The 112,748-nt window shown below is 67.2% G+C and carries 112 protein-coding genes, 5 tRNA genes, 1 other RNA gene and 1 riboswitch (2 of these 119 cut by a window edge); of the genes, 51 read left to right on the top strand and 67 right to left on the bottom strand.

Annotated elements, in window-relative coordinates:
* The 3 genes in view from dnaJ to dnaK are tightly spaced (at most 3 nt apart) and all read right to left on the bottom strand, a layout consistent with a single transcriptional unit that may run on beyond the window.
* Positions 1-979, bottom strand: the 5' portion of a protein-coding gene (gene dnaJ / locus MX659_RS01975) for a molecular chaperone DnaJ (RefSeq protein ID WP_267191804.1). 143 nt of this gene lie to the left of the window's left edge; the window shows 979 of its 1,122 coding nt (coding positions 1-979); it begins with the start codon at positions 977-979; its stop codon lies beyond the left edge, outside the window.
* A gap of 3 nt (positions 980-982) precedes the next feature.
* Positions 983-1,627, bottom strand: coding sequence for a nucleotide exchange factor GrpE (gene grpE, locus MX659_RS01970; RefSeq protein ID WP_267191803.1), 645 nt, complete (start codon positions 1,625-1,627; stop codon positions 983-985).
* A gap of 2 nt (positions 1,628-1,629) precedes the next feature.
* Positions 1,630-3,522 (bottom strand): molecular chaperone DnaK, encoded by a 1,893-nt coding sequence (gene dnaK, locus MX659_RS01965; RefSeq protein WP_267191802.1) that lies wholly within the window; start codon positions 3,520-3,522, stop codon positions 1,630-1,632.
* 323 nt (positions 3,523-3,845) lie between these two features.
* On the opposite strand from dnaK, the gene MX659_RS01960 reads away from it, so the two are divergent.
* Positions 3,846-4,034, top strand: coding sequence for a 4Fe-4S binding protein (locus MX659_RS01960; protein WP_267191801.1), 189 nt, complete (start codon positions 3,846-3,848; stop codon positions 4,032-4,034).
* A gap of 68 nt (positions 4,035-4,102) precedes the next feature.
* Here MX659_RS01960 and MX659_RS01955 read toward each other — a convergent pair whose 3' ends face one another.
* From MX659_RS01955 to MX659_RS01945, 3 genes are read right to left on the bottom strand one after another with little or no spacing between them, the layout of a single operon-like run.
* Positions 4,103-4,645 (bottom strand): hypothetical protein, encoded by a 543-nt coding sequence (locus MX659_RS01955; RefSeq protein WP_267191800.1) that lies wholly within the window; start codon positions 4,643-4,645, stop codon positions 4,103-4,105.
* Positions 4,645-5,586, bottom strand: a complete 942-nt coding sequence (locus tag MX659_RS01950) for an NAD-dependent epimerase/dehydratase family protein (RefSeq protein ID WP_267191799.1) — start codon at positions 5,584-5,586, stop codon at positions 4,645-4,647. The genes MX659_RS01955 and MX659_RS01950 overlap by 1 nt, the downstream gene beginning before the upstream one ends.
* A 10-nt stretch (positions 5,587-5,596) precedes the next feature.
* Positions 5,597-6,301 (bottom strand): class E sortase, encoded by a 705-nt coding sequence (locus MX659_RS01945; RefSeq protein WP_267191798.1) that lies wholly within the window; start codon positions 6,299-6,301, stop codon positions 5,597-5,599.
* A 79-nt stretch (positions 6,302-6,380) separates the two neighbouring features.
* Positions 6,381-6,470: riboswitch (cyclic di-GMP riboswitch) on the top strand.
* A gap of 97 nt (positions 6,471-6,567) precedes the next feature.
* Between MX659_RS01945 and MX659_RS01940 the strand changes: the two genes are divergently transcribed.
* Positions 6,568-7,143: a hypothetical protein gene (locus tag MX659_RS01940; protein ID WP_267191797.1), complete on the top strand. Its 576-nt coding sequence runs from the start codon at positions 6,568-6,570 to the stop codon at positions 7,141-7,143.
* An 81-nt stretch (positions 7,144-7,224) separates the two neighbouring features.
* Here the strand turns inward: MX659_RS01940 and MX659_RS01935 are convergent, their stop codons facing one another.
* Both MX659_RS01935 and lon read right to left on the bottom strand, forming a co-directional pair.
* Positions 7,225-11,307: a DUF7507 domain-containing protein gene (locus MX659_RS01935; RefSeq protein WP_267191796.1), complete on the bottom strand. Its 4,083-nt coding sequence runs from the start codon at positions 11,305-11,307 to the stop codon at positions 7,225-7,227.
* 239 nt (positions 11,308-11,546) lie between these two features.
* Entirely contained in the window at positions 11,547-13,898 is a 2,352-nt protein-coding gene (gene lon / locus MX659_RS01930) for an endopeptidase La (protein ID WP_267191795.1), read from the bottom strand.
* A 96-nt stretch (positions 13,899-13,994) separates the two neighbouring features.
* Between lon and MX659_RS01925 the strand changes: the two genes are divergently transcribed.
* From MX659_RS01925 to MX659_RS01845, 17 genes are all read left to right on the top strand, one after another.
* The gene (locus MX659_RS01925; protein ID WP_267191794.1) at positions 13,995-15,998 is read left to right on the top strand and encodes a hypothetical protein; all 2,004 of its coding nucleotides are present in this window, start codon (positions 13,995-13,997) and stop codon (positions 15,996-15,998) included.
* Between the two features lie 5 nt (positions 15,999-16,003).
* The gene (locus MX659_RS01920) at positions 16,004-17,146 is read left to right on the top strand and encodes a PIN domain-containing protein (protein WP_267191793.1); all 1,143 of its coding nucleotides are present in this window, start codon (positions 16,004-16,006) and stop codon (positions 17,144-17,146) included.
* A gap of 5 nt (positions 17,147-17,151) precedes the next feature.
* Positions 17,152-18,093, top strand: coding sequence for a thioredoxin-disulfide reductase (gene trxB, locus MX659_RS01915; protein WP_267192487.1), 942 nt, complete (start codon positions 17,152-17,154; stop codon positions 18,091-18,093).
* A 16-nt stretch (positions 18,094-18,109) separates the two neighbouring features.
* The gene (gene trxA, locus MX659_RS01910) at positions 18,110-18,436 is read left to right on the top strand and encodes a thioredoxin (protein WP_267191792.1); all 327 of its coding nucleotides are present in this window, start codon (positions 18,110-18,112) and stop codon (positions 18,434-18,436) included.
* A 14-nt stretch (positions 18,437-18,450) separates the two neighbouring features.
* Complete coding sequence (locus MX659_RS01905; protein ID WP_267191791.1) at positions 18,451-18,879, top strand: DUF3842 family protein; 429 nt, start codon at positions 18,451-18,453, stop codon at positions 18,877-18,879.
* Positions 18,872-19,066, top strand: a complete 195-nt coding sequence (locus tag MX659_RS01900; RefSeq protein ID WP_267191790.1) for a CooT family nickel-binding protein — start codon at positions 18,872-18,874, stop codon at positions 19,064-19,066. The genes MX659_RS01905 and MX659_RS01900 overlap by 8 nt, the downstream gene beginning before the upstream one ends.
* Positions 19,067-19,099: 33 nt before the next feature.
* Positions 19,100-19,345, top strand: coding sequence for a hypothetical protein (locus MX659_RS01895; RefSeq protein WP_267191789.1), 246 nt, complete (start codon positions 19,100-19,102; stop codon positions 19,343-19,345).
* A gap of 93 nt (positions 19,346-19,438) precedes the next feature.
* Positions 19,439-20,377 (top strand): energy-coupling factor ABC transporter permease, encoded by a 939-nt coding sequence (locus MX659_RS01890; RefSeq protein WP_267191788.1) that lies wholly within the window; start codon positions 19,439-19,441, stop codon positions 20,375-20,377.
* Positions 20,378-20,397: 20 nt separating this feature from the next.
* On the top strand, positions 20,398-21,270 hold the full coding sequence (gene cbiQ, locus MX659_RS01885) for a cobalt ECF transporter T component CbiQ (protein ID WP_267191787.1): 873 nt from the start codon (positions 20,398-20,400) through the stop codon (positions 21,268-21,270).
* Between the two features lie 14 nt (positions 21,271-21,284).
* Positions 21,285-22,025: an energy-coupling factor ABC transporter ATP-binding protein gene (locus MX659_RS01880; RefSeq protein WP_267191786.1), complete on the top strand. Its 741-nt coding sequence runs from the start codon at positions 21,285-21,287 to the stop codon at positions 22,023-22,025.
* A 49-nt stretch (positions 22,026-22,074) separates the two neighbouring features.
* Positions 22,075-22,677 carry a hypothetical protein gene (locus tag MX659_RS01875; RefSeq protein ID WP_267191785.1) on the top strand — a complete coding sequence of 201 codons (603 nt, stop codon included), beginning with the start codon at positions 22,075-22,077 and terminating at the stop codon, positions 22,675-22,677.
* On the top strand, positions 22,670-25,084 hold the full coding sequence (gene hypF / locus MX659_RS01870) for a carbamoyltransferase HypF (protein ID WP_267191784.1): 2,415 nt from the start codon (positions 22,670-22,672) through the stop codon (positions 25,082-25,084). The genes MX659_RS01875 and hypF overlap by 8 nt, the downstream gene beginning before the upstream one ends.
* Positions 25,050-25,310, top strand: coding sequence for a HypC/HybG/HupF family hydrogenase formation chaperone (locus tag MX659_RS01865; protein ID WP_267191783.1), 261 nt, complete (start codon positions 25,050-25,052; stop codon positions 25,308-25,310). The genes hypF and MX659_RS01865 overlap by 35 nt, the downstream gene beginning before the upstream one ends.
* Positions 25,307-26,407 carry a hydrogenase formation protein HypD gene (gene hypD / locus MX659_RS01860; RefSeq protein ID WP_267191782.1) on the top strand — a complete coding sequence of 367 codons (1,101 nt, stop codon included), beginning with the start codon at positions 25,307-25,309 and terminating at the stop codon, positions 26,405-26,407. Before MX659_RS01865 ends, hypD begins: the two co-directional genes overlap by 4 nt.
* Before the next feature lie 35 nt (positions 26,408-26,442).
* The gene (gene hypE, locus MX659_RS01855; protein WP_267191781.1) at positions 26,443-27,453 is read left to right on the top strand and encodes a hydrogenase expression/formation protein HypE; all 1,011 of its coding nucleotides are present in this window, start codon (positions 26,443-26,445) and stop codon (positions 27,451-27,453) included.
* A complete protein-coding gene (locus tag MX659_RS01850; RefSeq protein WP_267191780.1) occupies positions 27,453-28,397 on the top strand; it encodes a DMT family transporter in 945 nt (314 codons plus the stop codon). Before hypE ends, MX659_RS01850 begins: the two co-directional genes overlap by 1 nt.
* Before the next feature lie 15 nt (positions 28,398-28,412).
* Positions 28,413-30,062 (top strand): glucose-6-phosphate isomerase, encoded by a 1,650-nt coding sequence (locus MX659_RS01845; protein WP_267191779.1) that lies wholly within the window; start codon positions 28,413-28,415, stop codon positions 30,060-30,062.
* A gap of 85 nt (positions 30,063-30,147) precedes the next feature.
* Here MX659_RS01845 and MX659_RS01840 read toward each other — a convergent pair whose 3' ends face one another.
* From MX659_RS01840 to MX659_RS01705, 28 genes are all read right to left on the bottom strand, one after another.
* Positions 30,148-31,983 (bottom strand): solute symporter family protein, encoded by a 1,836-nt coding sequence (locus tag MX659_RS01840; RefSeq protein WP_267191778.1) that lies wholly within the window; start codon positions 31,981-31,983, stop codon positions 30,148-30,150.
* 3 nt (positions 31,984-31,986) lie between these two features.
* A complete protein-coding gene (locus tag MX659_RS01835; protein WP_267191777.1) occupies positions 31,987-32,361 on the bottom strand; it encodes a DUF485 domain-containing protein in 375 nt (124 codons plus the stop codon).
* Positions 32,362-32,389: 28 nt separating this feature from the next.
* Entirely contained in the window at positions 32,390-32,914 is a 525-nt protein-coding gene (locus MX659_RS01830) for a universal stress protein (protein ID WP_267191776.1), read from the bottom strand.
* 197 nt (positions 32,915-33,111) lie between these two features.
* Positions 33,112-33,564: a metallophosphoesterase family protein gene (locus MX659_RS01825; RefSeq protein WP_267191775.1), complete on the bottom strand. Its 453-nt coding sequence runs from the start codon at positions 33,562-33,564 to the stop codon at positions 33,112-33,114.
* A gap of 2 nt (positions 33,565-33,566) precedes the next feature.
* A complete protein-coding gene (locus MX659_RS01820) occupies positions 33,567-34,280 on the bottom strand; it encodes a LytR/AlgR family response regulator transcription factor (RefSeq protein ID WP_267191774.1) in 714 nt (237 codons plus the stop codon).
* Positions 34,281-34,282: 2 nt separating this feature from the next.
* Positions 34,283-35,563, bottom strand: coding sequence for a histidine kinase (locus tag MX659_RS01815; RefSeq protein WP_267191773.1), 1,281 nt, complete (start codon positions 35,561-35,563; stop codon positions 34,283-34,285).
* Positions 35,542-36,411 carry a GNAT family N-acetyltransferase gene (locus MX659_RS01810; protein WP_267191772.1) on the bottom strand — a complete coding sequence of 290 codons (870 nt, stop codon included), beginning with the start codon at positions 36,409-36,411 and terminating at the stop codon, positions 35,542-35,544. Before MX659_RS01810 ends, MX659_RS01815 begins: the two co-directional genes overlap by 22 nt.
* Positions 36,408-37,181, bottom strand: coding sequence for a sulfite exporter TauE/SafE family protein (locus MX659_RS01805; RefSeq protein ID WP_267191771.1), 774 nt, complete (start codon positions 37,179-37,181; stop codon positions 36,408-36,410). The genes MX659_RS01810 and MX659_RS01805 overlap by 4 nt, the downstream gene beginning before the upstream one ends.
* Complete coding sequence (locus MX659_RS01800) at positions 37,178-38,500, bottom strand: hypothetical protein (protein ID WP_267191770.1); 1,323 nt, start codon at positions 38,498-38,500, stop codon at positions 37,178-37,180. Before MX659_RS01800 ends, MX659_RS01805 begins: the two co-directional genes overlap by 4 nt.
* Before the next feature lies 1 nt (position 38,501).
* Positions 38,502-39,077: a DsbA family oxidoreductase gene (locus tag MX659_RS01795; protein WP_267191769.1), complete on the bottom strand. Its 576-nt coding sequence runs from the start codon at positions 39,075-39,077 to the stop codon at positions 38,502-38,504.
* 86 nt (positions 39,078-39,163) lie between these two features.
* Complete coding sequence (gene amrS, locus MX659_RS01790; protein WP_267191768.1) at positions 39,164-40,174, bottom strand: AmmeMemoRadiSam system radical SAM enzyme; 1,011 nt, start codon at positions 40,172-40,174, stop codon at positions 39,164-39,166.
* 9 nt (positions 40,175-40,183) lie between these two features.
* A complete protein-coding gene (locus MX659_RS01785) occupies positions 40,184-42,001 on the bottom strand; it encodes a diguanylate cyclase (protein ID WP_267191767.1) in 1,818 nt (605 codons plus the stop codon).
* A 25-nt stretch (positions 42,002-42,026) separates the two neighbouring features.
* Positions 42,027-42,641, bottom strand: coding sequence for a QueT transporter family protein (locus MX659_RS01780; protein WP_267191766.1), 615 nt, complete (start codon positions 42,639-42,641; stop codon positions 42,027-42,029).
* Positions 42,638-44,119 carry a sensor histidine kinase gene (locus MX659_RS01775; RefSeq protein ID WP_267191765.1) on the bottom strand — a complete coding sequence of 494 codons (1,482 nt, stop codon included), beginning with the start codon at positions 44,117-44,119 and terminating at the stop codon, positions 42,638-42,640. The genes MX659_RS01780 and MX659_RS01775 overlap by 4 nt, the downstream gene beginning before the upstream one ends.
* Complete coding sequence (locus MX659_RS01770; protein WP_267191764.1) at positions 44,120-44,797, bottom strand: response regulator transcription factor; 678 nt, start codon at positions 44,795-44,797, stop codon at positions 44,120-44,122. It lies immediately after the preceding gene.
* 36 nt (positions 44,798-44,833) lie between these two features.
* Entirely contained in the window at positions 44,834-45,859 is a 1,026-nt protein-coding gene (locus MX659_RS01765) for an aspartate-semialdehyde dehydrogenase (RefSeq protein ID WP_267191763.1), read from the bottom strand.
* Position 45,860: 1 nt separating this feature from the next.
* Positions 45,861-47,120 carry an aspartate kinase gene (locus MX659_RS01760; RefSeq protein ID WP_267191762.1) on the bottom strand — a complete coding sequence of 420 codons (1,260 nt, stop codon included), beginning with the start codon at positions 47,118-47,120 and terminating at the stop codon, positions 45,861-45,863.
* A gap of 65 nt (positions 47,121-47,185) precedes the next feature.
* On the bottom strand, positions 47,186-49,750 hold the full coding sequence (locus MX659_RS01755) for an HD domain-containing phosphohydrolase (protein ID WP_267191761.1): 2,565 nt from the start codon (positions 49,748-49,750) through the stop codon (positions 47,186-47,188).
* A 9-nt stretch (positions 49,751-49,759) separates the two neighbouring features.
* Positions 49,760-50,170, bottom strand: coding sequence for a substrate-binding domain-containing protein (locus tag MX659_RS01750; RefSeq protein ID WP_267191760.1), 411 nt, complete (start codon positions 50,168-50,170; stop codon positions 49,760-49,762).
* A 114-nt stretch (positions 50,171-50,284) separates the two neighbouring features.
* Positions 50,285-51,217 (bottom strand): thiamine pyrophosphate-dependent enzyme, encoded by a 933-nt coding sequence (locus MX659_RS01745; protein ID WP_267191759.1) that lies wholly within the window; start codon positions 51,215-51,217, stop codon positions 50,285-50,287.
* 9 nt (positions 51,218-51,226) lie between these two features.
* Complete coding sequence (porA, locus tag MX659_RS01740; RefSeq protein ID WP_267191758.1) at positions 51,227-52,414, bottom strand: pyruvate ferredoxin oxidoreductase; 1,188 nt, start codon at positions 52,412-52,414, stop codon at positions 51,227-51,229.
* 1 nt (position 52,415) lies between these two features.
* The gene (locus MX659_RS01735) at positions 52,416-52,736 is read right to left on the bottom strand and encodes a 4Fe-4S binding protein (protein ID WP_267191757.1); all 321 of its coding nucleotides are present in this window, start codon (positions 52,734-52,736) and stop codon (positions 52,416-52,418) included.
* On the bottom strand, positions 52,733-53,311 hold the full coding sequence (locus MX659_RS01730) for a 2-oxoacid:acceptor oxidoreductase family protein (protein ID WP_267191756.1): 579 nt from the start codon (positions 53,309-53,311) through the stop codon (positions 52,733-52,735). Before MX659_RS01730 ends, MX659_RS01735 begins: the two co-directional genes overlap by 4 nt.
* A gap of 158 nt (positions 53,312-53,469) precedes the next feature.
* Positions 53,470-54,075, bottom strand: coding sequence for a recombination mediator RecR (recR, locus tag MX659_RS01725; protein WP_267191755.1), 606 nt, complete (start codon positions 54,073-54,075; stop codon positions 53,470-53,472).
* Between the two features lie 2 nt (positions 54,076-54,077).
* A complete protein-coding gene (locus MX659_RS01720; RefSeq protein ID WP_267191754.1) occupies positions 54,078-54,392 on the bottom strand; it encodes a YbaB/EbfC family nucleoid-associated protein in 315 nt (104 codons plus the stop codon).
* 12 nt (positions 54,393-54,404) lie between these two features.
* Complete coding sequence (dnaX, locus tag MX659_RS01715; protein ID WP_267191753.1) at positions 54,405-56,288, bottom strand: DNA polymerase III subunit gamma/tau; 1,884 nt, start codon at positions 56,286-56,288, stop codon at positions 54,405-54,407.
* Positions 56,289-56,361: 73 nt separating this feature from the next.
* Positions 56,362-56,457, bottom strand: an RNA gene (gene ffs / locus MX659_RS01710) — signal recognition particle sRNA small type.
* A gap of 55 nt (positions 56,458-56,512) precedes the next feature.
* The gene (locus tag MX659_RS01705; RefSeq protein WP_267191752.1) at positions 56,513-56,881 is read right to left on the bottom strand and encodes a response regulator; all 369 of its coding nucleotides are present in this window, start codon (positions 56,879-56,881) and stop codon (positions 56,513-56,515) included.
* 101 nt (positions 56,882-56,982) lie between these two features.
* Between MX659_RS01705 and MX659_RS01700 the strand changes: the two genes are divergently transcribed.
* Positions 56,983-57,747: an alpha/beta fold hydrolase gene (locus tag MX659_RS01700; RefSeq protein ID WP_267191751.1), complete on the top strand. Its 765-nt coding sequence runs from the start codon at positions 56,983-56,985 to the stop codon at positions 57,745-57,747.
* A 14-nt stretch (positions 57,748-57,761) separates the two neighbouring features.
* On the opposite strand, the gene MX659_RS01695 is transcribed toward MX659_RS01700, so the two are convergent.
* The gene (locus MX659_RS01695; RefSeq protein ID WP_267191750.1) at positions 57,762-58,232 is read right to left on the bottom strand and encodes an HAD family hydrolase; all 471 of its coding nucleotides are present in this window, start codon (positions 58,230-58,232) and stop codon (positions 57,762-57,764) included.
* Positions 58,233-58,278: 46 nt separating this feature from the next.
* Between MX659_RS01695 and MX659_RS01690 the strand changes: the two genes are divergently transcribed.
* Positions 58,279-59,058 (top strand): ABC transporter ATP-binding protein, encoded by a 780-nt coding sequence (locus MX659_RS01690; RefSeq protein WP_267191749.1) that lies wholly within the window; start codon positions 58,279-58,281, stop codon positions 59,056-59,058.
* Here the strand turns inward: MX659_RS01690 and MX659_RS01685 are convergent.
* From MX659_RS01685 to MX659_RS01665, 5 genes are all read right to left on the bottom strand, one after another.
* Positions 59,043-59,942, bottom strand: a complete 900-nt coding sequence (locus tag MX659_RS01685; protein ID WP_267192486.1) for a pseudouridine-5'-phosphate glycosidase — start codon at positions 59,940-59,942, stop codon at positions 59,043-59,045. The genes MX659_RS01690 and MX659_RS01685 overlap by 16 nt on opposite strands.
* Positions 59,943-59,950: 8 nt before the next feature.
* Positions 59,951-60,865 (bottom strand): carbohydrate kinase family protein, encoded by a 915-nt coding sequence (locus tag MX659_RS01680; protein WP_267191748.1) that lies wholly within the window; start codon positions 60,863-60,865, stop codon positions 59,951-59,953.
* 109 nt (positions 60,866-60,974) lie between these two features.
* Positions 60,975-61,178: a cold-shock protein gene (locus MX659_RS01675; protein ID WP_267191747.1), complete on the bottom strand. Its 204-nt coding sequence runs from the start codon at positions 61,176-61,178 to the stop codon at positions 60,975-60,977.
* A gap of 147 nt (positions 61,179-61,325) precedes the next feature.
* A complete protein-coding gene (locus MX659_RS01670; protein ID WP_267191746.1) occupies positions 61,326-62,165 on the bottom strand; it encodes an amidohydrolase family protein in 840 nt (279 codons plus the stop codon).
* Positions 62,162-62,470: a MoaD/ThiS family protein gene (locus MX659_RS01665; protein ID WP_267191745.1), complete on the bottom strand. Its 309-nt coding sequence runs from the start codon at positions 62,468-62,470 to the stop codon at positions 62,162-62,164. The genes MX659_RS01670 and MX659_RS01665 overlap by 4 nt, the downstream gene beginning before the upstream one ends.
* Positions 62,471-62,629: 159 nt before the next feature.
* Between MX659_RS01665 and MX659_RS01660 the strand changes: the two genes are divergently transcribed.
* The gene (locus MX659_RS01660) at positions 62,630-63,586 is read left to right on the top strand and encodes a GGDEF domain-containing response regulator (protein ID WP_267191744.1); all 957 of its coding nucleotides are present in this window, start codon (positions 62,630-62,632) and stop codon (positions 63,584-63,586) included.
* Between the two features lie 26 nt (positions 63,587-63,612).
* Positions 63,613-64,143 carry a PaaI family thioesterase gene (locus MX659_RS01655; protein WP_267191743.1) on the top strand — a complete coding sequence of 177 codons (531 nt, stop codon included), beginning with the start codon at positions 63,613-63,615 and terminating at the stop codon, positions 64,141-64,143.
* Here MX659_RS01655 and MX659_RS01650 read toward each other — a convergent pair.
* Both MX659_RS01650 and ccsA read right to left on the bottom strand, forming a co-directional pair.
* Positions 64,098-64,715: a hypothetical protein gene (locus tag MX659_RS01650; protein WP_267191742.1), complete on the bottom strand. Its 618-nt coding sequence runs from the start codon at positions 64,713-64,715 to the stop codon at positions 64,098-64,100. The two genes, MX659_RS01655 and MX659_RS01650, sit on opposite strands and share 46 nt — an antisense overlap.
* Before the next feature lie 13 nt (positions 64,716-64,728).
* On the bottom strand, positions 64,729-65,697 hold the full coding sequence (gene ccsA / locus MX659_RS01645; protein WP_267191741.1) for a cytochrome c biogenesis protein CcsA: 969 nt from the start codon (positions 65,695-65,697) through the stop codon (positions 64,729-64,731).
* A gap of 37 nt (positions 65,698-65,734) precedes the next feature.
* Between ccsA and MX659_RS01640 the strand changes: the two genes are divergently transcribed.
* The 3 genes from MX659_RS01640 to MX659_RS01630 are packed head-to-tail and all read left to right on the top strand — an operon-like array spanning position 65,735 to position 68,220.
* The gene (locus MX659_RS01640) at positions 65,735-66,697 is read left to right on the top strand and encodes a polysaccharide deacetylase family protein (protein WP_267191740.1); all 963 of its coding nucleotides are present in this window, start codon (positions 65,735-65,737) and stop codon (positions 66,695-66,697) included.
* Between the two features lie 9 nt (positions 66,698-66,706).
* A complete protein-coding gene (locus tag MX659_RS01635; RefSeq protein WP_267191739.1) occupies positions 66,707-67,483 on the top strand; it encodes an endonuclease V in 777 nt (258 codons plus the stop codon).
* Positions 67,480-68,220 (top strand): DUF72 domain-containing protein, encoded by a 741-nt coding sequence (locus MX659_RS01630; RefSeq protein ID WP_267191738.1) that lies wholly within the window; start codon positions 67,480-67,482, stop codon positions 68,218-68,220. Before MX659_RS01635 ends, MX659_RS01630 begins: the two co-directional genes overlap by 4 nt.
* On the opposite strand, the gene MX659_RS01625 is transcribed toward MX659_RS01630, so the two are convergent.
* Together MX659_RS01625 and MX659_RS01620 are read right to left on the bottom strand one after the other, a co-directional pair.
* Entirely contained in the window at positions 68,217-69,998 is a 1,782-nt protein-coding gene (locus tag MX659_RS01625; protein ID WP_267191737.1) for a ferrous iron transporter B, read from the bottom strand. The genes MX659_RS01630 and MX659_RS01625 overlap by 4 nt on opposite strands.
* Positions 69,995-70,402, bottom strand: coding sequence for a FeoA family protein (locus MX659_RS01620; protein WP_267191736.1), 408 nt, complete (start codon positions 70,400-70,402; stop codon positions 69,995-69,997). The genes MX659_RS01625 and MX659_RS01620 overlap by 4 nt, the downstream gene beginning before the upstream one ends.
* 134 nt (positions 70,403-70,536) lie before the next feature.
* On the opposite strand from MX659_RS01620, the gene MX659_RS01615 reads away from it, so the two are divergent.
* The 3 genes from MX659_RS01615 (at position 70,537) to MX659_RS01605 (ending at position 73,553) form a co-directional block, all read left to right on the top strand.
* Positions 70,537-71,367 (top strand): SDH family Clp fold serine proteinase, encoded by an 831-nt coding sequence (locus MX659_RS01615; RefSeq protein ID WP_267191735.1) that lies wholly within the window; start codon positions 70,537-70,539, stop codon positions 71,365-71,367.
* A 22-nt stretch (positions 71,368-71,389) separates the two neighbouring features.
* Positions 71,390-72,859, top strand: coding sequence for a bifunctional metallophosphatase/5'-nucleotidase (locus tag MX659_RS01610; RefSeq protein ID WP_267191734.1), 1,470 nt, complete (start codon positions 71,390-71,392; stop codon positions 72,857-72,859).
* A gap of 88 nt (positions 72,860-72,947) precedes the next feature.
* Positions 72,948-73,553: a thymidine kinase gene (locus tag MX659_RS01605; RefSeq protein ID WP_407674462.1), complete on the top strand. Its 606-nt coding sequence runs from the start codon at positions 72,948-72,950 to the stop codon at positions 73,551-73,553.
* A 70-nt stretch (positions 73,554-73,623) separates the two neighbouring features.
* On the opposite strand, the gene MX659_RS01600 is transcribed toward MX659_RS01605, so the two are convergent.
* From MX659_RS01600 to MX659_RS01570, 7 genes are all read right to left on the bottom strand, one after another.
* Complete coding sequence (locus MX659_RS01600) at positions 73,624-74,538, bottom strand: ribokinase (protein WP_267191732.1); 915 nt, start codon at positions 74,536-74,538, stop codon at positions 73,624-73,626.
* On the bottom strand, positions 74,531-75,463 hold the full coding sequence (locus MX659_RS01595) for a nucleoside hydrolase (protein WP_267191731.1): 933 nt from the start codon (positions 75,461-75,463) through the stop codon (positions 74,531-74,533). The genes MX659_RS01600 and MX659_RS01595 overlap by 8 nt, the downstream gene beginning before the upstream one ends.
* A gap of 6 nt (positions 75,464-75,469) precedes the next feature.
* The gene (locus MX659_RS01590; RefSeq protein ID WP_267191730.1) at positions 75,470-76,216 is read right to left on the bottom strand and encodes a glutamine amidotransferase; all 747 of its coding nucleotides are present in this window, start codon (positions 76,214-76,216) and stop codon (positions 75,470-75,472) included.
* Positions 76,213-77,259, bottom strand: coding sequence for a phosphotriesterase family protein (locus tag MX659_RS01585; RefSeq protein WP_267192485.1), 1,047 nt, complete (start codon positions 77,257-77,259; stop codon positions 76,213-76,215). The genes MX659_RS01590 and MX659_RS01585 overlap by 4 nt, the downstream gene beginning before the upstream one ends.
* Positions 77,259-78,284, bottom strand: coding sequence for an ABC transporter permease (locus tag MX659_RS01580; protein WP_267191729.1), 1,026 nt, complete (start codon positions 78,282-78,284; stop codon positions 77,259-77,261). Before MX659_RS01580 ends, MX659_RS01585 begins: the two co-directional genes overlap by 1 nt.
* Positions 78,281-79,003, bottom strand: coding sequence for an ATP-binding cassette domain-containing protein (locus MX659_RS01575; protein ID WP_267192484.1), 723 nt, complete (start codon positions 79,001-79,003; stop codon positions 78,281-78,283). The genes MX659_RS01580 and MX659_RS01575 overlap by 4 nt, the downstream gene beginning before the upstream one ends.
* 114 nt (positions 79,004-79,117) lie before the next feature.
* Positions 79,118-80,089 (bottom strand): substrate-binding domain-containing protein, encoded by a 972-nt coding sequence (locus MX659_RS01570; protein WP_267191728.1) that lies wholly within the window; start codon positions 80,087-80,089, stop codon positions 79,118-79,120.
* A 212-nt stretch (positions 80,090-80,301) separates the two neighbouring features.
* On the opposite strand from MX659_RS01570, the gene MX659_RS01565 reads away from it, so the two are divergent.
* The 3 genes from MX659_RS01565 to MX659_RS01555 all read left to right on the top strand — a co-directional run bounded on the left by MX659_RS01565 (position 80,302) and on the right by MX659_RS01555 (position 83,803).
* Complete coding sequence (locus MX659_RS01565; RefSeq protein WP_267191727.1) at positions 80,302-81,309, top strand: LacI family DNA-binding transcriptional regulator; 1,008 nt, start codon at positions 80,302-80,304, stop codon at positions 81,307-81,309.
* Positions 81,302-82,435, top strand: a complete 1,134-nt coding sequence (locus tag MX659_RS01560; RefSeq protein WP_267191726.1) for a M20 family metallopeptidase — start codon at positions 81,302-81,304, stop codon at positions 82,433-82,435. The genes MX659_RS01565 and MX659_RS01560 overlap by 8 nt, the downstream gene beginning before the upstream one ends.
* 90 nt (positions 82,436-82,525) lie before the next feature.
* A complete protein-coding gene (locus MX659_RS01555) occupies positions 82,526-83,803 on the top strand; it encodes an MFS transporter (RefSeq protein ID WP_267191725.1) in 1,278 nt (425 codons plus the stop codon).
* A gap of 57 nt (positions 83,804-83,860) precedes the next feature.
* Here the strand turns inward: MX659_RS01555 and MX659_RS01550 are convergent, their stop codons facing one another.
* Entirely contained in the window at positions 83,861-84,721 is an 861-nt protein-coding gene (locus MX659_RS01550) for a DegV family protein (protein WP_267191724.1), read from the bottom strand.
* A gap of 172 nt (positions 84,722-84,893) precedes the next feature.
* A tRNA-Ser gene (locus MX659_RS01545) sits at positions 84,894-84,986 on the bottom strand.
* 226 nt (positions 84,987-85,212) lie between these two features.
* Between MX659_RS01545 and MX659_RS01540 the strand changes: the two genes are divergently transcribed.
* Positions 85,213-86,553: a citrate/2-methylcitrate synthase gene (locus tag MX659_RS01540; protein WP_267192483.1), complete on the top strand. Its 1,341-nt coding sequence runs from the start codon at positions 85,213-85,215 to the stop codon at positions 86,551-86,553.
* A gap of 56 nt (positions 86,554-86,609) precedes the next feature.
* Positions 86,610-88,046 carry a sensor histidine kinase gene (locus MX659_RS01535; protein ID WP_267191723.1) on the top strand — a complete coding sequence of 479 codons (1,437 nt, stop codon included), beginning with the start codon at positions 86,610-86,612 and terminating at the stop codon, positions 88,044-88,046.
* A gap of 28 nt (positions 88,047-88,074) precedes the next feature.
* Here MX659_RS01535 and MX659_RS01530 read toward each other — a convergent pair.
* From MX659_RS01530 to tadA, 4 genes are all read right to left on the bottom strand, one after another.
* Positions 88,075-88,167: transfer RNA gene (locus tag MX659_RS01530), tRNA-Ser, on the bottom strand.
* A 61-nt stretch (positions 88,168-88,228) separates the two neighbouring features.
* Entirely contained in the window at positions 88,229-88,459 is a 231-nt protein-coding gene (locus MX659_RS01525) for a hypothetical protein (RefSeq protein WP_267191722.1), read from the bottom strand.
* A complete protein-coding gene (locus MX659_RS01520; protein WP_267191721.1) occupies positions 88,452-88,925 on the bottom strand; it encodes a hypothetical protein in 474 nt (157 codons plus the stop codon). Before MX659_RS01520 ends, MX659_RS01525 begins: the two co-directional genes overlap by 8 nt.
* A 98-nt stretch (positions 88,926-89,023) precedes the next feature.
* Positions 89,024-89,494 (bottom strand): tRNA adenosine(34) deaminase TadA, encoded by a 471-nt coding sequence (gene tadA, locus MX659_RS01515; protein ID WP_323745445.1) that lies wholly within the window; start codon positions 89,492-89,494, stop codon positions 89,024-89,026.
* Positions 89,495-89,542: 48 nt separating this feature from the next.
* Here tadA and MX659_RS01510 point away from each other — a divergent pair.
* The 7 genes from MX659_RS01510 (at position 89,543) to MX659_RS01480 (ending at position 93,837) form a co-directional block, all read left to right on the top strand.
* A tRNA-Ser gene (locus tag MX659_RS01510) sits at positions 89,543-89,630 on the top strand.
* Between the two features lie 115 nt (positions 89,631-89,745).
* Positions 89,746-89,839, top strand: a tRNA-Ser gene (locus MX659_RS01505).
* Between the two features lie 75 nt (positions 89,840-89,914).
* Positions 89,915-89,991: transfer RNA gene (locus tag MX659_RS01500), tRNA-Arg, on the top strand.
* A gap of 89 nt (positions 89,992-90,080) precedes the next feature.
* On the top strand, positions 90,081-90,803 hold the full coding sequence (locus MX659_RS01495) for an SIMPL domain-containing protein (RefSeq protein ID WP_267191720.1): 723 nt from the start codon (positions 90,081-90,083) through the stop codon (positions 90,801-90,803).
* Positions 90,804-90,875: 72 nt separating this feature from the next.
* Complete coding sequence (locus MX659_RS01490) at positions 90,876-91,352, top strand: TIGR00725 family protein (RefSeq protein WP_267191719.1); 477 nt, start codon at positions 90,876-90,878, stop codon at positions 91,350-91,352.
* Positions 91,349-92,167, top strand: a complete 819-nt coding sequence (locus MX659_RS01485; RefSeq protein WP_267191718.1) for an SDR family NAD(P)-dependent oxidoreductase — start codon at positions 91,349-91,351, stop codon at positions 92,165-92,167. Before MX659_RS01490 ends, MX659_RS01485 begins: the two co-directional genes overlap by 4 nt.
* The gene (locus MX659_RS01480) at positions 92,167-93,837 is read left to right on the top strand and encodes a PEGA domain-containing protein (protein WP_267191717.1); all 1,671 of its coding nucleotides are present in this window, start codon (positions 92,167-92,169) and stop codon (positions 93,835-93,837) included. Before MX659_RS01485 ends, MX659_RS01480 begins: the two co-directional genes overlap by 1 nt.
* Before the next feature lie 283 nt (positions 93,838-94,120).
* Here the strand turns inward: MX659_RS01480 and zwf are convergent, their stop codons facing one another.
* Positions 94,121-96,487: a glucose-6-phosphate dehydrogenase gene (gene zwf, locus MX659_RS01475; RefSeq protein ID WP_267191716.1), complete on the bottom strand. Its 2,367-nt coding sequence runs from the start codon at positions 96,485-96,487 to the stop codon at positions 94,121-94,123.
* Between the two features lie 103 nt (positions 96,488-96,590).
* Between zwf and MX659_RS01470 the strand changes: the two genes are divergently transcribed.
* Both MX659_RS01470 and MX659_RS01465 read left to right on the top strand, forming a co-directional pair.
* Positions 96,591-97,331: a hypothetical protein gene (locus MX659_RS01470; protein ID WP_267191715.1), complete on the top strand. Its 741-nt coding sequence runs from the start codon at positions 96,591-96,593 to the stop codon at positions 97,329-97,331.
* A 25-nt stretch (positions 97,332-97,356) separates the two neighbouring features.
* On the top strand, positions 97,357-98,670 hold the full coding sequence (locus MX659_RS01465; RefSeq protein ID WP_267191714.1) for an alkaline phosphatase family protein: 1,314 nt from the start codon (positions 97,357-97,359) through the stop codon (positions 98,668-98,670).
* 28 nt (positions 98,671-98,698) lie between these two features.
* On the opposite strand, the gene MX659_RS01460 is transcribed toward MX659_RS01465, so the two are convergent.
* Together MX659_RS01460 and serS are read right to left on the bottom strand one after the other, a co-directional pair.
* Positions 98,699-99,436: a PHP domain-containing protein gene (locus MX659_RS01460; RefSeq protein WP_267191713.1), complete on the bottom strand. Its 738-nt coding sequence runs from the start codon at positions 99,434-99,436 to the stop codon at positions 98,699-98,701.
* Between the two features lie 105 nt (positions 99,437-99,541).
* Positions 99,542-100,825 carry a serine--tRNA ligase gene (gene serS, locus MX659_RS01455; protein ID WP_267191712.1) on the bottom strand — a complete coding sequence of 428 codons (1,284 nt, stop codon included), beginning with the start codon at positions 100,823-100,825 and terminating at the stop codon, positions 99,542-99,544.
* 134 nt (positions 100,826-100,959) lie between these two features.
* On the opposite strand from serS, the gene MX659_RS01450 reads away from it, so the two are divergent.
* The 3 genes from MX659_RS01450 to MX659_RS01440 all read left to right on the top strand — a co-directional run bounded on the left by MX659_RS01450 (position 100,960) and on the right by MX659_RS01440 (position 104,113).
* Positions 100,960-102,312 carry a Sau3AI family type II restriction endonuclease gene (locus MX659_RS01450; protein WP_267191711.1) on the top strand — a complete coding sequence of 451 codons (1,353 nt, stop codon included), beginning with the start codon at positions 100,960-100,962 and terminating at the stop codon, positions 102,310-102,312.
* A gap of 81 nt (positions 102,313-102,393) precedes the next feature.
* Positions 102,394-103,770, top strand: coding sequence for a DNA cytosine methyltransferase (locus MX659_RS01445; protein ID WP_267191710.1), 1,377 nt, complete (start codon positions 102,394-102,396; stop codon positions 103,768-103,770).
* Positions 103,664-104,113: a very short patch repair endonuclease gene (locus tag MX659_RS01440; protein ID WP_323745480.1), complete on the top strand. Its 450-nt coding sequence runs from the start codon at positions 103,664-103,666 to the stop codon at positions 104,111-104,113. The genes MX659_RS01445 and MX659_RS01440 overlap by 107 nt, the downstream gene beginning before the upstream one ends.
* On the opposite strand, the gene pheA is transcribed toward MX659_RS01440, so the two are convergent.
* Entirely contained in the window at positions 104,073-104,900 is an 828-nt protein-coding gene (gene pheA / locus MX659_RS01435) for a prephenate dehydratase (RefSeq protein WP_267191708.1), read from the bottom strand. The two genes, MX659_RS01440 and pheA, sit on opposite strands and share 41 nt — an antisense overlap.
* A complete protein-coding gene (locus MX659_RS01430) occupies positions 104,897-106,477 on the bottom strand; it encodes a GGDEF domain-containing protein (protein ID WP_267191707.1) in 1,581 nt (526 codons plus the stop codon). Before MX659_RS01430 ends, pheA begins: the two co-directional genes overlap by 4 nt.
* Before the next feature lie 84 nt (positions 106,478-106,561).
* Between MX659_RS01430 and larB the strand changes: the two genes are divergently transcribed.
* Both larB and larC read left to right on the top strand, forming a co-directional pair.
* Positions 106,562-107,335, top strand: coding sequence for a nickel pincer cofactor biosynthesis protein LarB (gene larB / locus MX659_RS01425; RefSeq protein WP_267191706.1), 774 nt, complete (start codon positions 106,562-106,564; stop codon positions 107,333-107,335).
* On the top strand, positions 107,332-108,522 hold the full coding sequence (larC, locus tag MX659_RS01420) for a nickel pincer cofactor biosynthesis protein LarC (RefSeq protein ID WP_267191705.1): 1,191 nt from the start codon (positions 107,332-107,334) through the stop codon (positions 108,520-108,522). The genes larB and larC overlap by 4 nt, the downstream gene beginning before the upstream one ends.
* Positions 108,523-108,700: 178 nt before the next feature.
* Here the strand turns inward: larC and MX659_RS01415 are convergent, their stop codons facing one another.
* Entirely contained in the window at positions 108,701-109,537 is an 837-nt protein-coding gene (locus MX659_RS01415) for an A/G-specific adenine glycosylase (protein ID WP_267191704.1), read from the bottom strand.
* 129 nt (positions 109,538-109,666) lie between these two features.
* Here MX659_RS01415 and MX659_RS01410 point away from each other — a divergent pair, with 129 nt between their 5' ends.
* The 3 genes from MX659_RS01410 to MX659_RS01400 all read left to right on the top strand — a co-directional run bounded on the left by MX659_RS01410 (position 109,667) and on the right by MX659_RS01400 (position 112,042).
* Positions 109,667-110,407 (top strand): ABC transporter ATP-binding protein, encoded by a 741-nt coding sequence (locus MX659_RS01410; RefSeq protein WP_267192481.1) that lies wholly within the window; start codon positions 109,667-109,669, stop codon positions 110,405-110,407.
* Positions 110,395-111,663 (top strand): SufB/SufD family protein, encoded by a 1,269-nt coding sequence (locus MX659_RS01405; protein ID WP_267191703.1) that lies wholly within the window; start codon positions 110,395-110,397, stop codon positions 111,661-111,663. The genes MX659_RS01410 and MX659_RS01405 overlap by 13 nt, the downstream gene beginning before the upstream one ends.
* A gap of 235 nt (positions 111,664-111,898) precedes the next feature.
* Positions 111,899-112,042 (top strand): hypothetical protein, encoded by a 144-nt coding sequence (locus MX659_RS01400; protein ID WP_267191702.1) that lies wholly within the window; start codon positions 111,899-111,901, stop codon positions 112,040-112,042.
* Between the two features lie 33 nt (positions 112,043-112,075).
* Here the strand turns inward: MX659_RS01400 and MX659_RS01395 are convergent, their stop codons facing one another.
* Both MX659_RS01395 and MX659_RS01390 read right to left on the bottom strand, forming a co-directional pair.
* Entirely contained in the window at positions 112,076-112,288 is a 213-nt protein-coding gene (locus MX659_RS01395; RefSeq protein ID WP_267191701.1) for a hypothetical protein, read from the bottom strand.
* Positions 112,289-112,356: 68 nt separating this feature from the next.
* Positions 112,357-112,748, bottom strand: partial view of a protoheme IX farnesyltransferase gene (locus MX659_RS01390; RefSeq protein ID WP_267191700.1) — the final stretch only. Its footprint extends 520 nt past the window's final position; the window shows 392 of its 912 coding nt (coding positions 521-912); the start codon falls outside the window, past its right edge — the gene reads right to left on this strand; the stop codon is at positions 112,357-112,359.

Raw genomic sequence — 112,748 nt, 5'->3', positions numbered from 1 at the left:
GCGCTCCTTTCTTGGGAATCCTCAGCACCTTGCCGTCCTGCGTGCCTGCCGGGATCTTGAGCTTCACCCGCTCGCCTGCCGGCGTAGGGACCGTGACCTCGGTGCCGAGAGCCGCTTCCGCGATCGTCACGGGCAGCTCGATCACCACGTCAGCGCCGTCACGCGTGAAGTAGGGGTGCGGCTTGACGTGCGTCACCACGTACAGATCGCCTGGAGGGCCGCCGGCGGCGCCGGGTTCGCCCTTGCCCTTGAAACGCAGCTTGCTTCCGTCCGTGACACCGGCGGGGATGTTCACGGTCACTGGCTTCACGCGCGTGACCGTTCCGCGACCTTTGCAGGTGCTGCACGGCTGCTCGACGATCGTGCCCTCACCACCGCATCGAGGACAGGGCCGCGAGAACGCGAACAGCCCCTGCCCCTGCGTGACGTGCCCGGAGCCCTTGCAGGTCGGGCACGTCGTTCGGCCCGTTCCCGGCCTCGCGCCCGTGCCGTGGCACGTCGAGCACGTCTCGTCACGCCGCACGTCGACCTTCGTCGAGATGCCGCGAAGCGCCTCGTCGAACGAAAGCGTCACGTCGTACTGCAGGTCTGCGCCTCGCCGAGCCGTCGCTGTCCGAGCGCGACCCGTGCTCGCCCCGAATCCGGAGAACAGGTCCCCGAACAGGTCGCCGAGGTCTCCGACGTCGCCGACGTGCGTATAGGTGAACCCGCCCGGCCAGGCGCCTGCGCCGCCCGCCGAAGCCCCAGCTCCAGGCGGGACGTTGCCGCCGAAGTATTGGCCGAACTGGTCGTACTGCTTGCGCTTCTCGGGGTCCGACAAGACCTCGTACGCCTCGTTGATCTCCTTGAAGCGCTCTTCGCTGCCGCCCGCGTCGGGATGGTGCTTCCGCGCCTGCTTCCGGAAGGCCTTCTTGATCTCCTCTTGCGTGGCGTTCTTGCTCACGCCGAGTATGTCGTAGTAGTCCTTGGCGGCAGCCATGGCCTACTCCTTCGCCGCCTGGCCTCCGACGCTCACGACGACCATCGCGGGCCGAATGATCCTGCCCGCAAGCGAATAGCCCTTCTGATAGACCTCCAACACCGTTCCTTCGGGCACGCTTGCATCCTCGCGCTGCCCGACCGCCTGGTGCCGCGCAGGGTCGAACGGCTGGCCGAAGGGGTCGATCGCCTCGACACCTTCTTTGGCGAGCACGCCGAGCATCTGCTTGTGCACCATCTCCACGCCTTGCAGCAGCTGCTTGAGGTCGCCGCCTGCCGTCACATGGTCGATGGCGCGCTCGAGGTTGTCGAGCACGGGCAGGAGCTCGACGATGATCCGCTCACCGGCGCGAGCGGCCATCTCGGCCTGGTCGCGCGCGACGCGCTTGCGGTAGTTCTCGAACTCCGCACGCACGCGCTGCGCCGTCTCAAGGTGCTCGGCGGCCTCCTGGCGCGCCGCCTCCAACTCCGCTTGCAGCTGATCGCCGCGCAAGTCGAGCTCCGCCCCAAGGTCCGCCTCGAGCTCGGGGTCGAGCGGAGCGGACGCTGCGGAGACGTCCTCGCGGACCGCCTCCGCAGCGCGATCGTCGCGCCGTTCGTGCTCCGAAACCGGCCCGCCGCCGGAGCCCGTGTGCTTCCGCTCGGCCATGGCTACTTCTCCTCGTCCACGACCTCGAAGTCAGCGACCTCTTCCTCGCCCTGCTCAGACGCAGTCTCGGCGCTGCCGGCCTCGCCGCTGGGCGGAGCCTGGTGGTACGCGATCTCTGCCAGCTTGAACGACGTCTGCTGCAGACGTTCGGTGGCCTTGCGGATGGCGTCCAGATCGCTTCCCTCGAGCGCCTTCTTCACCTCCGCGATGGCCTCCTCGCACGCGCTCTTGGTCTCGGCCGGCACCTTGTCGCCCAGGTCCTTGAGCGACTTCTCAGTCGCGTACACGAGCGTGTCGGCGTTGTTGCGGACTTCGACCTCTTCGCGCTTGCGACGGTCTTCTTCGGCGTGCGCCTCGGCCTCGCGAACCATCCGCTCGACCTCTTCATCCGACAGCGCAGTCGTGCCGGTGATGGTGATCTTCTGTTCCTGGCCGGTGCCCAGGTCCTTCGCGCTGACGTTCACGATGCCGTTCGCGTCGATGTCGAACGTGACCTCGATCTGCGGCACGCCGCGCGGCGCAGGCGGGATGTTCGTGAGGTGGAACCGGCCGAGCGTCTTGTTGTCGGCCGCCATCTCACGCTCGCCCTGAAGGACGTGGATCTCCACGCTCGTCTGGCCATCCGCCGCGGTAGTGAAGATCTCGCTCTTGCGGGTCGGGATCGTCGTGTTGCGCTCGATCAGCTTCGTCATGACGCCGCCGAGCGTCTCGACGCCGAGCGAGAGAGGCGTCACGTCGAGCAGCAGGATGTCCTTGACGTCGCCCGCAAGCACGCCGCCCTGGATGGCTGCGCCGAGCGCCACGACCTCGTCCGGGTTCACGCCCATGTGCGGATCCTTGCCGGTGAGCTGCTTCACGAGCTCCTGGACCGCCGGCATGCGCGTCGAACCGCCCACGAGGATGACGTGGTCAATGTCAGACTTCGACAGACCGGCGTCTTTGATGGCCTGCTCGACCGGTTTGCGGCACCTGTCCAGCAGGTCCGATGTGATCTTCTGGAACTCCGCGCGCGTGAGCGTGTAGTCCAGATGCTTCGGGCCGGTCTGGTCAGCCGTGATGAACGGGATGTTGATCTGCGTCGACTGCATCGACGACAGCTCCATCTTCGCCTTCTCGGCGTGCTCCTTGAGCCGCTGGAGCGCCATCTTGTCCTGATGCAGGTCGATCCCGTGGTCGGCCTTGAACTTGTCTGCGAGCCAGTCGATGATCCGCTGGTCCCAGTCATCGCCGCCGAGGTGGTTGTCGCCAGAGGTCGACTTCACCTCGAAGACGCCCTCGCCGATCTCGAGGATCGACACGTCGAAAGTGCCGCCACCGAGGTCGAACACGAGGATGGTCTGGTCCTGGCCCTTCTTGTCGAGACCGTACGCGAGCGCAGCTGCGGTCGGCTCGTTGATGATGCGCTTCACCTCGAGGCCGGCGATCTTGCCAGCGTCCTTGGTCGCCTGGCGCTGCATGTCGTTGAAGTACGCCGGCACCGTGATGACGGCCTCAGTGACCGGCTCGCCAAGGTACGCCTCCGCGTCGGCCTTCAGCTTCTGGAGGATCATCGCTGAGATCTCCTCCGGCGTGTACTGCTTGCCCTCGACTTCGACGACGGCGCGGCCGTCTTTGCCCTTGACGACTTTGTACGCCACCGTCTTGCGCTCCGACTCGACCTCCTCGAAGCGCCGTCCGATGAACCGCTTGATGCTCTTGATGGTGTTCTCGGGGTTCGTGATCGCCTGGTTCTTCGCCGCCTTGCCGACGATGCGCTCGCCGTTCTTGCGGAACGCGACGACCGACGGCGTCGTGCGGTCGCCCTCAGCGTTCACGATGATGGTCGGCTCGCCACCTTCCAGCACCGCCATCGCCGAGTTCGTCGTCCCGAGATCGATGCCGATTATCTTGCCCATGTCCTGCCTCTCCTTCCGAGTCCGCGCGTGCGCGGTCGTTGTCTGTCTCCTCGCAACGGGCATCATACCCGCTTTTCGCTCCTGCGACTCTACAATCTAAGTGCATTAGTGTCAAGTTTTCTAAAACGACCTGGCTTATGATACCCAGCTCGCCCTCCGTCTAATCGTTGGCACGCGCGGGAACGACGAGGGCCAGCAAGATGTCTCGATGATTCCTGTCTTCCGCCTCTTTACACGCACTGGCGCGTCGGATACTGTACGTCGCGGTTTGGCCCGCCCACGTCATCTGCGTTCGGGGGGCGTCTACGACGAAGGAGGAGCACATGCCTCGACCCATCATCGATCCTGAAGAGTGCTCGGGCTGCGGGATCTGCGTGGACGCATGCCCTGAAGGCGTCCTTGAGCTCGTGGACGACGTTGCCGAACCGGTGAACGAGGACGACTGCACGGGGTGCGCGACCTGCATGGAGGAATGCCCGATGGGCGCGATCGTGGAGATCGAAGAGGACTGAGACCTCGCAGCATCGTGTTCCGAGCACTGGGCGCCATCGCACGGCGCCCAGTGCTATTTTCCGGGTCCTCAGCTTCTGACGAGCGCCTTCATCTGACGCCACACGACGCGCTTGGCCGCTTCGTCAACGAGCGCTGCCGAGAAGTCGTCCGTTGCAAGCAGGATGTGCCCGGGCAGGTGGACGGGCACGCCTGGCTTGAGCGCCTCTGTGCCGAAAGCGGCGGCGACATCGCCGGCGGCGACCGCGTCGAGCGCGAGCACGAGCTCAGCCTCCACGGCCTCGGCCAGCTCGCGGACCCGCCTCGCCACTGCGTCCGGGTGCTCCTCGGCCTCCGCCGAGGGCCTGCTCGCCATGCAGAACGGGTCGCCCTCGACGCCGAGCGCTGCGAGCGCCTTCCGGAGGGCCTCGCCGTCCTTTCCCCCGAACACGCGCCCGGCGACAGCGTCGGCCTCGGTCGGATGGCCCTTCACGGCCAGCACCGCGCTGTACGCCGGAGCAGACGACGCCGCGCGCCGACGCCCCGGCACGAGCGACTCCGCACGCTTCACCTCGGCCGCGAGCTTGGCCTGCCAGAGGTGGGCGGCGCCGACGTGCTCCTCCTCAGCCGGCATCACACGCTCCTGGCGAACCACTGCACGGTCATCGCAAGCCCGGTTTCCAGAGGGACGCGCGCCTCCCAACCGAAGACGGACCGCGCCTTGACCGGATCGAGAGCGCTCCTAGCGATGTCGCCCTCCCGCGCAGGCGCATGCTCGACCGGCCCTGCGTAGCGCGTCGCCGCGCGCAGGTGCGCGACCAGCGTGTCGAGCGACGTCTCGGATCCGGTCGAGATGTTGTAGGCTGGACCGTCTTCACCCTCGCCCGCGAGCGGTTCCGGCGATTCGAGCGCAGCGAGGATGGCGCTCACCACGTCTCCCACGTAGATGAAGTCGCGGGTCTGGGAGCCGTTCCCGAAGACGATCGGTGCGCGTCTCGCCGACATCGCCGCCGAGAAGATCGCCACCACTCCGCCTTCGCCGCGCCAGTCCTGCCGCGGCCCGTACACGTTCGAGAACCGCAGCGATGCGAAGTCCACGCCGCTGCCGCGGAGCTCCTCTGCGAGCACGCGCTCCGCCTCGAGCTTCGATGCGCCGTACGGGTTCGCCGGCCGCTTCGCTGCCGTCTCGCGCAGCGGCAGCTCCGCCGGCTCGCCGTACACGGCGGCAGACGACGCCGAGATCACCCGCGACGCGCCGCACGCCTTCGCTGTCTGCGCGACCGCCCGCGTCCCATCGACGTTGATGCGCCGGTCGCGCGCGGGGTCGTGGATCGATGCAGGAACGCTCGTCTGCGCGGCGAGGTGGACGATCGCCTCGGGACGGATCGCGACCACAGCGTCGGCGAACCCGTCGCTCGTGATGTCGAGCGTCCGCATCATCGCCGCCGGGTGGAGGTTCTCGAACCGCCCGGTAGAAAGGTCGTCGATCACGTGCACCTCGTGGCCCCCACCGAGAAGCGTCCACACGAGATTCGACCCTACGAACCCGGCCCCGCCGGTCACAAGCACGCGCATCTGCATCTCCTCACTCGCCGGTCGTGTCATTCACTGAAGCGCCCACCATCTTCGCACGAACCACGATCCTGTACCGGGCGCTGTACGGCGGATGGCACGCGGTCAGCGTGAGCGACGGAGTGTCCGTCGTGTCGAAGACCTCCACCTGGTCGGGGCGCACGACGAAGACGCGCTCGACCACGTACCGGTAGGTCGTGTACGGCGCGACGAGCACGATCGCGTCCCCCGGCTTGACGCGGTCGATCCGCCGGAACGGGGCACCGTACGTGGTCCGGTGGCCCGAGATCCCGCAGTTGCCCGTCGGCCCGGGGACGTCCGTGTACGGCGCCCATCCGGGGCCCCGCGTCAGGTCGCGCGGAGCGACTCCTCTTACGACCACAGCGTCAAGTCCCATCGCGTCACAAACGAGACGCGCGAACGCCTCCCCTTCACGAAGCGCTGCCCAGTAGGCCGCATCGTTCTTCCACGCACTGAAGTCGAGCGTGGTCGTCACCTCATGAGAGATGGCCAAAGCTGACAGGGCCGGGGACTCCGCACGAAGCACCTGCTGCGCGCGTTCCGCGAGCAAATCCGTCACGCCGTAGTAGGCCAGGATGCCGAGGGCCACGCCGAAGAACCAGTTGCTCATGAGGCGCGTGCGCGAAACGGCGCGAGCGGATCGCTGCGGTGTCTCTGCCGCGTTCTCGCTCGTACCTTCGAATACTGTCCGCGCCATCGTCATCCTCGCTAAAGCGGGACATCGCCGCTGCCGATACTGCAAGTGTACGGCGATTGAGAAGCGAATACCGGGCGAACCCCGAAAAAGGCACCTCCGCTGAAAGGCGGACGACGCAAAGCCACGGGTCTACAGGAGGCCACCCTCCCAGGACAGCCGGGCTGCCGAGGCAGAGCGCTGGCACGAACGCCGGCCCGAACCCTCAAGAGGCCTTCTCGGGGGGTTCGGGCCGGTTTCGCGCTCTGGCTCGAAAAGGGGCGTTCGAGATGAAGCAGGCAACGAAGAGCCGCACCAGGCTCATGACCCTCGCGGTGGTCGCCGCGGTCGCCATCGCGGCGAGCGCAGTGGCCGTCCTGCCGAGCGACAGCGCATCGGCACGTCTGGCGATCGGGACGACTATCGAGGCCGCGCAACCGGCGATCCCAGCGGTGACGTTCGAGGACGTCGCGCTCGTGCCGGCCGCCGCGTGGAAGCAGCCGACGCCTGTGGCAGTCGCTGAGCCGAGCGGCGCGGTGCCCAAGCCCGCTGGTACGGCGTCCACCGCGTCGAAGCCGAAGACCGTCAGCACGCGGCCAGCGACCTCCTCGGGTGACGAGCTCTCCGAGGCGCGGCGGATCCTGGCCGGGCTGATCGCGAAGTACCCGATCCTCAAGGGGACGACGGTGAGCTTCGGCGATACGAAGGGCTACCAGGCGATCTGCTACTACAAGTCCGGACGCATCGTCATCAACCCCAACCACACTGCGAGCCTGTCCCGCATCCTCAACCACGAGGTGTGGCACATCATCGACTGGCGGGACAACGGTCGCATCGACTGGGGCGAGAACGTGCCGCCGCGGTGAGTCGAGCACCGAAAGCGCAGCGCCACGAAAGCGGGGGCCGCGGATGCGGCCCCCGCTTTCGTGGCGCTGACGCGCCTGCCCCTACTCCTGAGCCCGCCTGCGGATCGCGATGCCGAACACCGCTGCAAGCGTCGCTGCGATGACGAGCAACGTGATGCCGCCGCCGGTGAATGGCAGGAACGGCTCTTCGGTGGTGACCCGCACCGTCCAGGATGACTCGTGGTCGCCGGGGTTGATCACGGCGACGTTGCGGATGTTCGTCGTCCCTTCAGACAACTCGGTCGAGATGCGCATCGTGTAGGTGATGGTCCTGGTCTCACCGGGGCCCAGCGGAACGGTGTCGATCCACACGAGCGTCCCATCGACGACGGCGCCGCCAGCGGTGTCGACGGGCGTGAGGTACCGCTCGTCGTAGTCATCGACGATCCGCACGGAGTCGATCACGCCGCCGCCTATGTTCGAGTACGTCAGCGTGTACGTGACAAGGTCGCCGGCGTCGGCGACGGACCTGTCCGCGCGCTTCACGATCTCGGTGTCGGTGAACGGCAGGAACTCCTCTTGGTTGCCGAAGTCGAGGTCCGAGACCGCAGCGCCGTTGCTCACCACGAAGGTTCCCTCAGGAGCTGCCGTCTGCGTCCAGCCGTCCTGCTGCTCCTCCGCCACGTAGTACGTGCCGGGAAGCAGGCCGTCGAACGAGTAGGAACCGTCCTCGCCGGTCACTGCGACGTCGTACAGCACGAACCCAGGCGCCGCATCCGGCAGCGAGACAGGCTCCATACCGCCGTTGGGCGACTCGCGGTACAGACCGATCGTCCAGCCGGGGAGACCGACCTCATCGGGTTTGTCCCACACGCCGTTGCCGTCGTCGTCAGAGAACTTGTGGCCGGACACGCTCGCGGTGTATGTGAAGGAGTTCGTGGTGTCGCCGTCGAGGACTTCGCCTTCGGTGACGCCCAGAAGCACCTCTTCCCCGTCCTGAGCGGCGTACCACGACACGTTGCCGATCTCGTACGGATACGCGACCTCGACCGACGCCGCGTACGGCCCGGATCCGGTGAGGTCGATCCGCATGGACTCACCGTTGAGCGTGAATTCCACGAAGAACGTGACGCCCGCTGGAGCCGAATCGAACGTGAGCTCGAAAGTCTTGGTGTACAGCACCTTGTGGTTGCCGAAATCGGCGTCCTCTACGACGGTGCCGTTCTCGATGACGAGGTCGCCATCAGGCGCGTCCGTCATCTGCCATCCCGGCTGTCCGACTTCCTCGACCCGGTACGTGCCCGGCAGCAGGCCGGTGAAGGAGTACCAGCCGCCTTCGCCGGTCACCGTCTCAGCGACAGGAGTCCACGTGTACGGAAGCACGAGCGGCTGCACGCCGTCGACCGGCGGCATCGTCGAGCGCCGGTAGAGCTTGATGGTCCAACCAGCAAGCCCGTCCTCGCTCTCCTCCCACGAGCCGTTGGCATTGAGGTCTTCGTACTTGTGGCCCGAGATCGAGCCGGGGCCGTGCTCCCAGCTGTTGGTCATGGGGCCGGTGAGGGTCTCGGGACCGAGGACGCCGGAAAGCGGCACCTCCTCGCCGTCGAGCGAGGCGAAGAACTGCCAGGAGGAGATGGTCGTGCCCCAGGGCAGGACGACGTCGGCCGCGTAGCCGCCCTCGGCGCTCGGGGAAAGCGCGAGGTCGGAGGTGGACGCGCCTGCCGTGTAGCGCACGAAGTAGCCGTCGGCGGCAGGCATGCCCTCGCCCACGGAAAGCGAGAAGGTCTTGGTGACGTCGACCGCCACGCTCGCGTCGTCAGAGGCGGTGACCTCGCGCTGAAGCGCGTCGGTGCCGGTCGCGACCGCCGTGTCCACGGTCGGCTCGCTCACGGTCTCGGTCCACTCGAAGGCATGGGACTCGTCGGGGCCGAGGACGAGGTCGGTGGCGAGCGTGCGCCGCACCGCGCCGTCCACCCAGTCCACGACGTCGACGGTGAGCGTGGTGTTGCCGGTGTTGAGAACCGTGACGCGGTAGGCGACCTCGCCCGAGTCGGTGACGCGGCCAGGCTCGGCCGTCTTGGTCACCGAGAGCGCGGGCATGAGGACGTCCACGTGCGCGTCGTCCGAGTCCGAGACGGTGCCGAAGGAGGTCAGCCCCTCTGCGTACGCCGTGTTGTCGAGCGAATCGGCCTCAGGCGCCTCCATGGAAAGCACGATCTGCATCCCGAGGTCCGAAAGCGCCTGGCCCGGGGCGAGCGACACCGGGGCGGGAAGCAGGTTCGCGCCGCCGTAGAAGGCCGGGTCGGTCACCGTCGTGAGCAGGACCGCGATCTGGCCTGTGTTGCGCACATCGATCGTGTAGGCGAGCGTGTCGCCCGGATGCGCGGCCTCAGGCGAGACGGACTTGTCGACCTCGATCGCGCCGGGGCGCTGCTGGTTCACGAAGTCCGCGCCTTCGATGGCGGTGCCCGATCCGATCTGGAACGGCCCGAGCGCCGGCCCTTCAGGCCAGATCCTCAGGTACTCGTCCTGCTCGGCCTCCTCCACGGTGTAGGAGCCAGGGAGCAGCCCGGTGAACGAGTACGAGCCGTCCTCGCCCGTGGTGGCCTGATCGTAGAAGAGGCCTTCGCGGAAGAGCTTGATGAGCCAGCCCGCGCCCGGGACGTCGCCTTGGCCGTCCCCGTCGGCGTCGATGTACTTGTGGCCCGAGATCGAGCCGGGGCCGTGCTCCCAGCTGTTGGTCATGGGACCGGTGAGGGTCTCGGGGCCGAGCGAGCCGGAAAGCGGCACCTCCTCGTCGCCGAGCGAGGCGAAGAACTGCCAGGAGGAGATGGTCGTGCCCCAGGGCAGGACGACGTCGGCCGCGTAGCCGCCCTCGGCGCTCGGGGAAAGCGCGAGGTCGGAGGTGGACGCGCCTGCCGTGTAGCGCACGAAGTAGCCGTCGGCGGCAGGCATGCCCTCGCCCACGGAAAGCGAGAAGGTCTTGGTGACGTCGTTTCGACGGTTCCCGATCTTCAGCGGGTTCGGCAGCGTCGAGCTGCTTCCCACGGTGATGGGGTTCGGAATCGTGGTCGTGAGGTGATAGCCCGGTTTCGGCTCCTCTGTGAGCTCGTATCCGCCGGGGGGAAGCTCCGAGAAGCAGAATGTCCCGTCCGCACCAGACATGGCATCGAGGCTGAACTCGAAGCCTGGCCCAAGGTAGCGCAGGCGGAAGACGAACCCCGCAAGCGGACCTTCGCCCGCGTCCTGGATGCCGTTCCCGTTCTTGTCCTCGAACTTGAGCCCGCAGATCTTGTACGGCGGGATCAGCGACGGCCCCACTTTGAACGGCACGGTCTTATCGCCGATGTTCTCGCCGTTCCACTCGACGAGACGTGCCTGAGCGCTCGCACCCGGGTAGCCGGAGGCTCCAACAAGCGGAGCCCAGTCATGGCTGATCGCGAGATGCCCTTCGAAGTATATGTAGCCCTGCTTGCCCTTGGGGATCTCGAAGCCGCTCGCCTCGGGAAGGACCGTCCGGAGATAGGCCGGATCGGAATCATCGTCCTTGATGGTCGGCGTGTAGACGCCCGAGGCACCCCCCTCAACCTCCCAGCGCCAGCCCTTCGTAGCGTCAATAGCTACCGCTGAGCCTGACTTGTGGTCGACCTTGTAGACCATCGGCGGGACCTGGACCGCGCCGCTGCCCTGCTTGTTATCGATGGTCAGCCGGAAGGGGATCCATTCGCCTTCGACGTACCCGCTCACTTGCCCGTTGGTCCACTTGGGATGCGGATCTCTGTCCCAGCCCTCGAATTCGACCGAGCCGACTTCGGCATAATCTGCCGTCGGCCCGATGGCTTCAGCCGCCGGAACCGGCGGAGCGGCGTTCTGCTTCGGAGCGGGCGGTGGCACCGGTTCGGTAATCGCGTCCGACTCGCTTGGTGCAGCGACTCGTTCAGGCGCCACCGGCGCGACGACTTCAGTGACCGCAGGCTCGTCGAGCTCGGCGATCGCCGCCTCAGGCGTGTCCGGCGCAGCTGGCTCTGCAGCGGCAGGCGGAGGCGTCGAGTCTGACGATGACGGTTCGCTCCCTACGTCGGCATACACGGCGATCGCGGGGCTCACCATCGCGACCGCCAGCAGGACGGCCAGGAGCGCCGAGAACACCCGGCCGATACCTCCGCTGTCCTTTCTCCAGTGCATCACAGCAACCACCCCTTCCCTCCTGTGCCGCTGGATCGAAAGCAACAGATGGTTCACAGAAAGCAAAGACCGGCCCCATAACAGGGCCGGTCTCACCATTGACTCGTGCTCGCCACATGGTGACCGTGTGGCCGGCGAGCGCTCAGACGTCTCCCTCGGTACTTCCCTCTGCGTCTTTCAAGACATGCGCAGTACGTGAACTGTGTTCCCCGTCACAATCGTTGCCAAACGGCGGGGCGTTAAGTTCTTGTTGCTCTCGAGCCCGGCTTGAGCGCGTGCTCCAACACCTCGCTCATGCGCTCGACAGGCACGACCTCCATCTCTGTCCGCGCGTGTTCCGGCACGAGCTCCAGGTCGCGCAGGTTCTCCTTAGGGATGATGACCTTCTTGATGCCTGCCCGGTGCGCGGCGAGCAGCTTCTCCTTGAGCCCGCCGATGGGCAGCACGTGGCCTCTCAGCGTGATCTCGCCGGTCATAGCGACCTCCCGCCGCGCCGGACGGCCGGTGAGGACCGAGACGAGCGCAGTGGCCATCGTGATGCCAGCAGACGGACCGTCCTTGGGAATCGCGGCCGCGGGGACGTGGATGTGGATGTCCAGCTTCTCGTTGAACTCTGGATCGATGCCCAGCTCGCTCGCTTTGCTTCGGATGTAGCTCACAGCGGCCTGCGCGGACTCCCGCATCACCTCGCCGAGCTGACCGGTAAGGATGAGCTTGCCGCTGCCCTTCATCGTCGTGGCCTCGACGAAGATCACATCGCCGCCGACCTCGGTCCACACCAGCCCTGTGGCGACACCGACTTCGTCGCGCTTCTCGGCCAGACCGAAGCTGAACTTCGCGGGGCCGAGGAACTCATGAACGTTCTTGACCGTCACCGAGGTCTTCTCGGTGCGACCTTCGACGACATTGCGCGCGACCTGCCGACAGATGGCCGCTATCGACCGCTCGAGGTTGCGCACGCCGGCCTCGCGGGTGTACCGGCGGATGATCTCACGCACCGCCGGGTCCGAGATCGAGATGAGCTTCCTGTTGAGCCCGTGCTCCTTGACCTGCCTCGGGATCAGGTAGCGCTTCGCGATCTGCAGCTTCTCCTCCTCGGTGTATCCCGGGAAGTGGATGACTTCCATGCGGTCTCGAAGCGCCGGCGGGATCGTGTCGAGGAGGTTGGCGGTCGTGATGAACATGACGTCCGACAGGTCGAACGGCGCTTCGAGGTAGTGGTCCTGGAAGGCGTTGTTCTGCTCGGGGTCGAGCACCTCGAGCAGCGCCGCCGTCGGATCGCCTCGGAAGTCCACGCCGACCTTGTCGATCTCGTCCATCATGAACACCGGGTTGCGTGTCCCGGCCTGGCTGATCGACTGGATGATGCGGCCCGGCAACGCGCCCACGTAGGTACGGCGGTGGCCTCGGATCTCCGCTTCGTCCCGTACGCCGCCGAGCGACATGCGGACGAACTTGCGGTTGAGGGCGCGCGCGATCGACTTTCCGATGGAGGTCTTGCCGACGCCCGGCGGCCCCACGAAGCACAGGATCGGGCCGCGCATGTGGTCGGTGAGCTTGTGCACCGCGAGGTACTCGAGCACGCGCTCCTTGACCTTCTCCAGGCCGTAGTGGTCCTCGTCGAGGATCTTCTGCGCCTCGTTCAGATCGAGCTTCTCCTCGTCCACGACCTGCCAGGGAAGCCCCACCAGCCAGTCGAGGTACGATCGGATCACCGCAGTTTCCGCCGCCGCTTGCGGCATCTTCTCAAGCCTGCCGAGCTCCTTGAGCGCCTTCTCCTTGACGGCCTCAGGCATGCCAGCGGCCTCGATCTTCTGCTTGTACTCCTCGATCTCTGCCTGCATCTCGTCGTACTGGCCGAGCTCCTGCTGGATGGCTTTCAACTGCTCGCGCAGGAAGTACTCGCGCTGGGTCTTCGTCATCGACTCCTTGACGCGGCTCTGGATGCGCGAGCCGAGCTCGAGGATCTCAAGCTCCTTGCGCAGGAACTCGCTGGCGATCGACAGGCGCTGCTTCGGATCGATCGCCTCCAGGATCTGCTGCTTCTCCTCGGTCTTGAGGCTCAGATGGAACGCGACGAAGTCGGCGAGCCGTCCTGGCTCCTCGATGCCGTTGGCGGCGATCAGCACCTCTTGCGGTATCGGCTTCCCCAGCTGCGCGGCGCGCTCGAAGTCAGCAACGAGGTTGCGCATGAGCGCCTCGGTCTCGAGGTCTGCCTCGGCGGCCTCCTCGATGGGCTCGATCCGGACCTCCATGTACGGATCTGTCCGGAGGTACTCGACGATGCGTACCCGTTTGATTCCTTCGACGAGCGCCTTGGCTGTGCCATCAGGCAGCTTGAGCTCTTGCAGGATGCTCACGACGCACCCGATCGAATGGATGTCGTCGGGGTCGGGCTCCTGCGTCTCGGCCTCGCGCTGCGTCGCCAGCGCCACCAGATGGTCCGCGCGCATCGCCTGCTCGAGGGCGTTCACGGACCGTTCGCGGCCAACGAAGAGCGGCACGACCAGGTTCGGGAAGAGCACGAGGTCGCGAAGCGGTATCAGTGGGAGCACTTCGGGGATGGCTCGCTGCTCGTCTTTCTCCGACATGCCGTCCGTCCTTTCGTCAGCCCTCTTGCGTCGTGAGATAATCCTTTCCCAGAACTTCTGCGTCAAACACCTGGCGCCTGCACCGATGAGGTTCGTATGCCCGTTCTTCGCACCGATGGTCGACCGCTCGGCGCGCGTGCGCTTGTCGTCGCGCTGGCTGCCGCTGTTGTCGCAGGCAGCGTGCCTGCCACACCTCGCGCCGAGGCCGCGCCCGCGCGCCAGAACGTGACGGTGCGCGTCCGCCATGCGCAGCCCGCCTATACGCCCGATGCCACGTTCACCGTGGACGTCGCAGCAGACCTTGCGCAGCCGGCGGAGTACTTCGAGGTCCGCCTGAGGCTCAGCTCGCCCACCGGGCGCCTTCTTTACCAGAAGACAGAGGTGCGGCACAACGCCACTGCCGGACGCCTCACCGTCACGTTCTCCCGACCGTTCGCGGGGCTCGGTGTACGGCAGGGCCGCTACCCTCTCGAGGTGCGCGTGCTCGCGACTGGGGGCGATCCGGTCACCGTTCGGAGCCGCATCCTCGTGCTCGATGACCTGGCTCGACCACCGGTGCCGGTCGTCCTCGTCGCGCGTCTCGTCGGCCCTCCTGCCCTCGACCCGGACGGCGTCTTCGCGACCGACCCGTCGTTGTACCCGCGCCCACGTTCGGACGCCGAACGCCTTCTGGACGCGGCCGGCCGTCATCCATCGTCGGTCATCGTGCTGTCGGCGCCACCAGCGCTCGTCGAGGAGTGGCTGCGTGCATCTGACGGCTACAAGGTGATCGAGCCGGGAGGCACCCGCGAAGTCCCGCCAGAAGATCCCATCGCCATCGCATCTGCGTCGCTTGTCCGGCGTCTCAGGGACTCCGTCCAGGCGCGGCGCCTCGAGCTGCTGGACGTCCCGTACGCCGAGCCCGATGTCCGCGCACTGGATGCGGCGGGGGCCGCGAAGGACCTCGGCGACCACTGGGCGCTCTCGACGTCGGTGTTCGCGCGCGCCACAGGCTCCTCTCCTGCAAGCGGCACCGCGTTCTTCGCCACACCCGTGCCGCGATCAGCCCTCGTACAAGCGCAGGCCCATGGGGCCCGCTTCATCGTGCTCGCTCCCGGCGCGCTCGCATCCGGCAACGCCACGGCCTCGCCTGGTGCGTATCGGATCGGCCAGGGCCTCGTCGGGCTCGTCCCCTCGCCAACCCTCGCTGAAGCAGCGCGCGCGGACGACCCAGACGCCTTCTACGACGTCCTGTTCGACCGCGCGACGTCCGAGGAGCCGACCTCGCCGGTGATCGCTCTATTCGAGCTCGGTCCGGGCGCTCCGCATACCGCCGCGGACGTCGAGCGGGCGCTCGGTTGGATCGAGGCCGCACCCTGGGCGTGGGCGGTGGGCGCGAGCGAAGCCGCCCGCGCGGGTGCCCGACGCGACGCTGCTCCGAATGCCGAGGCACCGAAAGAACCGCCGCTCCCGCCGTACTGGCCAGAGGTCGCTCGGGCTCGCTTCGCGACGGTCGCACTCTCAGAGGCGCTCGGTGCCGAAGACGACGACGCCCGAAACGCAATGCGGCACGCCCTGATCGCCGAGAGCGCTCTGTGGGCAGGCGCGGACGGCACCTATGCGTTCAGGGAGCGGGCTCTTTCGTTCGCTCGTTCTGCGTACGAGACGGCGCAGCGCTTCTTCGACGGCATCGCGATCGATGCGAAGGACGTCACACTTCCCGGCGTCACAGGAGACGTCCCCGTATCGATCGTCAACACCACCGGCAAACCGATGCGCCTTTCCCTCGATGCCAGCGCCGTGCGCGCTTCGGTCCGCGGCGTACCGAAACCCGTGACCGTCCAGCCAGGAGAGAACGTCGTGACGGTCGCCGTGGACATGAAAGGCGAGATCTCCGATCGCGTCCGGATCTCGCTTGCGTCCGGCGACGTCACGCTCGCTTCGAGCGAGATCCTCGTGCGCGCGTCGTACCTGGACCGCATCGTCACCATCGCTGGCGTGCTGCTGTTCTTGCTCGCGCTGCTCGCCTACATCCGCAGGCGAGCGATGCGCGCAGAAGCGGGTGGTACCATTGCCTCTGGCGACGCTTCGGACGCGTCCCCGCCCACGAATGGATCGTGATCGGAATGCGAACTATCGTCCTGGATACGAACGTGCTGCTGAGCGACCCGGAAACGCTGCTCGCGTTCCCGGATGCCGATGTCATCGTGCCCGACGTCGTGCTCGGCGAGATCGACAAGCTCAAGACGCAGCGCGTCGATCCCGACCTCCGCTACAAAGGCCGTGAGGTCAGCCGGATGCTCTTCGAGATGTCAGAGGGAGGCAGTCTCACGGAAGGCGTGGAGACGCCGCACGGAGGACGCATCCGCGTCGTCGGACTCGACCCAGACAGGCCGATCCCGGACGGGCTGAGCCCCAAGAACGCTGACGACCGCATCCTTGCTGTCGCATTGCAGGTGTGCAGCCAAGGCTGCGAGGACCTCACGCTCGTCACGAACGACCTCAACATGCTCATCAAGGCGCAGACCCTCGGCATCAAGGTCGAGCGGCGTCCCGAGCTCGAGGGAGGGTTCGCGCGCACGTACATCATCAGGCCGTTCCAACGGTACCGTGTGCCGCTCACGATACTCGCGGTCGCGATCGGCGTGTTCGCCGGCGTGCTGGCCCTCGCGTTCTACACGACGAACCTGACGAACCGCCCCGGAACAGCAGACGTGCCCACCGAGTTCCGCGACTTGCTGTCGGCAGACCAGCGGACGCTGCTCGACGGGCTCACGCGCTTGCAGTCCGAGCCGAACGACGCAGAAGCGATGAAGTCCGTCGCTAACGCGTACTACAACCTGCGCGACCAGACCGGTAACGTGCAGTTCGCACGCAAAGCCATCGACTACTACCAGCGCTACTTGCGCCTCCGGCCTGACGACGTGGACGCGCGCACCGACCTCGCGGCCATGCTCTTCTACTCCGGATCCACCGACGAGGCGATCCAAGAAGCGACACGCGTCTTGGAGAAGAAGCCCGACCACATCCAAGCCAACTTCAACCTGGGTATCTTCTACTGGCGCGGCAGGGCCGACTACAAGGCGGCCGCGCTGCAGTTCAAGAAGGTGGTCGACCTCACGACTTCAAGCGGAGACGCCCACGCAGCGCTCATCAGGCAGCAAGCGGAAGCGAACCTTCAGAGCATCATCAAAGAGGCCGAGGCGGCCGGGCAGCCGCTCGATTTGAAGGCGCTCGGCATCCAGACGAACGGAGGCACCACGTCGTGAGCGAGATGGAGACCGTAGACATCGCGATCATCGGCGGCGGTCCTGCGGGACTGACCGCCGCGCTGTACGCGGCGCGCGCCCGCACCCGCACCGTCGTGTTCGAAAGCGGCCTGCCAGGCGGGCAGATCGTCACCACTGAACGGGTCGAGAACTACCCCGGATTCCCTGAGGGGATCACAGGGCCCGAGATCGGCGAGCTCATGCATCGGCAAGCCGAGCGCTTCGGAGCTGAGTTCCGTACCTTCACGCCGATCGAGCGCATCGAACCGAGCGACCTCGATTTCGTGCTGACCACTGCCGAGGGCGACAAGGTGCTCGCGCACGCGGTCATCCTCGCCACGGGCGCCGTCCCGAAGCGGCTCGACGTGCCCGGCGAGGCCGAGTACACCGGCCGCGGCGTCTCGTGGTGCGCCACCTGCGACGGCGCGTTCTTCCGCGACAAGGTCGTCGCGGTGATCGGCGGCGGGGATGCGGCGGTCGAAGAGGCGATGTTCCTCACGAAGTTCGCCTCGAAGGTGTACCTCGTGCACCGTCGCGACGAGCTGCGCGCGACGAAGTGCATCCAGGAGCAGTGCTTCGCTAACGAGAAGATCGAGATGCGCTGGAGCAGGGTCGTGACCGAGATAATCGGCGAGGATGGCAAGGTAGCCGCCATCAGGCTCGCTTCCACGAAGGGTGAGCCTGAAGAGGTGCTGCCCGTCGACGGCGTGTTCGAGTTCGTCGGCGTCGAACCGCAAAGCGCGCTCGTCAAAGACCTGTGCGACTTGGATGAACATGGCTACGTGAAGGTAGACCACAACGGGCTCACATCGTATCCTGGCCTGTACGCAGCAGGCGACGTCACCGACTCCGAGCTCAAGCAGGTGATCACGGCGGCCGCGAAGGGCGCGTCCGCGGCGTTCGAAGCGGTGAAGTGGATCGACGAGCGGCTGTGCCGGGTCTCGTAGGGAGAGGAGAGGCGCGATGAGCGACCTGATCAAGCACGTGACCGACGAATCGTTCGAGACCGACGTGCTATCCAGCGCGAAGCCGGTGGTCCTCGACTTCTGGGCGCCGTGGTGCGGCCCGTGTCGCATGATGGAGCCCGTGCTCGAGGAGCTCGCGGCCGAGGCGGCCGACAAGATCCAGGTCGCGAAGCTCAACGTCGACGACAACCCGAAGACCGCACAGCGCTTTGACATCCTCTCGATTCCCACGCTGCTCGTCTTCAAGAACGGCGAGGTCGTGAAGAAGCTCGTCGGAGCGATGCCGAAGAAGCGGCTCGTCGACGAGCTGTCGGCCTGGCTCTAGGCGTCGGGGTCGCCGTGCGGATCCTCGTCGTCGACGGCATGGGCGGGCGCATCGGCCAGGAGGTCGTGTCACGCCTGCGGCACGCGTTCGGCGAGCGAGTCGAGATCCTCGCCGTCGGCACGAACTCGACCGCGACGACCATGATGCTCAAGGCCGGCGCGAACCGGGGCGCCACCGGCGAGAACGCCATGCGGGTCACGGTGCGCGAAGCAGACGTCGTGATCGGCCCGCTCTCACTCATGGTGCCCGACTCGATGATGGGCGAGGTGACGCCTGGAATGGCGCAAGCGCTGGCGTCCTCGGCTGCTCGCAAAGTGATGTTGCCCCTGACGAATCCCAGGATCGACCTGGTTGGGGTCACGAAGGCCCCGCTTCCGCACTTGCTCGACGAGGCGATCAAGGCCGTCTCGTCCATGCTCGGGAAGGAGGTCGACGATGTGTGAAGCGCGCGTGGTCATCCAAGGCCCGGCCGGCGAGGAGATCGAGGCGATCGAAGATGTCACGACGATCGTGCCGGAAGGCGATGGGCTGAAGCTTTACGACCTGTACGGCGGGCACCGCGTGGTGCCGGCGGCGTTCAAAGAGGTCCGCTTGCTCGACCACACCGTCATCCTGACGGCGACCGAGTAAGACCGCGAGGCCCGAAGGAAGGAGGTGGAACCCATGTGTGAAGGTGGCATCAATACCGGCCAGGTGAAGATGGCCGTCGCGATGGTCGACGACTCCCTCGCCTTGGCTCAGAAGTGGCTCGAGCAGCTGCACAACCTGGCAGACCAGGGGCACCGTCATGCGACGAGCACCGAGCTCGCGCAGGTGTCGGTGGCGCTCGGAGAGGCCCGGCAGAAGCTCGAGGACGCGGTCGACAAGCTCGGCGTCGTGGACGGCGACGTCACCGTGGAGCGCCTGTAGACCGGCGCTTCGCTCCAACCGCCTCCACGAAGGAGGCGCTGCGAGCCACGAAGGGTCGCACGACGACTGTCTGACTGTGAAGGAGTGGTCATCGTGCACATCCCTGACGGCATGCTCGACACCAAGACCTGGGTGACGGCATGGGCCGGCTCCGCCGGCGCGCTCGGATACGCGGCGCGGCAGGCGCGCAAGACCCTGACGGACTCGAAGATCGTGCTCATGGCGGTCCTCGCCGCGCTGATCTTCGCGTTGCAGATGCTGAACTTCCCCGTCGCAGGGGGCACCTCTGGGCACTTCGCGGGCGGCGCGGCCGCGGCGATCCTGCTCGGGCCTTGGCAGGCCCTCCTCGTGATGGCAGGAGTCCTCGGCGTCCAAGCGCTCTTCTTCGCTGATGGCGGCATCACCGCCTTCGGCGCGAACGTGGTGAACATGGGCATCGTGGGCGTGTTCGTGGGATGGTCCGTCTATCGCGCAATCGCAGGCCGCAACCCTTCCGTGTCCCGGCGCAGCGCCGCTGCCTTCGTCGCAGCGTGGGCTGGGTGCTTCTTGGCTGCGCTCGCAGCTGCGCTGGAGCTGTGGATCTCGGGACGCGCGCCTCTCGGAGCAGTCATGGGCGCCATGGGGTTCTGGCACGCGCTCATCGGCATCGGCGAAGGGCTGATCACCGCGGGTCTCGTCACCTACCTCGCGCGCACCCGGCCTGAGCTGCTGGGCGAGGACGCCCCGGCATCGACAACGGCCGTGCGACCCGTGGCGGTGACGCTCGGCGTCGTTGCGCTCGGGGCGGCGGGGCTCTCGTTCCTGGCGTCATCGAGCCCGGACGGCCTGGAGTACGTCTACTTCGAGCAGGGCATCGGCAAGGAGTTCGCCGAGCACGTGCTGTTGAGAAGCCCGATGCCGGACTACGTGATGCCCGGTGTGTCGAACCAGACGCTCGCAGGCGTGCTGGCAGGCATCGTCGGCGTGATCATCACCGGCGCACTGCTGTACGGCGCCGTGAAGGGCCTTGCCGCTCGCCGGCACGCGGCCTGACGGGGTTGACGGAGCGGCGGATGCACGATACGCAAGGACTGCACGAACACGAGCACGAGCATGCGGACGGGACGGTCCACGCGCATGAGCACCACCACGCGCGCGGGTACGACCCCGCCTTCCGCGTGCACGAGCATGCGCACCCGGACGCGTTCGAGGCGCTCACGCACATATCTTCGCCGCTCTCGCGCATGGACGCGCGAGCGAAGCTCATAGCCGCGCTCGTGCTCGTCGTGGCGATCGTCGTGTCGCCGCCGCTCCGCTTCGCCGAGGCAGCGTTCGTGCTTGCCTGCCTCGGCGCGTACCTGCTGCTGGCACGGCTGCCGCTCCGTCGCGTGCTCGCACGCTCTGCGGCTGTCCTGCCGTTCGCGCTCCCGCTCGCGCTGATCGCGCCCCTGCAGGCCGCGGGAGGCTCGCTCAACGCTGGCGGGCTTTTCGGCCCCGAAGCGGCGAGCGGCTGGGTCGCAGCCTATGGCATCGTGAGCAAAGCGTGGCTGTCGGCGTGCGCGGTGACGCTTGCCGTGGCGACGACGGAGACGCCCGAGCTGCTCGCGGGGCTCAAGCGCCTCGGCGTGCCGGAGGTGATGACCACCGTGCTCGCGTTCGTGGCACGATACTCCTCTGCGCTTGTTGAGGAGGTGCGCTCGATGCGCGTCGCGCTCGCGAGCCGCGCGCCTCGGATGAGCCGCCGGCAGCTCGCACGGCTGTACGGCCACCTCGCGGGCGCGATGGTGTTGCGGGCGCTCGAACGCGGAGAGCGGATACACGCCGCGATGCTGTGCCGTGGGTTCGACGGCTCGCTGCCGGTTCGCAGGAAGACGCGCCTGGGGGCCCCTGAGGCGCTGCTCGTGCTGTGCGCGGTGCTGGCGGCGGCCACGATCGCGTTGTACTGACAGGAAGGAAGGCGATGGAACCGGGACCCGCCCTCGCGTTCGTGCACGTGAGCTACGAGTACCCTGACGGCACGCGAGCGCTCGACGACGTCCACCTGTCGATCGCACCTGGCGAGCGCGTCGCCTTGCTCGGCCCCAACGGCGCCGGCAAGTCCACGCTCATGCTGCACGCCAACGGCGTGTTGCGCGCACGCTCCGGCGAGGTGCTCGTCGGCGGCACGCCGATCACGGACGCGACCGTGCGCGAAGCGCGGCGGCGTGTCGGCCTGGTCTTCCAGGACCCGGACGACCAGCTGTTCATGACGAGCGTGTTCGACGACGTGGCGTTCGGGCCGCAGATGAACGGCCTGGAACCGCACGAGGTCGAGCACCGGGTGCACGACGCGCTCCATGCCGTCGGACTGGCGGACCTCGCGAGCAAAGGAAGCCACCGCCTGAGCTTCGGACAGAAGAAGCGCGTCGCGCTCGCCACGGTGCTATCGATGCAGCCGGACGTGCTCGTGCTCGACGAACCGACCTCGAACCTCGATCCGCGATCGCGGCGCCACATGATCGAGCTCATGGCCTCGCTCGACGCCACGCTGCTCGTCGCGACGCACGACATGGACCTCGCGTGGACGCTCGCCGAACGGGCGGTCGTGCTGGACGGCGGCCGCGTGGTCGCGGACGGCCCTGCACGAGAGGTGCTGCGCGACGCTGCGCTGCTCGAGGCGCACGGTCTGGAGATGCCGCACGCAGCGTGCGAGCGCTCCTGATACAATCAGCGCGATGAGACGGTCACGCCCGCCAAAGAAGCACAAGACCGTGTTCGCCCCCGTGAACGGCACCGCGCCTGAGTACTTCGAGTGCCCGGCGTGCGGCTTTCTCTCGGGCGACCCTGCGTTCGCGTCCCCAAAGACGCCGTGCCCTCTCTGCGGTGCGACGGGCGCGGAACGGCGTACCTGGCCTGCGGACCGGATCCGACGGCTCGACGCACGGATCCGGCACTACCAGGCCGACGGCGAGTCCGAGGTCGTCGTCATCCTCGCGATGACGCTGCTCGAGACCATCCTCGAAGACCTGCTCGACCGGATGCTCGCGGCGCACGGCGCCGACCTGAAGGTGCGACGCATGGTGATGGACACGCAGCGCGCCATCGGCATCCGGCTCGGCAAGCTGTTCCCCGCGCTCGCGGGCGAGGAGTTCGAGGACGCGGCCTCCGAGCTCGGCTACGCGGACTTCCCGAAGCGGTGGCGGCGGCTCAGGGAGGCTCGCAACGCGTTCATCCACGACTCGCCGTTCACGGGGCCGCAAGAGCACCTCGATCAGCGCGCTGCTGACGAGGCCATGATGCTCCTCGACCAGGCGTACCGCCTGTTCGTGCTGATGAACAACCGGTTCGTGGCAGACGGTCTGCACGGTGAGTGAGCACGATCGCCATGCACGGCTGATCCACCTGACCGGCATCGTCCAAGGCGTCGGGTTCCGGCCGTTCGTCTACAACCTTGCTCGGCGAACGGGCGTGTTCGGGTGGGTCCGCAACGCGTCCGACGGCGTGTGGGTCCACGCCGAGGCCGACGCGGACGCGCTCGCCGCATTCGAGCGCGCGCTCGTCGCCGAGGCGCCGCCGATGGCGCGCATCGCGGGAGCGTCGTCGAGAGCCGTCGCCGTGGAAGGCTTCGAGAGCTTCTCGATCGTCCCGTCGCGCGCAGAGGCAGGCGCCCGGACGCTCATCTCGCCAGACATCGCCACCTGCCCTGCGTGCATCTCCGAGCTGTTCGACCCCGCCGACCGGCGCTACCGGTACCCGTTCATCAACTGCACGAACTGCGGCCCTCGCTTCACCATCATCGCGGACATCCCGTACGACCGGCCGCTCACCTCGATGCGCGCCTTCGAGATGTGTCCCGAGTGCGCCGCCGAGTACGCCGACCCCGCCGACCGGCGCTTCCACGCCCAGCCTGACGCGTGCTTCGTGTGCGGTCCGAGGCTGTACCTGAACCTGGCACCCGGCCAGGTGCCCGTGGATCCCGGCTGGCAGTGGAGCCCCGCCGTCGAGACGGAGCCGCGACCGCACCGCGACCGCGATGCCGAGCGCGCCCGCTCCGACGCGATCCTCGCGCATGCCGGGTCGCTCCTGCGCTCGGGCGCCATCCTGGCCGTGAAGGGCCTCGGCGGCTTCCAGCTCGCGTGCGATGCCACGAACGAGGACGCTGTCGCGCGGTTGCGGGAGCGCAAGCGTCGGTACGGAAAGCCGCTCGCAGTGATGGTGCGCACCCTCGACGACGCGCGCGCGTGGTGCGAGGTCACCGAGAGCGAGGCAGACCTGCTCGCCTCGCCCGCTGCGCCGATCGTGCTGCTCGCCAAGCGAAGCGCGTCCGACCCGCGCGTCGCCCCGCCAGCGCCGTCGCTCGCGCCGCGCTTGCGGGAGATCGGCGTGATGCTGCCGTACACGCCGCTGCACCACCTGCTGCTCGAAGAAGCCGGCGTGCCGCTGGTGATGACGTCGGGCAACGTGAGTGAGGAGCCGATCTGCACCGGCAACGCAGAAGCGTTGGAGCGGCTCGCAGGCATCGCCGACGCGTTTCTGCTGCACGACCGCGACATCGTGGCGCGCTACGACGATTCGGTCGCTCGCGTCGGTCCGCGTGGCGTCGAGCTGGTCCGCCGCGCACGCGGCTACGCGCCCTTCCCGCTGAGCGCCCCCGAGCACGCCGACGTCGACGTGCTCGCGTGCGGACCCGAACAGAAGAACACCGTGACGCTGCTCTCGGGCGACCACGCGTTCATCACCCAGCACATCGGCGACATGGAGAACGCCGAGACGTTCGCGGCGTTCGAGCGCGCGATCGCCGACTACGAGCGGTTGTTCCGCATCGCGCCGAGGCTCGTCGCGTACGACCTGCACCCCGAGTACCTGCCCACCAAGCACGCGCGCTCGCTCGGCCTGCCGGCAGAGGGCGTGCAGCACCACCACGCGCACGTCGCGAGCGTGCTGGGAGAGCACGCGGAGCCAGGACCGGTGATCGGCGTGGCCTTCGACGGGACCGGCTACGGCACGGACGGCGCGATCTGGGGCGGAGAGGTCCTGCTCGCGAGCTGCACGGGCTTCGAGCGGTTCGCGCACCTCGAGTACCTGCCGCTTCCCGGCGGCGAGGCCGCGATCCGCCGGCCTGCGCGCATGGCGATCGGCGCGCTCGCCGCGTTCGGTCTGCTCGACCACCCGGGGGCGGCGTTTCTTAGGCAGCGACTCGCCCCGGGCGAGGAAGCGATCGTGCGCACGATGGTGGAGCGTCGGCTGAACACGCCGCTCACCTCCTCGGCCGGGCGTCTGTTCGACGCGGTCGCAGCGCTCGCGGGAGTGCGGGACGACGCGCTCTACGAAGGCCAGGCCGCGATCGAGCTGGAGGCCATCGCCGACCGCGACGAGCCGGGCGCGTACCCCTTCGGCTGGGAGACCGCCACGATCAGGACCGAGCCGGCCGTCCGAGCGCTGCTGGAGGACCTCGCGGCGGGCGTCAGCGCATCCGTCGTCTCGATGCGCTTCCATCGGGGGCTTGCCGTGGCTATAGTGGACGCGTGCGAGCGAGCCCGCCGCCTCACCGGCCTGTCGACCGTGGCCATCTCGGGCGGCGTGTTCATGAACCGGATTCTGACGAGCCTCGTGCTCGAAGCGCTCGACGAGCGCAGGTTCCGCGTGCTGACGCACAGGGCTCTGCCCGTCAACGACGGCGGAGTCTCATTCGGCCAAGCGATCGTCGCCTGGGCCCGGCACCAGGCGGCGGAACAAGGAGGAGCGGATGTGCCTGGGCATACCGGCCAAGATCGTCAGTGAGCCGAACGAGAACGGCATGGCGCAGGTGGAGATCCTCGGGGTCACGCGCTGGGTGAGCCTGCACATGGTGCCCACCGCGAAACTCGGCGACCACGTGCTCGTGCATGCGGGATTCGCGCTGGAGATCATCTCCGAGGAGTTCGCGAGAGAGACGCTCGACCTCTTGCGCGAAGGCGGCCTGTTCGACGACGAGACGAGCGAGCTTCAGGCGGAGCCGGCTTCGTGAGCACCGACGTCTCTGCAGCGTTCCGCGACCCGGCGCTCGCGGAAGGGCTCGTCCGGCGCATCCGTGCCGCTGCGGTCCGCCCGATGAAGCTGATGGAGGTGTGCGGCACGCACACCATGGCCATCGCCAAGAACGGCATCCGCGGGCTGATGCCTGAGGCGATCACCCTGCTTTCCGGACCAGGCTGCCCGGTGTGCGTCACCGGCAACGCCGACATCGACCTCGCGATCGAGCTCGCCCGGCAGCCGGGAGTCGTGCTTGCGACGTTCGGCGACATGATGAAGGTCCCGGGCTCGTACTCCTCGCTTGCGCGCGAGAAGGCAGACGGGCGGGACGTCCGCGTCGTCTACTCGCCGCTCGACGCCCTGGAGCTCGCAGAGCGGGAGCCGGACCGGGAGGTGGTGTTCCTCGGCGTCGGCTTCGAGACCACCGCGCCGACGATCGCCATCACCATCCAGCAGGCCGCGAAGCGCGGCGTCCGCAACTTCTCGGTGCTCTCGTTGCACAAGACCGTGCCGCTCGCGCTCGAGGCGCTCGTGAACGATCCGCTCGTCGAGATCGACGGGTTCATCTTGCCCGGGCACGTGTCGGTGGTCATCGGCACGCGGCCCTACGAGTTCCTCGCCGCCCGCTACGGCGTGCCCGGCGTCGTCACCGGTTTCGAGCCCATCGACGTGCTGCAGGGCATCATGATGCTCGCCGAGCAGCTCCGCGATGGGCGAGCGGAGATCGAGGTCGCGTACACCCGCGTCGTTGCGCGCGACGGCAACCCGCACGCGATCGAGGCCATCGACGACGTGTTCGAGCCTTGTGACGCCGAGTGGCGGGGGCTGGGCGTGATCCCGGGAACCGGGCTCGCGATCCGCGAGAGCTACTCGGCGTTCGACGCCGCTCGCCGCTTCCCAGTGCAGCCGCCCGACGCGCGCGAGCACAAGGGCTGCCAGTGCGGCGACGTCCTGCGCGGCGCGGTGCTGCCGTACGAGTGCCGGCTCTTCGGCCGTGCGTGCACGCCCGAGCATCCCGTGGGACCGTGCATGGTCTCCTCGGAGGGCTCGTGCGCGGCATACTACCGCTACACGGACCACGGCCGCGCCTGACGGCGGCCGGAGACACGCTGGAAGGGGCTCTGCACATGCAGCAGGACCGCATACTCCTCGCTCACGGAAGCGGCGGCACGATGATGCGCGACCTCATCGAGGAGGTCTTCGTCCCGAGCTTCGCTGATGAGACGCTCTCGCGCCTCGACGACGCGGGCGTGGTGGACGTGCCGGCAGGACGCCTCGCCATCTCCACCGACACGTACGTGGTCTCGCCGCTCATCTTCCCCGGCGGCGACATCGGCCGCTTGGCCGTCTGCGGCACCGTCAACGACATCGCCACGGCAGGCGCCGTGCCGCTCTACCTCTCCGTCGGCTTCGTCTTGGAAGAGGGGCTCGAGGTCGAGGTGGTGCGGCGCGTGCTCGCATCAATGCGCGCGGCGGCCGAGGAGGCGGGCGTCCGCATCGTCACCGGCGACACCAAGGTGGTGGAGAAGGGGCACGGCGACGGCATGTACGTGAACACGGCCGGCATCGGCGTCGTGCGCGACGGCTTCGACCTGTCCGGCTCGCACTGCAAGCCAGGCGACGTCGTCCTGCTCTCGGGCACCCTCGGCGACCACGGCATCGCGGTCGTGTCGGTGCGCGAGGGGCTCGCGTTCTCCACCGAGATCGTCTCGGACGCCGCACCGCTCGCCGCGCTCGTGCACGCCGTGCTCGACGCGGCCCCTGGCACGCGGTGCTTCCGCGACCCGACGCGCGGCGGGCTCGCGTCGACGCTGAACGAGATCGCGAGCGCGTCGTCGGTCGGGATCGTCGTCGACGAGGCCGCCGTGCCCGTGCGCGAACAGGTGCGCGGCGCGTGCGAGATGCTCGGCTACGACGTCTACCAGGTGGCGAACGAAGGCAAGATGGTGGCGGTGGTGCCCCGCGATCAGGCCGAAGCCGCTTTGGACGCGATGCGAAGCGCGCCGTACGGCGAGAACGCTGCGATCATCGGCGAGGTCGTCGAGGCGCCGGCTGGGCGCGTGCACGTCAAGACGCCCTTCGGCGCCACGCGCGTCATGGACATGCTCGTCGGGGAACAGCTTCCGCGCATCTGCTGATGGACACACCGGACCGCCTCGCTGGCACAGCTACGCGCCGGGAGACCCTCGGCGGGCTTGCTCGCGTCGCACTGGCCGCCACCACGTGGGGCACCATCCCGATCTTCGTCCGCATGGTCGACGCGCACCCGGCCGTCATCGTCTTTTGGCGCGTCGTCTTCGCCGCATCGGTGGCGGCGGTCGCTCTCACGCTCACCGGGCAAGCCAAGGCGCTCTTCGCGCTGACGCCGAGGCGGTATGCGGCGTTGCTCGCGATGGGCTGCCTGCTCGCGCTCAACTGGGGGCTCTACCTGGGAGCGCTGCAGTTGACGACGGTCGCCGTCGCCGTGCTGCTCGCGTACCTCGGCCCGGTGTTGGTCGCGGTCCTCACGCCCGTCCTCGGTTCCGAGCGCTTCGATCGGCGGCTCGTGCTCCCGATGGCGCTCGCGCTCGCTGGCGTCGTCGCCATCGTCGGGCCACGCGACCTCGGGATCCGCAGCAGCCGCGAGATCATCGGCGCCGCGATGGCGCTCGCGTCCGCCTTCACCTACGCCGGCCTCGTGCTGAACGCGAAGCGGCTTCTTGCCGGCATCCCGACGGGCGTGTACATGCTCGGCGAGTACGCGGGGGCGGCAGCGGTGCTCCTGCCCGCCGTGCTCACGCTGAAGGGTCCCGCCACCCCCACCGACTGGCTCGGCGTCGCTGCCTTGGGCGTGGTAGACACCGGTCTTACGGGAATGCTCTTCTTGTCTGGACTTCGGCTCGTGCGTGCCGACCACGCTGCGATGCTCACCTACGCCGAGCCGGTGAGCGCCGTCGCGTTCTCAGCAGCGTTCCTCGGCGAGCCGATAACAGCATGGACGGCGCTCGGCGCGGCCTTGGTCGTCTCAAGCGGCGTGGCTGTGGCACGGATGGAGCCGCAGCCGGCGATCGAGGCGCCGGAGGCCGTCGTCGAGAGCACCTGAAGACAAGGAGGCGTGATGGGCTCGATCGAACGCCTCGTCGAGGCGAACGCCATCGAGCGGCTGCTCGCCCGCGATGCGAGCTTGTTCACCGACGACGTCGACACCCGCATCGCCGTCGGCCAGCGCCTGGGGTGGTTGGACCTCGCGAGCAAGGCGTCCGCGCGGTTCCCGCTCTTGCGGAACCTGGCGGACGCCGTGCGAGACGAAGGCGCGACTGACCTGCTGCTGTTGGGCATGGGCGGGTCCTCGCTCGCGCCGCTGGTGATGTCGCGCGTGATCGGCACTGCGCCGGGCTACCCGCGGTTGCACGTGCTCGACACGACCTCGCCTATCGCGCTCTCGAAGCTCCTGCAGACGCTCGACCCTGCCGGTGTCTTCGTCATCATCGCGAGCAAGTCGGGCACGACCGTCGAGCCGCTGTCGCTGTACGCGATCGTGCGGGCCTGGCTCGACGACGCCCTCGGACGGCCGGCGGCCGGCCGCAGGTGCATCGTCATCACCGACCCGGGCTCGCCGCTCGAGAAGCTGCGCCAGAAGGAGGTCATGCGCCTCACGCTCTCGGCGCCGCCCACCGTGGGTGGACGGTACTCGGCTCTGTCGCTCTTCGGGCTCGCACCGGCTGCGCTCACCGGCATCGACGTCGAGGCTCTCGTCGCACGAGCGGCCGTGATGGAGTCCGCCTGCAAGAACCGGCCCGACGAGAACCCGGCGGCGCGGCTCGCCGCGGGGATCGCCGACGGCAACGCACAGGGGCGCGACAAGCTCACCCTTCTGACCTCGCCCGCGCTCCGCCCGTTCGGCCTGTGGGTCGAGCAGCTGATCGCCGAGTCGCTCGGCAAGGAGGGCCGAGGCGTCGTGCCCGTGATCGAGACGGCCCTCCGCGACCCGGTCTCGTACGGACCTGACCGGGTGCTTACGGTCGTGCGCCTGGCCGCCGATGGATCGCTCGCTGATTGGGCGGAGCGCGCCAGGGCCTCGCACGACGTCATCGAGCTCGTGCTCGAAGACGGCCTCGATCTCGGGGCGGAGTTCGTCCGCTGGGAGTTCGCGACCGCGCTCGCCGGCTTCCTTATCGGCGTCAACCCGTTCGACGAGCCGAACGTCGCTGAAGCGAAGGCGGCGACCAACGACATCCTCTCGGGACAAGCGTCCGCGCCCAGGGCGTGCTGCGACCTCGATGGGACGTGGGTGACCTTCGCCGGAGCGCTCGCGCCTCCCGAAGCGGCGCTGCCGTCGCGACCCGACGTCGTCCGGCACTGGCTGGCCGCATCGCGACCGGGCGACTACCTTGCGATCCTCGCCTACGTGCCTGACGACCCCGCCTACCTCGAGCCGCTGGAGCGCGCGGCCTCGGCGCTCGGCGACGCGACGGGACTCCCCGTGTGCGTGGAGATCGGCCCTCGCTACCTGCACTCCACGGGCCAGCTGCACAAGGGCGGGCCGAACTCAGGCGTGTTCCTCATCGTGACCACGCGCGATCGCACCGACTTCATCGTCCCTGGTCAGCGCTTCACCTTGGCGGCCCTCCACCGCGCCCAGGCCGAGGGGGACCTCGCCACGCTCGCGCGTCACGGGCGGCGGGTCATGCGGCTCGACCTGCCGTCAGGTGCCTCAGATGCGCTTGCGTCTCTTGCCGACGACATCATCGCTGCAGCCAGAGCGTAAGAGCGCCGGCCCCTCGATGCTCATCGAGGAGCCGGCGCCTGGACTGAAGCGGGTCTCCTGGGGGTGAGGCCCGCGCGTCCGCTCGCTAGTGGCTCTTGGTGCCGAGCAGCCCGCCGACCTTGTCGAGCCCGAGGTCGCGTTCGTGCCGCTCGTGCGCCGTGCCATGGATGCGCATCCAGATCTCGTCCACGTTCTTCGGCAACTGCCCATCCAGTTTGCTCACGACGATGATCGTCAAAAGCGCAAGCGGGAAGGTGAACAGCACCGGGAACGTCAGTGAACCGAGGAATCCGATCGCCCCTTCCTTAGGGATTTTCCCAAGCGTTTGCAAGATGTTCAAGAAGATGAATGCGATGGAGCTGCCCAGGCCCACGAAGATGCCTGCCGTGGCGCCGCGCTCGGTCGTGCCCTTCCACCAGATGCCCGTCAGCAGCATCGGCACGAACGCCGACGCGCCCACAGAGAACGCCCACGTCACCATCATCGCGATGAGGGCCGGATACGCCTGATCCAGACCGAACTTCGGGATCGCCAAGCCGATCGTGAGCGCAAGGCCTGAGAACACGAGGACCGCGATACGACCGACGAGCACGCGCTTGGCCTCGCTCGCGTTCGGGTTGATGTACTTCTCGTACACGTCGTGGCCAACGGCTGACGCTGAGGCGATCAGCAGCCCGCCGATGGTGGAGAACATGGCCGCGAACGCGCCTGCCGACACGACACCGAGCAGCGCCTGGCCGCCCAGCAGGTTCGCGAGCGTCGGCATCACCTGGTCTGGCTTGACGAGATGGCCGTGCACGTTCGCTGCCGCGATCGTGCCACCGTTGGCAAGGTGCTCCTTGATGTAGCCGAGCCCTGCGAGACCGGCGATCGGCGCCATGATGTAGAACAGGCCGATGAACACGAGGACCCAGAACGTGGAGCGGCGAGCAGCAGACCCCGACGGGTTGGTGTAGTAGCGGTTCAAGATGTGCGGCAGGCCGGCAGTGCCCAACACCAATGCCAGCACCATCGAGAACTGGTCGAACGCGTTGTAGCGATGGCCAGGTTCGCGGAAGAGCATCGCCCTCAGCTCGTGCAGCTTGTTCTTCGAGGGCAGCGCAACGGGGATCTTGCCCTCCTTTTTCGACGCGACGAACTCCTCGACTTTGGCGTACTCCTCCGGCGTCATCACTGTCTTCGCCGCTTCAAGCGGAGTCTTTCCAGTAGCAGGGTTCGGTGTGGTGAGTTCCGCGACAGTGAGCGCCTTCGTGTCGACGATCGGCTCCTTCGAAGCGTCCGCGAGCGCCTTCGGATAGCTGAATCCATGGCCGAACGCGAACGCGACGACCATGAACATCGCGAAGAAGAGCCACCAGAACTGGAAGATCTGGTTGAGCGTCGTGCCCTTCATGCCGCCCAAGCCGACATAGAGAGCCATGATCGCCGCGACCACCACGACGCCTGACGTGTACGGATCCATACCCAAGATGCCCTTACCCACGAGCACCTGCCAGGTCGTGCCAGCGCCGAACATCTGCGGCGCCATGTAGAAGAGCGACGTCAAGAGCACCGCGAGCACCGTGATCAGGCGGATGCGGTCGCTTCCGAACCGACCGTACGCAAAGTCGGCCACCGTGTACTCGCCGAAGCGACGGAGCGCAGAAGCGATGAAGAGCACGACCACCATGAATCCCCCTGCGAACCCGGCAGCGTACCAGACGCCGTCGAGACCGGAGGCATAGACGGCACCTGCCACGCCCAGGAACGATGCTGCGGACAGGTAGTCGCCTGAGATCGCCGAGGCGTTCGAAAACGACCCGACCTTGCGGCCAGCGAGGTAGAAGTCGGCCGTCGTGCGCGTGAAGCGTCTCGAGAAGATCGAGAGCGCGATCGTGAACAGGATGAGGACGACGACCAGGACGATTGCGAGCGTGTTCATCCCCTACGCCTCCTTCTCGCCCAGAGACCGCGCGGCGATCTCTTCTGCCATGCGCGCCAGCTTCTCGTCGAGCTTGTCGGCCTGCTTCGAATACGTCCAGGCCATCACCCACAGGAAGACGTAGTAGAAGAGCGAGACGAACAGGTAGTTCGCCGTGAATCCGCCCCAGATTGGCTTCGCGTACCAGTCCTCCCACCACACCGATGCGGCCGGTATCGCGAGCGTCACGGCGAAGAAGATCGCGCCGTACGTGAACGAGAGCTTGCGCTGCTCGCGGAAGACCGCGTCCACGCTCTCGATCGTGTCGACGTGTTCGCCATGCCTGACGTGAGCGACGGCCGGGGCCTTCCCGGCAGCGTGCGCCGTTGTGTCCGTCATCGTGTGCACCTCCTTCTCTGTTGCAGCCCTATTCGGCCTTGACGACGAGCACGGGGATCGGGGATCCCTTCACGACCGTCTCTGCAACGCTACCCAGCGCGATGCGCTTGAGACCGGTGCGCCCGGTGTCGCCGCAGACGATCATGTCGGCCCCCCATTCGATGGCCGTCGCGACGATGCGCTTCGCGACGCCGCCCTTGACGATCTCGACCTCGCACTCGACTCCGTTGCGCTCGCACATCGCCTTCGCGACGACGAGTCCCTTCACCGACGGATGGACGCCCTCGAAGACCTCCTCGTCCATGACCTCCTCGGGGTACTCGAGCGCCTCGAGGCCGGTGTCCACGAAGATCGCCTTGACCTTCGCGCCGAAGGTCTTCGCGAGGATGACGGCGTACTCGGTGGCTGCGACTGCAGGCTCCGAACCGTCGGTCGGCAGCAGGATCTTGTCGATCTCGTGGCAGACCTCCTGGATGTCGCCGAGCTTGATGTCCTCAGCGGACCCCTTGATGCAGACCTTCATCCGGTTCACCTCCTCCTTCCGATCGCGCACGATGCGCGATCCTGAGGCGAACGGTAGCGCGCGACCGCAGGCGGGGACTCTCGTGGGAGGCGTACGGCGAGACAGCGTCGGCGGAAGGGCGGAAGCAGCGGGTGAACGGCCGCCGACCGTACGCCCGCAGCAGGCGCCTCCGCTCGCCCGGCAAGACACGCCGCCGACCGGACGGGAGGCTGAGCAGGACGCGGCCGCTACAGCGTAACGATCCGCGCGCTCGGCCGGTGACCGGCGATCGTCAGCAGGCCGACGGTTGCACCTGACTCAGAACGCGGCCGCGACGCTGACCCGGGGTTCACGACGAGCGCTCCCTCGCGGCGATCGACGAACGGCACGTGCGTGTGGCCGACGACGATCACGGAGGCCGGCTTTGCGCGATGAGCGCGAAGGGCGTCCTCGATCCTGTGCGCGACAAGCACTGCTGTCTCGGCGAGCGTCACGCGGACGACGTGGTCGAGGACGCCCGCGAGCGCCCAGCCGTCCGTGTTGCCAGCGACCGCCGTCGTCGGCGCGATGGCCTCCAGCTCGTGGAGCACCTCGGGCGATCCGACGTCTCCCGCATGCAGGATGCGCTCGCATCCTGTGAAGGCGCGCGCAACCGCCGCAGGGAGCGTGCCGTGTGTGTCTGAGATCAGACCGACGAGCATCCTTACAGCCCGAGCGCTTTCTTCAGCGCAGGCACCCGCCGGCGTGACGCGGGCACCTGGGTCGCCGCGGTGTCCTTGAGAGTGAGCAGCATGGTTCCGCCGTACATCGGCACGACCTCGCCCACCTGCGCGAGATTCACGAGGAACCGCCGGTGCACGCGGAAGAAACCTTGTGACTCGAGACGCGACTCCAGCTGCGCGAGAGACATCGTCGACAAGAACCGCTCGCTCGCAGTGAAGATGTATGAGTAGTCGTCCTTGGCCATCACGTAGTAGATGTCCTGCACCTGGATGAGCAGCTTCCGGCCTGCTTTTTCCACAGGGACGCGCTCCACGCGCACGGGCGCCTCTTCGGTAGGACGGAGCCGGGCGATGGCAGCCTGGAGCCGCTTCAGCTCGACGGGCTTGACGAGGTAGTCCGTCGCGGCGACCTCGAAGGCCTTGACCGCGTGCTCGCTATGGGCCGTCACGAAGATCACCGCTGGCGGATGCTCTGCCTGGCCGAGCGCCTCGGCGAGCTGCATGCCGGACATGCCGGGCATGTCGATATCGAGGAAGACGACGTCGTAGGGAATCGCCCTGATCAGCTGGAAGGCCTCTTGCGCATTCGACGCCTCGCCGATCACTTCGACGCCGCCTGCTTCCTCGAGCAGATACCGGAGCTCAGAACGCGCTGGCGCCTCATCGTCGACAACGAGCGCCTTGATGAGACCCATGCCTACCCTCCGCTCCTCGGCACGAGACGCGCGGTGACGGTCGTGCCGACGCCCTCGCGGCTTTCGATCGTCAGCCCGCTGCCCGGCCCGAAATGACCGCGCACCCTATCGTGCACGTTCTTCAGCGCGATGCCAAGACCTCGGCCGACACCGGTTTCGAGCACGCGCGGAAGCTCATCGGCCGGGATGCCCGCGCCGTCGTCTTGCACGGTGATGGCAAGCCCGTCTTCGTCTCGCCCGACCCTCAGCCGGATGGTGAGCGGCCGGTCGGGCAGAAGCGCGTGCTGCACGCAGTTCTCGACGAGCGGCTGGATGATGAAGGCCGGGACCATGACGCCCTCCAGCTCCTCATCGATCTCCTCGACCATGCGGATCCTATCGCCGAAACGGGCCTGCTCGAAGCGCATGTAGCTCCGAGCGTACTCCAGCTCCCGCTCGAGCGGCACGAGGTCCTCGTTCTCCTCCAATGTCCGTCGGTAGAATCGGGCGAACTCGCGCAGCAGCTCACGCGCCTGAGCCGGATCGGTGCGGATGAGCGCCGCGATGGTATTGATGGTGTTGAACAGGAAGTGCGGGCTGATCTGCGCCTGCAACGCCTTGAGCTCCATGCGGCACGCGAGCTCGGTCTGGCGCTCCAGCTCCGAGAGCTCGAGCTGTGTCGACAAGAGGTGCGCGAGCCCTTCGACCATCGTCACCTGGGTCTCGTTCAGCAGCCGCGGCGTGGTGTAGTAGAACTTCAGCGTGCCCACGACCTCGCCACGGACGTGCAGAGGCACGACGATCGCCGCACGGAGGTAGCAACCTTTCACCGGGCACCCGATGTCCTCGCGCGTCGCGAGGATACGGTGCTCGTCTGACTCGATCGCCTCACGCGTCGCCTTCGTCATGATGGGTCCGCCGGGATGGTGGTGGTCCTCTCCGAGGCCTGCGAAGCCCAAGACCGTCTCTCGGTCGGTGATGGCGACTGCAGCAGCATCGCTCTGTTCGAGCGCCAACCGGCACACGGCCTGCGCCGTCTCGGGATCGAGGCCCCGCCGCATGTACGCCAGCGTCCGAGACGCGATCTCGAGGATCTGGTGGGACTGCATCGCGCGGATGTGGTCGGGCCGCGTCAGCACGCGCGCGACCACGGAGCCCGCCGCGATCACGACGAGCCCGGCCACCGCGACGATAGGCACCAGACGCGGCGAACCGCCGAGCACCGATGCGACCGCAACGACCCCGATCGCGCTCGTCGCGAGGAAGAGCGCCGCATCGATGATCAGCGCACGACGTGACTCCACGGCACCACGCTCTTCTCCGTGTCGACCTCACCGAACGCAAGCAGGTGCTTGCGCGACCCGGTCTGCTCGAACCCGAACCGGGCGTACAGCCGCTGCGCTTGCTCGTTGTCTGCTTGCGTGTACAGCACCGTCCGCTGTGTCCCCTGCCGTTCGAGGTAGCCCAGCGCATCTCCGAGAAGCAGGCCGCCGATGCCGTGCCCGCGGTGAGCGGGTGCGACCGCCAATCGCCCGATGACGCCGTGCCCTCGGTCGATCCGGCACATAGCGTACCCTACGATGGCGCCCTCGTGCCGCGCGATCACGGTGCGGTCGCTTCCGAGGTACTCCCGCATGAGTCGGACGTCGTACCGCCAAAAGTCGCTGAAGCATTCGATGTCGAGCGCGAGCAGCTGCTCGAGCACGCTCTCATCGGCGAGCTCCAGCTCGACGCCGCGCACGGGGGCGGACGCGATGAAGGCGTGCTGCCGCAGCGCCATCGTGACCCCGGTATGCACCACGCGCATGCCTGCACGCACGTACGGGTCCAGGAGCTCTTCGGGAACGAACGGGCTGAGGACGTCGTCGAATCCGTGGGCGCGAGCGACGGCACGAAGGGCCGTCATGTGGGAAGGCACGCTCCGCTCCGGGCTCCACAGCGCGTTCACCGCCACGAGCGGCAGGTGTTCGCGCCAGCGGTCGAGCAGCGCGACGTCGCCAGCGTCGCTCACCTGCACCGTCCACGGCGCACGCGCCCAGGCATCACGCAGCTCCTCCATCGAGGCGAACACGCCGTCCTGGCGAGCGAGTGCGAAGACTCGTGCCAGGTCGCGCTCCTCCGCCATGCGGAGCGCATGGGAACGGGAGCTCATACCGCCGTCAGCTCCCCCACCGCAAGCCACACCGCCACGCACACCAGCATGGCTGCGAACGCGTAGCGCACGACGGCCTCCCGCGCAAGCACCGTGAGCCGCGACCCGAGCGCGGCGCCCGGGACGACGCCGAGCACGAGCCCTGCCGCGATCGCAAGGTCCACGTGGCCGAGAAGGTAGTGCGTCACGCTCCCCGGCACTGCAAGGATCGCGACCGCGAGCAGGCTCGTGCCGACGGCCCTCTTCATGTCGAAGCCGAGCCACCGCGCGAGCAACGGCACGATCACGAATCCGCCCCCGAGTCCGAGGAAGCCCGAGTACAGACCGGCCGCGAGACCGACTGCCGCCAGCCTCCCGCCCGTCGGTCGAGCCGCTGGCCGGGCGCTGTCGGCGCGGCCTGCCCTGGCCGCCCATACTGCGGTGTCAAGCGCCACGTACACGAGGAGCGCGGCCGTTGCGACCATCACGGCGGATCCTCCCGCCGCTTTGCTCGCGAACGCCCCGGCGATCGACGCGGCCGAACCGACCGCCCCGATCGTCACTGCGGCGCGTACGTCAGCAAGCCCGCTGCGGGCGTACGTCCACGCACCGGTGAGCGCCCCAGGCACGATCACGGGCAGCGGCGTGCCGACCGCCACGAGCGCCGGCGCCTTCAGGATGAGGCGGATCGCAGGCGTGGTGACGATGCCGCCCCCGATGCCGAACGCGCCCGAGAGGACGCCGGAGACCGCCCCGATCACGAACGCCTGGACAGTGGCAGCCAGGCTCATCGCTCCGGCGGCACCACCGGGAACCGGCCCGTGATCGCGCTCCTGTCGATGCGCCGCTCTCCGGTGAACAGCGTCTTGAGCGCGACGTCCTCCCACAGCCGGTCCATGAGCATCGGCCACCGCCGCTGGAAGGCGAAGTACCGTTCGCAGTTGTCGCGCGCGTACTCGTTCGCCTGCTTCACGCCTCGGCGCGCGATGCGCAGGTACTCTCCAGGCTCCTTGCCCGCGAGCGCCCGCATGAGAGCGGTCGCGCGCGCCCGCCACACCACCGAGCCTTCGACGAACGGCCCTGGGTACGGCATCAGCGATTCCGGCGCCACCTGTCTGAGGTCAACTTGCGACTTCGAGAACTCCAGCTTGCGATGCTCGTACACGAAGCGGAAGACATCTTGCCGGAACGCTGCGGCCTCGCTCGGCAGCTTCGGCGGCTGGTGGATGACCGACCACTCCCCGTCCAAGAACACGTCGCCGCCGTGCATCCGCACGTTGATGACGTAGTCGACGTCTTCGCCCCGGGCGACCCACGGATCGAACGGCACGCTGGCGTACAGGTCCTTGTGGATGGCCAGGCAGCCGCCCATGGCCACCGTGCTCGGCGTGATGCGCGGAGGACGGGCCACCGCGCCGAGCGCCTCGGTGAACGCCTCGTCCTGTCGCCACAGCATGTCGTACCACGGCGCATCCGTGACGAACTGGTAGCGCCCTTCCTCGTCGGTGTAGTAGCCGCTCTTGGCGAGCACTCGCTTGCCCTTGCCGGTCTGCTCGCCGATCCCCTCCTGCGCGCGCGCAAGGAAGCTCGGGTCCGTGATCACCTGGTCGTCGTCGACGAACACGACGAGGTCGCACCCGAGCGTTGCAGCCACCATGAGCCCGACGTTCCGTACCGCGCCGTAGCTTCCCAGCGTCACTGCATCGAGGACGTCGGCGAACTCGAGCTGCTCCATGCGCCGGTGCAGCGAGCCCATCTCGGCCGGACCGACCACGAGGGCGTCGAGCCCGGGGAAGTCGGCGAGTATCTCACGGACCCGATCTTCAGCCGCGTACTCGACAGACTCGTGCGTGGCCGCAACGATGAGCACCACGCGCTCAAGCCCCTCGACAGACTCCAGCGACCGCAAGCACTCAGGCAGCGTTCCGTCCTCGTCGATAGGCGTGGGGTGGTCGTACTGGAACGGACCCTCGCCTGCCGGACGCGACCGCTTGCGGGTCCAGAACGTGGGGATGATGACGCACGGCTCCAATGGGACACCTTCCATCTCCAGGCACAGCGCGTACAGGCGCCCACAATGATACCGCTCGACGGAGCGGACCGCTCGCAATCTACTCCGCGTGGTCGATGGTCGAAGGCCGCACGAGGCAGCGTTGCACGGCCGCGCGCAGGATCTCGTACGGCCGAGACCCGATGAGCAGCTCGTTGCAGATGAGCGCCGACGGCGTCTCTTTGATGCCGAGGTGCAGCGCAAGGTGCCGGAACTCGTGCAGACGCTCGTCGTAGCGGCCTGAGTCCCAGGCCTCGACCATCTCAGACTCCGGTATCCCGTGCCGAAGACCGACAGGAATGAGCACGGCGCGGTTTCCGATGTCGCGGCCCGCGACGAAGTACTCGCGGAAGATGTCCAGGTGAAGCGGCCAGAAGACGTCCTCGCCACGGTCGCGGCCTAGCTCCGCAAGCACCATCGCGTTGTGGGTCTTGGGCACCAGGTCGGGAAGCACCATCCGCTCGCCCTCTTTCGCGGCAAGCTCGATGAGCCGCTTCTCCACGCGCGGGGAGTGCGACAGACCGTCCCGCGAGGCGGACAACCCCTCGTTTGGCATGTCGGGCCTGAGCTCGAACGGAACGCCCATGAGATCGACGTGCATCTCGTCACGAAGCGCGAGGAACCGGAACTGGTCCACGAAGCAGAACGGTCAAGCGTAGTCGTAGAAGACGAGGATGCGGGGTACGACCTGTTCGGACGCTACCTCCACGGCGATCCTCCTTTTCACTCGACCAGGCCGAGCGGCTCACCGCACGATGCGCACGCGCCGTCGCGCGTCCGGTGCTGCACGATGCGGTAGCCGTCCCGCGCGATGGCGATAGTACCGCAGCGTGGACACACGGTGTCCTCGCCACCAGGCTCGGCCACGTTCCCGAGGTACACGAACGCGAGCCCTTCTTCGAGGCCGATCTCGCGGAAACGTCGCAGCGTCTCGAGGGGCGTCGGGGGAAGGTGCGAGAGCTCCAGGTATGGGAAGAACCTCGTCACGTGCCACGGCGTCTTCGGGCCGAGCGCGTCATGTATCCAACGAGCGATGCCGCGGGCCGTCGCGTCGGAGTCGTTGATCGAAGGGATGACGTTGGTGACTGCTTCCACGTGCATCCCCCACCGCTCCTTGGCCCTCACGGCGGCATCGAGCACCGGCTGCATCGAGCGAACCTTGCACAGCCGCCGATAGGTCGCGTCGTCGAACGCTTTGACGTCCACGCGCCAGACGTCGATCACGGGGCCGAGGTAGTCGAGCCCGGCCTCGGTGACGTACCCATTGGTCACCATGACGGTGTACAGCCCGGCTTCGCGCGCCAGTACGGCGGTGTCCTTCACGAACTCCGCCCAGATGACCGGCTCGTTGTACGTGAAAGCCACCCCTTCGCACGATTCGGCTCGCGCGATGGTCACGACCTCCTCGGGCGTAAGGCGTCGCACCCCGCCGTCTTCAAGGCGCGCCCTGCTGATGCTCCAGTTCTGGCAGTGCAGACAGCGCATGCTGCACCCGACGCTGCCGAGCGAGAGCGCTCGGGTCCCCGGCCTGTAGTGGAACACCGGCTTCTTCTCGATCGGGTCGACGGCGAGCGACGAGACCTCGCCGTACGTCGCTGCGAAAAGCCGCCCGCCGACGTTGCGGCGCGCGCCGCAGATACCGGACGAGCCCTCAGGGATGCGACACGAGTGCGGACAGAGCAGGCAGTGCACAGCGCCGCCCTCGATGCTCTCCCAGAGGTCGGCCTGCCGCATGCAGCCCTCCTATCCTGACGCCGCTATCCTGACCTGATCGGGGCCCTGTCTGGCGGCCTCGGCGAGCGCCGATTCCGCCGCTTCGACAAGGTCGTCGCCTTCGAGCGTGCCCGTATGCGCCGAAGCGACTCCCGCAGAGAGCGTGACCCGCACATCACCTGTATACCCGCCGCCGACCTGGATGCTGAGCTCGCGCACGAGCGATCGCAGCTTCTCGGCCACCGCGAACGCCGCGGTCTTCCCAACGCCCGGCAGCAGGACCGCGAACTGATCGCCGCCGACGCGGGCCACCATGTCCGTGGTGCGAACGCTGGAAGCGAGCGCTTCTGCGATGCGCTTGAGCACGTCGTCCGCTCCCGCCTCTCCCACGAGGTCGTTCACGGCTCCGAAGCCGTCGACGTCGAGCACGACGAGCGAGAGCGGGGTCCCATAGCGCGCGAAGCGCGCCAGTTCCAGCTCGAGCCGTTCGTCCAAGGCCCGGCCGTTCCAGACCCCCGTGAGCTCGTCGATCGTGACGAGCGCTTGCAGCGCGGTGCTCGCCTCCTGCAAGCGGCGTCGCTGGAGCGGGAAGCACATCTCCCAGGTGGATTCGCCCCGGAAGATCGCCTCGGCGTGCTCGACGCACGTCGAGTGTCCGCACGCCCCACAGTCAAGGACCTCGGCCCTCGACAAGAAGCCGCCCTCCGCAAGGAGCGCGTCGATGACCTCCTCGCTCGGTCGCGGCACGCGCACCGGAGCCGGACGGAACGACCGCACAAGATCGATGCTCGGAAGCACCTCGACGATCGTGCGCGTGCTCACCGCCGCGATGCCCGCGGCGGAACGCGACGCCCGGTCCACGTTGCGTTTCGCGTACAACGACATGCCCGGATTGACCGCCGGGCCATCGATGCAGCCCTCGCAGTTGAGCGCGTCGATCACCGCAGGCGCCGTCTCGCCGGCCTCGATGGCCTTCAGCAACCGATCCAGGTCGGGGATCCCGCGGACCACGTGGACCAGCCCGTCGGTAGGCGAGCGGCTCGCGAGCACCTCGCGGGGGAACCCGTCGGTGAGCGAGACCTGCTTGAGGATCCTCGGCCGCGCAGGCGCGTTCGCGTGGACCGCCCGGTGGCCGCCCGTGCGCTCCTTGGACGCGATCATCTCCTTGAGCTCCAAGAAGTCGATCGCCGCATCCACCGGTCCGCCAAGCTCCGGATCGAATGCCTCGTCCTTGCGAGCGTAGCAGGGGCCCACGTACACGATCGCCACGTCTGTGCCGTACATCGACCTGATGAGCCTCGCCTGCGCGACGTACGGCGGCACGATCGGGGCAAGCGCAGGAGCCAGGGCCGGATGGTACTTGCGGACGAAGTCGACGACCACAGGACACGTCGACCGGATGGTGAACAGCGACGCCTCGCGTGCGGCCGCGCGCTCGTACTCGAGAGCGACGATCTCCTCGCCGAGCGCGGTCGTCTCGACCGAGGCGAATCCGAGGCCAGCGAGCGCGCGCTCTACCGCAAGCGGCGTCATCGGATGCAGCGCTGCGATGAACTCGGATGCGAGCAGCGCGACCACCGTTCTGCGGGAGCGCAGGAGCTCCCACACGCCAGGCGTGTCGTCACGGACCTGGTGCGCCTTAGCGCCGCACTCGCCGACGCACAGCCCGCAGGCGATGCACTTCTCCTGGATGACCTCCGAACGCCCATCGAGGACACGGATCGCCTTCACCGGACAGACTCTGACGCACCCCCAGCACTCGGTGCACGACGACTTCTCATGGAAGATGAGCGGGCCGCGCGCCTCCGCGCGTTGCCCTGTCCGTCCTGCTGTGCTCTCCTCGCCCACCGAACGCCCCCCTTGCCGTCCGCCCCTACTCGCCGACGATACGCGCAGCCCCTGAGAGCCGCAACGCCACGGCGAGCAGGCCGCCCACGAGATAGACGGCGACGAACTCGCCGGCCGCGATCGTGACGACGCCGAACAGGTACATCCACAGCCACGAGTCGCTCACGTGCACTCCGAGCAACGGGGTGTCGTACAGCCCCGTTGCCGCCAAGACGATGGGGAGGTACGCCGCCACGATGACTGCATTGGCGACGACGGGACCGAGGAGCGCTACGGCGGGCCGTCTGCGGAGACGGTACGTCCACGCGGCGCCGAGCAAGGTGGCGAGCGAGCCGAAGACCACGTCCAGCAGAGCGGTCGGCCCGAACTGGGCCACCATCGCGCCGTTGGCGACGGCGCACCCGATGGCGAGCCCGGGAACGGCCGCGGGCGTGAACAGCGCGAGCACCGTGAGCGCCTCGGACAACCGTACCTGCACGGGTCCGTAGGCGAGCGGGTTCTGGATCATCGGCAGCGTGGCCGCCGCGTAGAGCGCAGCAATCAGTCCGGCCTGCGCGATGTAGCGCGAACGCCGATGCGTCGGCGAGCCGACACCGCTTCCCGGCGACTCCTGTCGCTGTTCCTTGGAAGACCCTGTCATTCGTTGGCGCCTTTCTGCTTGTTGCGCGGAAGCGAGATGATGAACGTCGTGCCCGACCCGAGCTTGCTGCGGGCCCAGATCATGCCGCCGCTCGCGTCGACGATGTGCTTCGCGATGGAAAGCCCGAGACCGAACCCTCCCGTCTCCTTCGAGCGGGAGGCGTCGCTCCGGTAGAAGCGCTCGAAGATGTTCGGGAGGTCCTCTTCAGGTATCCCGATGCCGGTGTCGCTCACCTCGACGATGATGCGGTCCTTGTGGCGGCGCGTGCTGACCTGTACGCGGCCGCCGGCCGGCGTGTACTTGCACGCGTTGTCCACCAGGATGCCGAGCGCCTCCTCGATGCGGTCTGGGTCGCCCCACAGCGCGAGAGGCCCCTCTTCTGGTCCCAAGAACTCGAGATGCTTGTCGATGTAGCGTGTGGCTGCGTTCGCAAGCACCTCGCGGGCCACGGCGTTGATGTCGTAGCGGACGTGCTTGAACTCCAAGATCTCCTCGCTCCTGATCATCGACAGGAGGTCCGAGCACAGTTTCGCCATGCGCCGCGATTCGCGGTCGATCGCCGCGATCGCCTCGTCGCGCATCTCAGGATCCTCCGCTCCCCACGCGCGCAGGATGTTCACGTAGCCCCTGATGCCCGCGACCGGCGTCGCCAGTTCGTGCGACGCATCCGCCACGAACCGCGTCTGCGCCTCCGCCCGCTTCCTCAGGCGATCGATGAGCGCATTGAGCGACTTCGCGAGCTCGGCGATCTCATGCTCGCCTTCCTCTGGAAGCCGGACGTCGAGCTGGCCGGCGTCGATCGAGTCCGCGGCGCGACGGACCTGGTCGACGAGCGAGAGCACCCAGCCCATCACGATTTGCATCATCAGGATAGCGATCGCGGTCGCCAGGAGCCCGACGGCCACCATCGGGGCGCGGGCACCGTCAAGCACGCTCTCCTGGCACACGGGGTCGTGCACGATCTCGATGATCGCTCTGCCGCCGTCGGATGCTTGCACTGGCACGTACGCGATCCAAAGACCGAGATCGGCCCGGCTCAAGAATCCTGCCAGGAACCGACCACCTCCGACCTTGACCTGGACCGTCTTGCCGCTTGCAAGCGCACGGTCTGCGTCCGCCGGTGAGCGCAAACGCGCGCCCGGGGCGTTCGACCACGCCTCCCGGAAGCCTCCGCCTGCACCCGGCGCGGCCCACAGCGTCACCTGGGTCCCGTCGAAGAGCGCGGTCACCGGCTCAAGCGCTCGCTGCAGCGCTCCGGCCTCCGTGCCAGCGGCACCGGCTCCTGCATCGGAGGAGCCCTCCAGCCGCTGCGCCGCTGCCGCTGCGAACGACGCGATGTGCGAGCACGTCTCCCGGGCCGATGCGTCCATGCTCTGTGACACGACGAAGTACGTCGCGAGCGTGACGCTTCCGACGAGAAGCGCCGCGAAGACGGCAGCAAGGTACAGGACTCTCGCGCGTATGGACTTCAGGCGCATCTATCCCCGGGCGAAGAAGTAGCCCACCCCGCGGATGGTCTGGATGATCTTCGCTTCCTTGTCGCCGATCTTCGTGCGCAGATGGCAGACGAACACTTCGATGACGTTGCTCTCGGAGGCCGGTTGGCCGCCCCATACCGCTTCGAATATCTCGTCGCGGGACACGACCCTGCCAGCGTTCGCGACGAGGTATGCGAGCAGGTCGAACTCTTTGCTCGTCAGGTTCAGCGGCTGCCCGTTGCGCGTCGCTTCACGCTTCTCGAGGTCGATCGACACGCCGGACGCCTCGTAGCGGACCCCTGCTTTTGCCTTCGTCCGTTTCAGTAACGCCCGGACGCGGGACAGGAGCTCCGGTATCTCGAACGGCTTGCGCAGGTAGTCGTCTGCGCCGGCCTCGAACCCCATGACGACGTCGTGCGTCTCAGAGCGCGCAGTCAGCATGAGAATCGGCACGTCCATGCCCTTCTTGCGGATGAAGCGCGCCACGTCCAAGCCGTCCACGCCCGGCAGCATGAGGTCGAGGATCACGAGGTCCACGTCGTTCTCGGCCAGAAGGTCCATCGCCGTCGAGCCATCGCCCGCCCGCAGCACTTGGTATCCGGCGTGCTCCAGCTCGAGCTGCACGAACCGCGCGATGGTCTGGTCGTCCTCGACGATCAGGATGGTGGATTCGGCCATGACGCCCTCCTCGCGATGATCGGCCACCCGTTAATACTAGCGCGGAAGGAGCATCTCGGCTATCTGCACCGCGTTCAGCGCGGCGCCCTTGCGCAGCTGGTCCGCCACCACCCACATCTGAATGCCGCTTTCGACGCTCGGATCGCGCCGGATGCGGCCGACGTAGACGTCATCGGTCCCTTCGAGCATCGCTGGCATGGGATAGCGGTTCTTGGCGACCTCGTCGAGGACCGTCACGCCCGGCGCTCCTGCGAGCGCTTCACGCACGTCAGCGAGGTCGACCGGGGCGCCGAACTCGACAGCGACGGCCTCGGAGTGGCACCGCAGCACAGGGACTCGCACGCACGTCGCCGCGACAACGAGGTCGGGCCGGTGCATGATCTTCTGCGTCTCCACGACCATCTTCCACTCCTCTTTCGTGGAGCCGTCCTCCAAGAAGACGTCGATGTGCGGGATGCAGTTGAAAGCGATGCGGTGAGCGAACCGCTTGGGCTCGACCGGCCTGCCTGCGAGGAAGTCCGCTGTCTGCGCATACAGCTCGTCCATCGCCGCCTGGCCGGCACCGCTTGCGGCCTGGTACGTCGCGACCACGACCCTCTTGATCGGCGCAAGCCGCTCGAGCGGCGCGAGCGCCACCACCATCTGGATCGTCGAGCAGTTCGGGTTCGCGATCACGCCCTGGTGCGAAAGCGCATCGTCCGGGTTCACCTCAGGGACCACGAGCGGGACGCCTGGCTCCATCCGGAACGCGGACGAGTTGTCGATCATCACCGCGCCAGCGGAGGTGACTGCCTCACGATACTGCTTGCTCACCGAGGCGCCTGCCGAGAACAGCGCGATGTCCACCCCGTCGAAGGAACCTTCGGTGAGCTCCTCGACGACGACGTCCTCTCCTCTGAACCGTACGCGCTTGCCTGCCGAACGCGCCGATGCGAGGGCGCGGATGCCGGAGAGCGGGAAATCGCGCTGCTCGAGCACCGCGAGCATCTCGGCTCCCACGGCGCCCGTCGCTCCGGCGACCGCGACAACCGGACGTGCGGGCATCTGCTTCGTCCACGCCACCTTATGACTCCTCACCGCAACCGGGCGACACTTCCGTAGTGATCATCTCGGCGTCCAGACCGAACCCGCTGTGCAGAGCCCGGACCGCCTGCTCGACCTTGTCCGCCTCGATGACGCAGGAGATGCGGATCGACGAGGTCGAGATCATGTCGATGTTCACGCCGGCATCGGCGAGCACGCTGAACATCTTCGCTGCGACGCCAGGATGCGTCTTCATGCCGGCGCCCACCAGCGACACCTTCGCGATCGACTCGTCGAGAGCCCACGTGCGGGCGCCGAGCTCCTGCACGACCTCTCCGACGGCCCGCCGCGCACGGACCAGGTCCGTCTTCGGCACGGTGAATGAGATGTCGGTGAGCCCCTGCTCGGAGACGTTCTGGATGATCATGTCGACATTGACGTGCGCTTCGGCCATCTTGGTGAACACGGTTGCGGCAACGCCAGGGCGGTCCGGGACATCGCGGATGGTGACCTTCGCCTCAGAGGTGTCGTGCGCCACGCCCGAGATGATGGCTTGCTCCATGGTCTCATCGGCCTCCTTGACGATGGTGCCCGGCTCGTCATTGAACGACGACCGGCAGTGTATGACGACTCCGTGGTTGCGCGCGAACTCGACGCTGCGCAGCTGCAGGACGCCCGCACCGCTCGCCGCAAGCTCCAGCATCTCTTCGTAGGAGATGACGTCGATCTTGCGGGCCTCAGGAACGATGCGGGGATCCGCGGTGAACACGCCGTCCACGTCGGTGTAGATCTCGCACACGTCCGCCCCGATGCCTGCGGCGACGGCCACTGCCGTCGTATCGGAACCCCCGCGCCCCAGCGTCGTGATCTGCCCGTCTTCGGTCACTCCCTGGAAGCCGGCGACGATGACGATCTTGCCGTCGGCAAGCGCCTCGCGAACGCGGTCGGCCTGCACCTTCTGGATCTTGGCCTTCCCGTGCACCGGGTCGGTGACGATGCCGACCTGCTGCCCCGTGAACGACACCGCATCGTGCCCCTCGGCGTGGATCGCCATGGCCAGCAGCGCGATCGACACCTGCTCGCCGGTTGCGAGCAGCATGTCCATCTCGCGCTCAGGCGGCTCTGCCGACACGCTGTGCGCGAGCTCGACGAGCTCGTCGGTGACGTGCCCCATGGCAGAGACGACCGCCACGACATCGTCGCCGGCGCGCTTGCGCGCGATGATCCTGCGTGCCACCGCGCGGATCCGCTCCGGCGTGCCGACTGACGTGCCTCCATACTTCTGGACGACGAGAGCCATCACACTCTCCCGGGACGCGCATCTGGCTGACGTGAGGTTGCGGGATAGTGTACCAGCACCGTTCCTCACGCGCTCGGCTGGCCGAGAACGCGTTCGGCGATGCCCTGGGCCACGATGCGCATGCGCGGAGGCAGCTGCTGCAGCGCCTCGCCGACGAACTGCGCTGCCAGGCCCTCGCCGGTGGCGTCTTTGATGGCCGCGATGACGGTCTCTGCTGCGCGCGACAAGTCATCAGCGTCGGCGCCAGCTTCGACCGCTCCCACGAGCCGACCGGAGCGCAATGAATACGGGAGGCCCTGCTCGGCCATGCGCGCGTTCGCTTCGCGCTCGACGTTGGCGGACAGCCGAGGGCCGCCCAGCCGGCGGAAGGCCGTGAGCACGCCCTCGCACAGCGCCGTCAGTGCGGCGCCTTCTTGCTCGGGCAGCGCTTCTCCTTCTGCCGCAGGCACAGCGGCTCCTTCGACGGGAAGCTGCTGCTCCAGCTGAGCGAGCTCGAGCACCTCCACGAACGCTTCGACGATCTTCGGGTCGAACTGCGAGCCGGAGCAGCGCTTGAGCTCCGCGATGGCCTCCTCTGTGGAGCGGCCGCGCCGGTATGGCCGGTCCGAGGTCATCGCCTCGTACGAGTCCGCTACGGTCAGGATGCGAGCAAGGAGCGGGATCTCCTCGCCGCGCAGCCCCGCGGGGTAGCCGCCGCCGTCGTAGTGCTCGTGGTGATGCCTGACCACCGGGAGGATCGGCCACGGGAACGACACGGGCTTGAGGATGTTCGCGCCGATCAGCGGATGGTGCCGCATCTGGCCCATTTCTTCGTCCGAGAGCTTGCCTGGTTTGAGAAGGATGTCTTCCGAGATGCCGATCTTGCCGATGTCGTGCAGGTACGACGCCATCTCGAGCGCGTCTTTCTGCTCGGACGCAAGTCCCATGCGCTCTGCGATCATGAGCGCGTACGTCGCCACCCGCTCCGAATGGCCGCGCGTGTAGGGGTCTTTCGCATCGATCGCAGCGGCCAGGGCGCGGACCGTCGAGAGGTACGCTTCCTGCAACGATGCGTACAGATCGATGTTGCCGATCGCGATGGTCGCATGGTTCGCGATGGTCGAAAGCAGCCGCACGTCTTCGCTGGTGAACCGGGCGCCCGGATCGGAGCTCCCGACATACAGCGCGCCGATCACACCTTCTGCCGTGTGAAGGGGCACGCACACGGCAGCGAGGGCGCCGGTGGCCGGCTCTGGCCGTGGCCCGCGGTCCGCATCGTCGGCAGGAGGGTTGTACAGCAGCGGCCTGCCTTCCTTGACGACCCATTCAGCCATCGAGCCGCCGCCTGACGGATGGATCTCGTTCGCATGAATGCCTCGCCACGCCCGCACGTCGAGCTCGCGCGTGTCTTTGTCGAGAAGAGCCACGAACCCCACGTCGGCGCCGAATATGCGCAGCGTGGAGTCGAGCACCGCGTCGAGCAGCACGTCCAGCTCGAGCGTCGCTCCGAGGACCCTGCTCATCTCGTAGAGCGTCGCGAGTTCGAGCACTTTGCGCGTCAGGCCGTCGGTGCGGTCGCGCAAGGACCCGGTCATCTTCGCAAGGTTCTCGGAAAGCACCGCGATCTCGTTGTCGCCATCAGCACGGAAGTCGACGTCGTAATCGCCGGAGGCGACGCGCTCGACGGCCTCCGAGAGCCGGGCGATCGGCGTCCCGACCCTGTTCGCCAGATACCACCCGAGCCCGAACAGCGAGCCGATCGCCACCACTGTCCAGAGCACGATCAGAAGCGTCGTGGAGGTGCGGACCCTCTCGACGATCGTGGTCGGCGCCACCCCGATCACCCATACCGCCGCTTGGCGCGGGTCTCCTGGAAGCCGGAATCGCACGGCACTCGCGCGATAGCGGCTCGCGGAGAGCACGATGCTCCACGCGGGCGCCTCCGTTGCAGTGCCGCGCACGGTCACCGACCTCAGGGCCTGGCGGAGCTCCTTGGCGTCCTTGCTCTGCGGCGACACCCGAACCGCCGGCACGGCCCCTTCAGGCCCGAAGACCGCCACGCCGCCGCCGCGCGCGGGCAGCAGGGCCGAGAGCATCGCGTCATCGAGCGCTTGGCACATCACGAGAGTCACCGTACGGTAGTCGCGCGTGCGGACCGGGCTCAGGCAGCAGAGGTAGGCGGTGTCGCCGATCTTCACGAACGTCGCGTAGGCCATGTCGATGCGCGCGTACGCGACAGCGTCCTCTGGAAGCAGTCGAGAGCCCAGAGGGGCATGCACGTCCCCGACGGCGGCGATCGTCCGCCCCTCCTCGCCCAAGACGATCATCGCATCGCCGCCGAGCACGCTTCGCAGCACGGCGAGCCGCGCCGCGACCCGTCCCGCATCTCCGGACTCGGCCGCAGACTCCAGAACCTGGTCCCGTGCAGCGAGACCCGCCATCCTGCTCAAATCGACGGCGTGCTGTGTGAGGAAACCCGTCGCTTCTACCGCGATGCTTGCGGCCTGTTCGTCGACCCAGGTCTCGCTGATGCTCCCGACGACCGTCACGCCGAGGATCACTGCAACGACGCCGACGGTGAGCAACGCCCCGAGAAGCGGATAGACGATCTCGTTGTGCAGGCGACGTCGGGAGCTCCGCTTCGTGGGCATCGTGGAACCTCAGCGCACCGCCGCGTAGCCGTGACGTTCCATCACGGCCCGTCCCTCAGGTCCCGCTGCCCACTGGATGAAGCGCGTCACGGCCGCCGGAGCATCCGGCCGAGCCACGACGCCGAGCGGGCGGACCATCGGGTATCTGCCGGTCGACACGTTCTCGACGGTGGGCTTCACGCCATCGAGATCGAGCACCTGTATTCGCGCCCCCTCGGCGACCGCAGCGCCGAGGGAGCAGTAGCCGATAGCCCCCGGGGTGGACGCCACCGCGTCGATCATGTCGGGCTCCAACGACAGGACGCCTGCGCTCGTCGTGACCTCCAGCGAGGCGCCGAGCACGTGCCTTCTGAAGACGATCTTCGCGGATTCGTCCTCGCCGCGGTCGAGAACGACGATCGGCCGATGCGCGACATCCATCTCCAATCGATAGGGCAGCCGACGGTGCTGATTCTAGCACCGCGAAGGCCCCGACGCGTGAGCGACCGGGGCCTTGCAGTGCGCGACATGGACGGCGGCGGACGCCGAGGGTTCTCAGTCCTTTGCGAAGCGCTTCTGGAGCTGCTCCCACGCGCGGTCGACGTCCGCCTGGATCTCGGCCAGCAGGTGCTCGTTCCCAGGCGCGAACAGGTGCTTGAACCTGCCCTGCGGGCGCAAGAACTCCTCGATCGGCTTGCGGTTGACGACCTTCACGGTCTGCCGCCAGACACCGTCCTCGACCTCGTACAACGGCCAGAAGCCCGTTTGGACCGCGAGTTTCGCGATCTCGATAGTCTTGTCGTGGGGGATCCGCCATCCGCGCGGACAAGGCGCGAACACGTTGATGAACGCGGGCCCCTCGACGGCAAAGGCCTTGGCTGCTTTCTCCGTCAGGTCCTTCCAGTGGCTGACCGATGCCTGCGCAACGTACGGGATGCCGTGCGCCGCCATGATCTGCGTCAGGTCTTTGCGCCGCTGCTGCTTGCCCTGCTGCGCCGGCCCGACCTGCGCCGTCGTCGCCCATGCGCCCTTTGGCGTGGCAGAAGAGCGCTGGATGCCGGTGTTCATGTACGCGCCGTTGTCGTAGCACACGTACACCATGTCGTGCCCGCGCTCCATCGCTCCGGAAAGCGACTGCAGGCCGATGTCGTACGTGCCGCCGTCCCCGCCGAACGCGACGAACTTCACGCGCTTGTCAGCAGGGATCTTCCCTGCGCGCTTGAGCCCCTGGAACGCCGCCTCCACGCCCGAGATGGTCGCTGCCGCGTTCTCGAACGCGTTGTGGATGAACGGGGTCCGCCACGACGTGTAGGGGTAGATCGTCGTCGAGACTTCGAGGCACCCCGTGGCGCACCCCGCCACGACCGGGTCCTCCCCTGCGCCGAGCAGCACCTGCCGAACGGCGATGGAGGCGCCGCAGCCCGGACACAGCCTGTGTCCGCCAGCGAGCCTGTCCTCGCGATGGGTGAGCTCCTTCAGTGTCGCCATCTGCGCCTCCTATCGTGCGCCGAGGTAGACGGGGCCTGCTGGAACGGGCGATCCGCTGGCGATGTCTGCGAGGTCGCCGTACACGGACTCGACCAGATCGAGCTTCACGTCGCTGCCGCCTAGCCCGTACACGTACCCGACAACGGCCGGACGCTCGGCAGCGTCATACAGAGCAGAGCGCGTCTCCAAGAACAGCGGGCCGCCTTCTGCGCCGAACGACTCTGCGCGGTCCATGACGGCGACGGCCTTGACGCCGGACAGCGTCTTGGCGAGCTCGGCGTACGGGAACGGGCGGAAGCACCGCACCTTCACCACGCCGACCTTCGAGCCGGCCTCGCGCAGCGAGCGGGCGACGTGACGCACGTTGCCGGCCGTCGAGCCGATGACGACGATCGCGACCTCGGCGTCTTCCATGCCCCATGTCTCGAGCATGCCAAAGGGGCGGCCTGAGATTCTTGCGTACTCTTCGCCGACCCGGGCGATCACCGCGCGAGAGCGTTCGATGGCGTCGCGCTCCGCCTTCTTGAACGCAGGGTACGGCCCGCCGAGGCCCGCGAAGGCGCCATGCGTCACGGGACGCTCGACGTCGAGCAGCGCCCAGTCGGCCTTCCGCTCGCCGACGAACGCAGCCACCGTCTCGTCATCGAGGAGCGAGATCCTGTCGATCGAGTGCGTCGTGATGAAGCCGTCGAGGCAGCTCATCACGGGGAGCAGCACGTCCGGGTCCTCAGCGATCCGCACCGCCATGATGGTGTTGTCGTACGCCTCCTGGGCCGTCTCGGCAAAGAGCATGATCCAGCCCGCGTCCCGGGCGCCCATGACGTCCGAGTGATCGCAGTGGATGTTGATCGGCGCAGAGAGCGCGCGATTCGCGTTGGCCATCACGATCGGGAGCCGCATGCCGCTGGCGATGTGGAGCTCCTCCCACATGAGAGCGAGGCCCTGCGAAGACGTCGCGGTCATCACGCGCGCGCCGGCCGCAGACGCACCGATGCAGGCGCTCATGGCCGAGTGCTCGGACTCGACCGTGACGTACTCGGTGTGGACGCGGCCTTTGGCGACGAACGCGGCGAACTCCTCGACGATCGTCGTCTGCGGCGTGATGGGGTACGCGGCGACGACGTCGGGCCTGCACTGCCGCATCGCCTCGGCGACCACGGTGTTGCCGGTCGCGGCTACGACCTTCTGCTCCGCCACGTCACTTCACCTCCGGAAGATCGCAGCCCTCGGGCACCATCGTGATGGCGCCGACCGGGCACTCGTTCGCGCACACCCCGCAGCCCTTGCAGTGCGCGAGGTCGAAGGTCGTCACCTTCTCGTTCTCGACGCGGATCGCCGAATCGGGGCAGACGATCCAGCACAGCAGGCACTGCGTGCACTTCGCGTCGTCACGCTCCGGCCGCTGGCTGCGCCACCCGCCAGTGACGTAGTCATCGGAGTTGCCGGCCTCGGGAATGACCGCCCCGAGCGGGAACTCTTCGCTCGTCCACTCGTTGATGCGCGAGACGTCCCACTTCATCCGACGCTCACCTCCTCGTATGCGCGCTTGACCGAGGCGATGTTCGCGTCGATCACGTCCTGAGAGAACTTCTTGCCGAACGTCTTGGTGAGGTGCGCGATGACGTCGTCGAGCGAGAACAGGCCCGTGGCTTTCGCCAACGCGCCGACCATCGGCGTGTTGGGGATGTCGCGCTTCAGCGTCTCGAGCGAGATGCCGGACGCGTCGACGGACGCGACTCTCACGTCTCTGCCCTCGAGCTTCAGTTCGGTTCGGAGGGCGTCAGGCGTCTTGCAGGTGTTCACGATGATGATCCCGCCGTCTTGAAGCCCCTCCGTCACGTCGACGATCGCGAGGAGCGTCTCGTCGAGGACGATGACGACGTTCGGATGGTCGATGTTGCAGTGGATCTCGATGGGCTCGGGAGAGATGCGCGTGAACGCCTTGATCGGCGCGCCCATCCGTTCAGGACCGTACTCCGGCATGGCCTGCATGTACTGGTCCAGCTCGAGCGCTGTCTCAGCGACAAGCTTGGCTGCCGTCACGGCGCCCTGTCCGGCACGCGCATGCCAACGGATCTCCGTCAGCTGCTGCATGGCATCCCCTTCCTCGTCAGCGGCAACGCCCGGTCTTCGCGACGAACGGCTCGGGGGAAGGCGACCGGGTCAGTCCAGGATACGGGCGGGCACCCTCCGAGCGGGTGTTTCCCGCAGCTCAGCGGCGTCATCTTTCGGTGAACGGTAAACAAAAACTGTCATTCCCCGATGTCTCGCCGGCCTTCAAGGGCCCGGCTGAGCGTGACCTCGTCCGCATACTCGAGGTCGCCGCCGACCGGCAGCCCCGACGCGATGCGGGTGACACGCACGCCGAGCGGACGCAGCAGCCGGGCGATGTACAGCGCCGTCGTCTCGCCCTCCACGTTCGGGTTCGTCGCAACGATCACTTCTTTGACGGCGCCAGACCCCACACGCTCGACGAGCTCTCGCATCTTCAGCTGCTCCGGTCCGATGCCATCCATGGGCGAGATGGCACCGTGCAAGACGTGGTACAGCCCGCAGAAGCCTCCCGAGCGCTCGATCGCCACAACGTCGCGTGGCTCCTCGACGACGCACAGCACGCTTCGGTCGCGCTTCTCAGACGCGCAGATCTCGCAGAGGTCGCCTTCGGCGAGGTTGAAGCACTGCGAGCAGAGCTTCACCGTCCGCTTGACCTCGACGATCGCGTCAGCGAGCCGCTGCGCCCGCTCCTCGTCGGAGCGCAAGATGAAGAACGCGAGCCGCTGCGCGGACTTCGGACCGATGCCCGGAAGACGCTGGAACTCCTCGATGAGGCGCGCGATCGCTGGCGCATACAAAGACATCGCTACCGCAGCCCCGGGATCTTCAGCCCGCCGGTGACGGCCTCCATGCGCTTGGCGGCCGCCTCTTGCGCTTGCCTCAGCGCTTCGTTGACCGCAGCGACGACGAGGTCCTCCAGCATGCCCACGTCGTCGGGATCCATGGCGCCCGGATCGATGTCGAGCGACTCCAAGACGAGCGCGCCGGTCATCACGGCCTTCACCGCACCGCCGCCGACCGATACCTCGATGCGCTCGTTCGCGATCTCCTCCTGCACGCGCGCCAGTTCTGCCTGCATGCGCTGGGCCTGCTTCATGAGGCTTCCCATGTCCGGTCTCATCAGCGTCTCCTTCTAGCTCTGCGAACCGTCGTCCGCATCGCCGATCGTTCGTTCTTCCACGACAGTCGCCCCGAGCTCCGCCATCAGGCGGGCCTCGATGTCGTCCGCTCCAACAGCTCCAGATGCCGCGCTCGGCGCCCGCTCTGTCGTCGTCGCAGGGTCGGCTGCAGGCACCGGGGCCTTCTCCACGCCTTCGACGGCGCCGCGGTCTTCGGAAAGGGCGCTTTGGCCCGGTTCTTCGGCGCGCGCGACCGGCTCGTCCGCGCTCGCAGCTGCCGCTTCGGCGCGCGCGACCGGCTCGTCCACGCGCTCCGCAGGCGACGAGGCGCCCTCGCGCCCGAGCCGGAACTCGATCGGCGCTACGGTGCCGAGCACGCGCTCGATCGCGGCCTTGAGAAGCGCCAGCGTCTCGGGCTCGCGCGCCATGTCCATCGAGAACGCGCGGTCGCGCGGGAACTCGACGACGATGGCGTCTCCGACGACTTCCGGCTCCGTCGAGTCGAATAGGTGCGATCGCGCCGGCTTCTTCTTGCGGACCTCCGCGATGATCGCCGGCCACGAGCGCTTCACCGTGCGCGGGTCGAGCGCACCTGCCCCTGCCGCCGCCTCCGGGGTTGCGTGCTGCGTCGTCCGGCTCAGTGGTTCCGGGCGTGGCGATGCAGCGGGCTTCTCGGGCTTCGCTTTCGCGCTGCTCGCCTCCGGCCTGGCCTTGCGCGCAGGAACGGGGGCCGGCGCCGGAGCGCCGGAGCGCAACGCGTCTTCCACCGCTTCGATGCGCTCGGCGAGCGCTTCGAGCGTGAGGTCGGACTCCGGCCTCGCCAAGCGCGTGAGCGCCACCTCCAGCGCAAGACGGACGTCGGCAGCGTTGCGCATCGCGCTCATGAGCTCGTCGAGCACGTCGAGCATGCGGACCACCCGCGCCTGGCCGAGCTCGCGCGCCTGGCGCCGCAGACGGCGCAGATCGTCTGCCGGAACGTCGAGCGCGAGACCTGGGTCGTCGAGCACGAGCGCCACGAGCAGGTCCCGTGCGTGCCGCGCGAGCGCGAGCGCGAACTCAGCGAGGTCTGCGCCGCGCTCCGAGAGTCCCGCGACGAAGCCGAACAGCTCGCCGAGGTCTCCCGCGGCAAGCAGGTCGACGACCTCGAAGAGCTCTTCAGAGCCGACCTCCCCCAGAAGCCCCTCTGCGTCTTCAAGGGTCACCGGGCCTGACGCGAACGACGCGAGCTGCTCGAGCGTCGTGATCGCGTCGCGCATGCCGCCTGCGGCGTGCCTGGCGATGAGCGAGAGCGCCGCGTCTTCCACCTCGACGCCTTCGGCCCCGGCGATGTGCTTCAGCCTCTCGGCGATCTCCTCGACCGACAGCCGCCGGAACTCGAAGCGCTGACACCGCGAATGGATGGTCTCCGGCACCTTCTGCGGATGGGTGGTGCACAGCACGAACACCGTGTTGGGCGGGGGTTCTTCGAGCGTTTTCAGCAGCGCGTTGAACGCTGCTGCAGACAGCATGTGCGCCTCATCGATGATGTAGACCTTGTACCGGCCCCTCGTCGGCGCGTAGCTCACGCGGCCGATGATCTCCTCCCTGACGGCGTCGACGCCCGTGCGGGAGGCGGCGTCGAGCTCGTAAACGTCCGGGTGGCTGCCCTCGGCGATCTGGCGGCAGTCCTCGCAGGTGTCGTCCGGCTCGCCCGTGGGACCGGCCTGGCAGTTGAGCGCCTTAGCGAGCAGCCGGGCCGTCGTCGTCTTGCCGGTACCGCGGGGCCCGGTGAAGAGGTACGCGTGCGCCACAGCGCCCTCTTCGACAGCGTTGCGGAGGGTCCGCTCGATGTGTGCCTGGCCGACGACGTCGTCGAACGTCTGCGGCCGGTACTTGCGGTACCAGGACTGGTGTGCCACGCGAGACGCCCTTCCGCTCCTCGCCGCAGCGATGCCTGCAGCGTTTGCGCTTCTCGATGCGCAGCGCATGCCCTCACGACGCGTCCCGGACACCCGGCAGAGGCCGCTTATGGCTGCTTCCTCCCGGACCTGACCAGGTTCACGACGTGCCGCCGCCCGGGACGCGACGTGAGGGAGCGCTGCACTCCGCAGTATACCGCGGGCTACGACATCTCCGAGCGAGCCTACTGGCCGATGACTTCGCCGATGCGGCGGAGCAGCACATCGATGTCGACCGGCTTGGTGATGTAGTCGTCGCAGCCGGCCTCCAACGCCCGTGCGCGGTCGCCCTTCATCGAGTGCGCCGTGAGCGCGAGCACAGGAATCGACGCGAACCGCTCGTCCGACTTGATACGGCGCGTCGCCTCGTAGCCGTCGATCTTCGGCAGCTGCACGTCCATCAGGATGACGTCAGGACTGTGGACCGGCACGGCCTCGACGGCCGCCTCCCCGTCTTCGGCGGAGACGACCTCGTATCCGCTCTTCTCAAGAAGGAAGGTAAGGAGGTACCGGTTCTGCGGATTGTCCTCGACGAGCAAGACCTTGCGCTTCATGATTCCCTCGCTGCATCGGCGGATACAGGGTACCACCTTTTGTGTCGTTCGTCGCTGGGTGCCTGACGAGCGGTATACTCGTTGCGGTGAAGGGAGGGCCCGTGCTGCGCATCCGTCTTGGCCGTCTCGGTATCGCATTCGCGGCCGTTGTGGCCGTGACCGCTCTGGCCGTCGGGCTGTGGCTCGCCACCCCGCTCGGCCCGGATGCCCGCGCGGTCGAAGCCCTCGCGCCCGGAGACGGCATCTCCGTCGCCCACACGGACTGGGGCTGGGAGTTCTGGCCTTCGAGCTCTGAGCCCGCCACCGGCGTCGTCATCTACCCCGGAGGCCGCGTCGATCCTCGCTCGTACGCGCCGCTCGCGCGGGGCCTTGCGCAGGCCGGCTACCGCGCGATCATCGTGAAGATGCCCGCGAACCTCGCCGTCCTCGCGCCCAACGCGGCCGATTGCGCGATAGAAGCACACCCGAAGATCCAGCGCTGGGCGATTGTCGGCCACTCGCTCGGAGGAGCGATGGCAGCAGCGCACGTCGCCCAGAGGCCCGGCCGGTATGCAGCGCTCGTGCTTCTCGCGGCGTACCCGCCTTCCTCCACCGACCTGTCCCAGACCCGCATTGCCGTGGTCGCCCTTGCCGGCAACCGCGACACCGTTCTTGACACCGGCGCGTTCGAGGCAGCTCGCTCCCGACTGCCGCGTAGCAGCCTCGTGGCGACTGTGGAGGGCGCGAACCATGCGCAATGGGGCTCCTACGGGCGGCAGCGCGGTGACTCACAAGCCGCGATCCCTCCCGAGGTGCAGGAGGCGATCGCCGTGGATGCGGTGCGACGGGCGCTCGGCGACGTGCCGCGTGACGAGAAGACCCCGTAGCCGCCCTCTAGGACCTACCGCCTGAGCGTCGCGACCAGACGACGCGGATCGAGCACGAGGTCGAGCGCGTCTCGGACGTCTGTCACTGCCACGTCGGCCGAGCGGAGCGCCGCGACGGCGGCCCCCTCGCGCCCGATCACGCAGATGCCCACGACTGCAGCGTCGAGCATCTCGTCGTCGTTCGCTCCGTTGCCGACCGCCACGACAGCGTCCGCACCCAACGCGCGCACGACCTCCAGCTTCTGGCGCGCCTCGTTGCCGCGCTCGATGACGTGGATCTCGATCCCTGTCCTGTCGCGGAGCGCAGCGGCCGTTCCGTGCGTGTCGGCGGTGATGGCCGTGACAGTGACGAGCTCGCGTAGGCGCTCGAGCCGCTCCGCAACGCCCTCGAGAAGCGCACCATCGCATGCGATGGTGCCATTGACGTCGAGCACAAGGTGCTGGATGGTCGCGAGCCCCCTGCCCGGGATGTCGATACGGATCATGCCGCCCTCCCTGTCCGCGTCTGTGCGCGTAGCGTACCATGTGCCCGTGACTGCACCGCTCATCGAGATACGCGACGCGACGGTGGTCCGGGACGGCCGGCCGCTGCTTGCTGTAGAGCGCTTCTCGCTCACAACAGGCGAGCGCATCGCCGTACTCGGCCCCAACGGTGCAGGCAAGTCGACGCTCGTCCGCTTGCTCACCCGCGACGTCCTCCCCGTGCATACGCCCACATCGGCGGTGCTCGTCGACGGCGACCCGCGCCTGCCGCTGTTCGAGGTCCGGGCGCTGCTCGGCATCGTGTCCGACGTGCTGCAATCGGACTACGACCGCGCGGTGCGGGTGGAAGACGTCGTGCTATCGGGATTCTTCGGCTCCATCGGGCTGTACCGCGGACACGACGTCACAGCCGAGATGCGGCAGGCTGCGATCCACGCGATGCGGGAGATGGGTGTCGACCACCTCGCTCGCCGGACGATCGACACCCTGTCGACCGGCGAGGCGCGGCGCACGCTCATCGCCCGCGCGCTGGTGAGCGACCCGGCGGCGCTCGTCCTCGACGAGCCCTGCCACGGGCTCGACCCAGGCGCGGCCTGGCACTTCCGGCAGGTGCTGAGCCGGCTGGCTCGGGCGGACCGCGCGCTCGTGATCGTCACGCACCACGTGGAAGACATCGTCCCCGAGATCGATCGCGTCGTGCTCATGAAGGGCGGCCGCGTCGCGGCGGACGGACCGAAGTGGGACGTCCTGACGAGCGCTCGGCTCTCGGACCTGTTCGGCTGCCCGCTCGAGGTGGAGGAGCGCAACGGCGCCTACCGCATCTGGTAGGCATGCGCGATCCGCGCAGCCAGGCGCACGTTGCTGTACACGAGCGCCTTGTTCGCCTGCTCGCTCCGCCCTCCGGACATCTCGTGGATCCGAGCGAGCAAGAACGGTGTGACCGCCTTGCCGGATATGCGCTGACGGTCGGCATCGCGAAGCGCCGCCTCCACTGCCGCTTCGACCTCCGCGGGCGGGATCTCGTCGTGCGGGGCGATCGGGTTCGCGATCACCTCGCCTCCCGGCATGTCGAGCTCGTCGCGCACGCGCAGCACGCGGGCTGCTTCGCCCGGGTCCTGAAGCCGCGCGTCGACCGGAAAACCGCTGGTCCGCGTGTAGAAGGCCGGGAAATCGTCGGTCTGGTAGCCGAGAACAGGCACTCCGCGCGTCTCGAGGTACTCCAGCGTCCGTCCGATGTCGAGCACCGACTTCGCGCCTGCGCACACCACCGCGACGCGCGTGCGCGCCAGCTCCTCGAGATCCGCCGAGACGTCCATCGTCGACTGGCCGCCTCGGTGCACGCCGCCGATCCCCCCTGTCGCGAAGATGCGGATGCCGGCCCGCCGGGCGATCGCCATGGTCGCGGCCACCGTCGTCGCCCCTGTGCGCCCGAGCGCGACGAGCGTGCCGATGTCGCGCGTGCTCGCCTTCGCGACGTCTTTCGCGGCCGCGAGCCGCTCGATGTCGCTTCGCGAAAGCCCCACCCTGACGACGCCGCCGACGATCGCGATGGTCGCAGGCACGGCACCTTCCTCGCGCGCGACGCGCTCGGCCGTGAGCGCGCACTCGAGGTTCGCCGGGTAGGGGAATCCGTGCGAGATGATCGTCGACTCCAGGGCGACAACCGGCAGGCGCTTCTCGAGCGCCTCAAGGACCTCCGGAGCCACCTGCATGATCTCGCTCACGCGAGCGCCTCCTCAGCACGCCGCATAACCGACTCGAGGCTGATGGCCTCGCTCACAGTCCGCTCGCTCTCGAGCGCGAATGCTGCCATCGCCGCTGCGAACGCAAGCATCCGCGGAGGGTCGAAGCCAGCCACGGTGCCGTACACGACGCCTGCCATGAACGCATCGCCTGCGCCTGTCGCGTTCGCCGCTCGGACAGGGATCGCCTTGAAGGGCACCCTCGATCCGCCTTCGGCCAGCAACCCGCCGTTGGCGCCTTCGGTCAGGATCGCGCGATGCACCCCACGGGACTGCAGCTCTTCTGCTGCTCGCGCAAGGTCTTTCGATGCCGTGCCGGTGATGGCCGCGGCTTCGTCTGCATTCGCCTTGAGCGTGTGCATGCCGGCGAGACACCGGCCGATGCGCGACGCCTTGGTGACGGACACCGCGTCTGCCATCACCGGCCTGTCGCGCCACTGCTCGCACGACCAGGCGATCGTCGCCTCGGGAAGATTCGCGTCGAGCACGATCGCGTCCGCCCCTTCGATGGCTGCCCTGAACTGCTCGACCGCCTCCGGCACCAGGCGCTCGATCGCGCGCATGTCCGACACGCCACCGACCGGAAGCCCTGCCTCGTCCACGATGCAGACGTACCGTGGGCACGGCAGACCCGGCGCGGGCGCGACGCGGACGTCGATGCCGAGGCGACGGCACTCCGCCACGAGCGCCTCCGACTCCACGCCTTCGCCGACCGCCGTGACGAGCCGCACGTCGCAACCGAGGCGGGCGAGGTTCTCGGCGACGTTGCGTCCCACGCCTCCCGGACTGATCCGCACGGTCCCTGGCGCGGAGTCGCCGGGGATCACCGGCGCGCCGGCCAGCCCGAAGATGTCCGTGTTCGCGCCTCCGATGACTGCCACCGTGAGCGGCACCGCGCCTCCTTCCTGGCCGTCCTTCTCCATCATATCCCGAGCCTCTGACAGAAAAACGGAGGGGCGGCCCCAGATGGACCGCCCCTCCGCACGCTTGCGCGGTTTCTGTTTAGAGCTTGCGGACGTTCGCCGCCTGCTTCTTGCCGTTCTGGCCGTCAGCGATCTCGAACTCCACAGCCTGACCCTCGTCGAGGCTCTTGAAGCCGTCGCCCTGGATCGCGCTGAAGTGGACGAACACGTCGTCCCCGCCCTCATGCGAGATGAAGCCGTAGCCCTTGTCCGGGTTGAACCACTTGACCGTTCCCTGTGCCATGCAAACCATTCCTTCCGCCCCGCAGGGCAAAACAAAGCGACGTGACGCTTCCCGCGACACGCGGGTGTCACGCCGCGAATCCGTGGGCCTTCCATCCGGCCCGCATCGCACTATACGCGACTTCTTGGAAGATTGCACGCTTTTTCTTCAGTCCATACCGAGCAGCGACGCGGCGTTGCTCCACACGATGCGTTCGACGTCTTGCGGATCGAGCCCGCAGGACCGCACCGCCTGAAGCGCGGCCGCCGCGTCGGTCCACGGTCCATCGCTCGCGAACAGCACCCGATCGGCGCCGTACGCCTTGACGAGGTCGCGGAACTCCGCCGGCTTGAAGAACTCGGTCGCGTGCGAGGTGTCCAGGTACACGGGCGCGCCAGCGAGGATCCGCACGGCCTCGTCCCACATCCGGTAGCCGCCCATGTGCGCGAGCACGAAGGTGGTTTCGGGATGGCGCTCGGCGAGCCTGGCGAAGGTCTGCGGCTCGCCGGAAACGGTCTCGAAGTTAGGATCCTCTCCGGCGTGGAAGAGCACGATGAGCCCGAGCCGCCCGCACGCGTCGTACACGCTGCGCATGCGCTCGTCTTCCGGGTGGAACGACTGGAACTCGGGATGCAGCTTGATGCCCACGAGCCCGAGAGCGGCAAGGCGCTCCAGCTCCTCCACGGCATTCTCGAGCCCTGGGTGGATGGCGCCGAGCGCCCGAATCCGCCACGAGGTGCGCGACGCCGTCCAGTCGTTGATCGACCGTACTTGGGATGGCTTCGTGGCCACCGGAGCCAGCACCGACACGCCGACGCCGGCACGGTCCATCTCAGCAAGCAGCCCTGCGAGAGTGCCGTCGTAGTACGCTCGCATGTGCGTCCGGTCGATCATGCCCGCGAGCGCCCGACCCGCCACGTCTTCCGGGAAGACGTGCGTGTGGAAGTCGATGACGCGGTACGCAGGCAGCCGATCCGCCGGCACACGCACGCGATCGCGCTCCGTCACGTCCAGCTCTCCCGCTTGCCCGCGTCGTACAGCCCGAGGAACACCCGGTGCGGGCCCGGCGTCCCCTTCGGCACGAAGGCGACCCGTTGGCCCGGGAAGATCACGCGATCAGCGCCGTAGACCCTGCCGTCGACGAACACGCCTTCGATGAGGTCCAGCGGAAGGCCGGCCTGCCGAGCCATGTCGCGCGCCATCATGCCGCCTGACGGGACTGCGACCTCGAGGGTCGCCGGCTTGCCTCGCTCGAGCGCCCACGTGCGGAGCGCGCCGAACAGCCGCGCCCGCACGACTTGGGATCCGTCCATGCCGCTCCTTCCGTCGCCACGGCTATCATACCCGCACAGACCACCAGGTGCAGGGATTGCCACGAGCGGGAAGAATGCTACTGTGGCAAGAGGTGGACGCTCGTCGCGAATGGCTGAAGGGGGACATCGCGGCTGCGCGGGAACGGGACGGGTGAGAACGTGAAGCGCACCGCAGCGCACAAAGGCACCGTGCTGATCGTGGAGGACTCCCAGACGCTGCGCCAGATGACGCAGATGACCCTCGAAGAGCGCGGCTACACCGTGCTCACCGCGAACGACGGCGTGGGGGCGCTGCAGGCGCTCGCCGAGACCATCCCGGACATCATCGTGCTCGACATCAACCTCCCCGACATCGACGGCTTCGAGGTGTGCAAGCGCGTCAAGGCCGATCCGCGCACACGGTACGTGCCCGTGATCATGGCGACCGGCCTCGGCCGCTCCGGCTTCGAGGTCATGTCGATCGAATCGGGCGCCGACGACTTCATCGCCAAACCCATCGACCCGTTGGTTCTGGACGCGCGCATCGAGATGGTGGTCCGCCGGATGCGGCGCGAGCGCTTCGCGAACGCGCTCACGGGGCTGCCGTCGAACGCGCTCACCGAAGAGCGGCTAGGATTCCTGCTTGCGCGCCGCAAACCGTTCGCTGTCATCTTCTTCGACATCGACGACTTCCGCGCGTTCAACGTCCGCTACGGGCACGCGCGCGGCGATCTCTTGATCCGCCACGTCGCCGAGGTCGTGCTGGAGGCCGTGAACTTCGCGGAGTGCGGGGACGCCTTCGTCGGCCACCTCGGCGGGGACGATTTCGTGGTGACGTGCGACCCGGAGAAGGCCGAGGAGGTCGCGCGCAACGCCGTCGCTGCCTTCGACAGCAGCGTCTTGGACTTCTACGAGGACGAGGACCGCGAGAGCGGCGGCTTCGTCATCACCGACCGTACTGGCGAGAAGAAGCGCTTCGGGCCGCTTGCGCTCTCCGCAGCGGTCGTGCCTGTCGTCGAGCGATTCCCCACCTCGGTCATCGAGCTGATGGACGAGGGACATGACCTGCTCGAGTACGCCAAGCAGCAGCCTGGCAGCTTCGTTGCCGTCGAACGACGCGGCATCGGCCGCGGCTAGCGGCGTCGATCGGTCGAGGATCGCCCGTGATCCGGCACGCCGTCCGCCACGCACAGAACGTGAGCGCGTCGTGCTTCTGCTGCGGGCTCGAGAACCCTGCCGGGCTGCACGCGCAGTTCCTCGAGACCGAGGCCGACGAGGTCGTCGTGCTCTTCACGCCCACGCGCGAACATCAAAGCTACCCCGGTCGCCTGCATGGAGGCGTCGCGAGCGCGCTTCTGGACGAGGCCATCGGCCGAGCGGTCTCCATTCGCAACGCCGAAGCCTGGGGCGTGACGGTCGACCTGTCGGTCCGATACCGCAAGCCGGTGCCGATCGGCAGGCCCGCGATCCTCGTGGCGCGGATCGACGTCGACCGTGGCCGCATCTTCGAGGGGTCCAGCGAGATCGTGCTCGAGAACGGCGACGTCGCAGTGCAGGCCTCCGGCCGGTACGTGCGGCTGCCGATCGAGCGCATCGCCAAAGGCGACGTGCACGCCGAGTGGTTCCCCGACCCGCGCCCGGCACCCGCTTACGTGGAGCTGCCTGACGCCTCGGAAGGCGCACGCCGCGCATAGAACGACAGCGCCGAGCCGCCGGTGAGCAGGAGCGCCGAAGCGAGGAACGCCGGCAGCATCAGCGGCGATGACTGCAGCGCCACCACCGTCAAGGCGAACACGATGAAGCCGAGGTGCAGCAACCCCGAGCCGGCCTTCGCAGTCCCGCTCTCCGTGAGGTAACGAAGCCCTCCTGCGCCGGTCACCGTGAGCAGCACCACCGCGACCTGCAGGAGCGCCGACACGGCGAGATACGCTGCAAGCCCGGTGCGCAGCGAGCCCGTGAGCGCCCACGCAGCCGCACCAAGCCCCAGCCCGCCAAGCGAGACAGCGATAAGGGCGCTACGGGTGAACAGCCGCTTCGGGACGCACAGGCCCATGACGACGACAAGCGCGATCGCAAGCGGCGCTGCTACGGCGTTCATCGCCGAGACGAACACCGGATAGCCGCTCGCCTCCCACCCTGGCTGCGTCCGATACGCCCACCACGCGTACAGCGTTCCGACGAGCGACTGCACGCCGAGCGCGCCGAGCAGCGCGACGGTGGCGACCGTCAACGCGAAGTCCCACGATACGCGCTGCCGCTTCAGCATCGTGCTTCCTCTCTCACGCCACCGAGTGGACGCCTGGCACGAGGTACGTCGTGAGGTACGTGAGCACGAGCGCCACGAACGCCACGGCAGAGAGCACCGCTACGATCTTCCACATGCCAGGTCGCCGCAGGTACAGCCGTCCGTGGAGGTAGGCCGTGTACAGCGCCCACATCATGAGCGACATGTTGACCTTGCCCGACCACCACCATGCCTCGCCCTTCCAGGCGATGATCGCCCAGGGCATGCCAACGACCATGCCTGCTGTCAGCGGGAGGTAGCCAAGACGCGCCCAGCGGTACGCGGTCTGCTCATACGAGGAGCGCCGGTGCGCGACCATGAGCACGGTCGCGGCGAACGATACGGCGAAGGCGCCGTAGCTTAAGAACAGCAGCGGCGGATGCACCCACATGTACCACGCGTTGTAGAAGTACTGCCGCGAGCCTTCGATGGCAGCGAACGCCTGCGCAGCGGCCCGCGCGTCACCTGAGCCCCACGCGGCGAGGTAGCCCTGGTACTGCGCGAGGAAGTCCGGCAGCGGCGCCGTGAACGGACGGCCGATCGCGAGCGCCCCGGCAGCCAGCGCGGCAGCGGCCCCAGCGAGCAGCGGGCGCAGCTCGTCTCCGTGCCTCCTCGCCACCACCGCGATGATCGCCATAAGGAGCGCAAGCGCGTAGAGCTTCTCGGACTCGATCCACAACGGCAGCGCGAAGCCGCCGAGCACCTTCCCGGACTGCGGCTCCACCACGACGCACGTCTGGCCCAGGCGCACGTGGAACCAGCCGAGCGCCGCCTCGCCGAGCGTCAACGCAGCAAGCAGCGCGGCGGCCGCCTCGCGAAGCCGGCTTCGGAGCGCTGGGACGACGATCGTCAGCGCGACGAGCACGACGCACGCACCGATAAGAACAGCAAGCGGCCGCCCGAGCGAAGCGAGCGCGCCGGTGAGCGTGGAGATCCTCAGGGATATCGACGCAGGTGTCGGCATGGGCACAGTATACGGGTCGGCGAGGAGATCCGTTCTCGTGGCGGGTACGATGGTATCCAGCGAGCCGATGGAGGTAGCCGTGCAGCATGGCCGGACCGTTCTTGGTGCGCTTACCCTTATCGCGTTGCTGCTCGCGGCGGCATGCTCGCCTGCGCCGTGGCGCGCCCCCATCGAGCCGCTGCCGGACGCGACCGGGGAGCCCGCGGCGGTCGTCACGAGCGAGCAGCCCGGGATCGGCGGCGTCACGCGACAGCGCACTCCCTCACCGGAACCGGACGGGTCTGTCACAGAGATCGGTCCAGCGCCTGCAGACAACAGCCTCAGAAGCTGGTACTACACGCCGAACGCGAAGCATCAGGTGCCCGCGGTGCCGGCAGCGGCCTCGGCGTTGCTCGATCGCTACCGCGGCCGCTACGTCGGTCCGGACCCGCGGCGTGTGTACCTCACCTTCGATGCCGGCTACGAGAACGGGCAGACGTCGCACATCCTCGACGCGCTCGCGCGCAACCACGTGAAGGCGACCTTCTTCGTCACTGAGAGCTACGTGCGCGCCAACCCCGACCTCGTGCGCCGCATGGTGCGCGAGGGGCACGCGGTCGGCAACCACAGCGCCACGCACCCTTCGATGCCGTCGCTCGCGAACGATCCGGCCGCGTTCGCGCGTGAGATGACGCGCGTGGAAGACGCGTTCGCCGAGGTGACCGGCGGCGCGCGCCTCGCGCGCGTCTTCCGGCCACCGAAAGGCGAGTACAGCGCGCTTTCGCTCTACCGTACGGCCGCGCTCGGCTACGAGTCCGTCTTCTGGAGCTTCGCGCACCGCGACTGGGTGGTCGACGACCAGCCGCCCGTCGACGTAACGGTACGACGCATCCTCGACGGGAGCCACCCCGGTGCCATCTACCTGCTGCACGCGGTCTCGTCGAGCGATGCAGACGCGCTCGACGAGGCCATCGCCGGGCTGAGAGACCAAGGCTACGGGTTCGGGATGCTCGGGAAGTGAGGTGCTGCGGTGAACGCACGGGCGACACCGCCACCGCTCGGCGCCGACGCGCCGCGCGAGCATCCGTGGCGCGTGAGCCGGCGCCAGGCCGCGGACATCCAGCGCCGGCTCGCTACGCTCGTCGTCCAAGCGCCCCTTCCGGCGTCAGGCCCAGGCTCGCCTCTCGTGGCGGCCGGGCTCGACGCCGCCTACGCTCTCGACGGATCGGCGATGTGGGCGGCGGCCGTCGCCATGGACCGCGGCCTCCGCGTCCTTGACGTCGCCATCGTCGAAGGCGAGCCGGACTCGCCGTACGCACCCGGCTACCTCGCGTTCCGCGAGGGGAGGTTGCTCCTGGCAGCGCTTCGAGCGCTCCGGTCTGCCCCCGGTGTCGTGTTCGTGGACGGGCACGGCGTCGTGCACGAGCGCGGGCTCGGCCTCGCTTCGCACCTCGGCGTGCTCGCAGGCGTGCCGACCGTCGGCGTCGCAAAGACGCCGTTCCACGCGATCGATCGCTCGCCGGGACCGGAGCGCGGCGAGGCGCTGGTGCTGACGAAGGAGTGGGGCGCGCACGGTGCGGCGGTGCGGTTGAAGTCCCGCTCGAAGCAGGTCTACGTCTCCCCGGGGCACCTCACCGACCTCGACAGCGCGATCGCGCTCGCGCTCGAATGGTCGACGGGCCGCCGGCGTGTGCCAGAGCCGCTGGCGCTCGCACACACCGCCTCTGTGCTCGCCCGGAACGCCGCCCGCGGGGTCACGGAGGCAGCAGCCGCGCTGCGAGCGCTCGAGGAGGGACGACCGCGATGAGCTCCACGCCTCTCGGCCGCCTGCTCGTGGGGACGAGCGGCTGGTCGTATCCCCACTGGACCGGGGTCGTCTACCCGCGCGGCCTTCCGCCCGCCCAGCGTCTCGCGAGCTACGCCGAGCGCTTCGCGACGGTGGAAGTCAACGCGACCTTCTACCGCACGCCCAGCGAACGGGCTGTCGACGCGTGGCGCGACGCCACACCGCCAGGCTTCGTCTTCGCCGTGAAGGGCTCGCGGCTGGTCACGCACGTCCGCCGGCTGCGGGACGTCGCCGAACCCGTCAGCGGCTTCCTCGAGCGCGTCGCGCGCCTGGGCCCCAAGCTCGAGGTGGTCCTGTGGCAGCTGCCGCCATCGCTCGTTCGCGACGATGCACTCCTCGAGGCCTTCCTCGCGCTGCTGGATTGCACGCCCCTTCGTCATGCGATCGAGTTCCGCCACGAGTCGTGGCTGGCAGAAGAGGTGTTCTCGCTTCTGCGACGTCACGACGTCGCCATGGTGAACGTGAGCAGCGAGACGCTGCCTGCCCGGTTCGTGGCGACGGCCTCCTTCGTGTACGCGCGCTTCCACGGGCTTCCGTTGTACCGCGGCGCCTACGACGAGACTGCGCTCGAGCCGTGGGGCACCTACCTCGCGCGCGAACGCGAGAGCGGGCGCGACTGCTACGTGTATTTCAACAACGACGCGGAAGGTCACGCGCCACGTGATGCGCTTCGCCTGCTGCGGATGCTCGGTGGCTAGAAGACCAGGTTCATCACGACGCCGGTGGTGAGCGAGGTCGCCACCATGATGCCGGTCGCGAGCGCGGTCTTCTTCGCGCCGAGCTCGCGCAGGAGCACCGTGTATGACGCCACGCATGGGAACGTCACCGCAAGCATCACCGACGCTTTCACGAGGGCCAGCGGCGGGAGGGACAATGGCGCCAGCATGCCGACCGCGAGGTCCTTCCGGAAGAAACCGAGGACGATTGCGAGCGCGGTCTCCGGCGGCAATCCGAACAGCGTGCGCATCGCTGGAGCGATCGCAGCCGCGATGCTCTCGAACACGCCCGTGTGGCTCACGATACCGATGACGGCCACGCCGATGAGCACGACGGGCGTCGCGTCCAAGAGGTAGCCCTTGAGCCGCATCCACAGCTTCTTCGCAAGGGTACTCCACGACGGCAGACGGTACGGCGGGATCTCAAGCAGCATCTCCGGCAAGAAGTCCTTGCTGGTCAGCCGCAGTATGGTGCCGAGCACGAACCACACGACCGCTAGCGCCCCGTAGACGAGCGCGACGTACTTGATGCCGAAGGGCGCCAGGAGTGCCATGATCATCGCTTGCAGCGCGGCGCACGGCACGCCGACAGAAATCAGCGTGGCTGCGATGAACCGCTCGCGAGGCGTATCGAGCACGCGCGTCGCGAGGATGCCCGGAACGTTGCAGCCGAACCCCAAGATGACCGGGATGACCGCGTAGCCGTGCAGCCCCAGCCGGTGCATGACGCCGTCGAGCAACACGGCGAGACGTGGTAGGTAGCCGACGTCTTCTAGGACGCCGAGAACCACGTAGAACGCGATCACGTACGGCATCACTGCCCCGAGGCTCACGTACAGACCGGTGCTGAGCACGCCGAGCGACAGCGAGAAGTCGATCTGCCGCACGCCATCGACCACGACGTACGAGCCGACGAGCAGATCGTGCAGGAGCCCACCCCCGCCGAGCGCGGACGACAGCGCCTCGATGACGGGGCGCCACAACCGCTCGAAGAGCGGATCTGTGACGTAGGAGATGATGGACTCGCCGATCAGCCGCACAGCCGCAAACGACGCCAGGATGACGAGGATCCCGAACGGGATCCCTGTGACGGGACGGATGCTGATCTCTTCGACGACGTCGCGCCAGGTGTGGTGCCGATGCTCAAGCTGCTGGACCTCGGTGACGATCGTACCGACTTCGGCCCAGAGGTCCTCGTATTCGAGCGGTTCCGGCGCAGGCGCATCTGCTACCTGCTCGATCGCGCGCACGAGATCGGGCAGACCCTCGCCCGAGACCGCCGAGGTCGCGACCACGGGCACCCCGAGAATCTCGGACAGCCGCGCGAGGTCGATGTGGACGCCGCGGTGCCTAGCCTCGTCCCACAGATTGAGCGCGACGACCATCGGAAGACCCATCGCGCGGAGCTGCAACGTGAGCGCGAGGTTGCGTTCGAGGTTGGTGGCGTCGACCACGTTCACGATGATCCCGCCGTCCCTCAGCACGCGGCACGCGACCTCCTCGGCCGGGCATGTCGGCTCAAGGCTGTACGATCCTGGGACGTCTATGACCGGCACCTGCTCGCCGCCGAGCCGCATGCGGCCCTCGAGGAAGCTGACGGTGGTGCCAGGGTAGTTCGACGAGACCGTCCCAACTCCGGTCAGGCGCGAGAAGACGACGCTTTTCCCGACATTCGGATTGCCGACCAAGAGCACGCGGCGTGGGCCGCGGCCCTCCAGCGAGAGCTCGCTACCGGTGGAGCAGCAGGCTGCGTCGCTCACTGCTCGGACTCCTGCGTCCCGCCAGAGTCACGCAGCGGTTGCACGACGACACGCTCGGCCATGCCTCGCCCGAGGGCGACCCGCACACCGTCGCAGTCGATCATCACCGGACCGCTCCCGGGCATCGTTCCCAGCTTCCTGATGCGCTTGCCCGGCAGGATGCCCAGGTTGTGCAGGCGCGCCGCCAGGTGGTGGCCGCCTTCGATGCGCACCACGGTGGCGGGTTCGTCATCTGCCAGCACGCAGATGCTCGGCTCGCCGTCGCGGGACACCGAGCCGGCGGCCCTGCCGTATCCCCTGCCGTATCCCCTGCCGTATCCCCTGCCGTATCCGTACTGCTGTCTGCGCACGCTCATCACGTCGTCCTCCACGCGAAGCTCGCCATGGTATTCGTAGTCGTTCACGCTGCATCTTAGCATATGCTAAGAAATCCGCAAGACCTCTTGCGCGTGGTGTTGCGCCGTCGGTCGCGCACTGGAATACTGCAGGCAACGGCGTGCTGTTGCATCTCTTCGCGTGTGATAGCAGGGGGTGGGCAGTGGACTTCTTCTCGCTGGTGTGGCTCTTCTTCATCCTGTCGTCGCTGCAGCCGGTGCTGCGTCAGCGCATGCTGCAGATGGAGCGCTTGCGCACCATAGCCCGGCTGGAGCGGGAGCGCGGCAGCCGCGTCATCGTGCTCATCCACCGGCAAGAGACCATGAGCCTGCTGGGCTTCCCGATCTTCCGCTACATCGACATCGACGATTCCGAAGCGATACTCCGTGCGATCAAGATGACCGACGACGACGTGCCTATCGACGTCGTGATCCACACTCCTGGCGGGCTGGTGCTCGCCGCCGAGCAGGTCGCTCGGGCGCTGTGCCGACATCCGGCGAAGGTCACGGTCTTCGTCCCGCACTACGCGATGTCAGGCGGCACGCTCATCGCGCTTGCGGCCGACGAGATCGTCATGGACGAGAACGCCGTCTTGGGGCCCGTCGACCCGCAGCTTGGCCAGCAGCCTGCCGCGTCTGTCCTGCGCGTGCTCGAGCAGAAGCCAATCGACAAGGTCGACGACGAGACCCTTATCCTCGCCGACGTGGCAGCCAAAGCGATACGCCAGGTGAAAGAGACGGTCATCGAGCTCGTGGAGGAGCGCATGGACCGCGCGGCGGCCGAGCAGCTCGCCGAAACGCTCGCAACAGGCGTCTACACGCACGACTACCCGATCACCGCTCGCCAAGCGCGCGATCTGGGGCTGCCCGTGACGACAGAGCTGCCGCAGCTCGTGTACGACATCATGGCGCTCTATCCGCAGACCGCCCAGCGGCGGCCGTCAGTCGAGTACATCCCGAGCCCGCGGTCGAAGGGCCCGGTTGACATGGGCTGAAGCGGATACGGGGAGGGACACCATGGGAGGGACGCGGAGATTCACCATCCTGCACTCCAACGACATGCACGGAGATTTCCTTGCCGAGCAGGCCGCGGGGGGCGGTCCTCTCACCGGCGGGCTGCCGCTGCTCTCAGGCTATCTCAACAAGGTCCGCGCTGAGGAGGAGAACGTCATCTACGCGATCTCGGGCGATATGCTGCAGGGCTCCATCATCGACTCCGACTTCAAAGGCGTCTCGACCATCGAGATCATGAACTACCTCGCGCCCGACATCGTCGGGCTCGGCAACCACGAGGTCGACTACGGGGTTCCGCACCTGCTCTTCCTGGAGAAGATCGCCAACTTCCCCATCGTGAACGCGAACCTGTACATCAAGCCCTTCAACAAGCGGATGATGCGACCGCACTACGTCATGAAGAAGGCCGGGCTGGACATCCTGTTCACGGGGATCCTGACCGAGAAGGCGCTCGACGCGATCAAGCTCGACGAGCTCATCGGGACGTTCGTGGACATCCGGGAGGCCGCGGACGAAGTGGGCCGGATCTGCAACGCCTACCGCAACGACGACATCGACCTCACCGTCCTGCTCACGCACATCGGTTTCGAGTCGGACAAGGAGCTCGCGGCAGCGCTCGACCCAGCGTGGGGCGTTGACATGATCATCGGCGGCCACTCCCACACCGTGCTCTCAGAGCCAGCGGTCGTCAACGGCGTGCTGATCGTGCAGGCGGGAACCGGAACCGACCAGATCGGCCGGTTCGACATCGTCGTCGACGACGACACGAACAGCATCGTCGAGTGGCGGTGGCAGCTCATCCCGATCGATGAGAACATCGCCGCACCCGACCGCGAGCTGATGGAGTTCATCGATTCGTTCAAGACGATCGTCGACCGCAAGTACGGCGTCGTGCTTTGCAAGCTCGCCCACGAGCACACGCACCCCGAGCGTTCTATCGAAACGTCGCTTGGCGACCTTGTCGCCGACGCGCTCGCGGAGCAGCTTGCCATCGACGTCATGCTGCTCGGAGCAGGCTCCGTGCGCGTGGAGCGCTTCGGGCCGACGGTCACGCTCATGGACCTCATGTCGTGCTTCCCGTACGACGACAGCATCACCCGCTTCACTGTCACAGGCGCGACACTGCGCGCGATGCTCGAGCACTGGATGCGTCCCGAGAACCGGCTGTCCGGCGAGGGCGAGTGCTATGAGGTGAACGGCGCGGTCCGCGCACGGTACAGCGATGCGGAGCGTCGCCTCGTGTCGCTGAGCGTGCACGGCATGCCCGTCGCCGACGACGACCTCGTCACCGTGGGGCTGCAGGGCTACCACATCAGCAACTGCGAGCCGTACCTGGGCGTCACGCCTGAGCAGCTTCAAGCCGCTGGCCCGTCGAAGGTCGTGACGACCTCCGCCCGCCAGGTCATCGACGAGTGGCTGCGCGCGAACCAACACGTGAGCCGACGTGTCGAGGGGCGGCTCGTGTACGAGTAGGTCCCCGCGCGCTCAAGACCACCGCGCCGCCCTCTCTCTTCCGAGCGACGCCCAGGAGGACGGTCGTATGCAGTCTCGCGTTCGCGTTATGCTGTTCCCGGTCGATTCCGGCAAGGAGGAAGCAGTGGGCGCACGCGCAGGCCGTCTCCACGTGATCGCGGGGTGCATGAGCAGCGGCAAGACGGGCGAGCTCATCCGCCTGCTCTCGCGACACGCGGTCACCGGCGAGAGCATCGTCATCTACAAGCACTCGGTGGACTCGCGCGACGGCTGCAAGGCGCGTTCGCGGCTCGGCACCGAGATGGAGGCGCGCGTCGTCGACGGTCCCGAGGGCATCGACGGCAGCGACTGCCGCGTGGTGGCGATCGAGGAGGCGCAGTTCTTCGGCGACGGACTGGTTCCGGTCGTCCGACGGCTGCTGGCCGAGGGCCGCCTCGTGTACGTCACGGGCCTCAACCAGGACTTCCGCGGAGAGCCCTTCGGCGTGATGCCGACTCTTATGGCGCTCGCGGACGAGCTCTCGCTGCTCACCGCGATCTGCCAGAAGTGTCATGGCATCGCCACGCGCACTCAGCGCATCATCGACGGGAGGCCCGCTCCGTGGGACTCGCCGCTCATCCTCGTCGGAGGCGCCGACTACTACGAGGCTCGCTGCCCTGACTGCCACGAGGTCCCCGGCAGGCCGGGAGAGTAGCGAATACGCGCGGAGACGAAGGGGTCGGGTTCGAGGCGAAGTGCCGCCGGATTCCGAAGGGCAATCGGGCTCACTTCGCTGGCGAGCATGCGCCGAACCGGCGCTCAACCTCCTCCCGGCTCGGTATTGCAGCCATCGCACCCTTTCGCTCCGTCGTGACGGCCGCTGCCTTGACCGCCCATCTCGCGGCGTCAACGAGTCCCCACCCCTCAAGCAGACCGTCGACCAGCGCCGCACAGAATGTGTCCCCCGCGGCCGTAGCATCTACCGCCTCAACGGGCATGGCAGGCACGTGGACGTAGGCCCCGCCCTCCACGACAAGCGCTCCTTCTTTGCCGAGCGTCACCACCACCCCGCGCGAGACAGGCAGGCTGCTCGCAAGCTTCGCAATCTCGTCCATCCCACCCGGCTCATGAGATCCGAAGAGGCTCCCAAGCTCATAGCGGTTGGGCACCAACACGTCTACGCGCGACAGAAGCTCCGCCGGAATCGGCCGGGCTGGAGCAGGATTGAGAACAAACAGCCCTGTGCAAAGCCTCGCGGCACTTTCGACGGCCTCAGCAGGAATCTCCTGCTGGACTAGCAGCGCTTTCGCTCCCGCAATCGCCTGAGAATGTCGATTCAGCATGTCCGGGCCCACGGCCATGTTCGCACCTGGCGATACCACGATTGTGCTCTCGCCATTGGGTTCAACGAATACAAAGGCCTGCCCTGTGGGGTCTTCTACCTCGACAACATCATCGACTGAGACCCGTTCTGATCGCAGCACTTCCCGCATCCACGCTCCGTCAGAATCCCTTCCGACCGCGCCGATCATCGCCGTCTTTCTCCCGAGACGTGCGAGGGCCACCGCCTGGTTCGCCCCTTTGCCGCCGGGGCCTATCCGCACAGGACCACCGAGAAGCGTTGCTCCTCGCGTCGGCGCGACAGGCACTTCGACGGCGCGATCCACGTTGATGCTGCCGATGACTGCTACTTCATGCATAGGTGGAGATCGCCTCGATAAGCAGCTGCCAGAACCGAGGTGCATCGAGCCGCATCGCAACACGGGCGTTGTCTGGTTCCCCGGTCAGGTGGTGCAGGTCGACGCACGTGGCGCCAGCGGTGTAGCGACCCTGGGTCTCCACTCGCACAGGCGCCGAGATGACCTCCACAACAGAAGGATCGACGACACGAGCGACCGCCACAGGATCGTGGACAGGCGGCGATGCGAACCCCCACGTCCTGCGATAGCTGTCAGAGAAGAAGGCCAGCAGCTCCGCACACAGATCGCCCACGCGGGTCCCCAGCGAACGCAGCCGTTCCATGATGTCTGGCGTCGCGAGCGCTTGGTGTGTCACGTTCAATCCGCACATCGTCACTGGCACACCGGAGCGGAACACGATATCGGCAGCCTCCGGGTCGACTCGAATATTGAACTCCGCGTACGGGGTGTCGTTGCCACGCTCAGTCGAACCGCCCATCAAGACGATTTCGCGAATCTTGGGCTTGAGCTCAGGGTGCGCCGCCAACACAAGCGCGATGTTCGTGAGTGGCCCAGTCGGTATGAGCGTGATGGGCTCGGGCCACTCCCGCAACAATCGGACGATGATGTCGTGCGCGCTCTCCTCAGCCTCAGGGACGGTCGGCTCTCCCCACTGCGGACCGTCCAAGCCCGACTCTCCGTGGACGTACTCGCCAATGTGGAGCGAGCGAACGAGAGGGCCTTCCGCTCCTCGCGCGATGGGAATCGTGGTGATGCCCGCAACCGAACAGACCCGCCGCGCGTTCAGCACGCACTTTTCCACGGTCTGGTTGCCACCACAGGTGGTGATTGCGAGCAACTCCACTGCAGACGAGGCCGCCGCGAAAAGAATCGCGAGAGCGTCATCATGACCGGGATCGCAATCCAATATGACTGGCACCGGCATGGGAGCTCACTTCCCGCTCAGCCAGCGCATGAGCTGGGTGAAGAGACGTGCGTAGCCTGGCCAGGCGACAAAATCATCCGGGCACCAATGTGGGCCGATATCTGAGGCCCACGCAGCCGTTCGGCCCAAACCTACGACTCGAAGCGCCAGCAGTGGATCATCGCCGACCCGCGCGAGCAGTACAGCATCGTCCTTCGAGGCGAACCTGTTGTATCCCAGCAGTGCGGGCCATGGCTCTTCTACACCGGCCAGAACCGGATGGTCCGGGGCGACCACCGTGACATCGGTTCCTTCGGGCACCTCGACCCGGTCGTCCCATGGGTCTATGACAGCGGGCAAGACGTCCTCTACCGGAGTTCGCCGATACATCGCCTTGCCCTCGAAACCCTGGAAGCTCATGTAGCCGCCGGCCATCAGGAGCCCGCCACCGGAACGGACCCACTCGGCTAGCACTTTCAGCCGATTGACTGTCCGCTTTCCCCGTACCCAAGTGTCTGGATGCAAGAGGATGCTATTCGCGCCGATGTCCGAAAGCACGACCACATCGAAGGCACCCAGGGCATCGACGGATGCCGGGAAGTCCTCGGGGACCTCGTGCGCAGGCATGTGTACGACTTCTATCCCGTTTGCTTCGAGCGCCTGCTTGAGTGGCCCCACTCCGGTCTCATACACGACTGACTGGAACGAATCGAAACCCTTGTAGTGCGTCGACTCGCTCACCCACGATTCACCAGCGACAAGCACTCGCGTCACGTCATCCTCCTATCCCATGCGACATCGAACACCTTCCTCGGATTGGATGTCAGAATCTCCAGGAGCCGACTTCTGGAAACGCCGCAGCGAGTCAGCCGGTCGGCGAAGCCGGCGAGCACATGCGCATAACCGAAGCCTCCGTACGCGCGAAGCTGCGTCTTCAGGAACACGTCGTGAGACAACAACAGCCTATCTCCGTACCCATCAGACACCAGGCTCGCGATGGCCCGCGCGTTCTCGTCGTCACTCGGACTCTGACCTTCTCCTGGGTAGTAGAATTCCATGCCGAGCATGTCATACTCGATCCACGCACCACGATCGGCAAGAGAGCGCTGGTACAAGGGATCGGTGTGGCTCGGGTTCATGTGGCATAGCACGGTGGCTTCGAGAACCCCGCCCTCCGCCTCGACGATGTCGAGAACCTTGTGCCCGTAACGAAGCCAGCCCGGAAGGTGCACGCAAAGCGGAACTCCCGTACGTCTCTGGGCTCGCGCTGCCGCGCGCAGCGAACGCTCCTCTTCCCGAGTGAACCTCGGCCCCACGCCAATCTCACCAATCACTCCGGCGCGCACACCGTCCACGCCCTCCTCGATGTCTCGAACGATGAGGTCTGCTATCTCGTCGATGGACATGCTCTTCAGCTCCGGAGGATGTGTCCGTTCAAGATAAAAGCCGCAGCCCATGATCACGTTCAGCCCGGTGGCAGACGCTATCTCGCGAAGCCCGTGCGGATTCCGTCCCGATGCCGCAGGCGTGACCTCCACAAGCGTTCTGCCACCGGCTGCAACCAGCGGGGCCAACTCCTCGATAGCAAGCTCGACACTGTCGAGCCTTACGTTGTCCAAGGAAAGGTACGGGTCGAGACGCAGCCTGCCGAGAAACGACATCTGCACGGGGGAGAAGGCAATCCGCTGACCTTCTGCATCGCTGCTCCTGGGTGCGCGCCAAGCACTATCGTTTTGAAGCAGCAGGTGCTCGTGGAAGAGCGTCGGGCCTAGCTCTTTGGAGTCGATCTCCCCCAGAACGGTATGTACAACGCCCATCACTTCATCGCCGTCCCGAATCTGGCGAACAGACGGGTGTTCATGAAGATAGCCAGCAACAAGATGCACCCTTGCGCGATCTGCACATAGAAAGGCGACACGTGCAGCAAAACCAGTCCGTTGGCGATCACGCCCAGCACCAGCGCGCCGAGAACCGTGCCTAGCATGGTGCCTCTTCCGCCGCGAAGGCTAGTGCCGCCCAAGACCACTGCTGTGATGACCTCGAGCTCGAAGCCGACGCCAGCATTGGAGGAGCCGGACGCGAGGCGCGCCGTCACGATGACACCGGAAAGAGCTGCCGCGAAGCCGGACACGAGATACACGACCAGATTCACAAGCCTCGTGTTCACGCCGGCGCGGCGCACCGATTCATAATTGCTGCCCAGTCCGACCACATACCTTCCGAACGGCGTCTGGGTGAACACGAACCACCCAGCGAATGCCGCGATTACCGCGATGATGGCGGGCACAGGTACGCCGCCCAAACGCCCCTGTCCGAGATAGGTGAGCCATGAGTCTCTTGGCAAGGGAGTGGAGTAGCCCTGGGTGACTAGAAGTGCGGTGCCCCTCACGATTCCAAGTGTGGCCAGTGTCACGATGAACGGAGGCAGCTCGAAGTATGAGGTGAACCAGCCGTTCACAAAACCAACCACGAGACCCAATGTCAGCACCAGGGCCAAAGCAAGGCCGGAATCCATGCCGGCATGCGCCCAGATCGCCAGCAGTGAGCCGGAAAGCGCCACCATGGAGCCGACCGACAGATCGATGCCGGACGTGGTTATGACGAACGTCATCGCGACCGCCGCGATAAGCGTCGGAGCAATCTGGCGGAGGATATTCAAGATGTTGGGCATGGTAAAGAAGGCCTCGGCTGTCAGACTGAAGAACACGGTCAGAACCAGCAGCACACCGCCGACGGCAAGAGTGAGGACGTTCCTCTGAAGCCACCCGGAGAGCCGAGCGCGGACGCTCTTATCGAGCCGCGGAGTGCTGTCGCCAATGCCGTGCGTTGTCGAGACACTCATTGCCGGTGCCCTCGTCCGACGATCTCTGTCACAAGTTCTTCCAAGGACGCCGCCTTCGCATCGAGTTCAGCCACCATGGTGCCTTCGAACATGACACACAACCTGTCACACACGCTGAACAGATCCTGAAGCCTGTGGGTGATGAGGATGACGCTCACGCCGCGCGATGCCACGTTCTTGATGAGTTCGAGAACGGTGTTAACCTCGGTGACGGCAAGCGCAGCAGTCGGCTCATCGAGGATCAGGACTCGCGGATCGAATGCGACCGCACGAGCAATCGCCACCGCCTGGCGCTGGCCCCCGGAGAGGTTGCGCACGGGCACGTCAGTGAATGGTATTCGGATGTTCAGCGAACGGAGGAGCCGGGCGGCCTCGGCGTGCATGCGCGGGAAGTCCAGCATGACGCCTCCCCGCCTTCGCGGCTCGCGCCCCAAGAATATGTTGCCTGCGATGTCGATGTCGTCGCACAGAGCAAGATCCTGGTACACCATCTCGATTCCGACGGCATGAGCATCTCGCGGGGAGAGGAATTCCTTACAGGAGCCGTCGATCCAAATCTCGCCCTCATCAGGAATGCAGGCTCCGGAAAGCACTTTCATGAGAGTGGACTTGCCGGCGGCGTTGTCGCCGGCAAGTCCAACCACTTCTCCAGGAGCCACGCGGAGCGTGACGCCCCTGAGCGCTTCCACGGGACCGAACCGCTTACGTATGTTCTTCAGCAGCACTCGATCCGGCAGACGCGCTGCCGCATCAGTAACATTCTCCACATCGCGCTCCGACTCGTTGTTCACATGCCCACAGCATGCGCGTTGCTCAGAAACCGGCTTCGCGTGTTACTTGAAGATCGGGCGGAACGTATCGACGTTGTCCTTGGTGACGATCGTGACGGGCACGTCGATGAACGATGGCACGGACTGACCCTCGACCAGTTTCTTGCATGCCATGACGGCCTCGTAGCCTTCAGTCTTCGGATCCTGCTGCACGACGCCGATCACAAATCCATCGTCTATACCTTTGATCACCTCGGACGTGAGATCCCAACCGAACAGCTTCACATCGCCGGTGCGATTCTGGGACCGAGCCGCGGCCACCGCGCCGACCATGGCAGGCTCGCCCGTCGCGTAGAAGATCTTGGTGTTCGGCTGAGCAGTGAACAGGTTCTCGGCGGCAGACATCGCCACTTCTTGCCGGTTCTGGCCGTCGACCACCTGCGTGATCGTCGCGCCGTCCGCCTCCACGACCATCTTGAATCCATCGAGACGTAGGTTCTGGATGTAGGAGTTCAGCGCTCCGATGACGCCGATCTTCTTGTCGGTGATGTTGTTTTGCTTCATGTAGTCGACTACGAACTGCCCGATTTTCTCTCCTGCCGCCTTGTTGTCTACGCCGACCTGGCACGATACAGACTCGTCTTCGACCACCGCATCGACGGCGACCACCTTGACCCCTGCGGCAGCAGCATCGCGCAAAGCCGGCTTGACCCCTTCAACGTCGATGGCAACGATGATCACCGCGTCGAACCCTTGCGTCACGAAGTTGGCGATGGCTTCGTTCTGTTTGGCAGGATCGTCGTTGGCGTTGTAGATTGTCAGGTCGACTCCGGCCTCTTTCGCCGCCTCCTGCGCGCCCTCGTTCATCTGGTTGAAGAAGATCGCCTGCTGATTGATTTGCACCAAACCGACCTTGATCGGCTTGGCGCCTCCCGCCGTCTGCGTCTCCTCGCCCGTGCCACCACTCTTGCTTCCGCAGCCCGGAAGCAAGACCGCGGTCATGGCCAGGACGACCACGACCGCCAAGACTCGCATTCTCCTGTGGTTCATTGAGTACCCCTTCCCTCGTCCTGCGCGGTAAACGATTACACGCAGTCTTCAATCTACGCTGCCCCGCTTACGTCGTCAAGCGTCGATCCATATGGGTAATTGGGACTCTCTGGCGTGTAAACGTTCTCGGAACACGGGTATGCGTGGTCTAGACTGATTTATACTGTCTGCATCTAGCCACATGGAACGGACCGGTCATGGCGACAACCATAAAGGACGTAGCGAAGCAAGCCGGGGTATCGGTCGCAACGGCTTCTCGCGTGCTCTCTGGAGCACAACGCGTGTCACCTGAGTTGGCAGATAGAGTGCGCAAGGCGGCACAGGATCTGGGCTACCGTCACAATGCTCTCGCCCGCGCCCTCCGGCACGGCAGAACAGCTACGGTGGGCATGATCGTCCCCGAAATAGAGAATCCCTTCTTCCCGTCCCTTGTCGAATCTGTCGAACGCGCACTCAACCAGACTGGACGCAGCTTGTTGCTGTGCGATGCCCAGCGCGACCCAAACACCGAGCGGCAGAGGGCGACGACTCTTCTTGAGCGCCAAGTCGACGGGCTGATCGTCATTCCTGTCTCTATGAAGAAGAGCGCGGCAACGCTCGCTGAGACCGCCTTGCGCATCCCAGTGGTTCAGGTTGACTGCTATGCGGAAGGCGTTTCCTTGGATTGGGTCGGCATAGACAACGAGCTTGGAATCTCGCTCGCCGTCGAACACGTCGTATCACTTGGCGCCAAGAGGATCACGTTAGTCAGCGCGATACCGGACAGCTCGACAGCAAAGCACCGCCTGTCCGGATTCGAGTCTGCCCTCGCACGGACTGGAGTCTCGTGCTGTCCGCCACCGTTGCTCGGCGCTTTCTCTGCCGATTGGGGCAAGCAAGCCGCGAAGCGCCTCCTCGAAGAGCGAAGGCTGCCTGATGCGATCATCTGCGGCAACGATGAGATAGCGGTTGGGCTCCTCGGCGAGTTCCACCGCGTGGATGTTAGCGTCCCTGACGAGGTGATGGTTACGGGATTCGATGATATCCGCTTTGCCGCTTTGTCGAATCCTCCGCTCACAACCGTACGGCAACCTCACGAGACGATTGCGAATCAGGCTCTCAGTCTCTTGGACGCCCGCATAGAGGACAGACACATTCCCGCGCAACGAGTCGCCGTCGCCCCTCGACTCGTCATCAGAGAATCGACCCGGGTGAAGCATGATTGACGCAGTCCGGCTGGCCCAAGAACTGGTATGCATAGACACCAGCCACGGGGCAGAGCTAGCTGCTGCTGAGCTATGTGGCGACGTGCTTGAACGGGCAGGCGCCCGTGTGCAGCTCTCGCCTCTATCGCCTGGCCGCGCAAATCTCTTGGCTTCCGTGGGCGACACGACGCGAAGTCCTCTGGTCCTCGTGGGCCATCTCGACACCGTGCCCGCCGACCCGCGCACCTGGAGAATGGACCCCTGGTCTGGCAAAGAAGCGAGCGGCGCTCTGTACGGCAGAGGAACAGCGGACATGAAGAGCGGCGTGGCGGCCCTCGTGATCGCGCTCGCACGTTCGGCAGCGGCTTGGGATGAGGAACGGGGCGTGCTGCTGATTCTGACTGCCGGCGAGGAGACCGGATGCGTTGGGGCCAAGCATGTCGCGAAGACACAACGACTCTCCATGGGAGGCCCGATGCTCGTGGCGGAGCCAACAGGGTTATCGCTTGCATGCGGCCACAAAGGAGTGCTCTGGATTCGCGCTACAGCGCATGGACGCTCAGCGCACGGCTCGCGCCCGGATCTTGGCCAGAATGCGATAACCGCGTTGGCTCGAGCCGTGACAAGGCTAGAAGACTGCGGCTTGCCGGGGACGCATCCGGACATGGGCGACGTCACAGTGAATGTCGGCACTTTCATCGGGGGAACACAAATCAACCTTGTGCCTGATGTAGCCAAGGCTGAGATCGACGTGCGCTTCGTTCCGGGCATAGAACCTTCAGCGTTGCGTGATCAGATCGCTCGCATCGCTGGCAAAGCCGTCGCGGTCGAAATCATGGATACTCTTCCGCCCGTCTACACAGCCCCCGGGGGTCCACTGTACTCGATGCTCGTATCGGCCGTTCGTGAAGTGATCGGGACGGTAAGCGTGCGCCAACCGCTCACCTACTTCACTGATGCGTCGATTCTGTCTTCGAGCCTGCGCGCCCCGGAAACACTCTTCTTCGGCCCAGGTGACCCCGACAGCGCCCACGTCGTCGACGAGTCATGCCCTATTGCAGAGATCGAGGCAGCGGAACTCGTCTACGAGCGACTCTTGCAGGCATGGAGAAGCGCGCCGCAGACCGGCCCCTTGGACGACAGATAACGTTCCTGTGCCGGATGGAGCGCCCATGACTCCGATTTGTGTGACCAGATGCCTCCGCCCCGCACGCACGGACGACCGACTGGAGAGCACGTGTTGCAACGACCTCGCACGCTGATCGGCAGAGGCGCGCGCGCGTACGCCCGCACGCTTCGCGAAGCCCCTCCGAACGCGAAGCGCTACCTTCTCGCGGTGGCGCTCCAGAACGTCGGTATCGGGCTCCTCGGTACGCTCTTCGCGCTGTACGTGCGGGCCCGGGGGCTGCCGTCGTCTGTCGTCGGCGACGTCGAGGGCGCCTTGGCGCTCGCGTCCGGCGCCGTCTGCCTGCTGCTGCCGCCGCTCGTGCAGATCGTCGGCTACCGGTGGCTCCTGCTCGGCGCAAGCGTCGCGTTCGGGCTGTCCCGCCTCGGACAAGCGCTTCCCGTCGGCCCGGCGGCGATCGTCGCGCTCGGGCTCGCGTACGGGCTCGGCGATGGCGTGATCCGCTCGGTGGGAGCGGCCTTCCTCTCCGAGAACGCGCCGGCCGGCTCGCGGCTGACCATGCTGTTCACCGCCGACTTCGCGCTGCGCGTCACCGCCTCCTTTCTCGGAGCGGTCGCGGGCGGGCTGTTGCCGACGGTGCTCGGGGTGTGGCTCCCGGAGACCGAGGCTCTGCGCTGGTCGGTGGCGGCGGCAGGGCTTGTCATGCTGGCCTCAGCGGTTCCCCTGATCGGCATCCGCGAGAACCGCCGCACGGGCGGGCGGGCGTGGCGCCGCTACGCGGCCACGGTGCGTTCGTTCCGCTCGTGGCGCCGGTTGCTCGGCATGGCGCTTCCGCAAGGCATCATCTCGTTCGGCGCAGGGCTCGTCATGCCGTTCGTGCCGCTGTTCTTGCGCACGCACGCTGGTGCGAGCGTGGCAGCCATCGGCGTCATCCAGGGCGCCGCGTCCGTCGTGATGGCGATCTCCACGCTTGCCACACCGCTGCTCGTGCGGCGCTTCGGCCCCATCGGAGCGATCGTCATCACCCAGGTCGCCTCGCTGCCGTTCATGCTCACGATCCCGCTCGCCCGCTCGCTCGCGGTGATCGCCGTCGCGATGTGGGTGCGTGCCGCGCTCATGAACATGGCGTGGCCGGTGTTCAACCAAGTCGCGGTCGACGGCGTCCCCTCGCAGGACAAGCCGCTGATGCTCGGATGGATCAACGTCGCGTGGAGCGTCTCGTGGTTCGCGGGCAGCGTCGCTGGCGGCCGGCTCGCCGCTGTGTCGCTTACCGTCGGGTACTACTTCACCGCAGCGCTGTACCTGCTCGGCGCCCTCGCCACGTGGGCGCTGCTTCGCAGCACGCAGCTGGGGACGGCGGCACACGACGCAGCGGGTTCCTCGAACTAGGCGCGCCGACGGCCGCCATCGCACGAGAGGGCACCGGCGGCGTGGCGCGAGCGCCGTCTACCGCATGGGCTGCTCGGTCTCGTACGCGACCCCCACCGCAGGCCCGACGTGAACGCCGACGGCCGCCGGTATCGGCACGAGCGGGACAGCGCGACCGAGAATAGGCTGCACGACCTCGGTCATGAAGCGCATGCCTTCCACTTTGTCTGCGAAGTACTGCACGGCGGCCCTGCGGAATCCGAACTTCTCCACGTCTGCCTGCATCAGCGAGGAGATCTTGCGCCACGCGCCCTTCCCGCTGCGTGCGACACCCGCAACGCTCGTGAGGCCGTTCTCGGCCGTGAGGATCGGGGCGATCTTCAGCGCCACGGCGAGCAGGCCCGCTGCACCCGAGATGCGCCCGCCCCTGCGCAGGTGCTCGAGCGTTCGCGGCGTGAACAGGAACCGCGTGCGCCGCGTCGTCTCGACGGCGGCATCAGCGCACGAATCGAGATCGGCTCCCTTTGCTGCGGCCTCGGCAGCGGCCAGCACTGCGAACCCCTCTTCCATGCTGTTGGACTTGCTGTCGACTATCGCGATGCGTGCGTCCGGCGATTCGGAGCGCACCACCTCGGCTGCCATCTCTGCCGATCGGAGCGTTCCGCTCAGACCGGCCGAGATGAGCACGGCCAACACCTCGTGCCCCTTCGCGATGAGCGACCGAAAGGTCTCCGCGAACTTCTCAGGCGAGGGCTGCGACGTGCGCGGCAAACGCGTGAGAGAGGCGACGCTCTCGAAGAAGTCTGGGGCCTGAAGCTCGGATTCGGTGAGAACGCGATCGCCGACGATCACGTGCAGCGGAACGGTGCTGATGGAAAGCCGTTCGAGATCCGACGCACCTATCCCGCTTGCGGAATCGGTCACGACGCGCACAGCCATTCGCGGGCTCCTTTCGCCGGGTGGTCTTGCCTGGGAGATACCCATTACCCATCGCGCGTCGGCCGTGCTGCGGCCTTCGCTCGGTTCAGCGGAGAGCCCCGGGGTTCATGCAGGGCGATCGTCAGAGGCGTCGCGGATGCAGATCTCTGCGATGCGGGCCGAGAGGCCTGACTGGCGGAGAGGGAGGGATTCGAACCCTCGAGCCCGGGGTAACCGGACTAACGGTTTTCGAGACCGCCGCATTCAACCACTCTGCCACCTCTCCGCGATGGCGGCTGCCGCGTGGAGCGGCTTACGACGCAGGCGCTAGTATAGCCAGCCCGCACGCGCACGGCAAAGCCTGCTGCGACCGGTCTCTCGTTTCGGGTATCCTATTCTGAGTTGATGCCTCTCCGACCGAAGGCGCACGCACTTTTCGCCTCCGACGAAAGGAGACTCCCCTGTCTGACACGAACGCGACGCCCAGGGATGACGCCCTGAACAACGGAGCGATTACCGACGACCTGCTCGATACGTGGAGCGCGCTTGCGGAATCGCACGCGCAGGTCGATCCCCGGCTGTACCCCGAGTACGACGTGAAGCGCGGCTTGCGTGACCACAACGGCCGCGGCATCCTGGCGGGTCTCACGCAGATCGGCGACGTCGTGGGCACCGCGACGGAGGATGATCACCTTGTGCCGGCCCCTGGCAAGCTCTACTACCGCGGCATCGAGATCCGCGACCTTGTGAACGGCTTCGTCGAGAGCGGCCAGCACGGCTTCGAGGAGACGACCTACCTCTTGCTGTTCGGCGACCTGCCGCGCCGCGACCAGCTTGCTGAGTTCGAGGACCTCCTTTCGCGCTTCCGCAAGCTGCCGCGGACCTTCATCCACAACGTGATCCTGAGCATGCCGAGCCGCGACACGATGAACGCGCTCGCGCGCGCCGTGCTCGCGCTGTACACCCTCGACAAGCAGGCCGACGACATCTCGACGCGCAACGTGCTGAGACAGAGCCTGCACCTCATCGCCAAGTTCCCCATGCTCGCCGTATACGCCTACCAGGCCTATCTCCACGAGTTCCACGGCAAGAGCCTCGTCATCCACCAGCCGTTGCCCGAGCTGTCGACTGCTGAGAACTTCTTGCACATGCTACGACCCGATTCGAGCTTCACGGAGCTCGAAGCCCTCGTGCTTGACATGACGCTCGTGCTGCACGCGGAGCATGGTGGCGGCAACAACTCGTCGTTCACCACACATGTCGTCTCATCCACCGGCACTGACACGTACTCGTCGATCGCGGCATCGCTCGGCTCGCTCAAAGGTCCGCGCCACGGTGGCGCGAACATAAAGGTCGTCCAGATGTTCGAGGACATGAAGCGCGAGGTGAAGGACTGGAACGACGACGACGCGATCGCGGACTACCTGCACCGCCTCCTGGAGAAGCAGGCGTTTGACAGAGCCGGCCTCGTGTACGGCGTGGGCCACCCCGTGTACTCGGTCTCGGATCCGCGCGCAGAGGTGCTCAAAGTCTTCGCAGAACGCCTAGCGATAGAGAAGGGCCGCACTGACGAGTTCGTCCTGCACGCGAAGGTCGAGCAGATCGCACCGCTGATCATCACTGCCAAGCGCAACGCTGCTCGGGGCGTCTGCGCGAACGTGGACTTCTACTCCGGCTTCGTGTACGAGATGCTCGGCATACCCGTAGAGCTGTACACGCCGCTGTTCGCCGTCTCGCGCGTCACCGGCTGGTGCGCGCACCGCATCGAGGAGCTTGCGAACAGCAAGATCATCCGGCCCGCGTACAAGTCCGTGTCCCCGATTCGGGAGTACGTGCCGATCGACCAGCGGTAAAGGGTCTGCTCGCAAAGCCGATAACCTGGTAGCGACAGGAAGAACACGACTCCCTGATGAGGCTGACGCGCGTGGTCCTCTCGCTCGTCCAGAACATCGCCATCCTCGTGGCGCTCACGGTGGCCACGCAGGCCGTGACGCGTCGTTTCGAGCCAGGTTCCCGACGACGCGCGCTGCTTCTCGGCACGCTGTTCGGCGCGACCGCCGTCTTAGGGATGATGACGCCGTTCAGAGCGGCCGAGGGCATCATCTACGACGGCCGCTCGATCGTCCTCGGGATCGCCGGGCTCTTCGGGGGACCCGGAACGGCCGCCGTGGCAGCGTCGATAGCGGCAGCGTACCGCATGCATCTTGGCGGTGCGGGCACGTGGGCCGGCGTCGCCACCATCGTCGAGTCTGCGGTGCTCGGCGTGGCGCTCTTCTACCACAGGCGGCAAGCCGGGCATCTGTTCTGGTGGGAGCTGCTCGCGCTCGGCATCGCCATCCACGCAGGCATGCTCGCATGCCAGGTGGTGTTCCTTCCATCAGGAAGAGGTCTGGAGATCGCGCCCCGCATCGCGATCCCTGTGCTCACCGTGTATCCCGTCGGCCTGATGCTCGTCGCACGGCTCATGCTCGACGAGGAGGAGCGGCACCAGCGCATCGAGGAGCTGCGTGCTCTGAACGCTACGCTCGAACGGATGGTCGACGAGCGGACAGAAGAGCTGCAAGCAGCGAACGAGGAGCTCGAGCAGACCAACGAGGAGCTGATGCGAGCGCTTGCTGAGATCGACGCCGCAAGCCAGTCCAAGTCTGCATTCCTGCGGGCGATGAGCCACGAGCTGCGTACGCCGCTCAACTCCGTCATCGGATTCGCAGACCTGCTTGCGAGCGGGCTTGCAGGTCCGCTCACAGAAGAGCAGGCCAAGCAGGTCGGGATGATCCGGGACGCCGGACGACATCTCCTCGAACTCGTGAACCAGACGCTCGATTTGGCGCGCATCGAAGCCGGCCGGCTCGACCTCTCGTTCGACGACCTTGACGCCCGAGACCTCGCGACCTCCGTCGTCGAATCGCTCCGCCCTGAGGCGGACGCGAAAGGGCTCGCGGTGCGAACGGAGCTGCCCGATGAGCCCGTCCCCCTTCGCACCGACCCGCTGCGAGCGCGCGAGATCCTCACGAACCTTGTTGCGAACGCCGTCAAGTTCACCGAAACGGGATCGGTGACCGTGACGGTCTCACGAGAGGACGACCGCGTTGCGTTCGCGGTGAGCGACACGGGTCCAGGCATCTCGCCCGAAGACGCGCGACGCATCTTCCTCGAGTTCGTGCAGGGAACGGGCCCCGAAGACCGGCGGGCGATCCCGGGCGCCGGTCTCGGCCTGACGATCTCGAAGCGGCTCGCAGAAGCCTTGGGCGGCACGCTCGAACTGGCGAGCGAGGTCGGCCGCGGCTCGACCTTCACGCTGACGTTGCCGGCGCAACCGCTCGACACGGCAGGCCGGCAACCGTAAGACGGCCCTCGTAGGGCCGGGAGTCATCTGGCGGAGAGCCAGGGATTCGAACCCTGGGTACGGCTCAACGCCGTACACACGATTTCCAGTCGTGCACCTTCAACCACTCGGTCAGCTCTCCGGACGCGCTCGCAAGCGCACACGCGAGTATAGCGGCGACGCCCGCGGCGGGCAACGCGGCCTTACGCGAGCTCCCGGACGCGCTTGGCCGCGGCCTGCGCGAGCTCGGGCCCGACCACCAGCCGCAACTGCTGCGCGAGGTTGTCCGCGATGTCCGGGAGGTCGAGGCGCGTGATCGTGTCCGGCGTCTTGCCGATGCGCTTGGACTCGAGCTCGACCGACACCGAGGCGAGGACCGTGCCGACCACCGGTCGCAAGACTTCCTCGATGCGCTCTGCGAGCACGTTAGCCACCGTCGCCCTCCCGCAGGACCTCCTCGGCCCGCTTTGGATCGAGCGCTCCGACGAGCTCTTGCTCCTGCTCGGCGAGGCGGCCTAGAAAGCGAGACATCGCCTGCCTCACGCGGAAGAAGTAGATGCCGAACAGCACGAACGACGCGAGAACGAGCAGGTCGGAGCCGAGCCGAGCCTGGTCGGCCGTCACGCCGGCAGGAAGGAAGCGCGCCACCCACCCGGCGAGGACAGACGCCGCGAGGCACATCGTTGCGAGCACCGCGTAGGTGATGTTGTCCGCGATGGCGGCACCTGAGGCGAGCTTCCGAAGCGAGAGCATCTCCACGAGCAGGCCGGCCGCGGCGATGAGGGCCAGGACGCCCGCGCCGGTCGCGATCGCTTGCTCCACGCCGAGACCTGCGGCGTAGGCAGGTGCGGGCACTGCAACGCCTGCGAGAGCAAGGGCGAGCACCTTCGCAGCCTTCACGTCGTCCCCTTCCTTCGGTCGGTGGTGCCGATGGTATACCGATTATCGGCACTTCGCACCATTCAGCGTGTGGCTATCGTCACCGTGTGCGGATGATTCTACCGCTCGTCGCCGCGTTCTTGCCGAAGACGTTCAAAAAACTGCCGAAGCAAGGCTGCGCACTCGTCTGAAAGCACGCCGCTCGTCACCGAGAAACGGTGGTTGAGCCGCTCGTCGCTCGAAAGGTCGTACAGGGTCCCCACCGCGCCGGCCTTCGGATCGAAAGCCCCGAAGACGAGCCTATCGATGCGTGACTGGTGCATCGCGCCCGCACACATGGGGCATGGCTCCAGCGTCACGTACACCGTGCAGTCCGACAGGCGCCACCTGCCGAGGCGCCGTGCCGCTTCCCGGATGGCGATCATCTCGGCGTGCGCAGTGGGGTCCTCGTCCGTCTCGCGCCGGTTGTGCGCCCGCGCGATGACAGCGCCGTCGCACACGACCACGGCGCCGATCGGCACCTCGCCCTCGTCTGCTGCGGCTCTCGCCTCCTCGAGCGCAAGCGCCATGTATGCTGCGTCCGCTTCCACGCTGCCGATGCTACACTACTGCGTGCGCTCAAGGCAGCCGCCGCACGCGGAGGGGTGGCAGAGCGGTTGATTGCGACGGTCTTGAAAACCGTTGACCCGCAAGGGTCCGTGGGTTCGAATCCCACCCCCTCCGCCACGTCCGCCTGAGTGCCGCCGGTGGCCCGCCATGAGCGCGCCGGCACGCCGAGCCAGACCGCGTGCGCGCCCTCGCGCCTGTGTGTATAATCGCTTGCGCGCCTTCGGGCGCTCGCGGAGAGTTGGCCGAGTCGGTCGAAGGCGCTCGCCTGCTAAGCGAGTAGAGGGCTATAAGCTCTCTCGAGGGTTCGAATCCCTCACTCTCCGCCAGTTGACATCACCCCGTGCCGCCGGGCGTTTGACAAGCGACGTCGCAGGTGGCAGGATACCTAAGCCTTCGGGCACGCGGCCTTAGCTCAGTCGGATAGAGCGTGTGACTACGAATCACAAGGTCGGGGGTTCGAATCCCTCAGGCCGCGCCACTCGCGACGAACGGCTCCGCCGAAGAACCGGCGGGGCCGTTTTCTCGTCTGACGGCATGGAAGGCTCATACCGTCAGAGAGGGGCAACCATGAAGAACGCACTGAGAATGGCCCTTGTGGCGCTCGTGGCAGCGCTGGCTCTGGCAGCTGCGGGCTGTCAGACGAAGGTGGTCACGGACAGCGCGGCCCAGCGAGTCGACACCGTCACGGCGCGCGGCACCGGGACCGTGCACGCATCTCCAGACCAGGCCGAGATGAGCTTCGGGCTCACCGCCCGGCGCACCGACGCCAAGGAGGCGCTGTCGGTCGCGTCGAAAGCCGCCACCACGATCGCCGATGCGCTCAAGAAGGCCGGCATACCTGCGGAAGACATCCAGACGCAGAACGTCTCGGTATCGCCCGAGTACACCGGGGGCGACAGGGGCACGCCGCCGCGCGTGACCGGGTACGCGGCGTCCATCTCCGTCCGCGCGAAGGTGCGGGACATCGGCAAACTCGGCGATGTGATCGCCGCCGCCACCGACGCCGGTGCTACCGAGATCTCCGGCCCGGTCTTCACGCTGTCTGAAGACGCCATGGCCGCGAGCGACGCGATCGAGAAGGCGGTCGAGGACGCGCGCCGGCGAGCGACAGCGATGGCCAAGGCGGCGGGCAAGCAGGTCGGTGCGGTCATCAGCATGAGCGAGGCTGACGTCGCCTCGCCGCCGATCTACTACGACCTCGGATACCGCGCTGCAGCCGAGGCGGTCCCGATCGAGCCGGGGCAGCTCGACGTGACCGCACGCATCAGCGTGGTCTTCGAGCTGAAGTAGCGCTCCGGCGCCGCCCACGTGCGATGGCGCCGCACGCCGCTCCTGCGCTACCATCGCACCGGGGGTGGTGCGATGCGGACGGTCATCGGCGTCATGGGCTCGGGGCACCCGCTGGATGCAGCGGGCGAGGCGCAGGCGCGGGCCCTGGGGCGCCTCATCGCGCAGGCCGGCTACGTCCTGCTCACCGGCGGACGGGCCTCCGGCGTGATGGACGCGTGCTCTGCCGGCGCCAAAGAGGCGGGCGGGCTGGTTGTCGGCGTGCTGCCTGACGCGGACGCTTCCTCGGCCAGCCGCCACCTCGACGTCGCGATCCGCACCGGCATGGGCGACGCTCGCAACGTCATCAATGTGTTGTCGAGCGACGCCGTCATCGCGCTTCCCGGCGGAGCGGGCACGCTGTCCGAAGTGGCGCACACGCTCAAGGCCGGGAAGCCCGTGATCGTGGTCGGCTGGGACCCTGGGCCTGCACTGAGAGCCGCCGGACGCATCCTCGACGCCTCGACTCCCGAAGAAGCCATCGCGCTCGCCCGCGAGGTGATCGGCCGATGAGCCGCCTCTCCGGCGCTGTCGTGGTCATCACCGGATCGACCCGCGGCATCGGGCGTTCCATCGCCAGCGGCTGCGCCGAGCGGGGCGCGACCGTCGTCGTTTCGTCCCGGAGCGACGACGCCGTTCGCCGCACCGTCCACGAGTTCGCGGCCTCCGGCTGGCGGGCCTCCGGGATCGCGTGCGACGTGTCGCGCCACGAAGACGTCGAGGCGCTGTTCGAGCACGCCATCGACTACCACGGGCGCGTGGACGTGTGGGTGAACAACGCGGGGCTCTCCGCCGGCTACCGCTACTTGGACGAGGTGTCGCCGGACGAGCTCGAGGCGATCGTTCGCACGAACGTGCTCGGGACGATGTTCGGGTGTCGGCTTCTCGTGCCGTACTTCCGCGAGCACGGCGGCGTGCTCCTGAACGTCGGTGGCCGCGGCTTCCGCGGAGATGCGACCCCGCACACCGCCGCCTACGCCGCCACCAAAGCGGCGGTGGCGAGCGTGACCAAAAGCGTCGCCGCGGAGAACCGCGACGCGCCAGCGATCCACGTGCACATGCTCGTCCCAGGCATGGTGCCTACCGCCTTTTACGAGGACATCGCCGTGAGCCCGCGGCTCGAGAGCAGCAGACACGACGTCGCGCGAGCGCTGGACGCTTTCGGCGTGTCGCTTGCCGAGGTCGCTGCGAAGACCGCCACGATACTGGACGGCCCGGCGTGGAGCGGCACCGGGCGCACCTTCACGCTGCTTCCGCGCACCCGCGTCGTCGCGGGCATCGCGCGCATGGTGTTCGGGCGACGGCGACGGCACGCGGAGGGGCCGTGATGGCCGGCCGGCACGCACGACGCAGGCCGAGACGTGCGCGGAGCCGCTCCTCGCCGCTCGTCATCGACCGCGCGGTGCCGAAGGTCGGCGGGGCGTATCGGGCGGCGCCTACCGGGCGGCCGCGCGTGGACGCAGCGCCTCGTCGACGGTACGGCCGCAAGCGCAGCACCGGTCGTTTGCTCGCAGGCGTGCTCGTCCTCGCGGCCCTCGCGGGACTCGCGGCGTTCCTGCTCACGCGTCCCGCCGCGATAACCGTCCGCGCCACGCCGTCGGATGCGGTCATCGTCCTCGACGGCTCGATCTCGGCCACCGGGACGCTCGAGGCCCGCGAAGTGACGCCTGGCGCTCACACCGTCCGCGTGACGCGCAAAGGCTTCGCGCCCGTCGAGCGCGCCATCACCGCGAAACGCATGCGCACCGCGCGCCTGAGCCTCACGCTCGCCCCGTTGCCCCTCGAAGTGAGCGTGCGCACCGAACCGTCGGGGGCGACCTGCACCATCGAATGCGCCGACGGAAGCACCGTCGAGACGCTCACGCCCTGCACCGTGCGAGCGCCTGCGGGCCAGACCACCGTCCGGCTCACGAAGACCGGGCGGAATCCGTTCGAGCGCCGCGTGTTCCTCGACGAGCCGCTTGCGATCTCGTGCATCCTCGACCCCGAGGGCCAGCTGCTGCACGGGCTCGGCACCATCGCCACCTCCGGCGCGCCCAAAGGCGTGTCGATCACCCCTGATGGCCGCGAAGTGTGGACGAGCATCCTCAACGGCCCGCCGTCCATCGAGATCTTCGATGTCCGCACGGGCAAGCGCACAGGCGAGATCGACCTCGGCGAGCACGGCGCCGTGGAGGTCATCTTCAACCGCGTGGGCACCCTGGCGTACACCTCGCAGATGGAGACCGCCCGATGCTTCGAGATCGACGTCAAGACGCGTCGCGTCCTGCGCGCCTTCGACACGAAAAGCGCATGGACGAAGTGGGTGGAGCTCTCGCCCGACGAAAAGACGCTGTACGCGAGCAACTGGTCGGGAGACGACGTCTCCATCATCGACCTCGCCACCGGCGCGCTTGTCAAGCGCGTGCCCGTGTCGAACACGCCGCGCGGGATGTACGCGACGGCCGACGGCACGACCCTCTACGTCGGCGGCTTCGACAGCGGCCAGCTCGACCGCATCGACCTTGCGACCGGCAAGGTGACGGCCGCTTTCACGGGCGGCAAGGCGCTGCGGCACCTCGTCGGCGACGAGCGCACGGGACGGCTGTACATCTCGGACATGGCAGCTGACTGCGTGTGGGTCCACGACATGCGCACCGGGACCACCAAGAAGCTCGTCGACACCGACGAGAAACCCAACACCATCGTCCTGTCTCCCGATGGGCGCGTCCTGTTCGTGAGCTGCCGTGGCGAGAACAATCCGAAGTCCTACTACCTCCCTGGGCCCGAGTGGGGCTCGATCCTCGTATTCGACGCGCTCACCGGCCGGCCGCTCGACGCCGTCGTGTGCGGGAACCAGCCGACCGCGCTCGACATCAGCGCCGACGGGCGGCTGCTGGTGTCGAGCGACTTCCTCGACAACCGCTTGCGCCTCTACGAAGTGCCTCCGTACGAGACGCTTCTGAAGGGCGGGGGCGGCCGATACGAGGCTCACTTCGCGGAGATTAAGAAGCGCTGAGCCGTGCGGCGTCTTGCCGGGCGACTCGTTCGGTGCTAAATTGTTAGCGCCATCACGGAGTTTCGACGAGCGGCTTACTCCCTATGAACGTGTGTCCTCATATCGGCATGTGCTACATGACCTCTGACCAGGCCGGTTACTCGCCTGAGTTCGCGCGCATCGTCCGGTCGCGCTACTGCCGCCGAGACTTCACCTCGTGCTCTCGCTATCAAATCGCACGATCCTTCGGCGATACGTCGCTCGTCCCCGAGAATCTGCTGCCCACCGAAGGCCACGTGGCGAGCTAACCACCCGCCGCTTCGTGTCCGCCGAACCGGTTCCGGAGCGCGGACAGCACCTTGCCGGCGTACGACGGCCGTTCGGCCGAGCGCTTACGGAACTCCAGCGATTCTTCGATCACCGGAACCGGCACGCCGAGCGCACGCGCCGTCTCCACCGTCCACTGCCCCTCGCCCGTGTGCGCCACGGTGCTCGACACGCCGGCGAGATCAGGGCCGAAGAGCTCGAACGCCTCCCGCAGCCAGCCGATCAGCCGGGACTCGATGACGCTCCGCCGGTTGTAGACCTCCGCCGCCTTCGGCAGGTCGATCCCGAGCGGCGCCGCGTCCAGGACGGCGAAGCCCTCAGCGATCGCCTGCATCATGCCGTACTCGATGCCGTTGTGGACCATCTTCACGAAGTGCCCGCCGCCGTGCCCCTCGAAGAAGCGGTAGGCGTCGCGCGCCGCCACGTCGCGCCACAGGTGCTCGAGGCGCTCGAAGTCCGAGCGCTCGCCACCGATCATCAGACACGCGCCAAAGCGCGCTCCGCCCGGTCCGCCGGAGGTCCCGACGTCGAGGAAGCGGACGCCGCGTTCTGCGAGCCGTTTCGCGCGTCTCTCGGCGTCGGCGAAGTGCGAGTTGCCGCCGTCGATGACCGTGTCGCCTTCCTGCAGGAGCTCCGCAAGGCCGCCCTCGCCGAACAGCGCCTGCTCGGTCGGCTCGCCAGCAGGCAGCATCAGCCACACGACGCGCGGCGGCGGGAGGAACGCGACGAGGTCCGAAAGCGTCCGCGCGGGCAGCAGGCCCTCGCCCGCCATGCGCTCGGCGACCGCGAACGTGCGGTTGTGGCCGACGACCTGCCACCCGTGGTCCAGCAGGTTGCGAGCGAGCGCGGCGCCCATCTTGCCGAGGCCGACCACGCCGATCCGCTTCGGGCGCGCATCGGCCTCGTCCAACCGCGCGAACGCCCGGTCGCGCACCTCGGAGGTGTCGGGTTCGTAGAGCTCCAGCGGCACGGCCCCTGTGCGCCACACCTGGAGCCACGGATCGATGAAGCGCCACATCTCGCGCACCTCGTCGGTGCTCACGAACAGCGTCTGATCGCCCTCGATCGCATCGAGCAGCAGCGTCGCGTACTCCTCGACGTACTGGACCTTCTCCTGCTTCTCGTACAGGAAGAAGGTGAACTCCCGCTTCTCCAGCTCGTGCTCGAAGCCTGGCTTCTTCGCCCAGAACTCGATGCGGATCGACTCGTGCGGCTCCAGTTGGAAGATGACGCGGTTCTCGTACGGACCCGGGCGCGACGCGTCGCACAGGCACGCGTCCGGGGCGCGGAAGGTGACGGCGATCTGCTTGAGCGGCTCACCCATCCGCTTGCCTGACTCCAGCGTGACCGGCACGCCGCCCCACCGCGGCCCGCTCAGGTGGAACCTCAGCGCGAAGTACGTCTCGGTGTCGGAATCCGGCGCGACGCCTTGGATCGCGCGGTAGCCGCGGTGCTGCGCCCTGAACGAACGGGCGGCCATCTCGTCTGCCGGCGGCGGCGTGAGCGTGCGCAAGAACCGCGCTCGCGCGTCGCGGATGGAGCGGGCCGAGAGGTCGTCTGGGCGCTCCATGCCCACGAGCGCGAGCATCTGCAGCAGGTGGTTCTGGCCGACGTCACGAAGCGCTCCCACGCCGTCGTAGAACGCGCCACGCTTCTCGACGCCGATCGATTCGAGGAGCGTGACATCGATGCGCTGGATGGATTCCGCGTTCCACGACGGCTCCATGAGGGTGTTCGAGAAGCGGAAGCTCAGGATGCCTTGGAGCATCTCCTTGGCGAGGTAGTGGTCGATGCGGTAGATCTGCTCCTCCGCGAACAGCGAGCCGAGCACCTCGTCGAGCTCTTGCGCGCTCGCACCGTCCTTGCCGAACGGCTTCTCGACGAGCACGCGCGTGCAAGCGCCGTCGGCGTCGCACCCCGTGACCAGACCGCTCCCTGCGAGGCGCTCGAAGATGGTGCGGTAGTGCTCCGGGGGCACCGCAAGGTAGAACAGCCGGTTGCACCGGCCCTCCCACGTGCTCGCCACCGCCTGGATGTCCGCAGCAAGCGCGTCGTACGCCCGGGGGTCGTCGAAGGTGCCTTGCTGGTACGAGAAGCGCTCCACGAAGGCGTCGAGGGCCGCGCCGCGAGGCGCCGCGCCGGGATACGCGTCGATGATGGCGCGCACGTGAGCGCGGAAGTCCTCGTCCGTCCAGCTGCGGCGCGAGAAGCCGATCACGCGGAAGCGCTCTGGCAGCCGCCCTCGTGCAGCGAGGTACGCCAGGGAGGGCACGATCTTGCGGGCCATGAGGTCGCCGGTCGCACCGAATACGACCAGCGTGGTGGGGTCGAGCGTGGCGTCCATCGGTCTCCTTCCGTCCGAACACTCGGAGTGTGGTACCCGCGCGTCCGTTCGTTCAATCACGGCGACGCTGACCGCCGCGGCCGCAAGCGGGTACACTGATTGCATGGAGCGCTCGATCGCCATCGCAGAGATCGCCGGCCGCGACAGCGTCGCCGCTGCAGTCGCCGCCGTCCGCGAGCACGGCTTCGAGACCGTGCTGCCGACCATCGGCTACACGGGCACCGAGGTCGGCGACAAGGAGGCGCCGTACCGCGCAGTGGAGCGGCTGCGCAGCGCTCTTCCGCCGCACGTGCGCGTGCTCGACCCCGTGCCGCTCGCCGATCCTGCGCTGTGGTCGGCGATGAACGCGCTCCCCATGGCCGAGGTGCTCGCGCGCTACGGCGTCTGCTCCCCGTGCCTGGCATGCCACCTGTACCTCCACCTCTTGCGGGTGCCGCTCGCGTGGTCGCACGGCAACGCGCCTGTCATATCCGGCGAGCGCGACACGCACGACGGCAGGATCAAGCTCTCCCAGACGGCGGCGAGCATCGACGCCGCGACCCGGGTCCTCTCGTACGCGGGCGTCCCGCTGCTCTCGCCGCTGCGCTCGATGAGCGGAGAGCAGATCGAGGCCCTCACCGGCACCGACTGGCGCCAGGGCGAGCGGCAGATGGGCTGCCAGCTCTCGGGCAACTACCTCAGGCTCGACGGGAGCGTGTCGTACGACGAGGCCGGCTACGCGCGCTACCTCGCCGAGTTCTTCGAGCCGGTCGGCCGCGCCGTCGTCGACGCCTTCCGCGCCGAGCGCGAGGGCGGCGAGGCGAGCGACTTCGCGGCGGTCGTACGGACGGTGCTCGAGCGGTGAGCGAGGCGTTCTCGGCGAGGGCGCGATGACGCGGGCGGGCGACTCCTCGCTTCCGATCGTCCTTGTGGTGCTCGACGGCCTCGGCGACAGGCCGCACGCCGAGCTCGACGGCCGCACGCCCGCAGAGGCCGCCAACACTCCGAACCTCGATGCGCTCGCCAGGCTCGGGCGGTGCGGGTCGCTCCATCCGCTGCGGCCGGGTCTCGCTCCCAGCTCCCATCAGGCCCACTTCGCGCTGTTCGGGTACGCGCCCGAGGACTTCCCGGGACGAGGGCTTCTGGAAGCCATCGGCGAAGGGCTCCCGCCGGACGCCGGCGAGGTCGTGCTGCGCGCGAACCTCGCGCGCGTGAGCGAGCGGAACGGCGTGCTGTGGATCGACGAGCGGCCCGACCCGCGCCACGGTGCGGCCGACCTCGACGGCGTTTCGCTGGATGCTCGGATCGACGGCGTGGCCGTGCGGTTCGTCTACACCGGCGGGCTGCAGGGCCTGCTCTACCTCCGTCCGCTCGACGGCCGCCCGATCTCGCACTTCGTGAGCGACGCGGACCCGCTGCGCGCGAACGTCCCGGTCCTCAAGGTCATGCCGCTCGAAGAGGCGCCCGACCCGGACGCTGCCGCCCGCACTGCCGCCGTCCTCAACGCGTGGATGCGCTTCGCACGGCGGATCCTCGCTGGGCGGGACCTCGACTTCATGCTCGTCAAGTGGGCCGGCTCGCAGCCGTCCATCACGCCGTTTTCGCGCCGCTTCGGCCTGAAAGGCGTCTCGCTCGGGGCCGGCGTGCTGTACGCGGGGCTCGCTGCCGCGGTCGGGCTCGACCACGTGGAGATCCCGATGCGCGCCGATCCGCACGAGGACGTGGCCGAGCGCGTCGAGGCGACGCTCGGGCTCCTGGCCGAGGGGTACGACTTCGTGCACCTGCACACCAAACACCCCGACCACGCCGGACACACCAAAGACCCGCGCCACAAGGCGGAGGTGATCGCAGCCTGCGACCGCGCGCTCGCCCCTCTGGTGCACGTGGCCGAGCGTTTTGAGGCCGTCGTCGTGGTCTGCGCCGACCATCAGACGCCGTCCGCAGGCCCGCTCTACCACGGCGGCGGCGCGGTGCCGCTCGTGATCGCCGGCGGCGTGATCGGCGCTGACGAGGTCGCGGCCTTCGGCGAGGAGCCGTGCGCCCACGGCTCGCTCGGCTGGGTCGTCGGCACCGACGTGATGCCGATCGCGCTGGACGCCGCCGACCGCTCGGCATTCCTCGCTGACCGCGTGACGCCCCATCTCGCGCTCGGAAGGCCGCGCGCGGAAGACCTCGTGCCGCTCGAGCCGGCCGACGAGGGCTAGCGAGGGCTCGGGCGCAACCCGCGCGCCCTCAGACGGCTGCTGAGCGGGCTTCCGCGACGCCCGGCGAGCGCATCGCGATGAACGCCTGGCGGAGCCCCTCGAAGCTCACCTCGGGAAGCTCGATCTCGCTCGTGCGCCTGCCCATCTCGTCGAGCGAGTGCGAGTCCGACGAGGAGATGTGCGCGATGGCGAGCCCGTCACGGAAGCGCGAGCGCGACGAGCAGTCGATGAGCTCGATCGCGTGCGCGGCGTGGCTCTCGACGAGCTCGTGCACGAGGTCCGAATCGATGAAGCGGTAGTCGCCGAAGGTGCGGTCGACGTGCCCGACGACGCAGATGCCGCCGATCGCGTCGATGAGCGCCGCGACCTCGAGCGGGTCGCGGTGCACGCACAGCGCCGGCAGCCCGTCGATCGGCGCAGGCATACGCCGCAGCCCGAGACCGTCCATGAGGGCGGCGAAATCGCGCAGGTACGTCGCCGGCGAGAACAGCGCCACGAGGTGCGTCTCCTCGCCTGCGTGACGCACCTTGATCTCGCTGCCGGGGATGACGCACAGCCGCCGGCCCGTCGTTGCAGCGACCTCCTCCGCGGCCGCAAGCAGCAGCGGGACCCACAGGACGCTGAAGTGGTCGGTGGCGCCGAAGACGTCGATGCCGCACTCCAGCGCACGTTCGACGATCTCGTGCGGCGTCGTCGCCGTATCCCCCCGGTAGTCGGTGGGGATGAGTGGCGTGTGGTTATGCAGGTCGATCGTCACGCGCGGCATGATGCGGCTCCTCGGCGACATGATACGCCCTTCGGACCGCTTCGAACATCGCGGTAATGGCCGACCCAGCCCCCGCACCGCGCCCGCGTTCCGCACGCCTGCGGCCTACCCCGCGGGCCGGATGACCTCCTGGCCGCCCATGTACGGGCGCAGCGCCTCGGGAACGACGACGGAGCCGTCAGGCTGCTGGTAGTTCTCGAGGACCGCCACCAGCGTGCGACCCACCGCAAGCCCGCTGCCGTTCAGCGTGTGCACGAAGCGGCTGCCCTTGAATGCCGCCGGGTCGCGGTACTTGATCGACGCGCGTCGGGCCTGGAAGTCCCAGCAGTCGCTGCAGCTGGAGATCTCCTTGTAGCCGCCGTACGACGGCAGCCACACCTCGATGTCGTAGGTTTTCGCGGACGAGAAGCCCATGTCCCCCGTGCAGAGCACCACCACGCGGTACGCCAGGCCGAGCGCCTGCAAGATGTGCTCCGCATCAGCCACCATACCTTCGAGCTCGTCGAGAGACGACTCCGGCGTCGTGAGCTTCACGAGCTCCACCTTGTCGAACTGGTGCACGCGGATCATGCCTCGCGTGTCGCGCCCGGCCGCTCCTGCCTCCTCGCGGAAGCACGGCGTGTACGCGCAGTACTTGAGCGGCAGCGCAGAGGCGTCCAGCACCTCGTCGCGGTGCAGGTTGGTCAGCTGCACTTCCGCCGTGGGGATGAGGTAGAGCCCTTCTGAGGTCTTGAACAGGTCCTCTTCGAACTTCGGCAGCTGGCCCGTGCCGAGAAGCGTCTCGGCGTTCGCGAGCGCCGGAAGCGACCACTCGGTGTAGCCGCGCTTAGCGTGCTCCTCCAGCATGAAGTTGATGAGCGCACGGTTCAGGCGGGCCCCGTCGCGGCCGAGCACCACGAACCTGCTCTTCGCGAGCTTCACGCCCCGCTCGAAGTCGATGATGCCGAGCTCGGGTCCGAGGTCCCAGTGCGCCTTGGGCTCGAAGTCGAACGCCGGCGGCGTCCCCCAGCGGCGCACCTCCACGTTCGCCGACTCGTCCGGGCCGACAGGCACGCTCTCGTGCGGGATGTTCGGGATCGTCAGCAGGAGGTCGCGGGTGGCCGCGTCGACGGCCGCGAGCGCCTCCTCGAGGCCGGCGATCTCGTCGTTCAGGCCGCGGACCTGCTCCTTGAGCGCTTCAGCTGCGGCCGCGTCGCCTGCCTTCATGAGCGCGCCGATCTCCTTGGACGCGGCGTTGCGCGCCGCCTGGCGGCTTTCGGTCTTTGCGATGAGCCGCCGTCGCTCGGCGTCGAGCTCCAAGAACCGGTCGATGTCCCACGACGCGCCCCGGTTCGCGAGCGCCTGGCGCACGAGATCGATGTTGTCGCGGACGAACTTGGCGTCAAGCATGGGACCTCCCGGAAGCCAGGGCCGATACACAGCGAAGTATAGCCATTGATCGCCGGCCGCTGTCCGCACATCGAAGCCCCACGCCCGGCTCACGTGGTATCTTCACGGAGCCGGGCGTCACGACGGAGGATTCTATGCCGAACGGTACAGAGTTGCCCTACGACCCGACGGATCGAGACTCTATTCTGGCGCATGCACAGCGCCTGATAGGGCGCACGTTGCGCGAGATGGCGCGCGACCTTGACGTGCAGATCGACTTCACGTCCGACAAGGGCGGCTTCGGAAGCGCACTTGAGCGGCATTACTTCCGCATCAATCCGGGGAACAAGAGCGAGCCCGACTTCGAGGAGGCCGGGATCGAGCTCAAGTCCACGCCGCTGAAGAGGGTGCGCTCCAAGCTGGTCGCGAAAGAGCGTCTGGTGCTAGGCATGATCGATTACTGCGCAATCGTGGGCGAGCAGTGGGAGAACAGCTCCTTCCTTCGCAAGAACGCCCACCTGTTGTTGGTCTTCTACTTGCATGAACCGGGTAAGGACCCGGCAGATTTCGTCATCAAGATAGTCCGCCTGTGGGAATTCCCTCCGGAAGACCTCGAGATAATCCGTCAAGACTGGCACAAGATCGTCGCGAAGATCCGCGAAGGTCGCGCTCACGAGCTCTCCGAGGGAGACACGCTCTACCTTGCGGCTTGCACGAAGTCAGCCGATTCGTCCAAGAGGACCAAGCAGCCATACTCCAGCGTCCCTGCAAAGCCACGAGCCTTGGCGCTCAAGGCTTCCTACATGAACTCGATCATCCGAGACAGCCTTGAGCGGCGCGAAAAAGCAGGCCTCCGTCCGCTTGTCGACGCGCAAGAGCTCTCGAAAACCGACTTCGAGAGCGCCATCGCTGAGCGGTTCGCACCCTACATCGGCAAGACGGCAGACGAGATCGCAGGATTGCTCGGGGTCAAGGCCAGCAGGTCATCCAAGGGCTACTTCGCTTCGATAACAGATGCCATACTCGGCCTTTCGCCAGGCGAGCGGGCTGCGGAGTTCGAGAAAGCGGGTCTCGTGGTTCGCACCATGCGGATACTGCCCTCTGGACGCCCCAAGGAAGACATCTCGTTCCGGGCGTTCGATTATCGAAAGCTCGTCGAACAGACGTGGGAGGAGAGCGACCTCAGAGAAGAGCTCAGCAAACGCTTCTTCTTCGTCATTTACCGACTCAATGCATCAGGGGCGCCCGTCCTTGCTGCGACGCGCTTCTGGAGCATGCCGCTGAATGACGTCGAGACCCATGCAAGGGCCTGCTTCGAGGAAACCGTCTTGCGAATAAGAGAGGATCGAGCCGAGTATCTGCCTCGCAAGAGCGACAACCCTGCAGTCCATGTCCGCCCCCACGCGCGCGACTCGCGCGATGTCATCGAGACCCCGTCCGGCAAGAAGCTCTGCAAGAAGTCCTTCTGGCTCAACGGGTCGTACATCAAGGACCAACTTGGACTGTGAGCGCGCCCTTATGCCGCGCGCTTGATCTTGTCATCGTCTCGCCGTATGATTCTCAAGAGACGCCATGAGAGGCTGTGACGGATGATGCGCGCACGTGTCGCTGAGATGTTCGCTGGGGTCGGGGGGTTCAGGCTCGGGCTCGAACGCGCGGGCTGGGAGGTCGTCTGGAGCAACCAGTGGGAGCCTTCCACACGCGTCCAGCACGCCTCCGAATGCTACGTGGCTCAGTTCGGGCAGGGCGGGCACGTGTGCGAGGACATCGAGGCCGTCCTTCGAGGCTCCCGCCCCGAGGACATCCCCGACCATGAGCTGCTTGTCGGGGGCTTCCCCTGCCAAGACTACTCCGTAGCGAAGCCTCTTCCGCAAGCGCATGGCATCCAGGGCAAGAAGGGCGTGCTGTGGTGGTCGATCCACAAGATGGTCGATATGAAACGGCCGCCCCTGATCCTCCTGGAGAATGTCGATCGTCTCCTGAAGTCCCCTGCTTCAAGAAGAGGCAGGGATTTCGCGATCATCCTGTCATGCCTGAATCAGCTTGGCTACGACGCAGAGTGGCGCGTGATCAATGCCGCCGATTACGGATTCCCGCAGCGCAGGCGAAGGGTCTTCCTGTTCGCTGCCAGACGCGATTTGACAAGCACCCGTTGGCTGCCGGGCGACCGCCTCCTGCAAATAGGCGTCTTCGCTCGGGCGTTCCCGGCGGTCTTCGACCCGGCCATCAAAGAAGACGAGCCGTCCGTAGAGTTGGACCAGGACCCTTATGCCGTTTCCGAGCGGTTCGGCGAGGGATTGCGGACCAGCCCGTTCCAGAATGCCGGCGTGATGATTCGCGGCAGGGTGTGGACCGCCAAGCCGACCCCGGTGTACGCGGGTCCCTTCACGACCTTGGGCGACGTCGTCCGAAACACCCCTCACGTACCGGAGCGCTTCTTCATATCCGACGATGCCGTGGACCGCTGGGCGTACCTCAAGGGACCGAAAGCTGAGCCGCGGACCGACAAGAAGACCGGGCACGTATACCTGTATTCCGAGGGCGGGATGGCCTTCCCGGACCCTCTTGACCGCCCAGCCCGCACAATCCTGACCGGTGAAGGCGGGTCCTCCCCGTCCCGCTTCAAGCACGTGATAACCGACCCGGGAACCGGCCGGCTGCGCCGTCTCACGCCTGAAGAGCTCGAGGAATTGAACGGGTTCCCGCGCGGGTGGACCGATACGGGGATGTCAGACACCAGGCGAGCCTTCATGATGGGGAATGCTCTCGTCGTTGGTGTAGTTGAGCGACTAGGGAAGGCTATAGCCGAGGAGTTCCTGTCGGTTCTTGCAGAGGAGCATGACCCGCGTGTCACGCACGATGCCCCCCATACCGCCGCCGACCTCCGGAGCGGTCTCGAAATCGATGAAGGGCAACCGGGGGACGAACACGAACCCGGAGCTCTCGTTGCGGCGTCTGCTTCGTGAGGCCGGCTTTCCGGGCTACCGCCTCCATTGGAAGAAGGCACCGGGGCGCCCCGACATAGCCTACCCTGGCCGCAGGATCGCCGTGTTCGTCCACGGCTGCTTCTGGCATCGCTGCCCGTACTGCAACCCTCCGCTGCCGAAGAGCCATCAGGAGTACTGGGTCAAGAAGTTCGACCTCAACCGCGAACGCGATGCGAGGAAGATCCGCGAGCTGGAGCAATCGGGGTGGACGGTTTTCGTGATATGGGAATGTCAGCTCAAGAGCGACGCCGAGGCAGCCCTCTCCCCGCTCCTGGCCGCCCTCAGCGTCGGCTCGCGCGGGGGTAGCTCCCCAAGACCTTGACCTCGCGCAGCTTCAAGCGCAGACAGTCCAGCGCAAGCCGCACGTTCGGGTCTTCTACGTGGCCCTCGAGGTCCACGTAGAACATGTATTCACCGAGCGAGCGCTTGGTTGGACGCGACTGGAGCTTCGTGAGGTTGATGTCGCCGTATGCGAACTCGGCCAAGATGGTGAGCAGCGCACCAGGCTTATCGCGCTTCAAGAACAGCGCGAGCGAGGTCTTGTCGTGGCCGGTGCGCTCGCGGATGCCGCGGCCGATCACCACGAAGCGCGTCTGGTTGCCCGCGTAGTCCTCGATCGCCGGCTCGCGCACCTCGCCGCCATACAGCTCCGCAGCCAGCCGCGTCCCGATCGCCGCGACCGTCGGGTCGGCGACCGCACGCTGCACCGCCTCGGCCGTCGAGTTCGCCGCCACGATCGCCCGGCCCGGTAGGTTGCGCGCCAGCCACTTCCGGCACTGCCCGGATGCTTGCGGGTGGCTGGTCACCGTCGTCACCCTCGCGAGGTCGACGCCCGGCGCCGTGATGAGCGCGTGGTGGATGTCGAGCACCACCTCGGCCTGGATCTCCAGCTGCGTGTCGAACGCGAGCGCGTCCAGCGTCGCAGGAACGCTGCCCTCGACCGAGTTCTCTATCGGCACCACGCCGGCGTCTGCAAGCCCGCGCTCGACGGCGTCGAAGACCTCCTCGATCGTGCCGTACGGAACGCGCTCGATGCCTTCCTCGCCAAGCGCAAGCACCGCTTCCTCGCTGAAGGTGCCCGCTGGTCCTAGAAACGCGTAGCGCTTCACGCGTCCTCCCCGTTCCCGCCGGTCGATGACGGCGCCGCAACCGGCCTGCCGAATCTCGTCAGCCGGATCCGCGGCGCCCGCACGCGGTCCTTGCCGCTTTCCTTGGCATAGTACACGGCGTCGTCGGCCGCGCGCAGCAAAGACTCCTTGTCGTCCGCATGCACGGGCATGTTCGCTACACCCACGCTGATCGTGATTCGGATCGAGGGCTCGCCGTCTTCGTCTTTGAACCGGTGCATCGCGACGTTCTCGCGGATCTTCTCAGCGACGATGAAAGCTCCCGCCGCGTCGGTCTCGGGCAGGATGACGGAGAACTCCTCGCCGCCGTAACGCACCACGACGTCGACCTCGCGCACGGTGGACTTCATGATCGCGCCAAGCTCCCGAAGCACCGAGTCGCCCACGAGATGTCCGTGCGTATCGTTGACGCGCTTGAAGTCGTCGACGTCGATCATGAGGAACGAAAGGGTCTTGCCGTACCGCCGAGCGCGCGAGATCTCCTCATCAAGGCGCTGCTGCAGGTAGCGGTAGTTGTACAGCCCGGTGAGCTCGTCGGTGTTCGCGAGCCGCCGCGTGAGCTGATAGAGCTGCGCGTTCTCCACAGCCACCGCGAGCTCCGCCGACACCGCTTGGAGCACGCGGCGGTCGTTCTCGTCGAGGCTCTCGATGAGCCGTTGCTCAGCGCAGATCACCACGCGCAGGTTGTGGTACTCCAGCACGTCGAAGCATCCGAAGGACCCTTCGGATGCTTCGGACTCCAACAGCGCCTCGCCGGACACGTACGCCAGCGCTGGCCGCTGCGATGGCGTCCCTCGCGTTGCAGAGAACACCGTCTCGTTGGAGGAGGTGTCGACGACGAACGCGCTCATCGCGTCCCACCCCAGCAGGCGCAAGACGACGTCCAGAACATCGCCCCCCACGGAATCGACGTCCAGCGTCGAGTGGAGCATGTCGCTCACTTGCGCGACCGCCTCCATCTCCATGACCCGCTGCTCGAGCTGCGTGTTCAACGCCTCGACCTGCTCGCTTTCCATCTCGACAGAGAAGGCGCGCTCGGTCTGCTCGCTGATGATCCTCCCGAGCACCCACGCGAACGCCACGAGGATCGCGACCTTCGCGAGCAGGAAGGGGTACGTCGCCGGCTCCACGAGAACGTGCCCCGCCATCACGTGCCCAAGCACGTACGACAGCGCGAGCAGGCTCGCCCCCATCCATCGCTGCGGCAGACCGGATCGCACGGCGTGGATGACCGCCCCTGCGAAGAAGAGCGCGTAGTAGGGGTCTTCGTACCCGCCTACCGCTGCCGTCAGCACGGCGAGGGCGATGAGGTCGGTCGGGAGCGTCAGGACGAGCGCTTTCGACATGTCCATCCGCGGCCAAACCAGCACGGCCGCCACGGTCACGACCGTGCCGAGCACCCACAACGCGGTGCCTACGAAGTGTAGGTCCCGCTCGGTGGCCGAGGGAAGCTGGTTCACCCACCACCACTGCATGAAGACCATGAGCGAGGCGACGCCGATCCGCGCGACGAGATACGTCGCATCGGCCAGGTCGAACGTTCGCTCTTCGGACTCCACCTGTCGCATCGCTTCCGCAGCGGCCGCTTCGCAAACAGTATATCCTCTAGCGGTACCTGCCGAACCTGCACACGAGGAGGACGAGTGGACGCAGCATCGCTTCGGGCCCTTCTTGAGAAGGTCGCGTCGGGCGAGCTCGACGTGCAGGCCGCCGCTGAGGAGCTCGCGCGCCTGCCGTTCGCCGACATCGGCGAAGCGAAGATCGACCACCATCGCGCACTGCGGTGCGGCTTCCCCGAGGTCGTCTTCTGCCAAGGCAAGTCGCCTGCGCAGGTCCGCGCGATCGCCCGCGAAATGCTGGAAGCGGGCCAGGTCTTCGTCGGCACGCGAGCGACCCCCGCGCACTACCAGGCGGTAGGCCAAGTCGCGCTCGACGCTCGCTACTTCGAGGACGCGCGCCTGATCGTGGTGGACCGAAGACACGAGCGGCCCGCTGTCGGCAATATCGTCGTAGCGTCAGCGGGAACCGCGGACACGCCGGTGGCCGAGGAGGCAGCGATCGTCGCCGAAGTGATGGGCAACCGCGTCACGCGCCTGACAGACGTGGGCGTCGCCGGCGTCCACCGGCTGCTCGCACACGTCGATCTCCTGCGCGGCGCGTACGTCATCGTCGTCGTGGCCGGCATGGAAGGCGCGCTGCCATCGCTTATCGCGGGGCTGGTGTCATGTCCGGTCATCGCGGTGCCGACCTCCGTCGGCTACGGTTCGCACTTCGGCGGGCTCGCGCCCCTCCTCACCATGCTGAACTCGTGCGCGGCCGGCATCGGCGTCGTCAACATCGACAACGGTTTCGGCGCGGCGGCGCTCGCTTCCCGCATCAACCACGCTGCAGCAGGCGCGGTCGGGGACCTGACGTGATCGCGTACCTCGACTGCGCCGCGACGGGCGTGTCCGGCGACAAGTTCGTCGGCGCACTGTTGTCGGCAGGCTTCGACGAGCGCGAACTGCGGCGCGCGCTGGCACCAATCGGCCTCGCGGACGCCGTCACAGTCGTGGAGCGGAAGACCGGCGGTGTCGTCGCGCTCGGCATCGAGGTGGCGTGCGACGATGCGCCTCCGCTCCGCACGTGGCCGGAGGTGCGCGACCTCGTGCAGGCAGCCGGCGCCCCCTCAGAGGTGCTCGCGCGGGCCACGGACATCGTGGCCGCGATTGCGCACGCTGAGGCGCGCGTGCACGGCGTTGCCCTCGAAGAGGTGCATTTCCACGAAGTCGGCGCGTGCGACACCATCGTCGACGCCCTCGGCGCTGCGCTGGGCATGCACGCCCTCGGCATCGACGCGCTCGTGTGCAGCCCGATCGCCGTCGGATCCGGCACCGTGCGTGCGGCCCACGGGGAGCTTCCAGTCCCGGCTCCTGCGACCGCGCTGCTGCTGGCCGGCGCGCCCGTGGTCGCAGGCGCGGCGGCAGGCGAGCTCACCACGCCGACGGGTGCCGCCATCGTCCGCACGCTGGCCGCCTCCTTCGGCGCCGTACCGCCGATGCGCCTCGCGGCGGTCGGCCGGGGCGCGGGGTCGCGCGACCTAGGCGTACCTAACCTCGTGCAGCTCCTCGTCGGCGAGCCGCTCGCACCGAAGGAGCTGCCTCCCGGCACGGAGCCGGTGGTGCTGCTCGAGACGAACGTCGACCACCTCTCGCCAGAAGCGCTCGCGTTCGCCTGCGAGCGAATCCTTGAGGCCGGCGCGCTTGACGTGTGGCAGACGCCGATCGTGATGAAGAAAGGGCGCGCTGCGTACCTGTTGAGCGCGCTCGCCTCTCCTGAGGCCGCCGCCGAGCTCGCCGCCGCCATCGTCCGGGAGACTGGCACGCTCGGCGTACGCGTCTGTCCCACCGAGCGCTTCGCTGCCTGGCGGTCGACCGTGGAGCTCCATACCTCCCTCGGGAGCGCGCGCTTCAAGGTGTGGCGCTCCGGCGAGCGCGAAGGGATCCGGGTGGAGCACGACGACGCTGCGCGCATCGCTCGCGAAACGGACGCACCGCTTGGCGACGTCATCCCGCGGCTGGAATCCGAGGCGCGCGACGCGCTCGCTCGGGAACAGAAAAGGTAGGGCCCGCCGGAGGGGCGGCCAGCGGGCCCTTCCGCTGCCATCAGATTCTTTCCAGCGCCCGCGGCAGCGGCGTCTCGGCGCTAGCGCCCGCTTCTGGAGCGCCAACCGAATCTGTTCCAGATATCGGCACGCTCGCCGCGGAAGTTGAGACCTTCCTGCGACCTTCCGGCCAAGAGGTTCACCGGGGGAGCCGCCACCGTCCGTCGACGCGCACGGCGAGCCCCTCGCGCTCCAGCGCCTCAAGCGCCCGCGCGATGCGCTCTCGGGCGATGCCGCTTCGAGAAGCGACCTCCTCCACGCTTGCTGCCTCCACCTCGGCCAGCGCCCGGAGCGCCGCGCCGCGGGCCTCGCGCGCAGAGCCCGCGAACGGCGCTTGCTTGCCGTGATGGGCGCTTCGCCGAGACGGGTTCGGCGTCGACCGCTTGAGCGCGGCGCCGTAGTCCATGAGAGCGTAGTACCAGGTGCGCGGATCCTCGCGGTCGAGCGTGGCCTCCACGAGCGGCATGAGCGCGCGATCGGGCACTCCGTGCTCGTCCGGGAAGAACCAGTGGATGAGCGCCGCGCGGATGTTCGTCTCGAGATACGGCACCGCCACGCCGAACGCGAACGCGAGCACCTGCGCAGCAGTGGCGTGCCCCACCCCTGGCAAGGCCCGGAGCTCCTCGTACGTCGATGGAACGCGGCCCCCGTGCCGCTCAGCGATACCCTTCGCGGCCTCGTGCAGCGCCTTCGCGCGGCGGTTGTACCCAAGCCCGCTCCACGCGCGAAGCACGTCCGCGAGCGGCGCTCCCGCGAGCGCCTCCACGCTCGGGAACGCGCGCAAGAACTCCTCGTACTTGGCAGCCACCCGGGCGACCTGGGTCTGCTGGAGCATCACCTCGGACACGAGGATGGCATACGGGTCGCGCGTACGGCGCCAGGGAAGGTCGCGCCCCGAGACGCGATAGTGTTCCAGCACCGCCGCGCGGAACTCCGCGAGGCGCTCGGCTCCGGCCTCATGCTGCAGCATGCTCATCGAGCGGCTACTATACCAGCAGCCCGGCATGGCGGTTGCTGCCCCATGCGCATGCGAGATTCCGGGTACAGTCTTTGTCGCACTGCTCCGATCGCTCAAGCGAGGTGGCACATGACCGAACCAGCTCCGCTGCTCGTCGTCGAGGACCTGCACGTGCACGTCGGCGACCGCGAGATCCTCCGCGGCGTCGATCTCGTGATCGACGAAGGCGAGACGCACGTCCTTCTGGGTCCCAACGGGGGCGGCAAGACGACCCTGCTCAACACCATCGTCGGCCTGCCCGGCTACCAGGTCACGCAGGGCCGCATCCTCTTCAAAGGCGTCGACCTGGCTGGGCTCGACATCGACGAGCGCGCGCGAATGGGCATCGGCGTGGCGTTCCAGCGGCCGCCGGCCGTTCGCGGCATCAAGCTCCGCCAGCTCATCGAGGTCGCTGCTGACGGCAGGTTCGACGAAGCGATGCTCGCCGATCTCGTGGGCGAGCTGGCGCTGGAGAACATGATCGACCGCGACGTCAACATGGGCTTCTCGGGCGGAGAGATGAAGCGTTCGGAGATGGCGCAGCTGCTCGCGCAGGCGCCCGACCTCACGTTGTTCGACGAGCCCGAGTCCGGCGTCGACCTCGACAACATCGCCGTCGTCGGCACAGCCATGACGCGTCTGCTCAAAGCCGAGCGGGCCGGCATGAGCAAGCGCGCGGGACTGATCGTCACCCACACAGGACACATCCTCGAGTACGTGAACGCGGATATCGGCCATGTGCTGTACGGCGGACGGCTCGCGTGCCGAGGCAACCCGCGCGACCTCATCGGTGAGATCGGCCGGCACGGCTACGACAAGTGTGTGGAGTGTGCGATATGTCAGCGATGAGAAGCTTCGACGTGCAGGCCCGGATCGCGGAGATCCGCGCTTTGGCCGAGTCCGCACGTGAAAAGAAGGCAGCGTACGGGCCTGACCTGGACCTTTCGCGCTTCAATCCCGCCGCCGACGCCGCGAGCGTCGAGTCGCTGGAGTCCCTCGAGAAGCAGGTGAAAGAAGTCGCCCTCGGCGTGGGCATCGACACGAAAGAGGAGAACCGCTCAGGGACCTACTTCCAAGTCGACCGCTCGCCCATCTACGAGCGCGTCACCGAGATGTACGGCGGCAAGCTGGAGATCATGAGCACGGCCCAGGCGCTCGAGCTGTACCCCGAACTCATGTACGAGAAGTACTACTGGCGAGCGGTCGCGCCGGACAAAGACAAGTACACGGCGCAAGTGGCGCTGCAACCCACCGAAGGCTACTTCATCCGGGTCCTGCCAGGCCAGAAGATCGAGAAACCGATACAGGCGTGCCTCTTCGTCAGCGAAAACAACATCAGCCAGAACGTCCACAACGTCATCATCATGGAGGAAGGCTCCGAGGCGACCGTCATCACGGGCTGCACCATCCACCCGAAGGTCCGCGAGGGGCTGCACGCCGGCATCTCAGAATTCTACGTTGGGAAAGGCGCAAAGCTCACCTTCACGATGATCCACAACTGGGCAGAGGACTTCGACGTACGGCCGCGTACTGGCATCGTCGTCGAGGAGGACGGCACCTACATCAACAATTACGTCCTGCTCAAGCCGGTGAAGTCGATCCAGAGCTTCCCGGTCGCTCGCCTCGTGGGAGCACGGTCGCGGGCGGTGTTCAACTCCATCGTCTACGGCCTGGCAGACAGCCACATCGACATCGGATCCGAATCGGTGCTCGAAGCGCCCGGCTCGCGCTCAGAGGCGGTCGCTCGCACGGTAACGAGAGACCGCTCGATCGTCTACAGCCGGGGCCGCCTGGTTGCGCGGACCAACGACTGCAAGGCGCACCTCGACTGCCGCGGCATGGTGCAGTCGGAGGAGTCCACGCAGTGGGCCATCCCCGATCTGGCGAGCGAAGGTGCACCGGGCGCGGAGCTCAGCCACGAGGCGGCCATCTCGCCGATCGCCGCGGAAGAGATCTACTACCTGATGAGCCGTGGTGTTCCGAAGGACGAGGCCGTCTCGATGATCACGCGCGGATTCCTCGACCTCGACATCCCGGGACTCCCTCCGGCGCTCAAGCGACAGATCGACAAGGCGCTCGAGGAGACCGCAAAGGAATCGATGTAGCGCCGTCGCGTTCAGGACGTCCGCGAAAGCGTTCGCCGCTCGACGCGTTCGGCCGCACCCGACGGACTCGCGTGCCGCTCGGCGCGCTGTGGATTGTCGCACGTCGACCAGCCGCCCAGCCTGCCAGCGGACGGCTGCTCTGTTGCCCAAGGCGTTGTGCCTCACGCGTTATTGCGTTAACGCACTTTACAACGTGGCGTAATCTTTGCTAAAGTTCGGCGCGGAGGCGGTCTGCATGGTCACACGCACCATATGCCCCGCGTGCAAGGGCAACAAGTACGTCAGCGTGACACGCGCTGACGGCAAGCGCGACCACCGCCGGTGCCCCGAGTGCGGCGGCGCGGGCTACAAGGTGCGGATCGTGCACGACCCTCGCTAGCGGGTGGCCGTCCCTGCTCGAAGCGAGCTTGCCTCATCCCGTCTTGATGTAGTAGCGGCACTGCATCCGCTTCGGGCAGTCCGAGGGCACCTCGGCAGCCCTGAACACCCACAGGTCGCCATCTACCCAGCACGTGCACCGGATCCGCTTGTCCTCGGGCTTCACCGACAACGTGTACGCGTCGTCCTCGTCCGGCTGCTCACGCCAGAACTGGCACTTCCCTTTGATCGGCGAGTATGCGTCCATCGCTCCCCCTGCATGTCTCGGCGCCATCAGGGTAGCACGGACGGCTGACGGGTAAAGAGCGACGGACTTCACCTGGCGAGCACGGCGCCGAATGTCAAGCAGAGGAACGCGCCGAGCATGTACGCCGATGCGGCCTTGAACAACGCCCAGTTGTGTTCGTCGGTGGGCGAGAACATTACCAGCAGTGCAAGGACATCAAGCACCAGCCCAAGCGCTGCAAGCGCGATGAGCGCGCCTCTGGCGATATCCTCCTTGAGGCCGGCCGCTGTCAGCACCACGGTGCCCAGCACGGAGCCGACGGCGATGGCGCGGCGCGCGGAACGCTCGCCGTACACGCTCGGCCACACCGGGACCCCAGCCTGCTCGTACTCCTTCGCATGCCGGGTGGCAAGGGTCAGGATGTGGGCCGGGATCCACAGCACCACTCCGAGCGCGAGCATGACACCCACAGCGTCGACGC

Source organism: Parvivirga hydrogeniphila (assembly GCF_023371205.1).
Lineage (GTDB): Bacteria > Actinomycetota > Coriobacteriia > Anaerosomatales > Anaerosomataceae > Parvivirga > Parvivirga hydrogeniphila.
This window is presented reverse-complemented; position numbering and strand designations above follow the sequence as displayed.

Bases quoted from the DNA above. Each gene is read 5' to 3' on its own strand.
- MX659_RS01465 (WP_267191714.1), top strand. From the start codon at position 97,357: ATGACGCGGGCGGGCGACTCCTCGCTTCCGATCGTCCTTGTGGTGCTC.
- lon (WP_267191795.1), bottom strand. From the start codon at position 13,898: ATGTCGGAGAAAGACGAGCAGCGAGCCATCCCCGAAGTGCTCCCACTG.
- trxA (WP_267191792.1), top strand. From the start codon at position 18,110: ATGAGCGACCTGATCAAGCACGTGACCGACGAATCGTTCGAGACCGAC.
- MX659_RS01415 (WP_267191704.1), bottom strand. From the start codon at position 109,537: ATGAGCATGCTGCAGCATGAGGCCGGAGCCGAGCGCCTCGCGGAGTTC.
- MX659_RS01705 (WP_267191752.1), bottom strand. From the start codon at position 56,881: ATGAAGCGCAAGGTCTTGCTCGTCGAGGACAATCCGCAGAACCGGTAC.
- MX659_RS01585 (WP_267192485.1), bottom strand. From the start codon at position 77,259: ATGGGCGTTGTACATACCGTTCTGGGGGAGATCGACTCCAAAGAGCTA.
- MX659_RS01845 (WP_267191779.1), top strand. From the start codon at position 28,413: ATGGGCTCGATCGAACGCCTCGTCGAGGCGAACGCCATCGAGCGGCTG.
- grpE (WP_267191803.1), bottom strand. From the start codon at position 1,627: ATGGCCGAGCGGAAGCACACGGGCTCCGGCGGCGGGCCGGTTTCGGAG.
- MX659_RS01485 (WP_267191718.1), top strand. From the start codon at position 91,349: ATGAGCCGCCTCTCCGGCGCTGTCGTGGTCATCACCGGATCGACCCGC.
- MX659_RS01480 (WP_267191717.1), top strand. From the start codon at position 92,167: ATGGCCGGCCGGCACGCACGACGCAGGCCGAGACGTGCGCGGAGCCGC.
- MX659_RS01470 (WP_267191715.1), top strand. From the start codon at position 96,591: ATGGAGCGCTCGATCGCCATCGCAGAGATCGCCGGCCGCGACAGCGTC.
- MX659_RS01605 (WP_407674462.1), top strand. From the start codon at position 72,948: ATGCTGTTCCCGGTCGATTCCGGCAAGGAGGAAGCAGTGGGCGCACGC.
- MX659_RS01925 (WP_267191794.1), top strand. From the start codon at position 13,995: ATGCCCGTTCTTCGCACCGATGGTCGACCGCTCGGCGCGCGTGCGCTT.
- MX659_RS01600 (WP_267191732.1), bottom strand. From the start codon at position 74,538: ATGCATGAAGTAGCAGTCATCGGCAGCATCAACGTGGATCGCGCCGTC.
- MX659_RS01495 (WP_267191720.1), top strand. From the start codon at position 90,081: ATGAAGAACGCACTGAGAATGGCCCTTGTGGCGCTCGTGGCAGCGCTG.
- MX659_RS01550 (WP_267191724.1), bottom strand. From the start codon at position 84,721: ATGGCTGTGCGCGTCGTGACCGATTCCGCAAGCGGGATAGGTGCGTCG.
- MX659_RS01920 (WP_267191793.1), top strand. From the start codon at position 16,004: ATGCGAACTATCGTCCTGGATACGAACGTGCTGCTGAGCGACCCGGAA.
- MX659_RS01440 (WP_323745480.1), top strand. From the start codon at position 103,664: ATGCCCCCCATACCGCCGCCGACCTCCGGAGCGGTCTCGAAATCGATG.
- MX659_RS01840 (WP_267191778.1), bottom strand. From the start codon at position 31,983: ATGAACACGCTCGCAATCGTCCTGGTCGTCGTCCTCATCCTGTTCACG.
- MX659_RS01945 (WP_267191798.1), bottom strand. From the start codon at position 6,301: ATGGCGCGGACAGTATTCGAAGGTACGAGCGAGAACGCGGCAGAGACA.
- MX659_RS01445 (WP_267191710.1), top strand. From the start codon at position 102,394: ATGATGCGCGCACGTGTCGCTGAGATGTTCGCTGGGGTCGGGGGGTTC.
- trxB (WP_267192487.1), top strand. From the start codon at position 17,152: ATGGAGACCGTAGACATCGCGATCATCGGCGGCGGTCCTGCGGGACTG.
- MX659_RS01825 (WP_267191775.1), bottom strand. From the start codon at position 33,564: ATGCTCGTCGGTCTGATCTCAGACACACACGGCACGCTCCCTGCGGCG.
- MX659_RS01460 (WP_267191713.1), bottom strand. From the start codon at position 99,436: ATGCCGCGCGTGACGATCGACCTGCATAACCACACGCCACTCATCCCC.
- MX659_RS01810 (WP_267191772.1), bottom strand. From the start codon at position 36,411: ATGAGCTCCCGTTCCCATGCGCTCCGCATGGCGGAGGAGCGCGACCTG.
- MX659_RS01665 (WP_267191745.1), bottom strand. From the start codon at position 62,470: ATGGACGGATCCCAAGTCGTGCGGGCGCGGCTGTTCGGCGCGCTCCGC.
- zwf (WP_267191716.1), bottom strand. From the start codon at position 96,487: ATGGACGCCACGCTCGACCCCACCACGCTGGTCGTATTCGGTGCGACC.
- MX659_RS01850 (WP_267191780.1), top strand. From the start codon at position 27,453: ATGGACACACCGGACCGCCTCGCTGGCACAGCTACGCGCCGGGAGACC.
- MX659_RS01535 (WP_267191723.1), top strand. From the start codon at position 86,610: ATGAGGCTGACGCGCGTGGTCCTCTCGCTCGTCCAGAACATCGCCATC.
- hypE (WP_267191781.1), top strand. From the start codon at position 26,443: ATGCAGCAGGACCGCATACTCCTCGCTCACGGAAGCGGCGGCACGATG.
- MX659_RS01395 (WP_267191701.1), bottom strand. From the start codon at position 112,288: ATGGACGCATACTCGCCGATCAAAGGGAAGTGCCAGTTCTGGCGTGAG.
- MX659_RS01755 (WP_267191761.1), bottom strand. From the start codon at position 49,750: ATGCCCACGAAGCGGAGCTCCCGACGTCGCCTGCACAACGAGATCGTC.
- serS (WP_267191712.1), bottom strand. From the start codon at position 100,825: ATGCTTGACGCCAAGTTCGTCCGCGACAACATCGATCTCGTGCGCCAG.
- MX659_RS01595 (WP_267191731.1), bottom strand. From the start codon at position 75,463: ATGCCGGTGCCAGTCATATTGGATTGCGATCCCGGTCATGATGACGCT.
- cbiQ (WP_267191787.1), top strand. From the start codon at position 20,398: ATGCACGATACGCAAGGACTGCACGAACACGAGCACGAGCATGCGGAC.
- MX659_RS01650 (WP_267191742.1), bottom strand. From the start codon at position 64,715: ATGCTGAAGCGGCAGCGCGTATCGTGGGACTTCGCGTTGACGGTCGCC.
- MX659_RS01770 (WP_267191764.1), bottom strand. From the start codon at position 44,797: ATGGCCGAATCCACCATCCTGATCGTCGAGGACGACCAGACCATCGCG.
- MX659_RS01960 (WP_267191801.1), top strand. From the start codon at position 3,846: ATGCCTCGACCCATCATCGATCCTGAAGAGTGCTCGGGCTGCGGGATC.
- MX659_RS01695 (WP_267191750.1), bottom strand. From the start codon at position 58,232: ATGATCCGTATCGACATCCCGGGCAGGGGGCTCGCGACCATCCAGCAC.
- MX659_RS01780 (WP_267191766.1), bottom strand. From the start codon at position 42,641: ATGACAGGGTCTTCCAAGGAACAGCGACAGGAGTCGCCGGGAAGCGGT.
- MX659_RS01685 (WP_267192486.1), bottom strand. From the start codon at position 59,942: ATGCAGGTGGCTCCGGAGGTCCTTGAGGCGCTCGAGAAGCGCCTGCCG.
- MX659_RS01820 (WP_267191774.1), bottom strand. From the start codon at position 34,280: ATGGGTCTCATCAAGGCGCTCGTTGTCGACGATGAGGCGCCAGCGCGT.
- MX659_RS01450 (WP_267191711.1), top strand. From the start codon at position 100,960: ATGCCGAACGGTACAGAGTTGCCCTACGACCCGACGGATCGAGACTCT.
- amrS (WP_267191768.1), bottom strand. From the start codon at position 40,174: ATGCGGCAGGCCGACCTCTGGGAGAGCATCGAGGGCGGCGCTGTGCAC.
- MX659_RS01750 (WP_267191760.1), bottom strand. From the start codon at position 50,170: ATGGATGTCGCGCATCGGCCGATCGTCGTTCTCGACCGCGGCGAGGAC.
- MX659_RS01560 (WP_267191726.1), top strand. From the start codon at position 81,302: ATGATTGACGCAGTCCGGCTGGCCCAAGAACTGGTATGCATAGACACC.
- MX659_RS01720 (WP_267191754.1), bottom strand. From the start codon at position 54,392: ATGAGACCGGACATGGGAAGCCTCATGAAGCAGGCCCAGCGCATGCAG.
- MX659_RS01490 (WP_267191719.1), top strand. From the start codon at position 90,876: ATGCGGACGGTCATCGGCGTCATGGGCTCGGGGCACCCGCTGGATGCA.
- MX659_RS01735 (WP_267191757.1), bottom strand. From the start codon at position 52,736: ATGAAGTGGGACGTCTCGCGCATCAACGAGTGGACGAGCGAAGAGTTC.
- MX659_RS01405 (WP_267191703.1), top strand. From the start codon at position 110,395: ATGTCAGCGATGAGAAGCTTCGACGTGCAGGCCCGGATCGCGGAGATC.
- recR (WP_267191755.1), bottom strand. From the start codon at position 54,075: ATGTCTTTGTATGCGCCAGCGATCGCGCGCCTCATCGAGGAGTTCCAG.
- MX659_RS01730 (WP_267191756.1), bottom strand. From the start codon at position 53,311: ATGCAGCAGCTGACGGAGATCCGTTGGCATGCGCGTGCCGGACAGGGC.
- MX659_RS01610 (WP_267191734.1), top strand. From the start codon at position 71,390: ATGGGAGGGACGCGGAGATTCACCATCCTGCACTCCAACGACATGCAC.
- MX659_RS01880 (WP_267191786.1), top strand. From the start codon at position 21,285: ATGGAACCGGGACCCGCCCTCGCGTTCGTGCACGTGAGCTACGAGTAC.
- MX659_RS01950 (WP_267191799.1), bottom strand. From the start codon at position 5,586: ATGCGCGTGCTTGTGACCGGCGGGGCCGGGTTCGTAGGGTCGAATCTC.
- MX659_RS01940 (WP_267191797.1), top strand. From the start codon at position 6,568: ATGAAGCAGGCAACGAAGAGCCGCACCAGGCTCATGACCCTCGCGGTG.
- ccsA (WP_267191741.1), bottom strand. From the start codon at position 65,697: ATGCCGACACCTGCGTCGATATCCCTGAGGATCTCCACGCTCACCGGC.
- MX659_RS01400 (WP_267191702.1), top strand. From the start codon at position 111,899: ATGGTCACACGCACCATATGCCCCGCGTGCAAGGGCAACAAGTACGTC.
- MX659_RS01760 (WP_267191762.1), bottom strand. From the start codon at position 47,120: ATGGCTCTCGTCGTCCAGAAGTATGGAGGCACGTCAGTCGGCACGCCG.
- MX659_RS01805 (WP_267191771.1), bottom strand. From the start codon at position 37,181: ATGAGCCTGGCTGCCACTGTCCAGGCGTTCGTGATCGGGGCGGTCTCC.
- MX659_RS01775 (WP_267191765.1), bottom strand. From the start codon at position 44,119: ATGCGCCTGAAGTCCATACGCGCGAGAGTCCTGTACCTTGCTGCCGTC.
- MX659_RS01630 (WP_267191738.1), top strand. From the start codon at position 67,480: ATGAGCTCCACGCCTCTCGGCCGCCTGCTCGTGGGGACGAGCGGCTGG.
- MX659_RS01565 (WP_267191727.1), top strand. From the start codon at position 80,302: ATGGCGACAACCATAAAGGACGTAGCGAAGCAAGCCGGGGTATCGGTC.
- MX659_RS01865 (WP_267191783.1), top strand. From the start codon at position 25,050: ATGTGCCTGGGCATACCGGCCAAGATCGTCAGTGAGCCGAACGAGAAC.
- MX659_RS01675 (WP_267191747.1), bottom strand. From the start codon at position 61,178: ATGGCACAGGGAACGGTCAAGTGGTTCAACCCGGACAAGGGCTACGGC.
- MX659_RS01955 (WP_267191800.1), bottom strand. From the start codon at position 4,645: ATGCCGGCTGAGGAGGAGCACGTCGGCGCCGCCCACCTCTGGCAGGCC.
- MX659_RS01570 (WP_267191728.1), bottom strand. From the start codon at position 80,089: ATGCGAGTCTTGGCGGTCGTGGTCGTCCTGGCCATGACCGCGGTCTTG.
- MX659_RS01835 (WP_267191777.1), bottom strand. From the start codon at position 32,361: ATGACGGACACAACGGCGCACGCTGCCGGGAAGGCCCCGGCCGTCGCT.
- MX659_RS01745 (WP_267191759.1), bottom strand. From the start codon at position 51,217: ATGGCGACACTGAAGGAGCTCACCCATCGCGAGGACAGGCTCGCTGGC.
- MX659_RS01580 (WP_267191729.1), bottom strand. From the start codon at position 78,284: ATGAGTGTCTCGACAACGCACGGCATTGGCGACAGCACTCCGCGGCTC.
- MX659_RS01935 (WP_267191796.1), bottom strand. From the start codon at position 11,307: ATGCACTGGAGAAAGGACAGCGGAGGTATCGGCCGGGTGTTCTCGGCG.
- MX659_RS01900 (WP_267191790.1), top strand. From the start codon at position 18,872: ATGTGTGAAGCGCGCGTGGTCATCCAAGGCCCGGCCGGCGAGGAGATC.
- MX659_RS01895 (WP_267191789.1), top strand. From the start codon at position 19,100: ATGTGTGAAGGTGGCATCAATACCGGCCAGGTGAAGATGGCCGTCGCG.
- dnaK (WP_267191802.1), bottom strand. From the start codon at position 3,522: ATGGGCAAGATAATCGGCATCGATCTCGGGACGACGAACTCGGCGATG.